Here is a 111619-nt window from a genome sequence, read left to right as displayed (position 1 = left end):
TCAAAGGGCACAGTGGCCACCCTGGCAACGAAAAAGCCGATGCCTTGGCCAACGAAGCCATCGATGATCACCAAAGGAGCACGCCATGCGCCAAATAATTCTCGATACCGAGACGACGGGCATCGAAACCCGGGATGGGCACCGCATGGTTGAAATCGGTGCCGTCGAGATGATCAACCGGCGCTTTACCGGGCGGACCTACCATCAGTACATCAACCCGGAACGGCATATCGATGCCGAGGTCGTCGCCGTTCACGGTATCGACGACGCGAAAGTCGCCAACGAGCCGGTCTTTGCCGACATCGCCGACGCGTTCTGGGACTTTATTGTGGGCGCGGAGCTGGTCATCCATAACGCGCCTTTCGATGTGGGCTTTATCGACCACGAGCTGAACCTGGCCAATAAGCGCCGTCAAAAACCGCTGGGCCCGGTGAGCGAGCACTGCCGTGTGCTGGATACGCTAACCATGGCGCGCCAGATGCACCCGGGCCAGCGCAACAGCCTGGATGCGCTTTGCAAGCGCTACGATATCGACAACGGTCACCGGGTGCTTCACGGCGCCTTGCTGGACGCCGAGATTCTGGCCGATGTCTACCTGGCGATGACCGGCGGCCAGACCGCGCTGACCCTCGATGCGGAGAGTTCCAGCGAGCGTGAGGAGAAAAGCGAGGCAAGCGAAGGTCTTTCGGTCCAGCGGTTGACCCTGACGCCGGGCCAGCTTCGGGTGATCCAGCCAAGCGACGATGAAGAAGCGGCGCACACCGCCAAGTGTCAGGCGCATGATCTGCGCTGGTTGGAGGGCGCCGCTCACGATGCTTAAAAGGGAAATTCCCAAAAACGAGGCGGCGGGGCGGGTCGTGCGTATCGCCCGCGGACGGCTCGCGCCGGGCGTGAACACTCCCGAGGGTGCGCCAACGCCGCTGCAGCCTTTTCAGCCCTGGACACCGGCCATGCAGCCGCTTTGCTATTGGCAGGACGAGCCGGTGGCGCTCTCGATCGAAGCTGCGCCCGAGGCGCACTGGGTGGAGGGGCGTCACTGGCTCGAGCATTTGCCCGAAAGCTGGTTCAGCCTGCTTTCGACGGCGCTACAGGTTAGTGCCTGGCTTGAGAATCACCGCTTCTGCGGGCGCTGCGGCGCCGAGGCTACCCAACTGGGTGCCGAGTTCGCTATGCATTGCGATGCTTGTGGGCACCGCAACTATCCGCGTATCTCGCCCTGCATCATTACCCTGGTCACTCGGGGCGAAGCGATGCTGCTGGCGCGTAGCCCGCGCTTTCCTCCCGGGCGCTACTCGACGCTGGCCGGGTTTATCGAGCCGGGTGAGTCCGCCGAGGAGGCGGTGCACCGTGAGGTGTTCGAGGAGGTGGGCGTGCATATCGACAATCTTCGCTACCACAAGAGCCAAGCGTGGCCGTTTCCGCATTCGCTGATGCTTGGCTACTTTGCCGAGGCGACCACCCGGCGGATTCACATCGATGGCGTCGAAATCAGCGATGCGGCCTGGTTTTCACCCCGCAAGCCGCCGGCGCTGCCGCCGGCCTACTCTATCTCTCGGGAGCTGATCGAGACGCACTTGGCCAAATTCCGCTAGAGGCCAAAGCGCGCTTGCTTAATGCGCTTATTTACCGGGGAACAGGCTGGTCAATTTGGTGGCCAGCATGACGTTACCGGTCGCCTTGAGTTTGCCGGTCATGAAAGCGGTCATACCGTTGACTTCGCCGTTCATGATGCCGCGCAGCGTATCGGTGCTGGTGGAAATCGTGACGGAGGGGTCGTCGTGCTCACCCTCGTGAACGCCCAGGGTGCCGTCTTGCACGTGCAGATAATGGCTCTGCTCGTCGGAGAAATGGAACTGAAAGACTTCATCCATTCCCCGGGCCGCTTCCGGGTCGAAGCGGGACTCAAGCTTTTCAAAAGTGGTAGAGGACATCGAGTGTTTCCTATGACGAGTTTATTTAAAGGCAAACGCTACGTGAGCGCGATAAGATGCGAGTCAACCATAAGCTCGCGAAGAGCCTATTTAAAGCATTGGATTTTATCAAGCAAGCGATTCCCTGATCTTCACTCGGCGGTGGTCGGGTTCGGGGATTCAACATCGAAGGAGAGCGCAGTTGAGTGAGTGGATGACTGAAATAGGCACTTTCCTTGTGCAGAGCGTTATTTTAACCCTGCTGCTAATGGTGGCCGGCTTTATACTTTTGCGTAGTAAACGCGGCGGCGAGCACCGTATGACGCTGCACGTAGAGTCATTGAACGAGCAGCGCCGCGCGCGCAACCGGCGTCTCAAGGTTAGCGCGACCGCCCAGGGCGCGCGTAAAAAGCTCGTTAAACACCTTCGCCGTGAGGAGAAAGAGCGCCAGAAGTCCGCTAAAAAGGCCGAGGGGCAGGCCGCGCGGGTATGGGTGCTCGATTTCAATGGCGATATCAAGGCGTCGCGTACGGAACAGTTTGCGCAAGAGGTTTCCGCGGTCATCGAGGTGGCAAGGGCCAACGATGAGGTGGTCGTTCGCCTGGAGTCCGGCGGCGGGCTGGTACACGCCTACGGGCTGGCCTCGGCACAGCTCGACCGGCTGCGCGAGGCCGGCCTTTTGACCACAGTGTGTATCGACAAGGTCGCCGCCAGCGGTGGCTACATGATGGCGTGTACCGCGAATCATATCAAAGCCGCGCCTTTCGCGGTCATCGGCTCGATCGGGGTCGTCGCCCAGGTGCCCAATATCCACCGCCTCTTAAAGCGTCACGATATCGATGTCGAGATGCTCACCGCCGGGCGTTACAAGCGTACATTGACCGTGCTGGGTGAAAACACCGAAGAGGGCCGGGCCAAGTTCATCGACGACCTGGAAAACACGCATAAGCTCTTCAAGGAGTACGTGGGTCGCCATCGCCCCGGTATGGATATCGAGCGTCTCGCCACCGGTGAAATCTGGTACGGCAGCCAAGCGCTCGAGCAGCACATGGTGGACAGCGTAGGCACCAGTGAAGCGTATCTGGTCGAACGTATGGCCCATGGGGATGTATTTAGCGTCAAACTCGAGCCGCCCAAAACCATCGGGCGGCGCGTGGGTGTGGCGGTATCGTCCGGGGTGGAGCAGGCAGTGACCAAAGCGCTGGGCGCTATCGAAGCGACTGGCTGGCACCGCCGGTAATTGACGCGAGAGGCGGCCTCAGGCCGCGTAATGAAGCGCCAGGGCGGACAGGACAGCCTTGGCGCTTTCGCTTTTAAGCGAGTAAAAAATGGTTTGCGACGACCGCCGGGTTTGCACCAGGTTATCGCGGCGCAGAATGGCCAGGTGTTGCGAAAGCGCGGACTGGCTCAAGACCAGCTGCTGATTGATCTGGGTGACCGATAGCTCTTTTTCGGTTAGCAGACAAAGTATTTGCAGGCGTTTCTCGTTAGCGAGCGCTTTGAGTAATAGCGTACCTGCTTCCAATGCATGACCTTCATGTTCGAGTAAACGAGACGCGGCGCTTGGGGAAGTAGACATGGTTTTCTCCTTGCCGAAACGATAGGTAGCTTTTTTATAGTTGTTCGATCATTCAATCGCGGCAGTCGTGGTTTTTTAATGGCTGAAACGGTCTAACGTTGAAATATTGTTGATCAATATTGGTTAATTTAGCGAAGCTTGTCCAAGCGGTCGTTTAACGATGAGTCAATGGTAAGGGCGGCGCCGGGCGCCGACCATAACGCTGGTTAAATGCGTAGCGGTTGGGTATTAGCCCATAGTGTAACGGTTCCGGCCGGTTTTTCTGGTTAAAGTGCCCCATAGCCTCGTTCGTCGACATAATAATGAGAAGCCACCATGCGCCGTTACCTCACCACCTACGCGTCCTCCGTACAATCCCCCGAGACGTTCTGGGCCGAACAGGCCAGGCGCGTGCCCTGGCACCACTTCCCGGACACCATTCTCTCTTTCGATGAGCAGCGTCACGCCCGCTGGTTCGAGGATGGCACGCTCAATATATGCCACGCCGCGCTCGATCATCACGTGGATGAAGGCCGTGGTGAGCAGCCTGCGCTTTACTGGGATTCGCCGGTGACCGCCACCAAACAGACGCTGACCTACCGCACGCTTCGCGACCGCGTTGCGCACTTTGCCGGCGGGCTGGAACGTTTGGGAGTGGCCAAAGGCGATCGGGTGGTGATCTATATGCCCATGGTCCCCGAGGCGGTCATCGCGATGTTGGCCTGCGCGCGACTGGGGGCCATTCACTCGGTCGTTTTCGGTGGGTTCGCTTCCCACGAGCTGGCGCTTCGCATCGAGGACGCCGAGCCCAAAGTGGTGATCGCCGCCTCCTGTGGTGTCGAGGTCGAGAGCGTACTGCCCTATAAGCCCATCGTTGACCGTGCCCTTGCCCAAAGCCGCTTCAAGCCCGATGCGTTGGTCGTGTTTCAGCGCGAAGCGCTACGCGCCGAGTTGAGCCAGGGCGAGTACGACTGGCAGGCGATCGAGGAGGGTGGCGCCTTTACCCAGTGCGTACCCGTCAGTGCGACGCATCCGCTCTATATTCTTTATACCTCAGGCACCACCGGTAAGCCCAAGGGCGTGGTACGCGACACCGGCGGCTACGCCGTGGCGCTTGCCTACTCCATGGACGCCATATACGACCTGGCCCCGGGGGAGGTGTGCTTTACCGCCTCGGACGTAGGCTGGGTAGTGGGCCACTCTTATATCGTGTACGCACCGCTTCTGCGCGGGTGTACCAGTGTACTTTACGAGGGCAAACCGGTGAAAACGCCGGATGCAGGCAGTTTTTGGCGCATAATCGACGAGTACCGCGTTAAAACCTTTTTCACCGCGCCCACCGCCTTTCGCGCTATCAAAAAAGAGGACCCGGAGGCGCTCGCGCTAAGCCGTTATACGCTCGATAGTCTCGAGTACGTGTTCGTGGCTGGCGAGCGCCTCGACCCACCCACCTTCCACTGGCTCAACGACATCCTCCAGGTGCCGGTCATCGACCACTGGTGGCAAACCGAAACCGGCTGGCCCATAGCCGCGAACCTGGCGGGAATCGAGCTGGCGCCTTGCAAGGCGGGATCCGCCACGTTCCCGGTGCCCGGCTTCAATGTCGAGATCATCGACCGTGAAGGCGCTTCTGCTGCGCCGATGCAGGAGGGAAGCGTGGTCATCAAACAGCCGCTTCCGCCGGGCTGTTTGACCGGCATTTGGCAAGACCCGCAACGCTTTCACAGCGCCTACATGGCAGCGTTTCCCGGCTACTACCTGACCGGCGACGGCGGCTACCAGGATGAAGACGGTTATCTTTTCATCATGGGGCGCACCGACGACGTCATCAACGTGGCCGGCCACCGGCTTTCGACCGGTGAAATGGAAGGATTGCTGGGCGGCCACCCGGCGGTCGCCGAGTGCGCGGTCATCGGTATTCACGACCAGCTAAAAGGCCAACTGCCGATCGGCCTGGTCATTCCCAAGGATGGCTTCAACGGCGATGAGGCAGCGCTGGAGGCCGAGCTCATTCAGCGAGTGCGTGACGCCATCGGCCCCGTGGCCTCTTTCAAGCAGGTACTCATCGTCAACCGGCTGCCCAAAACACGCTCGGGCAAGATCCTTCGCAAGCTCATGCGCACCATGGCCGACGGCAAACCCTTCACCGTTCCCTCGACCATCGATGATCCGACGAGTCTGGAGGATGTTCATACGGCCATGCTTGATAAAAGCGTGGGTACTGCTGAGCAGACTGGGCCGCTGGAGTAGGTTTTGGTTGATTGATCGACGTGTAAAAAAGACAAGCATTAACAGGAGCTCATGGAACTCCCGTTAATGAAAAGCCAAACTTTCGTTAGGTGCCTAATGGCAATGTCGCGTGCCTGCTTTGGTGTCGCGGTGGCACCCTTTGCTATCCGTACGTCCGCTATGCTCCATTACATCGGCAATGATAGTGGTGGTTGCTGCAGATACGCTGCTGACACTCAATAACATCCCAGCCATCATTAGTGCTGCTAAGGCTTTTTTCACTATTGATTCCTCATCTTTGTCAGCCCGTTGCCGACTTTCAGAGATTAGCACCGTTCGAGTCTGGGAATGATGACTTTAGTTGAAAACTTGCGCCTGACTTGGATGGAAAAGGAAAGCTTAAAGCAGCGTGTGGAAATTTCCCGGCCAGTACGAATGCTTCTTAAAGAAACTGGGATGCCCGCCGCTTTCTATCTTGATTGGTAGCTGTTCTTTAAGAACATGCAATAAAAAAAGGCCCCAGCTAGTTAGCTGAGGCCTTTTTCATGTAGTGGCGGAGGGACAGGGATTCGAACCCTGGATAGGCTATTAACCTATGCCGGTTTTCAAGACCGGTGCATTCAACCGCTCTGCCATCCCTCCGATGGGTGCGTATATTACCACCTTTCCCTTGGAAGTCAACGCCTTTGGTCAAATTAGTAGAGACGAAGACCGACGCGGGTGATGTTGCCGCCCTGCATTTCGCTGACGACCCAGTGAATGCCGTGCCAGTCCACATCGTCGCCGACCACCGGGTGGCCACCTACGCGCAGCGAGATGAACTCGGCCAGGCTCATCTCCTGCTCGCCGGGGCTCAGTGTGAGGCCGTAGGCCTGGGCGATGTCCTGCATGTAGGCGCCACCTTCCAAAATGAAGGTACCGAAGAACGCGCGTTCCTGCTTGAGCTTGGCGTCGCCGTTGAACAGCCGGTTCAATGAGACGAGATCTTCCGAACGGCCGATGACGCAGATCACATCGTTGAGCTTCAGGCGTGTGTTGCCCTTGGGATGAAGCATGACGTGATTACGAAACAACGCCGAGATCAGCGCACCGGAAGGAAAGCGCAGCAGGCGGATCTGTACATCTTCGAGGTCCTGGTTCTCGACCACATAAACGAACATTTCGAAGTCGTTCTCCGGCAGAATACCCAGCGGCCCGCGCCGGTTGGGTGTGGTACCGGCGGGGACCTCGATTTTGAGCCAGCGGGCGACCAGGGTGAGCGAGCCCCCCTGAATCAGCAGCGACATCAGAACCACCGCGAAGGCGACGTTAAAGTACAGCGAGGCGTTCTCGACCCCGCCGATCACCGGGAAGATCGCCAGCACGATAGGCACAGCGCCGCGAAGGCCGACCCAAGCGATAAAGAAAACCTCGCGCCAGCGAAAGCGGAAGAACGGCTTGATGGTGATCAGCACCGCCAGCGGCCGGGCGATGAAGATAAGTGCCAGCGCCACCAGGCCGGCGGGCAGTATGACCTCCACCAGTTGGCTGGGGGTGACCAAAAGACCCAGCACCAGAAACAGCCCGATTTGGCTAAGCCAGGCCAAGCCGTCGTGGACGGGGAGAATGAAATTAAGATGGCGTCCGGGCTGATTGCCGATCATCAACCCCGCCAGGTAGATCGCCAAAAAACCGCTGCCGCCCAGCACGCTGGTCAGCCCGAATACGCTAAATCCGAGCGCCAGTGCCAACATGGCGTAAAGCCCGGGGGCCAGGTCGAGCCAGCGCAGCAGCTTGGCGGCCAGCCAGCCGCCCCCCAAACCCACGATCAACCCGATACCGAACTGCGAGACGAAGAAGATGAGGGTGTCGGTGATGCCGCCTATGTCGCCGACCAAAAGCTCGACCAGCATTAGGGTCAGAAAGATCGCCATCGGGTCGTTGGTGCCGGACTCGATTTCCAGCGTGGCGCTGACCCGCTCGTTGAGGTTGACGCCGCGCCCGCTGAGCATCGAGAAAACCGCCGCCGCGTCGGTCGAACCGACGATCGCCCCGACCAATAGTCCCTGAATCAGGGTAAGGCCGAACACCCACATGGCGATGACACCGACGATGGCGCTGGTGATGAACACCCCAGCGGTGGCAAGCGAGAGCGCCGGTTTGAAGCCGACCCGGAAGGTCTTGAGCCGGGTGCGCAGCCCGCCATCGAGCAAAATCATCGCCAGCGCAAGATGGCCGATGGTAAATGCCATGGTGTAGTCGTCGAACACGACGCCAAGCACGCCTTCTTCGCCGGCCAGCATGCCAAGGCCTAGAAAGATCAACAGAAGCGGTACACCAAACATCGATGAAAGCCGGCTCGCCAAAATGCTCAGCGTCATGAGAATGCCGCCAATCAAAAAAAAGGTATAAAGTGCTTCCATGTCTCTCCGTCTCTACATCAATGCCGCTCTATTATTACACGCCGCCCGTTATTTTACTGCGCCGTTTAAGGGCCCTGTGGCGAGTAAGGGGCTGGTCATGGCGGATGGCCAACCGCTACACTCCGCCTTCACGACTAGGGAGTGTGAAGTGATGGCGCACCTGACTATCCGCCGGCGAAGGCGTTTCTTGCTGGCGAGTGCGATGTGTACAGTATTTTTAACTTCAGCGGTTTGCGCAAACGAAGAGGCGCGCGACGCCGCGCCGGAAGTAAAGACGCTGACCCTTGAGAGCGATGTGTTTCTACCGCCCGCCCTTTGGGTCGTCGACCCAGGCGAAGAAAGAGAAGAGAGCGAAGCGCCAGTACCCGAAGACGCCGCACCAAAGGACGAGACCCATGAGGCGGCCGCGCTAGAGCCGGTACCCTCGGCGGCGCTTTCAATGCCACCGCCGCTCGACCCGCCGCCGCTCAAAGAGGTGTCGGTCATTCTGGATTGGTACTTGAGCCCTCAGCACGCCGCGCTGTTGATCGCCGACGCGCGCGAGTATTTCAAAGAGCAGGGGCTGGCGGTCGAGCTACAAAGCCCGGCGGACCCGGCGATTCCGCTCAAACTGTTGGCCGCTGAAGAAGTCGACCTGGCCTTGACCCGGGAGCCAATTTTGCATCTTCAGGTGCACGCCGGTGAGCCGTTGATTCGCGTGGGTACACTGATCGAGACGCCTCTCAACGCGGTGGTCGTGACGCGCTCCTGGGCCGGAGAAGACGATATCGCTTCGCTTGCCGGGCTCGACTATGGTTTCTCGACCCAGGAAGGCGAGGCCGTGGTGGCCGAGCAGTTGATTCCCGAGTCGCTTCGTCAAACCGATGGCTTTACCGCCCCGGAAAACGTTCATTTCGACGCCGCGGCTGCCGTGGTCAATGGCGATGCCGAGGTGATCGCCGACGGCTACTACTACGCGTTGCCGGAGCAGCTGGCCCCAGAGGGCATCGAGAGCCGCGTCATTCGCTACGAGGAACTCGATATTCCCCGCCATGAAGGAGTCATCATCGTGGCCAATAGTCAGTCGCTTTCCAAGCAAGGCCCTACCTGGGCGCGCTTTATGACCGCCGTGGAGCAGGCGGCCCACTGGATGATCGAAAACCCTGAAGAGGCTTGGGGGCTTTTGGCCGAGCGGCACCCCATCCTGGACAATACGGTGAACCAGGCGAGCTGGGAGGGGATTCTTCGTCGCCTATCGCTAAGTCCTTCGGCGGTCAATACGCGCCGCTACCAGGCCTTTGAAGCTTATTTAAAGCAGCGTGGCCTTATCGAAGAGACGCTGCCGGTCTCCCGCCTGGCGGTGGACCCGCATACGCTGCAGGAGTAAGGCAAATCAACAACGGAGTGTCATGAGCGAGCCCGCCCTTACATTTATCGACGTCGAAACCACCGGCACCCGCGCTACCCGCGACCGCATCACCGAAATTGCCGCCTTGAAAGTAGCCGATGGCCAAGTGGTCGACCGCTGGGTGAGCCTTATCAATCCGGGTACCGGTATTCCCCCCTTTATTTCGCAGCTGACCGGCATTGACGACGATATGGTGGCGGATGCCCCGCATTTCGAGACGGTCGCCGAGTCGCTGCGGGAGTGGCTGGGCGATAGCTGCCTGGTGGCACACAACGCCCGCTTCGATTACAGCTTTCTACGCAACGCCTTCAAGCGCGCCGGGCTCGATTATCGCCCCGATATCATGTGTACCCTGCGCATCTCGCGCCGCCTCGAACCCGATGAGCGCCACCATAACCTGCAAGCGCTGCTGGCGCGTTTCGATATTCAAGTGAGCCGGGCGCACCGCGCCGAAGACGACGCCGAGGCGCTCTGGAAGCTGTGGCAAACCTGGCAGCAGCGCTTCGAAGTGGATCACTGGCAGGCCGCGACCGGCCTGGAAAAGCAGCATAAGAACTTGCCTGCCCACCTGGATAGCGGGGTGTTGGCCGGGCTGCCCGCAAGTCCTGGCGTGTATCTCTTTTATGGCCATAACCGGCTGCCGCTCTACGTGGGGAAAAGCATCAACCTTAAAAACCGGGTGAAAGGGCACTTTCAGCGCGACCATCAGGATGACAAGGCAATGCGCATGCTCCAGCAGATTCAGCATATCGAGTGGGAGGAGACCGCCGGCGATTTGGGCGCTCAGCTGCGTGAAGCGCAACTGATCAAGGAGCTGATGCCGATCATGAACCGCCAGCTGCGCCGCCAAGGCGCCTTGAAAACCTGGTTCTGGCCCGAGGGCGAATACGCCCCGGTACTGGCCGGTAGCGCGGTACTGATCAATGCCCAGCCAGGGCAACGCTTCGGGCTGTTTCGCAACGCCCGCGAGGCCAAAGAGGCGTTGAGAGGCGTGGTAGAGGAGCAAAAGCTCTGCCCCCAGGTGCTGGGGCTCGAAAAGGGTAAGGGGCGCTGCTTTGGGCACCAGTTAGGTAAGTGCGCGGGGGCTTGCTGCGGTAAGGAAACATTAGAAGCGCATACCCGGCGCGCCCAGCACGCGCTCGAGCGGTTCAAGGTGAGTGCCTGGCCCTGGCCAGATAAAATCGTGATTGCCGAGAAGAACGCGCAAACGAAGCGCTGCGCCTACCACGCGGTGGACCACTGGTGCTACCTGGGTAGCGCCGAGACCCCGGCCAAGGCCAAGCGGTTGGGGCATCAGGCGGTTCAATTCGACGTAGATACCTACCGTATTCTGAACCGCTTTCTGCAAAGCCCCGAGGCGCACGGCCTGGCGGTTACGCCGCTTTAAACCTCGTCCTGGGCGCTGATGAAGGCGTTCACTGCCTCCTGAAACGCCTCGGGCTGGTCTGCATGCAGCCAGTGACCGGCCTCTTTTAGCGTGACCAGGCGCGCCTTGGGTAATATTTCCTTGAGCGCGGGTAGCATCTCATCGGCCACGTAGTGCGAATCCTCACCGCGCAGCACGAGTGTGGGGCCATTAAAAGGCTCGCTGCCGGCGGGTGCTTCAATAATGGCAGCGTAGCCGCTACGGAGCTCATCGAGGCCGACGCGCAGGGCCATCTCTTTCGCGTCGTTGCGCACCAGGTTGGTCGCCAAAAATAGCCGGGTAGGGCGGGCGCTGACGTGCTCGGCCATCACCGCATCGGCGCTGCGCCGGTCCGTTGGCTTAGCCTTGCGCACCGCCTCGAGGGCGCTGAACACGTCATCGTGGCCATGCGCGTAGCGTACAGGGGCAATGTCGCCCACGGTGAGCGAGGCCGTACGCTCGGGGGCCCGGCGCGCCAGGCTAATCGCCACCTTGCCGCCCATGGAGTGCCCCAGTATATGGGCCCGCTCGATGTGCTCCTTATCGAGCAGCGCGATCACGTCGCGGCTGAGCGTTTCGTAGTCCATCCCTTCGGCGTGGGGGGAGCGGCCGTGATTGCGAAGGTCCACCGCGATCACTCGGCGCGTCTTTTGCCACATCTTCAGGTGAGAGCGCCAGTTGTCCGCGCTGCCCAGCAGGCCATGGAGCACGACCAGCGGCGTTTTGGTTTCATCGGCGCCTTCGTCGATGGCATCGATAAAATGAAGGTCAACCGTAGGGACGCGGCTCATGAGGGCTCCTTGGTAGTGGCGTAGTCAACGTTAGGTGGTGCGCGGGGCGGTGTCGGTTTGCCCGGTCCAGACCATTAGCTTGCGCGTGAGTGCTGCCAGCAGCAGGCCGTAAAGCGGCAGGAAAAACAGCAGGCTAATGGCGAGTTTGATGGCATAGTCCACTGCGGCGATTTCGACCCAGTGGGCGGCCATGAACGGATCCGGGCTATTGTAGAAAGCGGTGAAGAAAAACGCGAAGGTATCGGCCAGGTTGCCAAGCACCGTCGAGAAAACCGGCGCTACCCACCAGGCCAGCTTACGCAGCCGGTCGAACACCTGCACATCCAGCAGTTGACCGAGGAAATAAGCCATAAAGCTTGCCAGCGCGATCCGCGCAACGAACACGTTCCACTCGCCCAACGCCTCGATGCCGGCAAAGCTGCCCTGGGGGAAGATGACCGACACCACGTAGGAAATCGCCAATGCCGGGAACATGACCCGCAAAATGATCGAGCGCGCCGGGCCCTTCCCGAACAGGCGAACGGTCAGGTCGGTGGCCAGAAAGATGAACGGAAAGCTGAAGGCGCCCCAAGTAGTATGAAAACCGAACAGGGTGAAGGGGAGCTGAACCAGGTAGTTACTGGCCGCAATGACGGCGATATGGAAAAGTACCATGAGCGTCAGGCAGCGGCGGTGTTGAGCGTCGGTCAGTGCAAACATCAGAGAGAGGCCTTTTTAAGAGCACGAGGGGTTAGGGAACCCTCTGTTTCGGCGCAAGCGCCACAAGGGCGCGCATTATACGCCTTCCTGGCCGTAATTAAAGTGAAGTGCCAGCCAGGTAGGCTTTGCGGCTATTTCAAATACTTCCATCGTTAAAAAATCGCTTGAGTCGCGCAATCTCCTCGTCGTTCCATCCTTCTGGTTCGGTGAGTGCCACCCAGGCGTTGATATAGTGCTCGGCGGCAATTTCGTGGCCGTAGCCGGGTGGCGCGCCGCCGGTGGCCAAATCGGCCAGTAGCTGCAGCATGGTAACCACCGGGTACCAGCGAAGCGCCGGGGAGACGTCCGGGCCGCGCGGCGAACGCATCCAATCGGGCTCGCGCCAGAAAGCCGCGGGGTCGAAAAAGACGATCGGGTCACTGGCGTACTGCAGATAAGCGATACGAAAATCCCCCCAGTCCCGGGAATACCCCTCGAACCCGGACTGCTGATTCATAAAGCGTACGACGCTGCCGCCGCGAAAAGTGGGCTGCCAAGCGGGCGAACCCGGGTCACGGTCAGCGGTCGTGATTCGCCAGGTATCGCTTCGAAAGGGCGGGCCCGCCCATAGCGCGCCATCGAACGGGTCTTCGATAATATCGTAGAAATCGAAGGAGCGGTCCGAGTTGAGCGCGCCCAGGCTCAAACCGAACAGATACAGCGCCGGGCGCTCGTCGACCGGTAGTGCGCTCCAGTAGCGGTAGACTTCGACAAACAGCGCCCGGGCGCTTTCCACGCCGTATTCGCCCTCGGCAATCAGCGCCAGGTGGCTTGGAAGGTAAGAGTATTGCGCAGCCACGGTCGCCATATCGCCGCGCATCAAATACTCCAGGGTATTTTGAGCCCCCGGGTCTATCCATCCGCGCCCGGTGGGGGTGGCCAGCAGCAGCGTCGAGCGCTCGAAGGCCCCGGTGCGAATCAGCTCGTCCAGGGCGAGCTCGGCGCGTGTTTGTGGGGTATCCAGCGCATTCAAGCCCACATAGACGCGGATCGGATCCTGGGCGTCGTTGCCTAAAAACGTGCCGATGTCATCACCGCTGGGCCCTTGGGTAACAAAGCGGCGTCCGCGACTGCCAAGCGCCTCCCAACTGATCAGCGATGCCGCGCTCCCCGAACGGTTAGCGCCGGTGGGGGCTGCCAGGTCGTCCTGAACCAGCTCGTCGATCTGAGCGTAGAAACGATCCGCCGCGCGCAGCGCAAACGAGAGCACCACGCCCTCGATCAATAGCCAGAAGAGCGCGATCGAGGCCACGCTCCCCAGCACGACCGCCAGGCGTTTGGGTAAAAAGAAGAACACCTTGCGCGACAGAAGCCGATACGTGCGTTTGAATACCTTTGCGATAAGATAGAAAAAAGCGAACAGCAATAGCGCGATGGTGGCGATACTAAGGCCTCGGGTGCCACTGGCCGGTGGCATACCCATGAGCTCGCGTATGCCGTTTTGCCAACTCGAGGCTTGCCAAAGAAAAAGCGCGGCGGTTAGCGTACAAGCAAGTGCGGCCAGGGTCTTGACCCAGTGCTCGGTGCGTGGGCCTGGCTTGGGCAGGCGCAGGTAGTGCCAGAGCCCTCGCAGCAGTACGCCGATGGCATAGCCTGCGCTAAAGCAGAGCCCGGACACGACACCCTGGGCGAGCATGGGCCTGGGGAGCAGGCTCGGTGTGAGTGACAATGCGAATAATAGCGTTCCCAGAACGAGCCCGGTGCTGGAGAAGCGGTGCAGCGGCAATCGTATTTGCCAAAGACGTTGCACTGCAGGGTGTCGCCGTAACATCCGTTGCCTATAGGGTTGAATTAGAAAGATAGTTTAATAGACTCACTCGCCATGATAGGTGAAACTCTAACAAAACGTCGTCAGTACTTATGCTGGTGGTACATGCTTTGCGTTGATATCGCGATAGCGCCATTTCCACGTGGCGATGTAGCGTGATGTTAGACTATTGGCTAAGTGTTCGAGCCGTGTTTTAAAGGAACCTATTGGCACTTTGTGTGTTCAACAGGAACAGGTGGTCAGGAAAGGAGAGTAGAATGCAGCATCTTAAAAAATGCGCCCAGTGCGGCCAGGAATATGACCCCTCGGAAGCGAGAGGCGAGCCCGACAAGCCTGAAAATTGCGATGATTGCGGAGCGGAGCTCCAACACAAGCACAAGCACCGCCATTCGGAATTTTTGGTCGATGATGCCGAATCAGATGATGGCGGAGAACACGGCCTCGAAAAAACACTGAGAGAAGCGTCTCATAAGGCCGACACCGATTAATCAAAAAAAACGGTTCAGCGTAAGCTGAACCGTTTTTTTATGGTGGGCGTAATTAAAAGCCCTGTTGCGTGCGGGTACCGCGAAGGCAATCACCATAGTGCATGGTATCGCCCATGGCCTCGGCCTGTTTGCGGCAATCCGCAGAGCGCGATGAGCTGGCGCCGTTGGAGCTACACCCCGCGCTCATCAGCATCATCGCAACCAATCCTAAAGTGAACATATATTTCATACTCTGACTCCTAAATATTCGACCAAAACAATGCAGCTCAATGATATCAGCCTTGAAACGGCATACATACCGTAATCGCAGCCCTTCGGAGGTCATATGGATCCCATCTACGCCTGGGACGTAAAACGCGAATGCATAGTATACCGCATTCCCGGCCAAACCCTTGAGGACGGAAGGGTAGATAGCGACTTTGATCCGGTATGGCTACCGGCGGATTCCGACGAGTTGCCCGACGGTGTCACCACCGAAGATTTGCGTAAGGTCGAGAGCTAAAAAAAGCCCGGTCTGCGCGAGGATGCAGGCCGGGCTTTTGGATAAGTCCTGGATAGACGTTAGGGTTTTTCGTGCTCGGCGTTCAGTTTTTTCACTACTTCATCGGCTTCGGGCTTCGTTGCCACGCGCTCGCGCACCAGTGGGCCGTCGCGCTCGGCTTCTTCCCGCGTATCGACGATCCACCACTCCGGCTGGGCGTCGATGGCAGCGTCCTCTTTTACCACCCGGTATACGATAAAAATGCTCATGTTTAATCCTCTCCATGGATGAATCACCGTCAAGCGACGGGTTGTCTTTAAACAAACTAGTACATCTTGCGTCGGTTAGCCCTGCACTCGACGCAAGCGACCCGGCATTAGAGCATTTCGTCTAGCCACGTCATGAAGGTCGACCAGGAGCGCTCGTCGGCGCGCTCATCGTAGCGCTCGCTACCAAAGACGCTAAAGGCATGGGGGGCGCCTGAGTAAATGCCGACCTCGTAGGTAATCCCCGCCTCTTCGAGCTCGCCGGCCAGAGTAGCGACATCTTCGAGACTCACCATCTCATCCGCACCGCCGTGGGCGATATAGATGGGCGGCGTTTCGGCCTGGTAGGACTGGCCTTCCGGGGTCTCCAGGCCGCCGTGGAAGCTGGTGTAGGCGGCGATATCGTCGGCTTCACCGGCGCGGGCCATCTCGAGCGCGACCGTGCCGCCAAAGCAGTAGCCCATGATGACGGTCGTGCTGGCGGCGCCGTGTTCCCGCGCTTGGGTAAGTCCTGCAAGGGTAAGTTCGCGCATCCGCTCGCGGTCTTCGTACAGTGCGTTGGTAGCGGCCTGCTTGGCTTCGGTTTGCTGAGGGCGGTTGCCTTCACCGAAAAGATCCACCGCGAAGGCATCAAAGCCCTGCTCGGAGAGCATGTCGGCGCGCTCACGCTCGTAATCGTCCACGCCGTCCCAGTCGTGCACGATAAGCACGCTGCCTTTGGATTCGCCCTGGGCCTCGACGTAATAGCCTTCAAAGCGTTCATCGTTGACCTGATAGCTGATGTCTTCGCCGCGTGGTTCGAAGCCAAACGCATGGCTGCTCATCAGCGTAGCGGCGGCCAAAGCGGTAAACGTTAGTGGGGTACGTGCTGTTGTCATCATGGTAATGCGTCCTGTTGACTTGGTGGTGGCAAAAAGTGGCGGCAAAAAAATAGGGAGCGAAAGGATAGATTTAACTCGCATTGTGAACGGCGAGTGTTATACCTGAAAGGGTAGCACAGACCCTTCGCGTTGAATCATCGTCCAATCCGGGTATCTTTTTAAACCACAGGGGCTTGCGTCGGGAACTACGTAACGGCATGCTTGTCCGTTGTTAGTACGACCACTAGGGAGCTTAAAACCATGGCGTTCAACGATTCGCACACCGTACGACCGCATAACGAACAAGCGGTCAGCAGCGCGAAAGCCAACAAAGTATTGCGTAACACCTACGCGCTTTTGGCCATGACGCTGCTGTTTTCAGCCGTTACCGCTGGCGCCTCCGTCGCGCTTGGCGTTCAGCAGCTCAACATTCTGGTTTTCTTCGTCGGCGCTTATGGGCTGATGTTTTTGGTTCATAAAACCGCCAACTCTGCTGCGGGCCTTTTGGCTACGTTTGCGTTCACCGGTTTCATGGGCTTCACCCTTGGGCCGATCATCTCCGCTTACCTGACGCTGCCTAACGGTGGTGCGCTGATCATGAATGCCCTGGCCATGACCGGCTTGACCTTCATTGGTCTTTCTGCGGTCGCGCTTACCACCAAAAAGGATTTCAGCTTTCTGAGCAATTTCCTGATGGCGGGCGGCATCGTGCTGATCCTTGCCATGGTGGCAGGTTTCTTCTTCCAGATTCCGGCGCTTTCTCTGATGGTGTCTGCGGGCTTCGTCCTATTCTCATCCGCAGCGATTCTCTATCAAACCAGTGAAATCGTGCACCGTGCTGGCGAGACCAACTATATTCTGGCGACGGTTACGCTTTACGTCTCAATCTACAACCTGTTCGTAAGCCTTCTCTCTATTCTTGGCATCATGAGCAGCGACTGATTTAATCGTTAAGCTCTACCCAAACAGACCCTACTTCGGTAGGGTCTGTTTTTTTGTAAGCGTCTTTTATATAACTCAGGTGAGAGAGCGCCATGGAGTACGGTCTACTGGTTACCGGTGCCCCTTACACAAGCCCCGCGGCTCATTCGGCGCTGCGTTTTGCCAATGCGCTAATAAGCCAGGGGCATACCCTGGCCGGGGTGTTTTTCTACCAGGAGGGGGTGCTCAATGCGTCGACGCTGATGAGCCCACCCCAGGATGAATTGAACCTCAAGGATGCCTGGGTAGCGCTCAATGCCGAGCACGGCACGGCCCTCGAGGTGTGTGTGGCGGCCGCGCTTCGCCGCGGGGTGTTAGACGAGGCCGAAGCCAAACGCCACGGCTTGACCCAGCATAGCCTGGAGGTACCGTTCGAACTCACGGGGTTGGGGCAGTTGTTAGTACTGCAAAAGCGCTGCGATCGTTTCATTACATTTGCCTGAGGAAAAGTGATGACCGAAGACGCCGTACGTTTGATTGCGCTGACTCAAGCACCGTTTCAATCCAATGCCTTGCGCGAAGGCCTCGATGTAGCGCTGGTCGCCGCGGCCTTTGGCCAAAGCGTCAAGCTGATTTTCATAGGGCAGGGGGCGCTGGCGCTGGTGAAAAGCCAAACGGCTGGTGCACCGGGACAAAAGGCGGTGCTGCCGACCATCGACATGCTCGAGATGTACGATATCGAAGAGCTTCTGGTACCTGAAAGCAGCTTGGAACAATTAGGGCTGGCGCCGAGCCAGCTGGTGCCGGCGGCGCGGGTCATCTCCGATGAGGCGCTCGCGGCGCTTTATCAAGACTCCTCGACGACTCTTCACTTCTAATGGGGCTTTCCGATGCTACACATTCTAAATAAACGCCCCGAAAGCCTAAGCGCGGCCAATATGCTCCGGGTGGTGGGGGACCAGGATGACGTGCTGCTCATCGAGCAGGCCGTGCAAGCAAGCCTGTTACCTCAGTGGGCCGGTTTCGAGCAGTGCAAAGGGCGGCTATACCTGTTGAGCGACGACCTGGAAGCCGCAGGGCTGCTGGAGTCGGCCGAGAACCTTGACGCGGCGATCATCACAATGAAGGATTTTGTAACGCTGACCGAGCGTCACGAACAGTGTGTAAGTTGGTATTGATATGAAAAATGAAAATTTATACCGTTATCTTGATTCAAATAAAAACATTAAATTAGATCCCGAAGGCTACCTTGTTGATCAGGGTGATTGGAGTGCCGAGGTGGCCGATCTTTTGGCGCGTGACGAGGGGCTTTCGCTAACCGATGCTCATTGGGAAGTCATCGACGTGGTGCGTGACTTTTACCAGCGCTTTGAGATGGCGCCGGCCATGCGTGCGCTCGTCAAGGCAACCAAACAGGCGCTGGGTGAAAAGAAGGGAACCTCGATTTATCTGATGTCGCTGTTCCCGGAAAGTCCGGCGCGGCGCACGGCGCGTATCGCCGGGCTTCCCAAGCCGACCAACTGCTTGTAAACGCTTCGGCTCAGTCCAGATCGCCCCGGGTGCATACCGAGAGCACCTTGGCATCCAGTGGGCTGGTGGATACGAGCGCGTGGCCCATATCACTATCGAAATAGATGCTATCGCCTTCGCTCAGCGCCACCGGAGCGTAAAACTCGCTGTACAGCAGTATTTCGCCCTCGAGAATCATCAAAAACTCTTCACCGTCGTGGCGGACCCACTGCTGGAATTCGTCGAAGCTGCGCGCCCGCACGATGGTTTTAAACGGAATCATGCGCTTTTGTGCCAGGTGGTGGCCCAAAAGTTCGTGCTCGTAGGTGGGCGTGGGGTGGTGCTGGCCTTTACCGCTGCGGGTCAAATCCCGCCGCCCCATGGTGTAGTGCTCGCGCTTGGGCGGGGTAAACAGCTGGGGAAGGTCGATGTTGAGCCCGGCCATGAGCTTTTGCACCGCGGTAAACGTGGGCGATAGCTGGTCGTTCTCTATCTTGGAGAGCGTCGAGCGGGCGAGTCCGGTGCGCTGGCTGACATCCTCGAGGGTCCATTGATTGGCCAAGCGGATCTCTTTAAGCCGTGCGCCCAAGCGAAGCGGCTCTACGAAGGGTTTGCGCCCCGATGCAATACGAAGCGCTGCGTTTTCGTCATGAGTCGCCGTCATTGGATCGTCATACCCGGTAAGTGCATTTTAGGACACGCTATGCTAACACAGCCCGCCGCAGGCTACCCGGTAGCCGGTGTGCTTTCAAAAGGCAGCCCGAGAAGTGCTTTGATGTGCGCTTCGCAGCCGCTGGCGAGCGACTTGGGGTTGTAGCCGCCTTCGAGTACGGAGACCAGCCGGTTTTCGGCGTAGAGGCCGGCGATTTCCATGGCCAGATGCGTGACCCAGTAGTAGTCCTCGTCCGTCAGGCATATCTCGCCCATGGGATCGTCCTGGTGGGCATCGAAGCCGGCGGATACCAGTACTATATCGGGCTTGAAGGCGTGCAGGGCGGGTAGCCAGTTACGCTCGACGGCGTCTCTAAACGCTGCGCTTTGCATCCCCGCTTCGAGGGGGGTATTCACCACGTTGTGCCATTCGCTTCGTAGGTAGCGCCAGGGGTAGAAAGGGTACTGGTAGCTTGTGCAGATCAGCACGCCAGGGTCACCCTTGAAGATATCGATTGTGCCGTTGCACTGGTGAACGTCGAAATCGAGTATGGCGATCCGTTGGGCGCCGTGTTGGGCTCTGGCGTGCGCCGCCCCCACGGCGATACTGTTGTAAAAGCAAAAGCCCATGGCTTCGGCTGCTTCGGCGTGGTGGCCAGGCGGGCGTACGGCGCAAAAGACGTTATCCGCCTGGCGCTTGAAAACCTGGTCGACCCCTTTGATGACCGCGCCTGCGGCCACCCGCGCTGCCTTGAGGGATTCCGGGTTCATCAGCGTGTCGCTATCCAGCGCGGTAATGCCCTCGCTTGGCACGCATTTTTCGAGCGCGTCGAGGTGGCGCGGTGAATGCACGCGCTCGAGCGCCTCCCGAGTGGCCTCTTTGGCCTCGGCTTGCATGGTTTGCTGCAATAGCCCGCTAAGCGCCAGGCGTGCCCGTATTGCCTCTAGCCGAGCGGGGCTCTCCGGATGTTCGGGCCCCATATAGTGCAAGATGCAGTCGGGATGGGTAAGGTAGGCGGTGATCATGCAGGCGCTCCGTTCTATGTAACGCTACCTTAATCGGTATGCGTGCCCGCACGACAGTGATAATAAGTCGTACACCGAGGTGACAGGTCAGGGAGATACGCTTGTGAGTACCCGTTTTCTACACCATTTCTTCGAGCCAAAAACCCTGGCCGTCTTCGGCGCATCGGAAAAACCGGAGTCTCTGGGTGGCCTGGTGCTGGCCAACCTTCAACAGGGCGAGTTCAAAGGTACGCTCTGGGCGGTGAATTTAAAAGGCTACAAGCAGGTCTTCGGCGCGCCGTGTTTCGCTAGCGTCAACAGTTTGCCCGCCCCGCCGGATCTGGCGGTGATTTGCTCGCCAGTCGAGGGCGCGCCCAAACTGATCAAGAAGCTGGGTCAGAAGGGCGTGAAGGCGGCGCTGGTGCTTTCCGGAGGGGCGTACCTGGATCGCGAACGAGGAAGCGAGGGCTCGATTCGCGAGCAGATGCTACACGCCGCCCGCGCATCGGGGATTCGGGTACTAGGCCCGGAATGCATGGGGGTGATCGTACCGGGCAAAAAGCTCAACGCGTCCTACGCCAGCCAGCCGGTCAAACCCGGGCGGGTCGCGTACCTGGGACAATCCGGGATGCTTGCCAACGCCATGATCGACTGGGCGGCGGGGCGCGATGTGGGGTTTTCCCACCTGATTACCGTGGGCGACAGCGTGGACGTGCTTCTGCCGGATTTGATCGACTACGTGAACCAGTTTTCGCCGGCCCAGGCCATTTTGCTTCACCTGGAGCGCATCAAGGACGCTCAGCACTTCATGACCTCGGTGCGCGACGCCTCGCGTAATCGACTGGTGGTGGCGATCAAAAGCGGGCGCACGCCGGAATCGGACATCTCCGGTATGGCGCCCACACCGGGGATTGCCAATCGCGATGTCGTCTTCGACGCTGCCTTCGCCCGGGCCGGTGTGGTCCGGGTAAACGACTCCGACGAGCTTTTCGATGCGCTCGAGACGCTTTCACGCATGCGCCCGCTGCGCGGTGACCGTCTAGCGGTCGTCTCCAACGGACTGGGCCCGGCAATGCTGGCGATCGACAAGCTGGTAAGTGGCGGCGGCAAGCTTGCCGAGTTCAATGAGTCCACGCAGACCCAGCTGACCGAGCGCAAGGTGGATAGAAGCAAACCCGGCGAGAACCCGGTAGACCTGGGCGGCAACGCCACCCCCGCGCGCTTTGTCGAGGCGCTCGAGATCGTGACCGCCGACCCGGGGGTCGACGCGGTGCTGGTGGTGCACGCGCCAACACGTTTGGCGCCGTCGGTCGAAACGGCCCGCGCGCTGATCGATAACCGCAAGCGCTTTCGGCGCAACCTGTTGACCAGTTGGATGGGATTGAAAGAGGCCTTGAAAGCGCGCAGTGCGTGCAGCGCGGCGGGCATACCCACCTATATTTCGCCGGAAAAAGCCGTCAAGGCGTTCATGCATATGGTGGACTATCAGCGCGTACAGGCGCTTTTGCACGAAATTCCGCCCAGTTTGACCTTCAATACCCGGCCCGCTGACCGCCTTGCGTGCCGCGAATTGATCAGCCGGGCAAAAGAGCAGCGCCGCCACACCTTGACCCACTCGGAAACGGCGCAGGTGCTCCAGGCTTACGGCATTCCCACCGCGCCGAGCGTTTATTTACGCCACCCAAGCGAGGCGTATGAAGCCGATGGCCACTTCGAGGGCCCCAAGGCGCTCAAGGTGATACACGATGGCAACTGTCATCCGTATCGCTACCGGCGCCACCCGCATAAAATTTCCGCCGGTCTATTGCAGGATCTGCAAACGCCGGAGCAGGTCGAGGAGGGCGTTCGCCGCTTGGGCGACAAAGTGCACGAAAAATTTCCCGAGTACACCGTTCAGGAGTACTGCCTGCAGCCCATGCAGCGCGGCAAGCACTCCATGCAGGTTTGTGCCGGTATCACCCGTGACCCGGTGTTCGGCCCACTGATCGTTTTCGGGATCGGTGGTTACAAGGTGAACGTACTCGCCGACCGCCAGGTCGCGCTGCCACCGCTGAACATGAGCCTGGCCGCCGATATGGTCGGGCGCACTCACGTCGCTTCGCTGATCCGCGAGCACTCCTCGGAAGCCGAGCGCGATATCGAAAGGCTTTGCCAGTTTTTAGTGAAGCTTTCACAAATGGCATCGGATTTGAATGAGCTGCGCGGTTTGGAGCTCAACCCATTGTTGCTCAACCGCGATGGTATCCTGGCGGTGGATTTCGCCATGGACCTGGGTCCGCCGGCCCGCTTTGCGATCATGCCGTACCCGGAGGAGCTTCGCGAATGGGTCACGCTCAAAAACGGCTGGCAGGTCGAGGTACGCCCGATCCGCGCCGAAGACGCGCCGTTGATCACCAGTTTCCATACCCGGCTTTCCGAGGAGAGCATCCGCTTTCGCTATTTTCACAACAAGTCGAACCTGACCCAGCGCGATCTATCGATTCTCTCGCACATCAACTATGACCGGCAGATGGCGTTCATCGCCGAGCACCAGCACGACGACGGCACCAAGGAGATGCTGGGGGTAGTGCGGGTTTATAACGACGCCGACAATATTCGCACCGAGTTTTCCATCATCATCCGCGACGACCTGCAGGGTTTGGGAATCGGTCGGCTGCTGATGCAGAAGATGATCAGTTACTGCCAGAGTATCGGCACGATCGAGATGATCGGTAAGATCATGATGGACAACCAGCCCATGCGTGCGTTGATCAAGCATCTGGGCTTCAAAAGCCGCTACAACATGGAGGAGCAGGTAGTGGATGCGGTGCTTCGGCTCAACGAGCCGGATAGCGAATGGCAGCGTCACCGCCTGGAGAGTCTGCCGGATTGAGGGTCGGGCCGTCGCGCTTGGCAGGCAAGGGTAGTGCCCTGGAGAGAAATGCGACGGCTAGCTCCTCTCAAAAAAGCCGTCGCATTTCATGGCGTGTTTGCCTATGAATAGGGGCTTAGAGAAAAACGGCTCAGGGCGCGAGGCGGAAACGACTCCAGGGGCCCTCGTTTTGGCGCTCGAAACGGACCCGGTCGTGCAGGCGGCTGGGCTGGCCCTGCCAGAACTCGATCATCTCGGGTTGAATGCGGTAACCGCCCCAGTGAACCGGGCGCGAAATCGGCTGGCCGTCGTAGACATGCTCAAAGCGCACCTGACGCTCTTCGATCCACTTGCGGTTGGGGATCACTACGCTTTGAGTCGCAATCCAGGCGCCCAGCTGACTGCCCCGCGGGCGGCTTTGAAAGTAGGCATCGGACTCCTCGGCCGACACCTGCTCGACCGGCCCCTCTACGCGCACCTGACGTGAAAGGCCAGGCCACCAAAAGGTCGCCGCCGCAAACGGTACGTTGCTTAGCTCGCTGCCTTTGTGGCTGTGGTAGTTGGTGTAGAACACCAGCCCTTCATCGACCCCCTTGAGCAGCACGACGCGGGCGTGGGGACGGCCCTGGCTATCTACCGTGGCCAGCGTCATGGCATTGGCGTCCTCGCCATCGCTTTCGAGGGCTTCGTTCAGCCACTGGTTGAAAAGCTCGAACGGGTTATCCGGCGTATTGGCCTCTTCCAGATGATTACCTTCGTAGTCACGCCGGACATCGGCAATATTACGGGTCATGGTGGCTGCTCCCTTAAGCGGTTATGAGTATCGTTTGGCGTAAAGTGCTTGACCTCAAGCCAAATGCAAACCCTGAACTATTGGCGCTGCTGGCGGGCGCGGAACCGGGCGTAGCCCAGCGAGCCCACGAAAAGCGCGAGTGCGGCGGCGACTTCCAAAACCCCGCGTAGGATCTGCCCGGTGGCGGCGGCGAACATCACCCCCTGGGCTATATAAAGCAAGCTAACGAAAGCGAGCCAGGCATGGCCGCGGGGGCGCTTGCCGATAATCGAGGGTAAAAAAAGCACCAGCGGCAGCACGAAGGCCAAGACCGGACGCCAATTATATTCGTCGCCCTGAACGAGAAAGCCGCGCAGCGTGACAAGTCCTAGCAGCACGACAAAGCTAATCAGCACCAGCCGGCGCATTTTGTCGGTCAACGGCGTCAGGCCATGCTGGTTTTCAAGATCGTCGAGCCACTGCCTCATGACATCGCCTCGGTGCGCATCGTATTGAGTGCCAGCGCGAGCTTTGCCAAACGCTTGCCCTGGGCGATGCAGAGCGCGCGCTCGTGCTCGTCGACCCGACGCTCGCTACGTGCGCCGGCGACGTGGCTGGCTCCGTAAGGCGTGCCGCCGGTTTGAGTACTGATCAGCTCGGTTTCATTGTAGGGAATACCCGCATACACCATGCCATGGTGTAAAAGGGGAATCAGCATGGTCAGCAGCGTGCTCTCCTGGCCACCGTGCATGCTCGATGACGCGGTAAAGCAGGTGGCGGGTTTATTGATCAACGCGCCGTTCATCCAAAGGTTGCTCGTGGTATCTAGAAAATACTTGAGCGGTGCGGCGATGTTGCCAAACCGGGTAGGGCTGCCTAGCGCCAGGCCGCAGCAGTGGCGTAAATCTTCCAGATCCGCGTAGACCGCGCCCTCTTCGGGGACTTCGCTATCCACCGCCTCGCAGGTAGGCGACACCGGCGCCACCGTGCGCAGTCGCGCTCTTATACCCGCCACGCTCTCGATACCTGCCGCGACCTGGCGCGCCATTTCGAGTGTGGCGCCCGAGCGGGAGTAGTAAAGAACCAGAATGTAGGGGGTTTCATCGCTCATAGCGTTTCCTTGAAGGGAAGGGTCTCGGCGGTGGTGTAAAAAGCGTCGTTCGCCGCCGGCTGGTTATATCTTAGCAGAGCCGTATTGTTCTCGTCGTCGGCCTGGGGCAGGCGACGGTACACCCAGGCGAGTTCGCCGCTGGCCAGGGCCAGCTCTTCGCGGCGGTAGCGAACGCCCAAGCGCTCGTAGCGGTCGAGTCTTGAAAGCTCATCCGCGGTGACGGTAAGCACCAGCCCTGGCACTTCGCTTTGCGGGCCGGGCGCTATATCGAGGCCCTCACGGCTGAAGCCTTCCAGTGTATCGGGCACCGGGTCGCCGCCAGCGAGCATTACCACCCAGCGCACCGGAGCAAAGCGCAGCGTACCGTAGACGAACACTTGATGGCTGCGCTGCTCGATGGACCCCAGCTGCTCCGGACGCTCGTAAAACCATGGGCTTAGCATGGTCAGCCAGAGCCACAGCGCGGCGGCGAGTATCATAACCAGTACGCCGACGGCTATTCGTTTGATCCCGATCATGTTCTATCCTTATAGTGAACGCCGCCTGACGCGTTAGGGGCAAGCGACGCTAAACGCCCCGGTATCGGCCAGGATATCGACTGCACCCTATCGGAGGAGCCCGCCATGAGCCAGTCGCTTCGTGATGACTTTCTTGATGACGTCCGTGAAGACGCGCGTAATGATATGGATTTTCGCTCTTTTGTTGGCGATGTGAAACCTCTAGCGAAGGGGAAGCGGGCAGAAACGGGAGACAAGCGCTCGCGCCCCTCGGAGGCGCAGTTGGCACGGCGCGAGCGCGCCGAAGAGGCCATCGAGCACACTAACTTTCTTTCCGACGACTTCGTCGACTTGCTACCCCCCATCGACCCGATCAAGTATCGCCGCGAGGGCATTCAGCAGGGCGTCGTCGATAAGCTGCGCCACGGCGGCTACGCCATGCAAGCCCAGCTTCACTTGTTAAGGCGCCCATTAGCCGAATGCCGCCGAATGCTCTTTCCGTTCATTCAAGACGCCTACGCCAATGACCTGCGCTCGGTGATGATCATTCACGGGCGGGGACGCGAGATCGACAGCCCCGCCAACGTGCTGCGCTCCTACCTTGCCAAGTGGCTTTGCCAGTTCGAGGAAGTGCAGGCCTACGTCTCGGCCCAGCCTTCAGAGGGCGGGATGGGTGCCACTTGGGTGATGCTGCGCAAGAGCGACCGTGCTAAATCCAACAATCGCGAGCGCCAGCAGAAGCGCCGCGGCTAACTGTCGCCACGCAGGTTTTTCTGAAACTAATTTTTCCTAAAACTAAAAAGGGCAGCCATTAGGCTGCCCTTTTCATGGGAGATCGAAAGTGACCGCTACTCGGCGGCGGCCAAGCGGCGCTCGAACAGCGCCGAGCGCACCTCGACATCGCTTTGGTAGCGCACGCTGAACGCTTTTAGCGCGCGCAGGGCCACGTCCGGCTCCTGGTCTTCGCGAAGCGCCATGGCGTCGAAGCCGCAGCGCTCCATGTAGTTGAGCTGGTCGATCAGCACATCGCCCACCGCGCGAAGTTCCCCCTCAAAACCGTAGCGTTCGCGCAAAAGCCGCGCCAGGCTGTAGCCGCGGCCATCGGTAAAGGCGGGGAAGTCGATCGCTACCGCCGCGCTCTTTTTAAGCTCTTCACCCAGCGCCGGGGTTAGCTCGGTGTCGCTTGATAGCAACGGGGCGAGTTCCGCGTCTTCTGCGTGCTCGCGCCAAAGCGCCAGCGGCACGAACGCCGGCAATTGGTCGGGCAGTGCCTCGACGTCGTATGAGACGCACCAGGCGTTTTCCGATGCCAGCTCGCCCCCCACGATCAGGTGGTCGACGTGAACCAGGGCCGGGGCGGTTTCTTGTGCATCAGTGGGCATAAACGCGCTCCTTGAAGGGTTTCATACCAATGCGGCGATAGGTGTCCAGAAAGCGCTCGTCTTCGTGACGCTCGGCGACGTACACCTCGAGCACTTTTTCGACCACGTTCGGCACGTCCTCGCGGAAAAACGATGGCCCCAGAATCTTGCCAAGCGAGGCATCGTCAGTGGAGTTGCCGCCGATCGAAACCTGATAGTACTCCTCGCCCTTTTTATCGACGCCGAGAATGCCGATATGGCCCACGTGATGATGGCCGCAGGCATTCATACAACCCGAGATGTTCAAGTCCAGCGGCCCCAGGTCGTAGAGGAAGTCGAGATCCTCAAAGCGCTCTTGCAAGGCCTGAGCGATAGGGATGGAGACCGCGTTGGCCAGGCTGCAGTAATCGCCGCCAGGACAGCAGATGATATCGTTGAGCGTGCCCACGGTGGGGTTGGCCATGCCCAGCGCCTCGAGCTCTTCCCAAAGCGCCTGCATATCGTCCACCGGCACATCCGAAAGCACCAGGTTCTGTTCGTGGGTGACCCGCACTTCACCAAAGCCATAGCGGTCGGCGAGATCCGCCACCGCTTCCATCTGGTCCGCTGTCACATCGCCCGGGGCGTGCTCGCGGCGCTTGAGCGAGAGCGTGACCGCCTTGTAGCCCGGCACCTTGTGATCGCTTACGTTGTTGGTCACAAAGCGCGCAAAGGCGCGGTTCTCTTCGCGCAGCGCGTTGTACGCATCGGTGGCACCCTCGGCCACTTCGCGACGCTCGGGTTCGGGGAAGTGGCGCTTGGCCTCATCCACGGCTTTTTGGGTCAGGGTTTGCGGGCCGTCTTTCAGGTGTGCCCACTCTTCGTCCACGCGGCGGCGATACTCCTCGATACCCAAGGCCTTGACCAGAATCTTGATGCGCGCCTTGAACTTGTTGTCGCGGCGGCCGAACTGGTTGTACACCCGTACGCAGGCCTCGAGATACGTCAAAAGGTGCTGCCAGGGCAGATCCTCGCGTACCACCTCGGCAATCATCGGCGTGCGGCCAAGGCCGCCGCCGGCGAGCACCTTGACGCGCAGCTCACCGGCGTCGTTGCGCCACAGGCGCAGGCCGATGTCGTGCACCTGGATCGCTGCACGGTCCTGGCTTGCGCCGCTCACCGCGATCTTGAACTTGCGCGGAAGGTAAGCGAACTCCGGGTGCAGCGTCGACCACTGGCGAATCAGCTCGCACCAGGGGCGCGGATCTTCGACTTCGTCATTGGCGATGCCGGCGAATTGGTCGCTGGTGGTGTTACGGATACAGTTGCCGCTGGTTTGAATGGCGTGCATCTGCACCTTGGCAAGCTCGCCCAGGATATCCGGCACGTCTTCCATTGCCGGCCAATTGAGCTGCAGGTTCTGGCGCGTAGTGAAGTGGCCGTAGCCGCGGTCATAACGCCTTGTGATCTCGGCAAGCGCCCGCAATTGATTGCCAGCCAGCATGCCGTAGGGGATAGCGATGCGCAGCATCGGCGCATGACGCTGGATATAGAGACCGTTTTGCAGACGCAGCGGGCGAAACTCTTCTTCACCCAAGCGGCCGGCCTGGTAACGCTCCATCTGATCGCGGAACTGAGCGACCCGCTCGTCGACGAGCGTTTGGTCGTGAATATCATAACGGTACATGTGCACGGTCCTGCATAGCGAAATGGTCACGTCGAGACGGACGGTAGGTTGCCGTCACCTTAACGCAGATCGGTATATTCTATGAAAGAATATATAATTATCTTTTTATCGTTAAAGGCTATTTAAAAGGGCGCCGGAATGCAAAACCGGCGCATTACTTTTAGCTCGCCTTTTTCTCTTCCTGGCCTGGTTCGTAGGAGAGCACCGGCGATAGCCAACGCTCAAGCTCGCCCAGCGCCATGCCCTTGTGGTTGGCCAGCGCCTCGACCTGGTCCCGGGTGATCTTGCCGGTCGAGAAGTACTTCGACTGCGGATGAGCGAAGTACCAGCCCGATACCGCCGCCGCCGGCCACATGGCGAAGTTCTCGGTCAGCGTCAGCCCGGTATTTTCAGGCGCGTTTAAAAGCTTAAACAGCGTCGCCTTTTCGGTGTGGTCCGGGCAGGCCGGGTAGCCGGGAGCAGGGCGAATGCCGCGGTACTTCTCGGCAATCAAGGCATCGTTGTCGAGCGCCTCATCCTTGTCGTAGCCCCAGAACTCCTTGCGTACCCGCTCGTGAAGGCGCTCGGCGAACGCCTCGGCCAGCCGGTCGGTGAGCGCCTGCACCATGATCGCGTTGTAGTCGTCGCCGGCTTTCTCATACGCCTTGGAGAGTTCGTCGACGCCGTGGCCGGTGGTCACCGCAAAGCCGCCGATCCAGTCGGGCTTGCCGCTCTCTTTCGGGGCGATGAAGTCCGCCAGGCTATAGCACAGGCCGTCGCGGCCCTTGGTGGTTTGCTGGCGAATATGGTGAAGGCGATCGACCACTTCCTCGCGGCTCTCATCAGCGTAGACTTCGATCACGTCGTCGTCGACGCTGTTGGCAGGCCACAGGCCGATCACGCCGCGGGCGTGAATATGTCCCTCGGTGAGGAGCTTATCGAGCATCGCTTTGGCGTCCTCGAAGAGGCTGCGCGCCGCCTCGCCGACTACCTCGTCGTTGAGAATTTTCGGGTACTTGCCCGCTAGCTGCCAGCTCATGAAAAACGGCGTCCAGTCGATACGCTCGACCAGCTCCGAAAGGTCGTAGTTCTCGAACACGGTAATGCCGGGCTTTAACGGCTCGACCGGCGTTGCCTCGTTCCAGTCGGTCTTGAAGCGGCGTTTACGCGCCTGAGTGTAGTCAAGATCCGCGGCCTTGGGGCGACGCTTGGCGTTTCGCTCGCGCACCACCTCGTACTCATCGCGAATACTCTGAACGTACTCGCCCTTGAGGCTCGGGGTCAAAAGCCGCCCGGCCACACCCACCGCCCGAGAGGCGTCGGTGACGTAGATCACCGGATGTTCGTACTGCGGCTCGATCTTCACCGCGGTATGCGCTTTGGACGTAGTGGCCCCGCCGATCAGAAGGGGGAGATCCATACCGCGGCGCTGCATTTCTTTCGCCACATGCACCATTTCGTCGAGGGACGGCGTGATCAGCCCGGAAAGGCCAATGATGTCCGCGTTGTGCTCTTCGGCGGCCTTGAGGATCTTCTCGGCGGGGACCATCACGCCCAGATCGATCACCTCGTAGTTATTGCACTGAAGCACCACGCCGACGATGTTCTTGCCGATATCGTGAACGTCGCCTTTTACCGTGGCCATGACGATCTTGCCCTTGGCCTGGGTGTCGCCGCTTTTTTCCGCCTCGATATACGGAATGAGATACGCCACCGCCTGTTTCATGACCCGGGCGGACTTCACCACCTGGGGCAGAAACATCTTGCCCGCGCCGAAGAGATCACCCACCACGTTCATGCCATCCATCAACGGGCCTTCGATCACCTCGATCGGGCGCGCAGCCTGGGCGCGTGCCTCTTCGGTGTCGTCCTCGATATGGGCGGTGATGCCCTTGACCAGGGCGTGCTCGATGCGCTTGTTGACGGGGAGGCTGCGCCACTCGAGATCTTCTTTCTTGGCTGCGCCGCTACCGTCGCCCTTGTACTTGTCAGCGATGTCCAGAAGGCGCTCTGTGCCGTCCTCGCGGCGGTTGAGCACCACATCCTCGACCGCTTCGCGAAGCTCCAAAGGTAGATCGTCGTAGACCGCGAGCTGCCCGGCATTGACGATGCCCATGGAGAGACCGTTCTTGATCGCGTGATACAAGAACACCGAGTGAATCGCCTCGCGCACCGGGTTGTTGCCGCGAAAGGAGAACGACACGTTCGACACGCCGCCGGAGATCATGGCGTGGGGCAGGTGGTCGCGAATGAAGCGGCACGCATCGATGAAGTCCACCGCGTAGTTGTTGTGCTCCTCGATGCCGGTGGCGATGGCGAAGATGTTGGGGTCGAAAATGATGTCCTCGGCGGGGAAGCCGATCTCGTCGACCAGCAGGCGGTACGCCCGCTCGCAGATTTCGGTCTTGCGCGCGAAGGTGTCCGCCTGGCCCTCTTCATCGAAGGCCATGACGACGATCGCCGCGCCATAGCGCATGCACTTGGTGGCCTGCTCGCGAAAGATGGCTTCGCCTTCTTTTAGCGAGATCGAGTTGACCACCGCCTTGCCCTGCACGCACTTGAGCCCGGTTTCGATGATCTCCCACTTGGAGGAGTCGATCATGATCGGCACCCGGGCGATGTCCGGCTCGCCGGCGATCAGGTTCAAAAATCGCTCCATGGCCTCCTGGGATTCGAGCATCCCTTCGTCCATGTTGATGTCGATCACCTGAGCACCGTTCTCGACCTGCTCCAGCGCCACTTCCAGCGCGGTGGTGAAGTCCTCCTCGACGATCAAGCGCTTGAAGCGTGCGGAGCCTGTCACGTTGGTACGCTCGCCGACGTTGACGAACAGCGAATCCGCCTGGATGTTGAACGGCTCGAGCCCGGAAAGCCGGCACGCCCTGTCGCGTTCGGGCACCTGGCGCGGCGCCATGGGGCGCACGGCCTCGGCGATGGCTCGAATATGCTCGGGCGTGGAGCCACAGCAACCGCCGATGATGTTGACCAGCCCGCTCTTGGCGAATTCGCCGACAATGGCGGCCATCTCTTCCGGGGTTTGATCGTACTCGCCGAACTCGTTGGGAAGCCCCGCATTGGGGTGGGCGGAGACGAAGGTATCCGCCTTGTTGGAGAGCTCCTCCACGTAGGGGCGAAGCTCTTCCGCGCCGAGGGCGCAGTTGAGACCCACGGAAAACGGGTTGGCGTGGCGCACCGAGTTCCAAAAGGCTTCCGTGGTTTGGCCGGAAAGTGTGCGGCCCGAGGCGTCGGTAATCGTGCCCGAGATCATCACCGGCAGGCGCCGACCCAGATCCTCGAACAGCACCTCTAACGCGTAGATCGCTGCCTTGGCGTTGAGCGTATCGAAGATCGTCTCGATCATGATCAGATCGGCGCCGCCTTCGATCAGCGCGGCCGCGGCCTCGTAATAGTTTTCATACAGCGCGTCGAAGGTGACGTTACGCTTGGCCGGGTCATTGACGTCCGGCGAGAGCGAGGCGGTGCGCGAGGTCGGGCCAAGCACGCCGGCCACAAAACGGGGCACGCCGGTCTCATCGAAGACGTCGTCACAGACCTTACGCGCAAGCCGCGCGGATTCGCGGTTGAGCTCGACGACCAGTTCCTCCATGCCGTAGTCGGCCTGGGAGAGGCGGGTGCTGTTGAAGGTGTTGGTTTCGAGAATGTCTGCGCCGGCTTCGAGATAGTCGCGGTGAATGCGCGCGACCAGCTCGGCTTGTGTCAGCGCCAGCAGGTCGTTATTGCCTTTCAGGTCCGAAGGCCAGTCGCGAAAGCGCTCGCCGCGAAACTCCGCCTCGCTGAGCTCCGCGTTTTGCAACATGGTGCCCATCCCCCCGTCCAGCAGCAGGATGTGTTGGGAGAGGCGTTGGGTCAGCGACGCAGTCATTTCACGTAAAGCCATGGCGAGGGGGAGTCTCCAGCAGGGCAATCAAGGGGATTGGCGCAAGCACCAGCGCAAAGGAACTTCATCATATCAAACGGTCAAGAGCGGGGCAGCACCGTGAACGTCAAGAGCGTGATCTTCCTCGTCGCTTGGCCGCATTTTTGAAGTGCTCATCGGCTTATAAGTCAAAACGAAATGCGTTCGACGGAATAGTTTACTAAAATAGTCGGGATTGTGTCGGCAGGCGGTTTTGCTTACCATGGACACAAATGACATGTGAAGCGGCCTAGCCGCTACCACAGGAGGAACAGATCGCTCATGACCACGACTATCGAAGCGCCCGGCATTGATATTACCGATAGCGCCCAGGGCTATCTCGCGGAACTGCTGGAAAAGCAGAACGTGGATGGCATTGCGGTGCGTATCTTCATTACCCAGCCCGGTACACCCTACGCGGAAACGTGCCTGGCCTATTGCCGTCCCGGCGAAGAAGAGCCCAGCGATGTTAAGCTGGAACTCGAGAAAATCAACGTGTTTCTCGACAAGAACAGCCTCGCGTTTCTGGAAGAAGCGGTGGTCGATTTCAACGCCGACCGCATGGGTGGCCAGCTCACCATCAAGGCGCCCAACGCCAAGATGCCCAAGGTGAATGCGGACAGCCCCTTGGAAGACCGTATCAACTACGTGCTCTACAGCGAGATCAACCCGGGGCTTGCCGCTCACGGTGGCGAGATCAAGCTGATCGAGCTCACCGAGCAAAAGGTAGCAGTACTTGCCTTCGGTGGCGGCTGCCAGGGCTGCGCGGCAGTGGATCTCACCCTGAAAGACGGGGTGGAAAAGACCCTGGTCGAGCGCATCCCTGAGCTTGCCGGCATCCGCGACGTGACCGATCACTCGGATACGACCAACGCCTACTACTAACGAGCGCCCCAAGGCGTTTTAGTAAGCGTTAAACCCAAAAGCGCCCCGCACTAGCGGGGCGCTTTTTTTGTGGGTGCTTTTAAGCAAACGGCTGGTCTCAACAGCGCCTTTTAACTCTTGATCAACGCTTTTACAGCGTAAAAAATTTGTAAAACATCGGCTGATGGCATATTTGAATAGGGGGGTACGACTTACGTCCAATCATCAATAACGATACTAAAATGTCCGGGGGGCAGAATCATTAATAAGCCATCGATGTTATCCAATATTCACAAGCCGATCTTTTTCGGCTCTTTGGGGCTTTTGCTGTTGGTGACGCTTCCGCTCATTATCTTCCCGGAGATGGGCAGGGTCTGGGTAATGGCCGCCCAGGAGTTCGTCTCACGAACCTTCGGCATGCTCTATTTGACCATGGGGATCGCCTCGCTCGGGTTCATGCTCTATATCGTGTTCAGCGATATCGGCCAGATCAAGCTCGGCGATATTGACACCGAGCCCGAGTTTTCCTTGCTTTCCTGGGGTGCGATGCTGTTCGCCGCGGGTATCGGCGGGGCGGTGGTGTTCTGGGGCATGGTCGAATGGATGTACTACCTGCAGGATCCGCCCTTCGGGCTCGAGCCATTTTCTGATGAAGCCACCGCCTGGGCGGCGACCTACGGCATGTTCCACTGGGGGCCGGTGGCCTGGTCGATCTATCTGGTGCCGGCGCTGCCCATGGCGTACTTCCTCCATGTGCGCAAGCACAAGGTACTGCGCATTAGCGAGGCGATTCGCCCGGTGCTGGGGGAAAAGCTCGCGCGTAGCTGGCTTGGCAATATCATCAATATTCTGTTTATCTTCGGCATGCTGGGCGGCGGGGCGACCTCATTGGGTATTCTGGTGCCGTTGATCAACGAAGGGCTGGGTAATCTTTTCAACTTCACGCCTAATGCAGCCAGTCAGGTGCTGGTACTGATCGGTACCACGGCGCTTTTTGCCATCAGTGCCTGGCGCGGGCTCAAGGGCGGAATCGAGCTCTTGTCCGACATCAACATGTGGCTGGGCCTGGGCGTCTTGACGTTCATCCTGATCGTGGGCCCCACGGTATTCATTCTGGATACCGGGCTCAACTCCATTGGTTTGATGCTGAGTAACCTGGTGCGCATGGCGACCTGGACCGAGCCCTTTGGCTCACTGGGTGGCTTCGAGGAAACCGGCTTTACCCGGACCTGGACGGTGTTCTATTGGGCCTGGTGGCTCGTTTTTGCGCCGACGGTAGGCCTATTCATTGCGCGAATCTCCAAGGGCCGGCGCATCAAGACCATGGTGGCAGGCTCCATGTTCTTCGGCTCACTTGGCTGCGCGCTGTTTTTCATCATCCTGGGCAATTACGGCCTCTACCTACAGCTAAGCGGTACCCTGGACGTCATTCAGATCATGAACGACAGCTCCGCCAACGCGGCGTTCTACGCGGTGCTGGGTGAGCTTCCGCTGACCTGGCTGGTGACGCTGGCGGTGGTGATACTGCTTTCGATCTTCACGGCCACCACCTTCGACTCCATCGCCTACATTCTCTCCTCGGCGGCGGAGAAGAATCTCGAGGAAGAGCCTGGGCGTTTTCATCGCCTGTTCTGGGCGTTCACGCTGTCGTTTTTGCCCATGTCGCTGCTGTTTCTGGGCGGTCTCGAGACGCTGCAGACGGCGAGTATCGTCAGCGGGGTGCCGCTTTTATTGATCGCGGTGCTGTTGATGGTCTCGATGGTGCGCGCTGCCAAATACGATTTGCGCTATCAGCCGGATTACAACGACCCGGAGATCAATATCGAAGAGTTTCCGGAAAACGACCCCTGGACCGAAGAAGGCTCTTGGGAGCAGCCCGAGGAGTCGGAGGACGAGACCCCCAAGCCCCAGACCTAAGCCAATGAGGCGCCGGGAGAAGTCGGCCTTCGCCGCTCTGACCTGATAAGAAAGCAGAGCCACCTCCTAGCGAGGTGGCTTTTTTGTATCACTCTCCTTTTGCGCCGCGTTGAGCGTTTGCGGCAGGGTGCTTAGCTGCTGATGAAGCGCCTGGATCTGTTCGTTGAGCGAGCGCTGCCATGCGTTGGCATCGCTTGCCTGGGCGCGGCTCTGCTCCAGCTGTTGCTGGCTCTGCTGCAGGCGTTGCTCGAGCTCGGCATTGTCCTCGCTCAAGGCGCGTTTATCCTTCTCAAGCTGCGCCAGGTGTTCTTTGGCACTGCGCGCCTCCAGGCTCTGCTGCTGAAGGGCTTCCTGCTTGCGTGCAAGCTCCTCTTCGAGCGTAGTGCGCTTTTGCTCCTGCTGGCCGAGCCGCTTCTGGTGCGCTTTCTCTTCTTGGGCGCGCTCTTGTCTGAGCGTATCCAGTAGGGCCATCAGCTTGCCCTCGGAGGCTTCGTTGCGCTCCTCCTCCTGGGCCAGGCGCTGCTCCCAGCTTTTTTGCATTGCCTGGCGCTCTTGTTGGGCGCTTTCCTGGTGCGCCTGATAACGCTGTTCGAGTTCTGCATTGGCGTGTTGGGCGCGCTCGGTCTGCTGCTCGGCGCGCGTTGCCTGCTCGATCAGCTGCGCCTGGCTCGACTCGAGCGTGGCGAGTTCGCGGCTCAGTGCTTCAAGGCGCGCCTCGGTATGACGCAGGTGCTCGGCCAGCGCTTTCTCGCGCTGCTGGGCATCCAGGGCGTTCTGCTCGGCGCGCTCCGCGACTTCCTTGGCTTCGTCTACCTGACGGCTGGCGTCTTCGCGGTAGTGAACCAGCGCCTGATTAGCGACGTCCTGGGCCTCGCGCCACAGCTCACTCGCCGTATTCACGACGACTTCCGGTACGCCCTTGGGCGGCGGTACGTCACGGTTTTGTTCGCGCTCACTACGCCACTGGCGAAAGTGCTCGCTGATGGTCGTAAAGCTGCCCGTACCCAGCACCTCGCGGATGCGCTGAACACTGGGGTTATCGCCCTGGCTCAGCAGCGTATCGATTGCCTGCTGAACGTCGCTGTACTGAATGCCGCTACGCGCCATGGTGTCGATCCTGATGGTCGGTGAAGCGGCCATTTTGGCTTAGTGTGCTTATTAATACAATAATTACGTAAAACGTAATATTTAATTTTATTTACGATTATTTCATTAAATTCAAGATTACACGTATTATCTTGAGTTTTTATAAGTTAATCGTCAGAATTCGGGATGAGGGGCAAACAAACAGGAGGGCGGCGTGAGCGATGACGGGCTGCTGGTTAGTCAAAATATTGAATTAGAAGAAGTTTTAGGGGGCGTCGAGCGTGCTGCCAGCGGTGCGCGCATCGAGGCCGCAAGTGACGCCGAGGCGGTGGGGCTCTGGCTTGCGGAATATCGCGAAAGCCCCCAAACCTTCAAGGCGTACCGGCGCGAGGCGCAGCGGCTGCTGCTCTGGCTCGATAGCATCGGTAGGCGCTTGAATGATGTGGATCGCGAGGCGCTTCGCGCCTTCGAGGCGTTTCTGGAAAACCCGGAGCCCGCATCCTTTTGGATCGGGCCCGGCGCGCCGCGCTCTAGTCCGGACTGGCGACCGTTTCGCGCCGGGCTTTCACCGGCCAGCCGCCGCCAAAGTCTGGTCATTCTTCAAGGGCTATATAGCTGGCTGGTCGAGGCGGGATGGGTCGCGCATAACCCGTTTAGGTTGATGCGCGATAAATCGCGGCGGCTCAATAATCAGACGACGTCGGTCGAGCGCTACCTGGAGCAGTCGCTTTGGCAGTGGCTTTGGGACTGGCTTGGCCAGACAGAGGAGGGTGCAAGCCCCAGGCAGCGCTTCGAGCAGGCGAGGCGGCGGTTCATTTTCAGCTTTGCTTACTTATTGGCGCCGCGCATCAGCGAGATGAGTGAGGCCAAAATGGAAGACTTTCGGCTGATAGAAGGGCGCTGGTGGTGGGTGGTGACCGGCAAGGGGCAGAAACGGGCGCGTATACCGCTGCCCGAGGACATGCTCGAAGCGCTAAAAGAGTGGCGCTTCGCGCTCGGCCTTTCGCCGCTGCCTGGCTTCGATGAACCGACGCCACTTCTGCGTGCACTGGATAAAACGCGCAGTATCAGCGACAACCAGCTCTATCGGTTGATCAAGTCGGCGTTTTTACAGGCCGCGCAAGCGCTCGAGCAAGAGCAGGGCGAACCGGCCCATGTCGATACGTTGCGACGGGCCACGCCGCACTGGCTGAGACACACCTCGATTACCCACCAGGCGCAGTCGGGCATCAGCCTTCGCTACCTGGCCGAGAGCGCCCGCCACGCCCGTCTTGAAACCACCAGCCGCTACCTGCATACCGAGGCTGACGAGTGGCATGACGAGCAGCAGCGCCACCGCATTCATTCGAGGGCCCCAAAAAGGGGCAGTGACACGTTATAATGATTGCCAGATTTATCTTTCAAGACGTCCAAGGAGGCATCATGAGCACGCCCGGCCCCGAGCTCGCCCAGCAAGAGCTGGTTGAAGAGTTTGAGATGTTCGATAACTGGATGGACCGGTATCAGTACATCATCGATATGGGAAAGCAGCTCCCTGAATTTCCTGGTGAATGGCAAACCGAGCAGTACAAGATCCAAGGGTGTCAGTCGAACGTGTGGATGAACCATGAGGTCGATGGCGAAAAGCTGGTGTTCAAGGCGACCTCGGACGCTGCCATCGTCTCGGGGTTGATCGGCATGCTGCTGCGCATTTATAGCGAGCGCACGCCGGCAGAGATCACCGCGACCCAGCCGCACTTTCTTCAGGACCTGGGGCTGGATAAGCACCTGTCTCCCACGCGCAGCAACGGCCTGCACGCCATGCTCGAACGTATCTATCAGGTCGCGCAAAGCGCCTAGGCTTTGTTCTTACCGTTCGGCTTATCGTCGTGACCGGCGCAGGCGTCTTTACCTTCGTTGCGCTGGTCGGCCTTGTGCAAGGCTTCGCTTCGCCCGCCGGGAACCGGGTCCATGCCACCTGGGTGGCCGGGGTGGCACTTGCTGATGCGTTTGATCGCCATCCAGCCGCCCTTGAACGGGCCATGAACCTTTATGGCTTCAACGGTATAGGAGGAGCAGCTTGGCCAAAAGCGGCAGCGCGGGCCGAGCAGGGGGCTCAGCGTTACCTGATACACTTTGACCAAACCGATCAAGACCGCCCCCAGCGCCCTGGTCAGCGCGATTTTAAGAGCGCGTAAAGCGGGCACGTTATTTGACGTAGAGGGTGGCCGGGTCAATCAGCGCTTCGCTGATGATCGCGGCGTTTTGGGGGTCGATTGCGATATAAAAGCAGCTTTTACGCCCGGTGTGGCACGCAGGACCGGTTTGATCGACCTGAAGAAGTAGCGTGTCGCCGTCGCAATCAAAGGCGGCGGACACCAGCGCTTGCTGCTGGCCGGAGCTTTCGCCCTTACGCCAGAGCTTTTTGCGCGAGCGCGAGTAGTAGCACACGCGTTTCGTTTTTAACGTCTCTTCCAACGCTTCGCGGTTCATCCAGGCCATCATCAGCACTTCTTTGGTGTCGTGCTGTTGGGCAATGGCCGGTATCAGTCCTTCGTCGTTGAATTTGGCCGCGTCCAAAAGCGTTGCCGTCTCGGGCAGCGTATCTTCTCCCGTGGCGGCTTCGATCGCTTTAAAGAGCTCATTGGGCGGGATCTGGTCAAAACGGGACATAAATACTCGTATTAAGTGAAGGCATTCAGGCGCGAGCCGTTGGACTCGGGGAGGGCTAATCGATGCGCTGCTCTTTTCGGCACGCCGCACAAAGGCCCTGAAGCTCGATGGTTTGGCGCTCTACGTTGAAGCCCTTTTGGCTTGCAAGTTCTGCCAGTTCGTCGCTGATCGCATCCAGGTGTAACTCCTCGACGTGGCCGCATTGTCGGCAAATCAACAGTTGGAAGCCGTGGGTATGTTCCGGGCAGGCGCAGGCAATATAGGCGTTTTGTGACTCGATACGGTGAACGAAGCCTTCGGTAATCAAAAACTCCAGCGCCCGGTAAACGGTGGGCGGGCGGGCCGCGGCGTGTTCGCTCGAGAGTTGGTCGAGCAAATCGTAGGCTTTCAAGCCGCCGCCGTTGTCCGCGATCATTTCGAGCACGCGCTTGCGAATAGGCGTAAAACGCACTCCCCGCGTAATGCACTGTGATTCCGCCTGCTGCAGTAGCGTACTGGTTTTCATCATCAACGACCCGGTTAACGTAACACGCCTAGTTTACGCGCTCGCCGCCTTCGTGTCAGGGGAGGCGGTAAGCTCGCTTTGCCGGGCAAAGTGGTGCTGGGCAAAGGCCACGCGCTCCTGGGCACCCACGCCATCGGGTTGGCGTTCGATCAAATCGAGCCGTCGGCGCAGCCCCTCGCCGTTGGTCATTTGAATGGCGAGGCCCGGGCGGGCATTGAGCTCCAAAAGCATCGGGCCGTGTACTCGGTCGAGCACCATGTCGGTGCCCAGATAGCCAAGCCCGGTCATTTCATAGCAGCCGGCGGCCAGGTTCAAGAGGGTGTCCCACTGAGGCACCACCAGGCTTGCCAAATCATGGCCGGTATCCGGGTGGCGGTAGCAGGGGCGGTCGAACTGCACGCCGCGAAGCGCCTCGCCACTGGCAATGTTGAGCCCCACGCCGACCGCCCCCTGATGAAGGTTGGCTTTACCGTCCGAGGCCGCGGTAGACAGGCGCATCATGGCCATGACCGGGTAGCCCTTGAAGACGATGACGCGGATATCCGGTACGCCTTCGTAGGTGTAGGCCATCAGGCTCTCGTCGAAGTTGATCAGCGTTTCGATCACCGCGACGTCCGGCGAGCCACCCAGCGAATAGAGCCCGGAGAGGATATTGGACACGTGACGCTCGACATCGGTCAGTGTCAGGTGGGCGCCGCTGGGTTTGATGAAGGCATTCTCTTCGACGTTCTCGATCACCAGAATGCCCTTGCCACCGCTGCCCTTGGCGGGCTTGATGACGAAGCCTTTGTGGCCGGTCAGCATCGCGCCGATATGCTTGACCCCGAACTGGGTGCCTACCGTGCCGATCAGCGCTGGCGTGGTGATGTTATAGCGCTGGGCCAACAACTTGGTTTGGAGCTTGTCGTCCACCAGCGGATAGAGCTTGCGCGAGTTGTACCGGCCAATATAGCGGATATTGCGCCGGTTCATCCCGATGATGCCCTTGTTCTGCAGGTTTTTGGGCCAGGTCCAGTCCTTGAGCCAGCTCATGACGGCTTCTCGTCATCGATAATGGGCTTGAAGCGGCGAAGCTCCAGCAGGCGGTAACCGGTGTAGTTACCCAGCAGCAAAATGAACGCCATCAGAATCAGCTGCACACCGAGGAAATTGAAAGTGATGTGGCGAATCCAGGGGTTATTCATGGCCAGGTACGCCAGTACCGCGGTGACCAAACTACCGCCCCCCTGAATCAGTACTTCCTTGGGGCCTTCCTCTTCCCAGAGAATCGACATGCGCTCGATCGTCCAGGCCAAAATGATCATCGGGAAGAAAGTGACGGTAAGCCCGGCACTAAGCCCCATACGGTAGGCCAGTACGGTGAAGGCGGCAATGATGGCGATGACCGTGATGATCACCGCCGACACTCGCGCTACCAACAGTAAATTCAAATAAGACAGATAGTTACGAATCACCAGGCCAACGGCAACGATCAGCAAGAAGCCGATGAGACCCGTTAGCAGCGTGGTCTGGATGAACGCCAGGGCGATCAGTACCGGCATGAAGGTACCGGAGGTTTTAACGCCGATGAATACGCGCAGCAGCACGACCACCAACGCACCGATGGGAATCAGCAAAATGGTCTGGAACAGTGCCTGCTCTTCCAGCGGCAGGCTGTGAATCGAGAAATTCAACAGCGTATTGTCCGAGCGGTGATTGCGCACGGCCGCCGAGGCGGGCTGATTATGGGTCAACATCGAGAAGCTGACTTGGGAGTTGGTGCCACCCAGCACTTCGAGCACCGCGCGGCCGCCGGTTTCCCACAGCAGCAGGTTGTCCGGCCGGCCACGCTCGCCGGTGACCGGGTTGAAAATCGCCCACTGATCACCGGGCTCGTCGAAGACCTGAATCCAGCTAGACAGCGACTGACGCCGGCGGGCGTCTTCGAGCAATAAGCCGCTGACTTCCCGCGCCTGGACACCGGCCTGGTTTAAAAGACGCACGATAAGCGCCGAAGGCTCTTCCTGGGTCAGCAGCAGGCGCGCATTTTCCGCTTGGCGCTCGCCGTTGATATCCAGGATGAGCTCGCGGGCGAAGGTCGCGTTATCGGCACTGCGCGCCCAAGCGCGTTCGATGATCTGTTCAGCGGCCGACTCGTAGGGTGACTCCCAGGGGGCAGGCGTCGAAAGCCCGGGCGGGGTCTGGATCGGCGCGCGGGCATCCGGTGATACCAGCATCTGTACCGAGTAGTAAAGCTGCTGGCTACCGGCGGCGTTGCGAATCGTCCACTGCGCCTGGCGGCCCAGCTCGTCGGCGCTATAGGCAAGTCCATAGCCGGAGGACGCGGTGTTTTCGGTCAGTACGCGGTATCCCGCCTGGTGGGAAGGCAGCGCAAGGTCGACCTGAACCGGGCCGTTTTGGGCGTTGAAGGTGATGACCGCTTCGATTTCCCATACCTGACGCTGTTCGCCGGGCACCCAGGGAATTTCGAACTGGACGTGGCGGTGAACGCTGGCAGCGATCCCCGCAATCAATAAAAAACCCACGATCAAATAGAAGGGCAAGCGTGACATGAAGATTCCTTTCAGCGAAAAGCGACAGGGTAGAGCGGTTACTCTTCGGTATCGTCCTGATCATCAGCTACTTCATCGTCAGCCGCCTGGTCTGCAGGCTCGCCGCCGGGGAATTCGGGCCGATCGTGAATGTAAGACTGCGCCACGTCGATAGTGGCAATATCCATCATGAAGCGTCGTCCCAAAAGCACCGGAAAATCCAGATGTGACCGATCGTTTAGCGTGAATTCGACGTTTTCGCGAATCGGCCCCAGGGTCAACAGCAACGAGATGACCGGCCGCGACTCTTCGCCAGAGGCTTGAACGATGCGAACCCGGCGCTGGATAGGTGCTTCGATCCACTCGTCGCGTACCTGCTCGACGGCTACATCGTCTTCGTTGAGGGCCAGTTTGAAACGCACCCAATTTTCGCCATCGCGCTCGAAACGCGTGATATCCGAGGCGGAAAGCGATGAGGTGCTGGCTCCCGAGTCGATACGGGCCTGCAGGTAGGTGCCGATCATGGGAAAGCCGACCCATTCGCTGCGTCCCAAAAGCGTTTTATCGCTCTGAGTCTGCTCGATCTCGCACTCTTCGCGAACGATCAAGGGCTCTTCACCGCGAGCTTCGAGATCCGCCACGTCACGCTGCAGTACGCGCAGCAGATTGCCCACTTCGTGCATGTTGGAGACCAGGATTTGGTGCTGGCTGGTCTGCTCGGTTTGCAGCGAACGGGTGTCGCACTGCTGAACGAGCGCCGATTCGAGCTCCTGAATGCGCGAGTCAAACGACGCCTGGCTTAGCGGCGGAGGCTCGTTTGGCTCTGGCTGGTTCACTGCACAGCCCGCCAATAGCAGCGGCGTAGCCATCAACCAGATAAGTGTTGGGCGCATAAAATGGAAATTCCTTGCCGATCGAGAGGGGGAATAATATGAATAAGTAAGCCGCCTTGTCCAATAAGGTGGCGGTTTTTATTAACTCAGGATATTTGATTTAACATAATATATATTATGCGAACTTATTGAGAAAGCCTTTCCCGACAGCCCACCCTGGTCTTGAGCTTTGCTTTTGTCTGCATCTTCTCTATGCCCGCGGGATGAAGGCTTGTCCAATAAAAAGGACAGCCCTTATCGGGCTGTCCTTTGAACGACTACGTTGGCAGTACCAATGCGGTAGCTACCAGGTCACTCTTCTGCCGGCGCGTAAGATCCATCTTCGCGATGGACTTCCTTGCCGGTAAGCGCAGGTGTAAACACACAGGCCACGGTCATGCCTTTTTCCTTGCCGCGCAGCAGATGCTCGTCGTGCTGATCCAGCATGTAGACATCACCTGCCTTGATCGGCCAGATTTTGCCATCGGCGATGGTTTCTACTTCACCTTCGCCTTCGTAGCAGAAAACGGCTTCGTAGTGGTTCTTGTAATGAATATGGGTTTCGGTGCCCGGGAAAATACGGGTGATGTGAAACGAGAAGCCGGCCTTGTCGCTGGCCAGTATCAGGCGCGTGCTGTCCCAGTTGCCGTTCTCCGCTGTTACCAGGCGGTCTGTCTTACGCGCTTCTTCCAGGTTGCGAACGATCATCGATGTGCTCCTTATGAGGTGGCCGTGCTTGGCCACCGTAATAGTCTTGGGCGTGGCTTAACGGGGTCTACCGCGTTACTTTTTTTCGTTGATCACTGCTTCGACACATTTTTCGAGAATATCCAGACCCGCAATGAGGTCTTCATCGCTGATGGTCAGCGGGCAGAGACATTTGACGACTTCACCGCCCTGGCCGCTAGTTTCGATGATCAGGCCGTGCTCGAACGCCTTACCGGTAATTTCATCGGCAATATCGCCAGATACTACGTCAATACCGCGCATCAAGCCGCGACCGCGTTCGGTGGCTGGCATACCGCTATCGCTAAGACGTTTGGCAAGCTTTTGGAAGCGCTCTTCCACAATACGCCCTTTACGCTGTACGTCACGCTCGAAGGTATCGTTGGACCAGTACTTTTTAAGCGCCGCCGTCGCCGTAACCATGGCGAGATTGAAACCACGGAAGGTGCCGTTGTACTGACCTGGTTTCCACTGGTCGAGTTCCGGGCGCATCAATACGTGAGCAAACGGTAGACCAAAACCGGAAAGTGACTTGGAGTTCGTCACCATATCGGGTTTGATACCTGCATGTTCGAAGCTGAAGAACTTGCCGGTCCGCCCGCAGCCTGCCTGAATGTCGTCGATGATCAAAAGAATATCGTTGGCATGGCAGATGCTTTCCAAGCGCTTGAGCCAATCAAGGCCCGCCACGTTGATACCGCCCTCGCCTTGCACGGTTTCGACGATGACCGCCGCCGGAATATCCAGCCCACCGGACTTATCGCCCAGAAGCTTCTCGAAGTAATCCAGCGTATCGGCGTGCTCACCCATGTAACCATCATAGGGCAAGAAACTTGCGCCCTGGGTTGGGATGCCGCCGGTCGCTTCGCGGAATTTGCGGTTACCGGTCGTGGCAAGCGCGCCCATGGTGACGCCGTGAAAGCCGTTGGTGAAGGTCACGATGTTGTGGCGACCCTTGGCAACCCGGGCCAAGCGGATCGCTGCCTCGACGGCGTTGGTGCCCGTGGGGCCCGGCAGGTGCACTTTGTAGTCGAGCCCGCGCGGCTTGAAAATCAGCTCGTTCAGCGTATCGAAGTAGTCACGCTTGGCGGCCGTCCACATATCCAGACCATGCACCACGCCATCCGACGACAGATAGTCGATCATCGCTTCCTTGAGGTGGGCATTGTTGTGACCATAGTTGAGCGTACCGGCACCGGCGAGGAAATCGATGTATTCGCGCCCCTCTTCATCGGTCAAGCGCGCATTTTGCGCCTTGGTGAATACCACCGGGAACGAGCGCGAATAGGTGCGCACATTGGATTCCATACGTTCGAACGTTTGGGTCTGCATGTTGACCTCCCTTTCAGAGAATGACCTGTCTCAGAACCTTGAGACGGCTAAATGAATTTTCAAGGGCTTACTCGAGCAATCAAGTAACGGTAAACGACCCTCGATTAAACGATATTGTCGGTTTGAAACGGCCCTATACGTACGAGGTTTTCCGGGTCGTGCTCGCCACCGAGCTGCTCGGTCGAAAAGTATTCGCGGCTATTGAGCGGTGCCTGCCAGCGCGCGGCCAGGCGACGGAAAAGCCCCCAGGAAGCCAGATTATCCGGGGTGATCGTGGTTTCCATGTGGTGTACAGCGCCGAGTTCCTCGCGGGACATGATCGCTTCGATCAGCCGCCGAGCAAGACCGGTACCGCGGGCTTTTTCACCCACCGCCACCTGCCATAGAAAGAACGTGTCCGGGGCGTTGTCCTTGACGTAACCCGAGACGAAGCCAACGATTTCGCCCTCTTCATTGGTGGCGACCGCGCAGGTGTCACGAAACTGGGTCGCTAGCAGAAGGTATGCGTAAGCGGAATTCACATCGAGTGGCGGGCAGGCTTTGACCAGCTCGTAAATGCCCCAGCCGTCGTCGGCGTTGGGCTTGCGGATGTAGAGCGGCATCTGCTCGCTCCCCACTACCGCATCGGCAACGGTGGGTCTAGCTAAATCGAAAGAAGGCGTAAAAGATGTTGAAGGCATGCTCATGGTGTTACTTCGCCGTTGCGAATTCGAACGCTACTATAACAGCGAATTATTAATAACTCAAAATGCATGTTATGTTTTTCTCCCTGTTTGATAATTTTTAATTATACTCAGCTCGGCTATGCAGACAGCGCCCATAACGACCTGGATGCTAAAAGCTTAGTCCAACTTCAAAAAAGTGGTAAAAAAAAGCGAGCTTTCGCTCGCTTGGGTTCATTGTCGTTGGGTCGAAGTGTTGGGTGTCACGTGCGCGACGGCGTGCGCATGGTGACAAGTTCTTCCGAGCCCGTGGGGTGAACCCCTAGGGTGCGGTCGAAATCCGTCTTGGTGAGCCCGGCACGCACCGCAATGCCCACGTTCTGAATCAGCTCGCCTGCATCTTCGCCCACGATATGAGCGCCGACCACAACGTCGCTTGCGTCATCCACGACCAGCTTCATCAGCATGCGCTCGTCGCTTCCCGACAGCGTATGTTTCATGGGTTTGAAATCGGTGCGATACACGCGAATATGGGCAAAGCGCTCCCGCGCGGCCTCTTCGCTCAATCCTACGGTACCGATATTGGGATGGCAGAACACCGCGGTGGGCACGTGCTCGTAGTCCAAAGGCTCCGGTGTCGAGTCGCTAAAGTGGAGCTCGGCGATCTGCATCGCCTCGGCGATGGCGACCGGGGTCAGCTCCGGGCTATCGATCAAATCCCCCAGGGCCAATACGGAAGGCACTTGGGTTTCATAGCGCTCGTTGACCGTGATTTTACCACTTTCGTTGAGCGCGATACCCAATTTGTCGAGGCCCAGGCTTTCGATATTGGCGTTGCGCCCGGTGGCAGCCAGCACGGTATCGACGATGAGTGTCTCGCCGGTGGTCAGGGTGACCTTGAGGCCATCCTCTTGTTTGTCGATACGCTCAATATTGGCAGAGAAGTGTAGATTGACGCCCTTCTTTTTCATCTCGTCGCGAGTAAATTCGCGCACTTCGTTATCAAAGCCGCGCAAAAAGAGTTCCTGGCGATAGATCAGATGCGTCTCGCTGCCCAACCCGTTGAAGATACTAGCGAATTCAACGGCGATATAGCCGCCGCCGAGTACCAGAAAGCGCTGAGGAAACGTGTCGAGGTCGAACACCTCGTTGGAGGTTACCGTATGCTCGCTTCCCGGAAAATCCGGCACCCAGGGCCAGCCGCCGGTGGCCAACAGGATCTTTTTGGCGCTGACCAGGCTATCGCCCGTGGCTGAGCCAAGCGAGACAGTATGGGCATCGACGACCGTAGCCCGGGCGTTATAGAGCGTCACGCCGGCGTTTTCGAGCAGGCGCTGGTAGATACCGTTGAGCCGCTTGATCTCGCCGGACTTGTTATCGCGAAGCGTCGGCCAATCAAAGGTGGGCGTTGCCGGCAGGTGCCAGCCGTAGCCGGCCGCATCGTCGAAGCTATCGCGAAAGTGCGAAGCGTAGGCGTAGAGCTTTTTGGGAACACAACCCACGTTGACGCAGGTGCCGCCCAGGTAGCGGTCTTCGGCAATCGCCACCCGGGCGCCCTGGGCGGCGGCGGTGCGCGCCGCGCGTACACCGCCGGAACCGGCGCCGATGACCAACAGGTCGTAATCAAACTCAGCCTGCGCTGACATAGGGACTCCTTGCTACTTGACTATATAACGAAATTTGACGGTATAACGAAAGCCGCCCGCTCAAAGGGAGTCTGAGCGAGCGGTTAAAGCGTCGTGTGAAGGGGGTGAGCCCCCCTAACGATTGAACGATGAAGCCAGCTTAGCCAATAGCACAGGTTACGCCAGTACCTTTCAGGCCGCAGTAGCCTCCCGGATTTTTATCCAGGTACTGCTGATGATAGCCCTCGGCGTAGTAGAACGTGTCCAGCGGCCTGATCTCGGTGGTGATTTCACCCTTGCCGTGTTCGTCGAGTGCGGCTTGAAACGCCTCGGCGCTTTGACGCGCTTGCTCGAGCTGGGCCTCGCTGGTCGTGAAGATCGCCGAGCGATACTGGCTGCCGATGTCATTGCCCTGGCGGTTGCCCTGGGTCGGGTCGTGCCCTTCCCAGAAGATCTGCAGCAACGTGGCAAGTGTCACTTTGGCCGGGTCATAAACCACGCGCACAACCTCGGTGTGGCCGGTGCGCCCGGTGCAGGTTTCATCGTACGTGGGGTTTGGCGTCTCGCCGCCGGCGTAGCCTGCGGCGGTGACGAATACGCCGGGGGTTTGCCAAAACAGACGCTCGACTCCCCAAAAGCAGCCCATACCCAGCACGATTTCATCGTACCCTTCGGGAAATGGCGCCTTGATCGACTGGCCGTTGACGGCGTGAACGTCGCTTGTCTCGATCGGCGTGTCCCGGCCTGGCAGTGCTGCCGAAGTTCTGGAAAAAAGTGTCATGGCCACCTCTTATTGCCGTGGGAATATGCTGGGCGAGCCCTGGCGCGAGAAGGTGTAGATCAGATCCACCGCCTGACTCGTACCGGTAACCGCCTGTACGTAAAGATTACGCCAAAGCGTATAGCGTAGCGTTAGTTCCGCAATCGGCGAGAAAATTCCCACGCCGTAGCTAATGCGGAGGTCGTCGGTGAGCTGGCCGCTCAAGGCGACCTGGCTGTCGTCGCCGGCCCCGGTGGTGTCGAGTGCCAGATCGTTGATGCCGAAGGCTTCACCAATCGAGCCGACCGCGCCGCCGGTACGCCCAAGTGACATACCGATGAGCGCAGTGGTCAAGGCGCTGTCGACGCCGCCACCGGAAGAATCCGGTGCCCGCCCACGCAGTACGTAGGAGAGCGCGCTGCTTTCCGGCATGGCGGGCTCCGAGAAGATCGCGACATTGGGTTCGTCGGCGGTGCCGGTGACTCTAAGCCCGGCGATCACGTCATCCTGGGTCACATCCGGGTTACGAATCGCTTCGAAATCGAGCACCGGCTGGCCCGGCGGGCCGCTAAAGATCAGCTGACCGCGGCGAATCAGCAGGTCCTGCCCAAAGGCCTGGAAACGCCCATCGACCAGGTTCACCTCGCCAAACAGTTGCAGGATGCCATTATCCTGGCGGATTTCGAGGCCGCCGGATAGCCCGGACTCGAGCCCGTAGGCCGCTAGCTGCATATCGCTGCCAAGCGTCAGAGTGATCAGCATATCGAGTTCGATACCGGTCTGGGCGAGTTCGTCGGTCCTGCTGGGCCCTTCGCCGTTGGCGGCTTGAAGCTGGGCAATGCGCTCGGCTTCGCGGTCCTGGCGCTCGGTAATGATGATTTCATCGCCGCTTGGGCTAATCGCGGAGGCCGGCAGTCGGCCGATTTCCAGTCGCGCCCAAGGGATGTCCACGTTACCGCGTATCTGAAGAAGCTCCGGGTTGATGCGAATACGAATATCCGGTGCGGCCTCCAGGCGGCCAAACTGAGGAAGCACCACCAGTAACGGCTCCTGTACCGCGTTTAGATCGATGCCCATGCGCCACTGCTCGTCCTCAGGCCAGTAGGCATCGCCGGTGATGTTGAGCCGGCCCCGCTCGGCGGCCACGAAACCGTCGATGGAGCCCTGGCCGCCGTCGAAGCGCAGGGCCAGCTCGCCATCCACGATATCCAGCGGGATATCCGGCCCGCGCGCCCGTACGCCACGCAGGGCTAGAGTGCCCTGAAGATCCGGCTGGGCCGTGGTGCCGCCGATTTGAACGCTGCCGTTCAGGTCTCCCTGTAACTGGTCGAGCTGCGCGACCATCGGCAGGTAAGGCTCGAGCGAGACGTTGCCGGCGCGCAACTCGCCGTTGAGTCCGCCCTGGCCGATCGGGTCGTTAATGGTAAGGTCGAGGGCGAGCCGGCCGGCTTCTGAAAGCGAAAGCACGACGTTTGCGTTGGCCAGCGACTGGTTGGCCTCTATCTGGGCGTCCAGGTCGATGACCGGCAGCTGAACCGGCTGGCCAAAGTCGTTGATCGCGGTAATGGCCAGCTCGCTCAACAGTTCGACATTAGCCTGCCAGCGCGCCCCACCCTGACGCCAGGAAAGACCCAAGTCCGCCGTCGTGTCACCTTCAAGACGCCAGTCATCGGGCAAGAACGGCTCAAGCATTTCCATGGGAACTTCGCGCATGGTCAAGGCGGCCTGGCCTTGATCCGCCGAGGCGTTGATCGTCTCCGTTGAACAGACCAGTCCGCCTTCAAGCCGGCGCAAGCAAAACGGGGTTAGCCGCGCCTGGCCGTTGGCCAGGTTGTAGCGCACATCGAGCGGGCTCTCGAGGCGGATGTTGCCGGCCTCGGAGTCGATCTCGAGCGGCGTTACCTGGGCCTGGTAGCGCTGGTCTGCCTGATCGAAGCGCCCTGCCAGTTCGAGCTGGGCGCGGCTCATGACCGCGCCGTCGCCGCCTTGTACATCGAAGGCCAGCGTATGCTGGGAAAGTCGCCCGTCCAGGGCCAGGTTCAGGCGCTCGAAGGTTTGGCCGCCGGCGATCACGCGCTCGAGCGCTAAATCGACGTCCAGACGCGGGTCGTCGATACCGGTGACATCGCCGTTGAGCGTCAGCCGCTCGACGGCGTTGTCGGCAAAGCGCAGGCCATCGCCAGTTAGTTCGGCGTTGAGGCGTGGCTCGTTGAGGCTACCCCGCGCCTGGATATCGCCGGTCAACCGGCCGGCAAGTTCCGGATGCAGGGTTTGCAGCTGGGTGAGCGCAATGTCCGCATCCAGCGAAAGCGCCTGCTGGCTTGCCTGGCCCTGGGCGGTAAGACGGTTCTCGCCTTGGGTAAAGAGCAGCTCGTCGATATCGACTTCCAGGTCCGTATTAGCGGTCAGCGCGGCTTGCAGCGTCAGTGGGTAATCCTGGAGTTCGCCGCCGATCGAAAGTTCGGGCAGGTCGATCAGCCAGCGGTTGCCCTGCTGAAGCACGCCAAGTTCGATATCTCCATCGAGGGAGCCGTTGAGGTCATCGACGAAGTGCGAGGGGTCGAAGTTATCCAGTCGAATCCGCGTATCCAGGGCAATGGCGTCGGCCCAACTGACCCGCCCCTGGCTTGCCAACCGGCTTTCATCGATTCGAAGGGCAAGGGATGACCAGCTAAAAGAGCCGGTATCGCCGCTGCCCTCTACGTTCAGCGATAAAAGCGGCACCTCCGGCCCCTGGCCGTCCACGTCCAACGCTAGTGTGTAAGCGTTGATGTCACCCTCGGCGCGCATATCCATATCCTGCAGGACCCAAGGGGCGGTCTCGGCGTTTTCCGGGGCGATCAGGGGCCACTGTAACCGTCCGCTTTGAAGCCGAGCGGTAAACGGGTAGTTCGTATCCTCGATATCGATGCGTGCCTCGAGACGGGTATCCTCGATCCCATCGGCGTCGAGCACTAACGTGAACGCCTCCAGGTCGCCGTTGGCGTGCAGATCCAGATTCTGTACGACGATAGGGTCGGTTTCGGCGTTTTCTGCAGCGATCAGCGGCCATTGGAACCGCTCGCTTCGTAGACGCAGGTCGAACGGATACGTCGGATCGTCAAGATCGACACGCGCTTCGAGCCTGGTGTCCTCGATACCGTCGGCGTCGAGCACCACCGTGAACGCTTCCAGGTTACCGCTGGCGCGAAGATCCAGGTTCTCCACCGTCAAGGGCTCGGCGTCGCTGTTTGCCGCCGGCGTGGGCGGCCACTGGAATTGCTCGGTTTGCAGGCGTACATCGAAGGGAAAGCGCGGGTCGAGTACGTCCACGCTTGCATCGAGCACGACATTGACCAGCCCTTCGGTGTCGAGCTCGCCGCTTAGTTCGGCAAGCGAGCCGGACAGTGAAAGCGATAGCGTATTACCGCTAAGCTCGGGAAAGCGTTCGGGCAGGTAAAGCGTGGTGTCCAGGTTTAGGTCGAGGGGGTAGCTTTCCGCCAAGCGGATAGTGCCCGCAAGATCGACTTCGGCGTCCGGGGTGAGCACGTAGAGAGTATCGATCGCGACATCGTGTTCTACCACCGAGCCCACGAGCGTGAGCCGCTCGACCTGGTAGTCGAAGGCGCCTTCGAGGGCGAAGTCGTTGATGGCGAGTTCTTCGACGATGACATCGATCGGGAGCGTGATATCGGGCAGCTGCGTTCGCCCTTTTTCGCTCACCAGCACTCCGCCGCCTTCGTCTTCGGTTGCCTCTTGCTCATCCCGTGGCGCGTGAACGGCGATCGCCCCGTCGATGCCGGTGGCCTCGAGCGGTGTGTCGGTATTTTGGGTGAGCCGAACGCCTTGGGACGGGGGCAAATAGACGCGAGGCTGGTCAAGCTCGGTCGGCGCCAAACGCACGCTTTGCCCTTCGGCGATGGCGGCGCTGGTCAATGACTCCAGCGTGATACGCGTACCATCCCCTAACGTCACCGCGGCGTTGTTCAGTACCAGTTCGCGAAGTTCGATGGGAAAAGGCAGCGTAATGCGCAGCGGCTCCTGGTTCTCTTCCGGCGGCGTTTCATCGTCACTCGCGCCGATACGGATATCCGCTCCTTCGGCGCGCAGCGTGTCGATACATAGCCGCCCCGACAGCAAACAGTCGTCCGCCCAGCGAAGTTCCAGGTCATCGATGGCGGCCCGGGTCGTGCCGATGTTCAAACGAAAGCCTTGAAGTGTGAATTCGTCGAGCAACTCTCCAGACTGCGAATCGAAGCTGATATAGCCGCGCTTTTCCGCCTGGGAGAAAATCTGCGCCGTCCCCCAGGGGGAAAGCGCCGTCCCCAAAATCAGCGCGACCAGGCCAAACAGCCACAGCGGCACGAGGATCAGAAGCCGGATCAGGCTCCAAATGGCCAAGCGGGTACGGGTTCTAGAAGAGAGCCGCTTTTTCCTGCGCGGCTTTTTCTTTGCGACGTTTGCCAAAATGCGCTCCTAGAACTCGGGGCCGATAGAGAAGTGTAAGCGGTAATCGTTGTCGTCATCGTCGAAGGGATGCGCCACGTCGAAACGAATGGGGCCGACCGGCGATACCCAGCGAACGCCCAGGCCCGCCCCGGTTTTCAGATCTTCGGCTTCCCAGTCGTTGAAGGCATTGCCGTTATCGACGAAGGCAGCGCCCCACCAGTCGCCGGTTGCTCGGCGCTGGTACTCGAGCGTCGAACTCAGCATTTGTTGGCCGCCGCGCAGCAGCCCGTCTTCGCCACGCGGCGCCAGGCTCTCATAGGAGTAGCCGCGCACGCTGCGATCCCCACCGGCGAAAAAGCGCAGCGAGGGCGGAATCTTGTCGAAGTCATCGGTTTCGGTAGCGCCCACGCTGAGGCGCGCTAAGAAGCGGTTGTCCGCATTGAGGGTACGGATCCACTCGGTATCACCGGTCACGCGGGCAAAGCGGGCGTCCGACCCCCAGGCGGTATCCGAATACTCCACCGAGAGCTGCTGACGGTCACCCCAAAGCGGAAAGCGCTCGGGCCTGGTGCGCGTACGCGACCACTGAATGCCGGGATAGTAAAGCCAAACCTCGTCGGAGAGCCCGCCCTGGGTAAAGTCTTCGTAGGTGGTACGTAAGTAAAGCGTCTGAACCCAACGGTTTTCGAACTCCCAGCGCCGGGCGAACTCGATGGTGCCCTCGACTGATTGGGTGTCGTTATCGTCGCGGTTACGGATACCGTACTGGAGCCGGTAATTGTCGCGAATCGGGTCTTCCAGCGGAATGTTATACACCCCGGTAAAGCGCTGATCCGGCCCGGAAATGTAAAGGTCGTGGTTCAGGCTATGACCCAAGCTATTGATCCAGGGCTGCTGCCAGCCAAAACGCAGCCTGGGGCCGACATCGGTGGCAAACCCGATACCAGTTTCGAATTGGTGGCGGTCGGCAGGCTCGACGGTTACATCGATCGGCAGGCGGTTGTTGCCCGACTGGCCAAGGCTTAGCGCACTTGCGAACGCCGCGCTCGAAAGCCGCGGGCGCTGTGGCTGGGACGCGGTGGCCGAGTCGAACCAGGGCGAGCCACCGCCACTCGGCGCAATCACCAACTCCTGGGCGGTTTGCAGCCGCGGGCGCACGGTGACCGAGCTGAACCAGCGGGTTTCGCCCAGCCGTTGACTATAGCGAGCCACGGATTCGGCAAGATAAGGGTCGCCGGTCTCGAAGCCGCGCATCTGACGCAGCCGGTCGGGCTGGATATGACTGCCGACAATGACGGTATTGCCGAACTGGTAGCGCGGGCCGCTATCGAAATCCATATAGAGTCGCGCGCTTTCAAGATAAGGGCGAACTTCCATACGGCGGTCGGTAAAGCCCCAGTCGAAGTAGCCGCGCTCGATCGCAAGGCCCGAGAAATCGGAGCTTAGCTCGTCCCAGGGGGCGTGATTGAGCACGTCGCCTTCGCTGAGCGGAAAGGCGTCCAGCGCCGCTTGAAACGTTGGGTCGTCCTGGGCATCGCCCTGAATATCGATCGACAGGGTTTCGATACGTACCGCCGGGCCCGGCTCGATTCGTACCCTCACCGGGGTTTGATCGACGTCGACGTTGATCTCGGATTCGTAGTAGCCAAAAACCCGCAGCGCTTCCTGGGCGCGCTGACGGATCTCGCCTTCCAGGCGCACGTCGGTATAGCGCTCTTCGTCGATGTTTTGCAGGTAAGCGTCAACGTTCTCTTGCACCGGCCCGGTGACGCCGCTGATGGCGGCTTCTACCGCTCGCGCCAAGGGGCTAAGCGTCAAAAACGGCGTTGCTGCTAACAGCGCGACGGGGATGGCCAATCGCTGACGGTATCGTTGCATGTGTGTCTTTTCCTAACCCAGGCCGGCGAAATAGCGTAAGGCGATATAGTGCGCGTAAGGCGATATAGTACGTGTAAGCCGATATAGTACGTCGCGCGCCGAATTATCGCAGCATTTCCATTTGAGCACTAAACGCGAGCTGCGCCTGGCGTACCTGGCGTACATCGCTCTCCAACGCACTAATGCGCTCGCTTAGCTCTGCCGTTGCGCTATCGAGTGCTTGTTGATCGATACCCGCTTCATCGTTTTGGGGCCTTTGTGATAGCTCGGCCACCTGTTCGTCGAATTCGCTCCGCCACTGGCTGAACTGGTTCTCGATCGAGGTGCTCTCCCGGGCGATCTGCTCTTCAAGTGCCGCTATGCGCTCGGCGGTATTCTGGTCGAGGTAAGCCACCTCTTCCACCAGATTTTGTCGGCCGGCGGTTCCCGCCTGTTCAAGGGCGCCGAGCGAGGTGCGAATGGCGTCCAACTGGCGGTCGTTAAGGTCGGCGGCCTCGCGAAGCTGATCAAGCTCACCGCGTAGATCGTCCAGCGACTCGGTCGAGGCCAACTCCTGGCCGTCGGTCAGTACCCCGTAAAGCTCTTCACGGGTGTTGCTCAGCCGCAGGGCAAGCTGTTCCTGCTCCTGGAACAGCGTGGTCATCTGCGCCTGCATGTAGGTGACCGTATCGACGACGTCGACATCGCCGGATTCGAGCCGCGCGTGCAGGTTGGAGACCTCCCCACTTACTCGGCTAAGCTCGCTCGATAGACGTTCGCGCTCGAACCAAAGCCCTGCAACTAGCGCGCCCAGTAGCGCGATCACCAGCAGTAGCATAAGCCACAAGGGCCAGATGGTTGGCCCGCGGCGATGGCGCAGGTGCTGCGCGCTCAGGCTTTGGTCCACATCGGGCACGATGCGTTGGGACGAGGTGGCGTCAGACATGAAATATCCTCAAAGAGTCGCTGGGTCGGCACGACGACCAATCCCTCTATAGCGTAGGCCACAGCTGGCTACGAAGGCAGGGTCGAAAATGTTGCGCCCATCCAATACCAATTTAGCGTTGAGCAACGAGGCTAAGCGATGCCAGTCCGGGTTCCAATAGATTTTCCACTCGGTGACCAGCATCAGCGCATCCGCGCCCTCGCAGGCCAGGTAAGGGTCGCCGGTGTAAAGCGTCAGGTCCTCGCGCTCGCCCAAAAGCGCTGCAAGCGCCGGGGTGGCTGCCGGATCGTGGAGTTTCACCTTGACCCCTTGGGCCAACAGCGCTTCCAGCAGTGTAAGGACCGGCGCGTGATCGATGCGCGCGGTGCCGGGCTTGAACGCCGCGCCCCAGATTGCGACGGTTTTGCCGGTCAGCTCGCCTTCGAAAAACGTCCAGAGCTTTCTGAACAGCGTCTCTTTTTTCTGCTCGTTGATATCGACGACCTGCTCTAAAAGCGCCGAATAACGCCCGCTTTGCGACTGGACATCGGCCAGGCGCATCAAATCCCGGGAAAAGTTCGGGCCGCCAAAACCGCAACCCGGGTACAGGTATTCAAAGCCGATACGCGTGTCGGCGCCCATGCCTTGGCGCACGTGCTCGACATCCACTCCCAACGTATCGGCAAGCCCGGCGATTTCATTCATGTAGCTGATGCGCGTGGCCAGCATGCCGTTGATGGCGAGCTTGGTCAGCTCCGCGGCACGCCGAGGCATGAGCTGGAAAACGTCGCGGCGGCGGTTGAACGCGCGCAGAAGTTCGCGGATGACCTGCTCGCCCTGGGCGTCGTCGCAGCCCAATAGCCAGCGTGTGGGGCGCGTGAAGGACTCCCAGGCGCGCCCTTCTTCCAGCGTATCCGGGAGAGCCACGCTTGAATGCTGCTCCCCCATCAAGGCGTGCAGCCGCTCGGTGTCGCCCACCGGAAAGGTGGAATTATTCACCAACACCACCCGCGGCACCTGAAACGTTAGCGCGTCGATCAAGGTGTCCGCCGCCTGGCGCTGGTTGGGCGAAAGAGCCAGCCAGATCACCTCCGTGGCGCCGGCATCGTCCAACTGGTCGATGATACGCAAGGTGCCCTGATCGAGCGCCTGGCTGATATGCGCCATGAGCTCGGGCTCCCGGCGCAGCCAGTCGCGCTCGGAAACGGCCTCCCAGGGAGAGTCTTCGTGGAGCAGCCAATCGACCCGGTGGCCTACGAAGGCCAGTGCCGCGGCCGCCGTCGCAGCGCTGAGCTCACTACCGTGGAGTAATACGCGCATTAGGTACGCTCCCAACGCAATCGCCGGATAAACAGGGCTTTTTGAGTCATGACGCGCTCCTTTTCATGCGCTTCGCTCCTGGAGTGGTTAGAATGTAATAATACAAAACCCGGGGGTGGATGCCACCTTGTTGCCTAATGTAACCGGCTGGAACGATTTGGCCGTTAGGCGGCCCGGTAAAATCTCGCGCTGACACGATAAGGAAGTGACTCCATGCAAGCGACCTCTCAGGATAGCACTGCTGATCGCTATAAAGGTAACGTCGATCAAGCGGAAGTAGCGAAATTTGAAGCACTTGCCAGCCAGTGGTGGGACGACCAAGGCGAGTTCAAGCCGCTGCACGAGATCAACCCGCTGCGCCTGGATTTCATCGACGCCCGGGCCGGGCTTGCCGGGAAGAAGGTGCTGGATGTGGGCTGCGGCGGCGGCATCTTGAGCGAGTCCATGGCGCGCCGCGGCGCTCAGGTGACCGGCATCGACCTGGGCGAGGCGCCGCTGGGCGTTGCCCGAGTGCATGCCGAGCACCATAACGTCGAGCTCGACTATCGCAATATAAGCGTTGAAAGCCTGGCCGAGGAATCGCCGGGCGCCTTCGATGTCGTCACCTGCATGGAAATGCTCGAGCACGTCCCGGACCCGGCATCGGTCATTCGTGCATGCTGCAAGCTGGTGCGCCCAGGCGGTTACGTTTTCTTTTCGACGATCAACCGCACGCCCAAAGCCTACGCGTTTGCGATCGTGGGCGCGGAGTACGTACTGAACCTCTTGCCCCGGGGCACCCACGACTACGCTAAATTCATCCGCCCTTCTGAAATGGCCGGCTGGGCGCGTCAGGCGGGGCTCGAGGTGCGTGAACAAACCGGACTGACCTACAACCCGCTTACCCGCCGCTACAAGCTGGCAGCCCAGGACGTTTCGGTCAACTACATGATGTACTGCCGCAAAGTGAGCCAATAAATGGCGTATTCGACTCTTGAGGCGCCCACCGCCAGCGCCACGCTTGAGCTTCCCGCACCCAAGGCGGTGCTGTTCGATCTCGACGGCACGCTGGTCGATACCGCCCCGGATCTGGCGAACGCGACCAACGCGTTAAGGCAGCACCACGGCCTGGCGCCCCTGCCCTTCGATCAGATTCGCCGGGAAGTCTCCAACGGCGGCAGCGCCCTGGTGACACTGGCCATTGGTCTTGAAGCCGATGCCGACGGCCACGCCAGCGCCCGCCAGTACCTGTTGGATGCCTACGAACAGGCGGTAGCAGTGCATAGCCAGGTCTTTAGCCCGCTGGATCGGTGGCTGATCGACTGGCACGCCAATGAAAGACTCTGGGGCATCGTGACCAATAAGCCCCGCCGCTACACCCTGCCGCTACTCGAGGCGCTGGCGCTGGAGCCGGGTGCGCTTTTGTGCGCCGACGACTTGAGTGTCAAAAAGCCCGAGCCCGAACCGCTTTGGGAGGCCGCGCGGCGTCTGAATATCGCCCCAGCAGAGTGCTGGTACGTGGGCGATCATCGCCGCGATATCGAGGCGGCAAAAGCGGCGGGCATGACGGCCATTGCGGTGGGGTATGGGTATATCAGCGAGCAGGACGACTACCGCACCTGGCCCGCCGATGTCTGGTTCGAAACCTGCGAGGCGCTGGTCGAGCGCCTTCTCACGTTCTAGCAGGGAGAGAGTGAACCCCTTCGGGTTTTAAGCCCGGGGCGGCTGCGCGTCGATTTTTTGCCCCGTTACGCCGCGGCTGTCCGGGCCCATCAGCCAAAGGTAGGTGGGCATGATCTGTTCCGGTGTACGCAGCGTAGCGGGGTCTTCCTTCGGGTAGGCACCTTCACGCATTGCGGTGCGCGTGGCGCCCGGGTTTAGCGTATTGACGCGCAGGTGCGCGCGCTCCTGGAACTCATCGGCCAAAAGCTCCATGAACCCTTCTGTGGCAAACTTGGAAACGCTGTAAGCGCCCCACTGCGCCCGGCCTTTACGGCCGACGCTGGAGGACGTGAAAATCAGCGAGGCATCCTCGGCGCTATCCAGTAGCGGCAACAGTGCCTGGGTCATCCAGATGGGGCCATTGATGTTGACCTGCATCACCTGTTCCCAAAGCTCGGGGTCGTACTCTTCGAAAGGCGTAATCGTCCCCAATAGCCCGGCGTTGTGTAAAACGCCGTCCAGCCGGCCAAACTCTTTATCCAACCGCCTGGCCATATCGTCGAAATCTTCGAGGGTTGCGCCCTCGATATTGAGCGGAAAAATCGCCGGCTGGGGGCTGCCCTGCGCCTCGATTTCATCGTACACGCGTTCGAGCTTCTCGAGCGTGCGGCCCAGCAGAATAACGGTAGCGCCGTGTTGGGCGTAACTCAGCGCTGCGACCCGGCCGATCCCATCGCCGGCACCGGTGACCAAAATGACCCGGTCCTTCAATAGTTCAGGCTGGGGCTGATAGTCGATCTTGCAGGTCATGCATAACCTCGAGGTGAGTATTATCCGGCGGACTGGCGGAGAAAGTCGTTGGCAAGCCCGGCGGCGCTGCTTTGCGGAAAGTCGTCGCGCACCTGCTCTAGTAGTTCGCGACTGCGCTCGGGCTCGCCCTGGCGTGCCTTGACCAGACCCAGCTTATAAAGCGCGTCCGGCACTTTGTTGCTGTTGTCGAAGTCTTCGATGACGCGGCTAAAGGCTTCATCCGAGGCGCCGAGTTCGTTTTCGGCAGCATAGAGTTCGCCAAGCCAGTAGTAGCCGTTGGCCGTCAGGCTGGTATCCGGGTGGGCATCGACGAAGGCGCTGAACGCGTCGATCGCTTCGTCGAAGCGGCGCGCCTGAACGTGGGCGAAGGCCGCCTGATAGTCGGCCTGGGCGTCTTCGCTTACGTTGCTGGAGGGGGCATTGACCACCTCCTCCGCCGCCTCAGGTTCTACTTGCGGCGCGGCCTGCTCGGCGGGCGCCGGGGCTGGCGCGGAGGCCTGCGCCGGTGCGCTCGTTTGCAGGTTCATCAAGCGGTCTTCGATATCGATGTACTGCTGCTGCGACTGTCGGCGCAGCTGCTCCAGCTGATGCCTAAGCTCTTCGACCTGGCCGCGCAGCTGCTGGATTTCCTGCTGGTGCTCCTCGACCTGGTTAAACAACACCAGGTTACCGCCGGAAGCTTCCTGGCGCTGGGTTTGCTGATAGAAGCCGTTGGAGCCCGAAGAAATATCCTGAACCAGGGGCTGTTGGGCAAGCGCCGTAAGGGGCAATACGGACAGCGGGAGCGCAATGGCTCCCGCACCGCACAGCCTCTCAAAAAAGCGTTTGAGACTGTGATTCATGTTGACTCCGAAAACGCAGGCGCGCCGTGGCGCGCCGGTACGTCTAGTAGCTAAATACAACGCGACGGTTTTGTGAGTAGGCGCTGTCGCCCTGGCCGCTGGCCGCCGGACGCTCTTCACCGTAGCTCACAACGCTCATCTGAGACGGCGAAACGCCCTGAATGTTCAGAAAACGCTGTACCGCGCGAGCACGGCGCTCACCCAGTGCCATGTTGTATTCCCGCGTGCCGCGCTCATCGGTATGGCCCTGAAGCGTGACGCGCGCGTTCGGGTTGGACTGCAGGTAGCGTGCATGGCCCATTACCACGGATTCGTACTCGCTTTTGATCGTATCGCGGTCGTAATCGAAGTAGATGGTGCGCACTTCGGGGATACGTGAATCGGCCTGCTGGCCGGTACCCGAGCCGCTGGTCGAACCGTACTGACCGGTACCGCTGGTGCCCGTGCCAGAACCGGTGCCCGTACCCGTGGTGCTGCCACTTTGGCTTCCGTAAGCGTCACCGTCCTGGGTGCCGCCGGTGCTTGAACAGCCAGCAACCGCCAGAATGGAGAAAGCGACTGCTAGAGAGCGAGCCAATGGCTTAAGTTGCATAATCAGACTCCTTGCCTGAAAACAGAATTTTGTGTTGTTCAACTATTTCTGTTGTTCAACTTTAATTTAAAAAGGGAGACCACGCGGGATCGCGTACTTCACCCTGTGCTGCCGGCAGTCTGAATGACGAGCGGCCATCCGCCGAAACGGCACTCAAAAAGCCACTTCCACCCTGTTGGGTAGCGAAGATTACCATGGTCCCGTTCGGCGCAACACTAGGAGATTCATCCCGCGTTGATTCGCTCAATACGACTAAACGGCCACCATCCAATTCCTGACGCGCTACCTGATATCCGCGGTCCGAGCGGTGAATCAAAAAGATCTGGTCACCGTCGGGTGAGTAGCGCGCACGGGCATTGTAGTTGCCGGTGTAGGTCACGCGGTCGGCGCTGCCGCCACTGGCCGGCATCTGATAAATCTGCGGGCCGCCGCTGCGATCCGAGGTGAAAATCAGGTTACGGCCATCCGGCGACCAAGCCGGTTCAGTATCGATGCTATTGCTCTGGGTCACGCGGTCGAGCGAACGGCTGCCGATATCGAGTACGTAGATATCCGGCTGGCCATCCTTGGAAAGCGACATCGCCAAACGGCGGCCATCTGGTGACCAGGCCGGGGCACCGTTGATACCCTCGAACGAAGTTGCCTGAACCCGCTGTCCGGAGGACACACTTTGAATATAAATCGCCGGGCGTTCTGTTTCAAAGGAAACATAGGCCAGTTTAGTGCCATCCGGCGACCAGGCCGGTGACATGATCGGCTGGTCAGAGGTTAGCACCTGCTGGCTGCGGCGACCGTCCGAGTCAGCCACGTAAAGTCCAAACTGCATGTTGTCGCCCAAGCCCTGGGCAGTGACGTAGGCAATTTTGGTCGAAAACGCGCCGCGAATATCGGTGATCGCTTCAAAAATCTGGTCGCTGATGTAGTGCGCGCCACCGCGCAGGTCGTTGCTATCGACGTTGACGGTTTCGCCGATCATGCGCGACTGGCCGCTAATATCCATCAGCTCGAACTGGATCTGGTAGCCGCTGCCGGACTGCTGAGCGCGCCCGACGACCAGGTAGCGGGTATCCAGAGAGCGCCAGGTGCCGAACTGCACATCGCTTGCCTGACTTGGCCGTTCGAACATTGCGCTGCGTTCGAGCGGGGCGAACATGCCGCTACGCTCCAGGTCATCCTGAACGATTTGTGCAACGTCTTCGGGGAAGCCTTCGCCGCCTTCAAATGGCACTACGGCAATGGGCAAGGCCTGGTCGCTGCCCCGGGTTATTTCGATGGTAAGGTTGGCGCTTGCGACGCTGCTGATCAGCAGCAGAACACAAAATAGCCATACTTTGCTCAAGGTCTGCATCAACGTACCCCTCCTGGCGAGAAGTTAAAGTTCATCGGTTGTGATCGAATCATGCGCTGCTGTTCCGGGGTTAGTTGCAGCAGCTCGCGAAACGGCGCTGCTTGCTCGACCGCTTGAATGGCCGACTGATCAAAAGCGCTGTTGCCGCTCGACGTTACTATGTTAGCCAATAACACCTCCCCTGACGGCCCCAAACGCACGCTTATGGTGGTACGCAAGTTGTCGCCGGCGCCGCCGGGGATGATCCAGGCCTGCTCGACGGCCCGCTGCACAAGGTTGCTAAAGTTATTGGCTGCCTGCTGGGCTTGTTGCGCATTGGCCGCGGCCGCCGCTTCGCCTTCCAACTGGCGCTGCATGGCGGCTTCGGCCTCTGCCTGAGCTTCGGCTTCGGCTTCGCGCTGACGCTGGGCCTCTGCTTCTCGTTCACGCTCGGCTTGGGCGTCGCGTTCGCGCTGCGCCGCTTCTTCACGCTCACGTTCTGCCTGGGCTTCGCGCTCAGCTTGTGCTTCGGCCTCGGCTTCGCGACGCGCCTCTTCCTCCCGCTGGCGTTCAGCTTCAGCTTCGGCCTCCGCTTGGGCCTCTGCCTCTGCTTGGGCTTCGGCCTCTGCTTCGGCCTCCGCCTCGCGACGTGCGGCTTCTTCGCGTTGGCGTTCGGCTTCCGCTTCTGCCTCGCGTTCCTGGCGAGCTTGCTCTTCGCGCAGGCGTTGCTGCTCGGCCTCGGCTTCTTCTCGGGCCTGCTCCTCGGCGGCGCGCTCTTCGGCCAGGCGTTGGGCTTCTTCTTCGCGTGCCTGGGCTTGAGCCGCCTGCTCCTGAGCTTGTTCTTCGGCTTGCTGTTCCCGGCGCGCCGCTTCGGCTTCGGCTTCTTCGAGCGCACGAGCGCGGTCTGCAGCCGCCTGGGCTTCAGCCTCGGCAGCGGCTTGCGCTTGCGCTTCCGCCTCGGCGTTGCTTTCTTGCGGCGCGGGTTCGGGTTCGGGTTCAGGCTCAGGCGGTGGTTCGGTCGGCTCCGGGGCGCTGGCACTCTCTAATGCCGCCTGCTGTTCGATCGCCTGCTGCGCCTGGTCGGTAAAGGTCTCGGTGCTGACAAAGGTTGCCTGCACGATCGAGGTAGTGTCCGGCTCCTCGGTGCTGCTCGGCAGGCTAATCAAGCTAAACGCCAGGATCGCGAGGTGAACCGCAATCGCCAGTATCGCGGGCAAGGTATAGCCGACATCCTGTCGGTCACGAAAAGCGTCATGGGCCATAAGCGTTACCCTTGCGCCTCCTGGGGCGGCTCGGAAAGTAGCCCTACGTTGGCAACGCCGGCGCGCTGAAGCGTACTCATCAGCACCACGATTTGACCGTACTGTACGTTACGGTCGCCACGCACCATGACCGGCGTATTGGGTACACGCTGGAGTATCGCGACGACGCGCTCGGACATCTGATCAAGCGATACCGCCGTGGTGTCCTCACCCAGGGTAATGAAATAACTGCCTTCACTATTGACCGAGATAATGATGGGGTCCGACTCGTCCTGATTCTCCAGCGGCTCGGAGCTTACCTGGGGCAGGTCGACCTCGACCCCTTGAGTCAGCATGGGGGCGGTGATCATGAAGATCACCAGCAGTACGAGCATGACATCGATGAAGGGGACGACGTTGATCTCCCCCATCGGTTTTTTATTACCGCCGCGATTAAATGGTCCGTTCATGTTGGACTCCCTTAGCCGGCGCTCTTGCTGCTATCGCGACCTTGCAGATTGCGATGCAAAATGGCGTGGAACTCTTCGGCAAAGTCTTCGTACTTACCCAGTAGCCGGCCAACGTCATTGGAGAGACGGTTGTAGAAAATAACCGCGGGGATGGCAGCGAACAGGCCCATGGCCGTGGCGATCAGCGCTTCGGCGATCCAGGGCGCGACGGTGGCAAGCGTTGCCTGCTGCGACATGGAGAGCGACTGAAACGAGCCCATGATGCCCCAGACGGTACCAAAAAGGCCGATATAGGGGCTTGCCGAGGCCACGGTGGCCAAAAACGTGAGATGTTGGGTCAGGCGGTCTTCTTCGCGGGACCAGGCCACGCGCATGCTGCGCTGTACGCCTTCAAGAATGGTATCGGCGTTGCGGGTCTTGGGAAGCAAACGGTTGAATTCGCGAAAGCCGGAATGAAAGATATGCTCGGCGCCATGCCCCGGCTCGTCGGCGGGGATTTCGCGGTAGAGTTCGTTGAGATCGACCCCGGACCAGAACGACTCTTCGAACTCGCTGTAATCCCGCTTGGCTCGGCGTATAGCGATACTGCGCTGAAAAATCACCACCCATGAGAGGATCGACCCCACGACAAGCAGCAGCATGACCAGCTGCACGACGGTGCTGGCACTCATTATCAGGTGGGGTATGGACATGGTGTTATCGTTCACAGTCGCCCTCATCAGTCTGTTAGCGCAAACGCGCCGTTATGGTCTGTAGAATGGATCCAGAAACCCGTTATGTAGTGCTGCCTGGCCCGCTTATGCGTCGAGTTGGGCCCGAAGCTCGCTGGGCCACGCTTTGGGCCGCAGCGTTTCGCCGTTCAAGCAGGCTATCTCGACTGTGGCGCGGCACAAGAGTTCCTCGTTTCGCCATACGCGTTGCTCGAAGACCATCCGGCAGCGGCCCATACTGTCGACCGTTGCGTCTACGCTTAGCGCGTCGTCGAGTCTGGCCGGTTTGCTATAGTGACAAGCCAAGCGGTATACCACTAGCTGAGTGCCTTCGTCCAGCAGCGTTTGTTGGCCAAGCCCCAATTCTCTTAGCCATTCACTGCGGGCACGCTCCATGAACTTCAAGTAGTTAACGTAGTAGACGATGCCGCCGGCGTCGGTGTCTTCGATATAGACACGCACCGGCATACGAAACGTTGGGCTCACGGGCGGCGCTCCCCTTCCACGTCGATACTCTGCTCGTGGGGTACGCGGTCGAAGTGTCGCCAGGCTTGGCGGGTCACCACACGCCCCCGCGGCGTGCGCATCATAAGCCCCTGCTGAATCAGGTAGGGCTCGATGACATCCTCGATGGTATCGCGCTCTTCGCCGATCGCCGCGGAAAGCGAATCCACCCCGACCGGGCCGCCGTCGAACTTGTCGATCATCGCCAGCAATAGCCGCCGGTCCATATGGTCCAGGCCATGATGGTCTACGTTTAGCATATTGAGCGCGGCGTCGGCCAACGCGGCATTAACGACCCCGTTACCCTTGATGTCGGCGTAGTCGCGCACGCGGCGTAAAAGCCGATTGGCGATACGCGGTGTGCCCCGGGAGCGCCGAGCGATCTCTATCGCGCCTTCGCGGTCGGTTTCGACGTCCAAAAGCTTGGCCGAGCGGGTCACGATCTCGGTCAGCTCCTCCAGGTTATAAAACTCGAGGCGCTGCACGATACCAAAACGATCACGCAGCGGCGAGGTCAAAAGCCCGGCGCGCGTGGTCGCTCCGACCAGCGTGAAGCGCGGCAAATCCAGCTTGATCGAACGCGCCGCTGGCCCTTCGCCAATCATGATATCGAGCTGGAAATCTTCCATGGCGGGATAAAGAACTTCCTCGACGACCGGCGAAAGCCGGTGGATCTCGTCGATGAACAACACATCACCGGGCTCGAGATTGGTGAGCATGGCGGCCAAGTCGCCGGCGCGCTCGAGCACCGGGCCCGAGGTTGACTTGAGCCCGACGCCCATTTCGGTGGCTATGATATTGGCCAGCGTGGTTTTACCAAGACCTGGCGGGCCAAAGACCAGGGTGTGGTCCAGGCTCTCCTCGCGAAGCCGCGCGGCGCCGATAAAAATCTCCAGCTGTTCGCGTACCCGGGGCTGGCCAATATAGTCCTGGAGTTTTTTGGGGCGAATGGCGTGGTCGATGCGCACCTCGCCCTGCTCGGGGGCGGCGGCAATGAGCCGGTCGTGTTCTAGCATAAATACTCGTTAGCGCCTGCGTTCAAAAGCCGATAATTTGTCATTTAGCCTCCCATGCGCCGGGTAAGTGCTGCTTTTATGAGCGCTTCCGTTGGCTGATGGGGGTCGATATCGGCCAGCATTTTAGCGGCTTCGGTCAGCTTGTAGCCAAGGCTTGTAAGCGCCGCCTCGGCATCGGCCAGGTTGTTGCGCGGCGCGGCCTCGCCGTTGGCGCCTTCCAGGGCAAGCGGTGCGTGCTGGCCCTGCTCCCATTCCGGGAAGCGGTCGCGCATTTCGATGATCAGCCGCTCGGCGGTTTTCTTGCCCACGCCCGGCAGTTTGGTGAGCGCCTTGCTGTCGTCGTCGCGCACGCAGCGCATGAAGGCGTCTTCATCCATGCCCGAGAGAATCGCCAGGGCGAGCTTGGGGCCTACGCCGTTGACCTTGATCAGCGCCCGGAACAGCGCGCGCTCCTGCGCCCGGGCGAAGCCGTAAAGAAGATGCGCGTCGTCGCGAATGGTCAGGTGGGTATAGAGCGTTACGGTCTCGCCTGGGGCGGGAAGCGCCACAAGGGTTGTCATCGAGGCTTCCAGCTCGTAGCCAACGCCGTGCACGTCGATGACCACCCAGGGTGGATGTTTTTCCAGCAGTGCGCCGTTTAAACGACCAATCATGGGCTACCTCGTTACCGATCAAACAGGGGTTACATAAAAAAGCGAGTGACTAAACAGACGGTTACTCTACACAGGGTTACTATATGACGACTCTGTACAGATGACCAGTGGTGGCGCGACGACCTTAAGTTCTGTGCGCTGTTAAAGGCGCCAACGTCCGCTCGAGCGCCGACTTGCACCCCGGGCGGGCAAAGCCGTTAGCCCCTGGCCTGCGTAGGCGTGGCTGAGCGCAATGGCCAGCGCATCCGCGGCGTCGGCCTGGGGCGTGGCCGAAAGATTCAAAATGGCGGTGACCATATGCTGGACCTGGGCTTTATCCGCCCCGCCTTGGCCGGTCACCGCCTGTTTGATTTGACGGGCGGCGTACTCGGCGATTTCCAGCCCGTGATTGGCCATACACACTAACGCCGCGCCGCGGGCCTGGCCAAGTTTCAGGGCGGAATCCGGGTTTTTCGCCATGAAGACACGCTCCACAGAAACTTCGGTTGGCCGGTGAAGACCCACTACCTCGGCAAGCCCGGCGTATATTTGCGCCAGGCGCTGCTCGAGTGCGCCGTCAGCGGTTCGGATACAGCCGCTGGCCACGTAGTGCGGCTTGGCGTTGACCAGTTCGATCACGCCGTAACCGGTAATCCGCGAGCCCGGGTCGATCCCCAGGATGCGCCGAGGCGGGCCTTTGGGCCGTTCGTCCATGTACTTTCTCCTGACGGACTTTTTCTAACGTACTATTTCCAGACGTACTTTTCCTGACCTACTTCCCTTGAAGCACGGTGCCTGGAAACAAAAACACCGACGCGAGCGCCGGTGCTTGAGCCTACCTTAACGTAGCATTGAGACGTCGGCTGGATTACTCGCCGGTAGTGGTCTCGGGCTTCGCTTTCTGGCGCAGGCGGATGTTGAGGTCCTTGAGCTGATCCGGGCTCACCTCGCCCGGGGCGTCGGTCATCAGACACGCCGCGCTCTGGGTTTTCGGGAAGGCGATCACTTCGCGGATAGTTTTCGCGTCGGCCATCAGCATCACCAGACGATCGAGGCCGAAGGCCAGGCCGCCGTGGGGCGGCGCGCCGTACTGGAGCGCGTCGAGCAAGAAGCCGAACTTCTCTTGGGCTTCCTCTTCACCGATACCCAGAATCTCGAACACGCTGCGCTGCATGGTCTGGTCGTGGATACGGATCGAGCCGCCGCCGAGCTCGGTGCCGTTGAGCACCATGTCGTAGGCGCGGGAAAGCGCGCTGGCCGGGTCGGCCTTGAGCTCTTCCGGCGAGCAGGACGGCGCCGTGAACGGGTGGTGAAGCGGGCTCAGACGACCGTTATCGTCGGCTTCGAACATCGGGAAGTCGACGACCCAAAGCGGCGCCCAGGATTGGGTGTAAAGGTCCATATCGGCACCGAGCTTCACGCGCAGCGCGCCGATCGCCTCGTTGACGATGTTGGTCTTGTCCGCGCCGAAGAAGATGATATCGCCATCCTCGGCCCCTACCCGGTCCAGAAGCTCTTCGACCACGTTCTCCATGAACTTGACGATAGGCGATTGAAGACCTTCCAGCCCCTTGGCGCGCTCGTTGACCTTGATCCAGGCCAAGCCTTTTGCGCCGTAAATACCGACGAATTTGGTGTACTCATCGATTTCTTTACGCGAAAGCTTGGCACCGCCGGGTACTTTCAGCGCGGCCACGCGGCCGTCGTCGGCGCTGGCCGGTCCGGAGAAAACCTTGAAGTCGACTTGGCTCATTAGGTCGTCGACATCGGTAAGCTCGAGCGGGATACGCAGATCGGGTTTGTCCGAGCCGAACCGGTCCATCGCTTCCTGCCAGCTCATGCGCGGGAATTCGGGCAGCTCGACGGAGAGCACTTCCTTGAAGAGCTTTTGAATCATCGACTCGGTAATGCCCATGATATCGTTCTCCTCGACGAAGGAGGCCTCGATATCGATCTGGGTGAACTCGGGCTGACGGTCGGCGCGCAGGTCTTCGTCGCGGAAGCACTTGGCGATCTGGTAATAGCGGTCGAAGCCCGCCACCATCAAAAGCTGCTTGAAAAGCTGGGGCGACTGCGGCAGCGCAAAGAAGCTGCCAGCGTGGGTGCGGCTAGGCACCAGGTAGTCGCGGGCGCCTTCCGGCGTTGCCCGGGTCAGGATCGGCGTCTCGATATCCAGGAAACCTTCGTTTTCCAGATAGGCGCGAACGGTATGCGAGATACGCGAGCGCAGACGCAGTTTCTCGATCATGTCCGGGCGGCGCAGGTCGATGTAGCGGTGCTTGAGGCGCACTTCTTCGCCGACCTTGCCGTGCTCGTCGAGCTGGAAAGGCGGCGTGGCGGCGGTGTTGAGCACCTCGACGTCTTTCGCCAGAATCTCGATCATGCCGGTGGGCATGTTCGGGTTTTGCGTGCCTTCCGGACGTAGCCGAACGCGGCCGGTAATACGCAGCACGTACTCATTACGGGCACGGTCGGCATTGGCGAACGCTTCAGCGGTATCCGGGTCGACCACGAACTGGGCGATACCGTCGCGATCGCGCATATCGAGGAAAATGACCCCGCCGTGGTCACGGCGACGATGCACCCACCCACAGACGGTGACCGTTTGATCTACCAGAGTTTCGTTAAGCTGGCCGCAATAATGGCTGCGCATGTTTCATCCTGTTCTGTTACGTGACAATAAAGGTATCGCGGGTCTGACCTTCACCGGCGCGGCTACGCCGCGTCACCCTTGCTTTTGGAAGAGCCACCGGTGGGTGTAGACGAAGCGTTTTCGGCTTTACCCGTTGCGGCGGGCTGGTTGTCCGCCGCCAGGTTTTTCTTGCCACCGGTTTTGAAATCGGTTTCATACCATCCGCCGCCGGCCAAGCGGAAGCCGGCCGCCGACACCAGACGATTGAGATCGTCGCGCTGACAGGCCGGGCAGTGCTTCAACGGGTCGGCACTGATCTTCTGTAGTTTTTCCATGCGATGACCGCAGGCCTTGCACTCGTATTCATAGATGGGCATGTTGATAGCTCCTGAAAAGCTCAGCGTAGACAGGACATTGATAACCCTAACGACTTTGGGCCCTGGCAATATGTGGCCTGTCGTAATAAATTCCAAGACAGCGGTTGGTAAAGCCGCCCATTATACCCTTTTGTGCCCCCTGCCGGGCAAGGCCTGGCATCCCTCGGTTTACATGGAGAGAATAAAATGGCCAACGCGGTAATGCTCGATGCACAAAGCATGGGCCCCCATATCGATTTCACCGCGATTCGTGACTGCGTCTCGACGCTGGATATCTACGACCAAACCACCCCGGAGCAGGCCCAGGAGCGCCTGAAAGACGCCGAGATCGTGCTGGTCAACAAGGTCAAACTCGACCGCCAGCTTTTGGAGTCGCTGCCCTCGCTCAAGCTTATTTGCGTCATGGCGACCGGCCTTAACAACATCGACATGGACGCGGCCCAGGCCAACGGTATTGCCGTGAAAAACGTGTCCGCCTACGGCACGGCCAGCGTGTCTCAGCATACGTTGATGTTGATATTGACGCTGGCGGCTCGCCTGCCCCGCTATCAACAGGATGTCGCCCAGGGCGCCTGGCAGCAGAGCGCATTTTTCTGCCTGCAGGACTACCCGACGCTACAGCTTGCCGGCAAGGAGCTCGTCATGGTCGGCCAGGGGGAGCTTGGCTCGGAAGTGGCGCGGCTGGCGAAAGCGTTTGGTATGAACGTGACGTTCGCCGCACGACCAGGTGGCGAGGCCGACGACGAGCGCCCAAGCCTCGACGAGCTTATGCCCCGCGCCGATGTCATCAGCCTGCACTGCCCGCTCAACGAGCAAACGAAACACCTGATCAATAAAGAGCGGCTGGAAAACGCTAAGTCGTCGCTTTTGCTGGTGAACTGCGCCCGGGGCGGCATTATCGACGAGCACGCTGCGCTAAAGGCCCTGCGCGAAGGCCAAATTGGCGGGCTTGGGGTCGATGTATTGCCCGAAGAGCCGCCGCGCAGTGGCCATGCCTTGCTGGACGCCCTGGCAAGCGACGAGGCGCTCAACCTGATCGTGACCCCGCATAACGCCTGGGTCACCCCGGAGGCCCGCCAGAACATCGTCAAGCTGACCGCCGAGAATATCGAACGCTTTAACGCAAGCGCCTAAGCGGTCGTAAAGCCTTCGGGCACGCGCGCACCGCTGACCTCTTCGAAGGTGACCTCGGTGACGTGGGCGTTCGAAGGCCCCTGCCAGAGCCACTCGCCAAGGGCGGTGACTGCCTCGGCGTCGCCGCACATGAGTACTTCGACCCGGCCATCGGGCAGGTTTTTAGCGTAGCCCGTTACCCCTTTGGTACGGGCCTGTTGCTGAGTACTCGACCGGTAGTGAACGCCTTGTACCTTTCCGCTTACCCAAGCGCGAACGTTTTTCGTTACCACGATGTCCTCCTCTTTTTAAACGTCGTCCTGCTCTTTGATGAACTCATGTTTGACGCGAACTGCGCTATTGCGCGGGATGATCGGCCGCCCGCGGCGGGACAATAGCGAGCGGGTAAACGCGGCACCAAACAGTAGAATAAGCGAGCTGTAATAGACCCATAAAAGTACCATGACAACCGAACCCGCCGCGCCGTAGGTCGACGCCGTCGCCGTGTAGGCCAAATAAACGGCAATCAGGTTGCGCCCGATAGTAAAGAGTACCGCCGTCACCAGCCCGCCAATCAGTACATCCCGCCAGCGTAGCACGACATCCGGCAACACCTTAAAGATGGTCGCGAACAACAGCGTGACCATGGCAAGCGAAAGCAAGGATTCAAGCGTGGTGGTGAAAAAGCTCATGAACGGCATGAGATAATTGGCCGCTTGCAGCATCCCGCGAATCACGACCCCCAGCACCAGAGACACCAATAAAATGAAGCCGATCGACAGCACCACGGTCAGCGATAAAAGGCGGGTCTTGATAAAGATGAAAGCACTGTTGGAGGTAGGTTTGGCGGTAACGTCCCAGATGGTGTTCAGTGAGAACTGCATCTGCGCAAACACCGTGGTTGCGCCGACCAACAGCGCGCCAAAGCCCAAAAGCGTGGGTAGAAGCCCCGACTCTTCGATACGCGACTGGGCGACGGCTTGTTCGATGGCGGATGCGGCATCGACCCCAAGCGTGCCCTGCAACTGGGCGACGATTTGGCCCTGGGCGGCATCTTCGCCCAGTACGATACCAATGACCGTGACGGCGATAATGATCGTTGGTGCCAATGAGAAAAGCGTATAGAACGCAAGCGAGCCTGCGTAGCTAAAAGCGTTGCGCTCGAGCCAGAGTGCAATGGCGTCCTGCACTACTTTCCACCAGAACAGTAGCGTACGTTTTAGCATATTGATTCCCTTGCGAAATACCTTATGTCATGTGCTTTATAGCGCGCACTTGTGTGATGCTTTTTAATAATAACAGCATACCTAACTATTGCCTGGCGCGCTTTCGTCGTAATACGTGCCTTTTCACAAGCACTTTATAGTGAAGCTTTTTTCAAATGATCACGCTTGAAGGAAATCCCTTGGGAGTTTCATCATCTGCCGCCAAAGCCGCTCGACACCGGGTTTATGAACCAGCGAGCAGCGGTAAAGGCGAATTTCCAGCGGGATATCGAGGCTTTCGTCGCCGGCGCGCACCAGCCGTTTGCTCTTGAGTTCCTCGCGAATGCAGAAGTCCGGAATCCAGGCAACGCCAACCCCTTGGAGCACCATCCCCTTTAGCCCTTCGGCCATGGCGGTTTCGTAAACCGTGCGCAGGTTCATGCGCAGGGGGTCGTTTTTGAGCACCATATGCACGCTGCGACCCAAAAACGCACCCTGGCTATAAGCCAAATATGGAACCGGCTCTTGCTGGTCAAGGGTAAAGAGCGGCTGACCGTCGCTATCGGCTAGCGACACTGGCAGCATTTTGACATTGCCGATGGAAAACGACGGAAACACCTTGGTATCGAGCTGCATGGTGGAGAAGGGGTCGTAATAACCGAGCATCAGGTCGCAGTTGCCCTCGCGCAGTACGTGGATCGCCTCGCCCACGTTCATCGCCATTAACCGGGTAGGCAGCTCGCCTACCCCTTTTTGCAGCCGCGAAATCCAGGGCGGATAAAAGCTGAGCGCAAGCGAATGCGCCGCTACGATGTCCAAAGCCTCGTTGGCGATGGAAAGCCCGTGTAAGTGGCTAATGGACTCATTGAGTTGTTCTACCAGGTTACGCGCGGTCACCAGAAAAAGCTGCCCTTCGGCGGTCAATCCAATGGGCGTGGTCGAGCGGTCCACCAGCGTCGTATCCAGCGCCTGCTCGAGGGCGCGGATGCGACGGCTAAAAGCGGGCTGGGTGACGTGGCGCTGTCGCGCCGAGGCCGAAAAGCTTCGCGTATTGGCCAAGGCGACGAAATCCTCGAGCCATTTGGTTTCCAGATTCATCCGAAACTCCTTGTGTCGGCGTCTACGCTAAAGCTACTGAATGGGCGCGGTTAAATAGGCAGCGCGGGAAACGACTTTCTTCCAAAGCGGTCGGTTATTGATTTCGTCGATGGTAACCCGCCGGCATTTGGAAAAATCCTCCTCGAGCATATCGGTGACGCTTGCGGCGAAGCTTGACGACGGTACGTAGGCGGTAATCTCGAAATTAAGCCGAAAAGAACGGTTATCCAGATTGATCGTGCCAACCGTTGCCGCTTCGCTATCGATTAGCATGACTTTTTGATGTAAGAATCCGGGAAGATAACGGTATATTTTAACACCCGCTCGCAACATGTCCGGTAAAAAGGAGAAAGCCGAGAGAAATACCAGCAGATGGTCTGGCCGCTCGGGGATCATGACGCGTACATCGACGCCCCGCATGGCCGCTAAACGCAGCGCATCCTGTACACCCTGGTCCGGTACGAAGTAAGGACTTGTCACCCAAAGCCGGTCATTGGCGCTATGAATGAGCTGTTGGATCAAAAGACTGGCCGTATCGTGCTTGTCCGCCGGGCCCGAGGGCACAATGACCACCTGATGGTCCATTTGTGCGTGGTTTTCGGCGTGCCAGTTCAGTGTGATGACTTCGCCGGTCGCCCAGTGCCAGTCCTCCCAAAACGCCTCCTGCAGCCCCAGTACGCCGGGGCCTTGAAGCATCAGGTGGGTGTCACGCCAGGGGCCGTGACGCGGGTGCTCCCCCAGATACTCCACGCCGACGTTGAAGCCCCCTACCCAGCCTTTTTTGCCATCGACGACCATGATCTTGCGGTGATTGCGGAAATTGAGCTGAAAACGATGCTTGAACCCGCGCGACGACCCAAAGGGGCTTACTTCTACGCCTTCGCTGGCCAGCTCCTTGAAGTAGCCGTCGCGCAGCTTGCGGCTGCCAAGCTCGTCGTAGAGGAAGTAGATACGCACGCCCCGGCCCACGGCGTCTAACAGATGCTCTTTGAGTTTTTGGCCGAGCCGATCATCGCGAACGATAAAAAATTGCAGCAGTAAGTAGTCGTTAGCGTCGTCGATTCCCTGGAACAGGCTCTCGAAGGTGGCGTCACCATCGATCAATAGCTCGGCGTGATTGCCCTTGGTCAGCGGCATCATGGCCAGCTGCTCCACCGCTTGAATATCCGGCGTGGCGGGAAGCGAGATATGCGGCTTCATGTTGTTACGGTAGCGGCGCAGCACACGCCTTAGGACGTTGTCCTTGGCGCCACGAGCCGTCACGTAGCCATAAAACCGCGGGCGGCCAAAAAACCAGTAGGCCGGCAGCGCCACGTAGGGAAACGTTAGAAGCGACATTATCCAGGCGACGGCACCTTGCGAGGTTCGACTCGACATGAGCGCCATGACGGCGGAGACCATGCCCAACAGGTGGATGAGCATAATGCCCGTACCGATAAGCCATGAAGTCATCAAACGCTCCCTGCCATACACTCAGTTCCTTGAACGATTCCCTATATGCAAAAGCCCCGCGAGACGGGGCTTTCGTTTTTAACTGAAGGGTAATTTGCTTGCGCCAGTTTACGCGGTTTCGGCAATAATTGCTTTCCATTTAGCCGGGCCGGTCTGATGAACCGAAGTGCCTTGCGTGTCGACCGCCACCGTGACCGGCATATCCTCTACCTCGAACTCGTAGATGGCTTCCATCCCCAGATCTTCGAAGCCCACCACGCGGGATTTCTTGATCGCCTGGGCGACCAGATAAGCCGAGCCACCCACCGCCATTAGATAAACCGCCTGGTTGTCACGAATCGCCTCGATCGCCGCTTGGCCACGCTCGGCCTTGCCCACCATGCCTAGAAGTCCGGTCTCTTCGAGCATCGTGCGAGTGAACTTGTCCATGCGTGTCGCGGTGGTCGGGCCAGCCGGGCCCACGACTTCGTCGCCGATCGGATCCACCGGGCCGACGTAATAGATAAAGCGCCCTTTCATGTCCACCGGCAGCGGCTCGCCTTTGGCGATCATATCGGTCATGCGCTTATGCGCCGCGTCCCGGCCGGTTAGAAGCTTGCCGTTGAGTAGTAGCGTGTCGCCGGGCTGCCAGGTTTTGACCTCCTGAGCGGTGACGGTGTCGAGATTGACCCGCTTGACGTTGTCACCCACTTCGCGGGTGATCTCGGGCCAGTCCTCGAGCTTTGGTGCCTTCAAGGCCACCGGGCCCGAGCCGTCGAGGGTGAAATGGGCGTGGCGTGTGGCCGCGCAGTTGGGGATGATCGCTACCGGTTTGTTGGCTGCGTGGGTCGGGTAATCCTTGACCTTGATATCGAGCACCGTGGTCAAACCGCCCAGGCCCTGGGCGCCGATGCCGGTTTTATTGACCTTATCGAAAAGCTCCAGGCGCAGCTCCTCGGCGCGGTTGCTTGCACCGCGCGCCTGCAAGTCCTGAATATCGATGGGATCGAGCAGCGCTTCCTTGGCGATCTCCATGGCTTTTTCCGCCGTACCGCCAATCCCGATGCCTAGCATCCCCGGCGGGCACCAGCCGGCGCCCATTTTTGGCAACTGCTCGAGCACCCAATCGACGACGCTGTCCGAAGGATTCAGCATGGCGAACTTGGATTTCGCTTCGCTACCGCCGCCCTTCGCCGCTACGTGGATATCGACCTTATCGCCGGGAACGATCTTGTGGTGAATGATCGCGGGCGTATTGTCCTTGGTGTTCTGGCGCTTGCCGTCCGGGTCGGCCAGCACCGAGGCGCGCAGCACGTTATCGGGCAGAAGATAGGCCCGGCGAACGCCTTCATTGACCATATCATCCAGGCTCATGTCCGCCTGCCAGGACACGTTCATGCCGACGTGAACGAACACGGTTACGATGCCGGTATCCTGACAAATCGGCCGATGTCCGGTCGCACACATGCGTGAATTGATCAGAATCTGAGCGATGGCATCCTTCGCGGCCGGGTTCTCTTCACGTTCATGGGCGGCCGCCATGGCGTCGATAAAGTCTTTCGGATGATAATAGGAGATGTACTGGAGGGCATCGGCAACGCTTTGAATAACGTCGTCCTGTTTGATCACGGTCATGAACAACGGGCTCCTGATAGGTCGATTCAAGCGGCTATTTCTAAAGGATTTTGGCATCCCGTTAGCCGTCTAGGCGAAGCGCAGTATACCCGATCGAATAATTCGCGGCAGCTCTGCTTGGTGACAACATCACTCCAGAGGCAATTCTTTTAGCTTAGCCAACAAGATAACGGTATAAATTTGGATTCATGAAACCGGCTGGCAGTGTGGGCACCAGTAAAGCCTGCGCGAGCCAACCATCTGCCGCTCGATGACCTCACTACAGCGGTGGCAAGAGAGCCCGGCGCGCTCGAATACACTAAAACGCCACTGCCGCCGTGTTTCGCCGGCCGCTTTGGCCTGTTCGATCCAGGCATCTCGATTGGTGACCCCGGCCTGGCGGTAGGCTTGCCAGGTGGTATCGATGATGATCTGCGCCAGCGTCTTGCGCGCGTCAGCGCTTAAATCCGCCGGTCGGGTTTTGGGGTTGAGCCCGGCAAAGAACAGGATCTCCGAGCGCAGGTAGTTACCAAGCCCCGCCACCAGGGACTGGTCGAGCAGCAGCGCCCCCAGGCTTCTGCGATAAAACCGGGTAGCGTCCAGGCGCTCGACCACCCCGGTGGCGGATACGTTCTGACTTAGCAGATCCGGGCCCAGGCGTGCCAAAAAGGGATGTTCGTCGAGGCGGTCTTGCTCGAGCAGCGCGATACTCGACGCGCTATAAAGGCTCGCCGCCCTTCCCTCGGCGATCAGGCGTACGCGCAGCGAGCGCTTGGTTTGAGGTGGTTGGTGGGCGGCGTGAAGCTTCCAGACGCCGTATAGCTGATTATGCGAATAAAGCACCCGCCCATTGGCAAAGCGAATCAGCATGGCCTTGCCCCGGGTCTCGACGGCGTCGACGCGCACATCTACCAGCGAGTCGGCCTGGGCCTGGAGCTCGTCAAAGGCGAACCAGGCCTCTTCCACTACCCGGCCGCCTATCTGCTTTTCGATACGGTCCGCCGCGCGGCGGATTTCCGGACCTTCCGGCACGACTACCCTAGCACCAGCTGTTTCTCTTTCATTTGATTGAGCTGGTCGCGCAGACGCGCCGCCTCTTCAAACTCCAGATTTTGGGCCGCTTCGAACATCGCGTCCTCGAGCTTGCTGACCGCATCGGTAAGCTCCTGCTGGCCCATGCTCGCAATGTCGTACTCGACGGGCTGGCTTTTCTTGCGGTCCGAACCGCGACGGCCATTGGTCTTTTTAGCCCCCGGCGCCTGGCCGGCTTCCATGATGTCCGCCACCGAGCGGGTCACGGTGGTCGGCGTAATGCCGTGCTCCTCGTTGTGCTCCATCTGCTTGGCACGCCGGCGCTCGGTTTCATCCATGGCACGACGCATGGAGTCGGTAATACGATCGCCGTAAAGAATCGCCTTGCCGTGGGCATTACGCGCGGCGCGGCCGATGGTTTGAATGAGCGAGCGCTCGGCGCGCAAAAAGCCCTCTTTATCCGCATCGAGAATGGCCACCAGCGAGACTTCGGGAATATCCAGGCCCTCGCGCAGCAGGTTGATGCCCACCAGTACGTCGAACTTGCCCAGGCGCAGGTCGCGAATGATCTCGACCCGCTCGACGGTGTCGATATCCGAGTGCAAATAACGTACGCGGATGCTGTGATCGTCCAGATACTCGGTCAGGTCCTCTGCCATACGCTTGGTAAGCGTGGTGACCAGCACGCGCTCGCCCACCGCAGTACGCTTGTTGATCTCGGAGAGCAGGTCGTCCACCTGGGTGCTGGCCGGACGCACCTCGATTTCCGGATCGAGAAGCCCCGTCGGCCGCACCACCTGCTCGACCACTTGGCCGGCATGCTCGGCTTCATACTTACCCGGTGTGGCCGAGACGAAAATCGTCTGCGGGGAGATCGATTCCCACTCCTCGAACTTCATGGGGCGGTTATCCAGCGCCGAGGGCAGCCGGAAGCCGTACTCCACCAGGGTCTCCTTGCGCGAGCGGTCACCCTTGTACATGCCGCCCACCTGGGGGACGCTCACGTGGGACTCGTCGATGAACAGCAGTGCGTCGTCCGGCAGGTAGTCGAAGAACGTGGGCGGCGCATTGCCCGGGTCGCGCCCGGAAAGATAGCGGGAGTAGTTCTCGATGCCGTTGCAGTACCCAAGCTCCAGCATCATCTCGATATCGTAGAGCGTGCGCTGCTCCAGGCGCTGGGCTTCCACCAGCCGTTCGTGCTTTCTAAGCCACTCCAGGCGCTCCTTGAGCTCAGCCTTGATCGACTCGATCGCTTCCAGAATCGTCTCTCGCGGCGTCACGTAGTGGGACTTGGGGTAGATCGTCATACGTGGTACTTGGCCGCGCACATCGCCGGTGAGCGGGTCGAACAGGCGGATGGAGTCGATCTCGTCGTCGAAGAGCTCGACGCGCACCGCCTCCTCGTCGGAATCCGCCGGGAAGATATCGATGACGTCGCCGCGTACCCGGTAGGTGCCGCGGCGAAAGTCCATGTCGTTGCGGGTATATTGAAGCTCGGCCAAGCGGCGCAGAAACGCCCGCTGGTCGATCAACTCGCCCCGGGTAAAGTGCAGGCGCATCTTCAAGTACTGATCCGGGTCGCCCAGACCGTAGATGGCCGACACGGATACCACGATCAGCGCGTCGCGGCGCTCAAGCAGCGCCTTGGTGGCGGAAAGACGCATTTGCTCGATGTGGTCATTGATCGAGGCGTCTTTCTCGATGAACGTATCCGAGGAAGGAACGTAGGCTTCGGGCTGGTAATAATCGTAGTAGGAGACGAAGTATTCGACGGCGTTATCCGGGAAGAACGCCTTGAACTCCCCGTAAAGCTGGGCGGCCAGCGTCTTGTTGGGGGCCATAACAATGGTCGGGCGCTGCAACTGCTGCACGATATTGGCCATGGTGAACGTCTTGCCCGACCCGGTCACACCCAGTAGCGTCTGATGGGCAAGCCCCGACTCGAGCCCGCTGATTAAGCCTTTGATGGCGGTCGGCTGATCACCCGCGGGTTCGAACTTCGACGTTAGCCGGAACTCTCTGCTCATCGTTACTCCAATCTGGAAAAATCGTTATTCGCCCGCGTGCTGGCCGGGGGAAGTCAACTGCGTATTGATGGTCACGGTGGCCTGGGTCATGAGCCGCTGCACCGGGCAGCGCTCGCTGATATCCAAAAGTTTTGCGCGCATTGCCTCGTCGAGAGGACCGTGAAGCTCGAGATGAACGTCGAGAGAGTACTGCCCCTGGCGCTCCTGGCTTTCGTCCCGCGCTACCGTCACCGTGATCCCTTCCAGCGGCCACTCCTTGCGCTTGGCGTACATCTGCACGGTGATGGCCTTACAGCTACCCAGCGCCATATCGAAGTAGTCGTGCGGGTCCGGGTCCTGCCCATCGCCTCCCATCGGCGCGGGCGCGTCGGCGTAGAGCGCTTCGATGTCCTCGACCTCGATTCGCTGCCTGAAGGTTTTATTGCGCTCGCTGATAAGGGTGATGGGCTGATGCATTAGGAGACCTCGATGTTGAGCTTTAGATCCTTGACCGCCTTGATAAGCGTTTGATGGCTTGCACGCCCTTCGACCTCCGCGCCATGACGCCCGACCTCGGCGCTCTCCACGCCGTCGAGCATCATCAGTGCGGTCGTAATCTTGTTCACTTCATCGGCGTTTCGTACACCTTTGAAGTTCAGGGATTGGTAAGCCATGACACATCCTTCTTTTGAAACCGGCGCCGGGCGCCCGCTAACCTATGCAAAACTGATACAGACCGAGAAGTCTAGCACGCCGCCGCTGCCTTGCAATTGCGACTTCGAGCCCTCACCTGCAGACCAACAGTGTTACGCTAGAGCGAACGCACAACCCTGCTAGTGGAGCTTTTATGGCAACCGAACAGTCCCCCTCCTTCAACGGCGACGTACGTCTGGATCACCTAGGCGCGCTGGATATCAAAGGTGAGAACGCCGAGAAGTTTCTACAGGGGCAAACCAGCGCCCAGGTGAGCCTGGCGAACGGCCATTTCGCACCACTCACCTGCTTTTGTACGCCCAAGGGGCGCATCATCGCCAATGGTCAGCTCTTAAGAGTCGCCGAGCATCACTTTAGACTGCTGGTCAGCGAAAGCCTCGTCGAAAAACTTGCCGAGCATCTCAAAAAGTTTGCGGTGTTCTACCAAACCGAACTTAGCGTCAACACCAGGCTTACACTGGTAGGCGCTGGGCCGGACAAAACCCGGGAGTGGGCAAAAAAAGCAGGCCTTGCCTTGCCCGAGAGCGCCTACCTGCACACCGGCGATGAAAAAGCCTCGATACTGCGTCTGCCGGGCGAGGAGCGCTACGTGCTGGGCCTGCAAGAAGATGAAAGCGAAGCGCCAGCGGATGAAACCCTTCAAAACGACTGGCAGTTGGCGGATATTCGAAGCGGTCTTGCCTGGCTGACCGAAGCCCAGGAAGATCACTTCCTGCCCCAGATGATCAACTGGGAAGCACTTGGCGGTATCAGCTTCAAAAAAGGCTGCTATACCGGCCAGGAAGTGGTGGCCCGCGCGCACTTTCGCGGTCAGGTGAAAAAGCGCCTTGTACGCGCACGCCTTGAAAGCGACGTACTGCCCGGCGTGACCGATTCACTTATCGATGAAAATGGCAAAAGCCTGGGCGAAGTGGTGAACAGCGCCTTTAGCGGCCAGCATCAAGTGGAGTTACTCGCGGTGGTGGCCACCAAGGCGATCGAAACGCCGCTTGCGCTAAGCTGGAGTGATAAGCCGGTCACACTCGAAGAGCCGCCCTACCCGGTCGAACGCCTGGACCCGGAGCAGCTATCGGCAAGCCTTATGGGTTGAATCGATCAAAGCGCCGCCGGCTTTTAAGCCAGCGGCACTTGGGAGATACGCGCTTAGTGCTCGCGGGTGGGCTGGAAGCGAATGTCCGGCCAACGCTCCTGGGTCATCTGCAGATTGACCCGAGTCGGGGCGATGTAGGTCAAATAACCGCCGCCGTCGATGGCCAAATTGGTGCTGGCCTTACGCTTGAACTCCTCGAGCATCTTGGCATCTTCGCAATACACCCAGCGCGCGGTTTGCACGTTCACGCCTTCATAAATACAGTCGACCTTGTACTCCTCCTTGAGCCGGTGGGCGACCACGTCGAACTGCAGGGTACCCACCGCACCCAGGATCAGGTCATTGTTGTCCATGGGCATGAAGACCTGGGTCGCGCCCTCTTCGGAGAGCTGCTGCAACCCTTTTTGCAGCGCCTTCATTCTAAGCGGATCTTTCAGACGTACGCGCTTGAAAAGCTCCGGGGCAAAGTGCGGAATACCGGTGAAGCGCATGTCTTCACCCACCGTGAAGGTATCACCGATTTGCACCGTACCGTGGTTGTGTAGGCCGATGATATCGCCAGGCCAGGCTTCTTCCACCTGGGAGCGGTCCGAGGCCATGAAGGTCAAGGCGTCGGCGATTTTGACGTCCTTGCCAATACGCACGTGGCGCATCTTCATGTTCTTTTCGTATTTGCCCGAGCACACCCGCAAAAACGCGATGCGGTCGCGGTGGTTCGGGTCCATGTTCGCCTGGATCTTGAACACGAAGCCGGAAAAGCGCTCGTCCGAGGCGACGACTTCCCGGGCATCGGTGTCCCGCGGCTGGGGCGGCGGGGCGTACTCGACGAAGCCGTCGAGCATTTCGCGCACGCCGAAGTTCCCCATGGCGGTACCGAAATAGACCGGCGAGAGCTCACCGCGCCGGTAGGCGTCGAGATCGAATTCGTGAGAGGCGCCACGGACCAGCTCGATCTCCATACGCAGCTCTTCGGCCTGCTCTTCGCCCAACAGCACCTCCACGTCCGGGTTATCCAGACCTTCGATGCGCTTGTCTTCAGAAATGCGGTTACCCTGGCCCTGGGTATAGAGGTGAATCACGTCGTTATAGAGGTGATACACCCCCTTGAAGTGACGCCCCATGCCAATCGGCCAGGTCATCGGCGCGCACTGAATGTTGAGTACGGTCTCGACTTCATCCATCACTTCGATCGGGTCGCGAATGTCCCGGTCCATCTTATTGATGAAGGTCAAAATCGGCGTGGTACGCAGCCGACATACTTCCATCAGCTTGATGGTGCGGTCCTCGACACCCTTGGCGCCGTCGATCACCATCAAGGCGGAATCGACCGCCGTCAGCGTACGGTAGGTATCTTCGGAGAAATCCTCGTGGCCTGGGGTGTCGAGCAGGTTGACGATGCGCCCGTTGTAAGGGAACTGCATCACCGAGGTCGTGACCGAGATACCGCGCTCCTGCTCCATCTTCATCCAGTCGGAGGTCGCATGGCGGTCGTTACGCTTGCTTTTGACCGAGCCCGCCATCTGAATGGCGTTACCGAACAGCAGCATTTTCTCGGTGATCGTGGTCTTGCCCGCATCAGGGTGCGAAATGATCGCGAAGGTGCGCCGTAGTTCCGCTTCCTGGGCTAACTGAGTCTCTTTCATCTTGCCTCTATAAAATTGATACTCAGCGATGTGCAAAGCGCCGAACGGCTCTGGCTGAGTGAGTCACAATGGCCGGGATTGTAACGTTCTGGCGGGGCCGGTGCCACGCCCTTTAAAAAAGCAGCGCCGCCAGGCCGGGTTAAGCACAAAAATGTTGAGCACAAAAAAAGAGCCGCCAGCGGCGACTCTTTGCAGTGAATGGCTCGAATGCATCAGGCGAAGGTGTTGACCTGCGTACCGAGTGTGCCTTCTCGGGCCAAATCCGGCTGGGCCTGAAGGTCGGCACCGGCCAATACCTCCGTGACCTGCTGGGACTGTATATCCAGCGCCTGACGGAAAAGCTCCATCTGGGCCTGCTCGGCGGTTTGCGCCTGATTCATATAAAGCGCTTGGCTAACGGCATGGCTCGCTGCGACATCCATAATCTCACCTCACGTTGAGTTCCTGATTCCTTGAGCGTACTGCTGGGTTGAAATCACGATTTGTAAAACCTGTGTCAAAGCGTAGCAAAAGCTCACTGATCTCACCAGTAAAGGATGAGTTTTATAATCCATCTAAAAGCGGTCGGCCCTGAACGGGGCCATATCGATCGCCGTGGGCTTGCCTTCCATCAGGTCGGCCAGTAGCGAGCCCGTCGCCGGGCCCAGGGTAAAGCCCTGGTGGCCATGGCCGAAAGCGAACCAAAGTCCTTCATGACGCGGCGCCGGGCCGATAATCGGCTTCATGTCCGGCAGGCACGGCCGGGCGCCCTTCCAGGCCGCCTCTTCGCTGCGCTCGCCTAGCGGAAAAACCTTTAGGGCCACTTTTTCTGCGGCGCCAAGCTGGTGCTCGTCGGCCGGTGACTCCAGCCGGTCGAGCTCGGCGCCGGTGGTCAGGCGCACGCCCGCATTCATTGGCGCCAGCAAATACCCCACCTCGGCGTCCATCAGCCAGTAGTTGAGCTTCGCACCGGGCTTCGTGGCGTAGTGCATGTGATAGCCGCGCTTGACGAAGGTGGGGATATTATAGCCAAGCGTTGATGCCCACTTGCCCGCCCAAGGCCCCAGCGCCATGACCACATCCTCCGGTGTCAGCGTTTGCTGACCAGCCACCACCTTGAAGCCTTCCCCGTCTTTATCGACACTCTCGATATCCGCCTGCAGGATACGCCCGCCCAGCTCGACGAAGGAATCCGCATAGGCCGCTACCAGCGCCCCCGGGTCGGCAACGGTCCAGGGGTCCAGCCAGTGGATGGCACCGATGATATCTCGACCGATGTCCGGCTCTTTTTGCTCGAGAGCGGCGCGGTCCAGGACGTCGAACCGTACATCGAACCGCTCGCGCGCCTCTTTTGCTTCCTCGATACGCTTGGCTAGCTTCGCTTTGGTGCGGTAAATCTCGAGCCAGCCTTCGCGGCGCACCAGGTGACTTGCGTTGGCCGCTTCGATCATCGGCCCGTGAGCGTCGAGGCAGAGCTTAATGATCGAGGCATACTCGGGAACGATCTTTTTATAAAGCCTGGCCGATGAATGATGCCAGTAGCTTAAAAGCGGCGAGAACGCATTGAGCATGCCACCGGGGCGGTAGCGGATATCGACCCGCTTGTTGGGCAGCACGCTCAAAATGGTTTTCATATCCCGGGGGAAGGCATAAGGCCTAACGGCTTCGCGCTGAATGATACCCGCATTACCGTAGGAGGTTTCGCGCCCGGGCTCCCGCCGGTCGATGAGCGTTACCTGGTAGCCCCGCTTTTGAAGGTGCCAGGCGATACTCACACCGACCATGCCTGCTCCGAGCACCGCAATACGCCGCTGGCCCATTTAAACGCTCCTCTTTATAGGTATAAAGTACTGAAAGTATCAGGAGAAAATACCACTGCTCAGGAAGCTTTAATATAGTAATAACCACTGTATTGGAGACAATAAACAGCATGAATTACGGTAGAAACCAAATAAGCAGATTTTTTTATCGTTAAAATATGAGCGACAGCAAAATCGCCTGCCACGTTTGGATACGTCGATTCGAAGGGGAGATTTCAAGCGCAGCAGAACGCAGAACGCAGAACGCAGAACGCAGAACGCAGAACGCAGAAAAGACTACAAGCCGTTTAGTATGCTTGAAGCAAGAATTCGATAGGGTAAGGAAACGAACTAAAAGAAGAAAGGATAGAGAAACAAGAAGGGAAAGGTTAATGGGGTGGATGATGGGGATCGAACCCACGACCACCGGAGCCACAATCCGGGGCTCTACCACTGAGCTACATCCACCACAACCTGAAAGCTTATTACTACTGCTTTACTGCTACTACTGTGTTGCTACTACTTTATTAGTACTACTTTATTAGTACTACTTTATTACTAATTTGCTACTACCACGCGTTGCGTATCAATGGGGTGGATGATGGGGATCGAACCCACGACCACCGGAGCCACAATCCGGGGCTCTACCACTGAGCTACATCCACCATTGATTACCGAACAAACGCGACGCCTGCGCTTAGCAGCTGCGGCCATACTTCGATGGCGCGCCCAGCAGGACTTGAACCCGCAACCTACGGCTTAGAAGGCCGTTGCTCTATCCGGTTGAGCTATGGGCGCACATAAAGCATTCCTGATACCGAACACCGATGAGCACTTGACCACAACCAACGCCTGGAAAAGCAAGTTGCCATCTTCCGCGCGAGGTACGTGGTCGGGATGGAGGGATTCGAACCCCCGACATCCTGCTCCCAAAGCAGGCGCGCTACCAGACTGCGCTACATCCCGATGACTACCTTTGACGCTACTGCTTAGCCCGTCTCAAGCGAGGCATATACTACTATTTTTAATTTTAAAGTCAACACTTAAAGGCTTTAAGGCCTTGGCCGCTTTGCCTGCCAGGCCCAACATGCGAAAATTGGCGATTCGCTGGTATGCCAACCTCATATCGGCCTTTTGACCCGCTCATCACCTCCATAGGGACCTCATTACATGACCGCCCAACTCATCGATGGCAAAACCATCGCCGCTAATGTCCGCCATCGTGTTGCCGAGAAAACCGCCGCCCGTTTACAGGCCGGTGCTCGCGCCCCCGGATTAGCCGTGGTTGTGGTTGGCGATGACCCGGCCTCTCATGTGTACGTTAACAACAAACACCGCGCCTGCGACCAGGCGGGCATTTTGTCTTTTCAGCACGCACTACCCACCGACACGCCTCAAGACGAGCTCGAGGCGCTGGTCGACCAGCTAAACGACGACCCGAGGGTAGACGGCATTCTGGTGCAATTGCCGCTTCCTGAACACATGGACGCTCGCCCCATTCTCGAACGTATCCGCCCGGACAAGGATGTCGACGGTTTTCACCCTTACAACCTGGGCCGGCTAGCGCAACGTAGCCCTGCTCTTCGCCCTTGTACGCCGAAGGGCGTCATGACGCTATTGAGCGAAAGTGGTATCGACGTACGCGGGCTCGACGCCACGATCGTTGGCGCCTCCAATATTGTGGGCCGCCCCATGTCGATGGAGCTGATGCTGGCCGGCTGTACGACGACCGTGTGCCACCGCTTCACCCAAAATCTCGAGGCCCACGTAAGCCGCGCTGATTTGCTCATCGTGGCCGTAGGCAAGCCCGGGCTCGTCAAGGGCGAATGGATCAAGCCTGGGGCGGTGGTGATCGATGTGGGCATCAACCGCCAGGAAGACGGTAAGCTCATTGGCGACGTGGACTTTGAAACCGCTGCCGAGCGCGCCAGCTTTATTACCCCGGTACCCGGCGGCGTGGGACCGATGACCGTGGCCACTCTGCTCGAGAACACGCTCGAAGCCGCCGAGGCTCACGACGCTTAACATAACCAAAACCGTCTACATTCAATCGAAAGGGGGTACGCCGGGTGCAACGCATTGGAATTATCGGCGCAATGGCGCAAGAAGTTAAAACGCTGGCAGGTCAGCTCGAAAACGCCGAGCGTGTCGATCACGCGGGCTTCGTATTCTATAGCGGCACGCGTTATGGGCTCGAAGTGATCGTGCTTCAGTCCGGCATTGGCAAAGTCAACGCTGCGGTGGGCACGGCGGTGCTACTCGAGCGCTATCAGCCGGATGCGATCATCAATACGGGTTCGGCGGGCGGTTTTGCCGAGGATCTGGATATCGGCGATATCATCATCTCGAGCGAGGTACGCCACCACGATGTCGACGCGGTGGTCTTTGGCTATGAAATCGGCCAGGTACCGGGGATGCCGGCGGCATATATCGCCGATACCCACCTGGGCGATATCGCCAAACAAGCCATCAAGACACTGGGCGAGGTGAATGTGCGCGAAGGGTTGATCGCCACCGGCGACGCCTTCATGGCCGACCCTGCGCGAGTGGCAGCCACCCGCGCGCTGTTTCCCACCATGCTGGCCGTTGAAATGGAAGCGGCGGCGATCGCCCAGACCTGCCACCTCTACGGCTGCCCTTTCGTGGTGATTCGCGCGCTGTCCGATATTCCCGGGGCCGGCGACAACCACCTCTCCTTCGAACAGTTTCTGGAAGTCGCGGCCGCCCACTCTTCGCGTATGGTCGACCAGATGCTGCAAACGCTGGGGCAGCGAAAGCCGTAACTCCATGGTTTTATCAAATGGTTTTATCGAATGGTTTTATCGAATGGCTTTATCAAGCGGCGCGGCCGGGCGGCCTCGCCGTTTTATCTTAACAAAAAAGCGCCTGCCGGTTGGCAGGCGCTTTTTTCATAGCCGCTCTTGCAGCGCATGCAGGAAAGCATCCGCGACTTCGCGTTCGTAGCAGTAGTAGGTCCACTGCCCCACCCGCTGCGAAGAGACCAGCCCCGCGCGGGCGAGTGTGGAAAGATAGAGCGAAATGGTCGGCTGCGAAAGACCGGCCTTTTCGCGAATATGACTGACACACACACCGCCCTGGGGCGCGGTCTCTTTCTGAGCCGGAAAATGACGCTCCGGCTCTTTCAGCCAGGTCAGTATGTCGAGGCGCACCGGGTTCGCCAGCGCGCTTAAAACGGTATTAATATCCATGATCACGGCCAGTGGCGAAAGCCTGATCAGTATACGCGTTTAACGCCATACTGCCGAGGCGCTCTTTGGTCTCGACTTAACGGACCAGGGAGTCGAGGGCGGCGCTATCGAAGTCCGAAAGCTCGTCCAGGCGACCCTGCTCTACCTTGTTGGCCCACTGCGGGTCGGAGAGCAGCGCGCGGCCAATGGCGATCAGATCGAAGTGCCCCTTGGCACGCCACTCGGCAAGCTCGGCCACGTTCACCCGGCTCTTGGAAGTCGGGTCTTCGGTACGCGTAAAGTGACCGGTCCGGAAGGTCCGATCGAGCCCTACGCTACCCACAGCGATCACCGGCTTACCGGTTAGCTCACGGGTCCAGGTGGCCAGGGTCTTCTCGCTACCCGTAAAGCCCGGCTCCCACACCCGGCGGGTGCTGACATGGAATATATCCACGCCGTCATCGGCCAGCGGCTTCAAGAGCTCGCCAAGCGCCTCGGGGGTTTCGGCGATGATGGCCGTGTAATCGGAAAGCTTCCACTGCGAGAAACGGAAGATGATCGGGAAGTCCGGCCCTACCGCTTCACGCACCGCACGTACGATCATGCGCGGAAAACGTAGCCGGTTTTCAAGGCTGCCGCCGTAGGCGTCGGTGCGCTGGTTGCTCTCCGGCCACAGAAACTGGTCGATCAGGTAGCCGTGGGCGCCGTGAAGCTCAACACCATCAAAGCCGATGCGCTGGGCATCCATCGCCGCCCGGGCAAAAGAGGCGGCGACATCTTGCATGTCGTCCTCGGTCATCGCTTCGACGACTTCCAGGTCGTTTTCGACGATCGACATGGGGCCGAAACCCGGCACGCTGGTTTGGGGCTCGACCCCCGGACGGCGCTCGCGACCTACGTGCCAAAGCTGGGGTACGATTTTACCGCCAGCGGCGTGAACGTCTTCGACCACGCGCTGCCAACCGGCCAGCGCTTGGTCGCCATGAAACGCCGGCACCGCCGGGTAGCCGTTGGCGCCGGGATGGTCTATATAGGTGCCCTCGGTGATGATCAGGCCAACACCCCCGGCGGCGCGGCTTTTATAGTAGGCCGCGACCTCTTCCGTGGGTACGCCACCCGGCGATTGGTTACGCGTCATCGGCGCCATGACGATACGATTCGCCAGGCTGAGCGAGCCAAGATCGAAGGGTTCGAAAAGCGGCGCGGCGAGAGTTTCTGGATTAACGGACATGCTTATTCACCTATATATAGAAATATCTCAATATATAAACATTAATATGCGCGCAAGACAACCGCTTGGACGAACCAGAATCTGGCGCCTTCTAACAACGAGCGCTTCAAGCAGGTCTATGAGGCGCCTTACAACGAAAAACGGAGCCAAAAGGCTCCGTTCCAATCAAGCGAGGGTACTCGTCACCCCTTGAGGGACCACTCAAGCGTCTCCTCGGCCATTAGCGGTACGATCGAGCGGTTGTCACCGTATGCGTAGCTTGCCGGTAGCACCTGCGGGCGGCGCTCGAGGGTGACGGTATCGGTATTGGGCGCCAGCCCGTAAAAGCGCGGGCCGTTCAGGCTGGCAAAGGCCTCGAGCTTGCCAAGCGCCCCCGCCTCTTCGAAGGCGATGGCGTATAGCTCGAGGGCGGCCGGCGCCGTGTAGGCCCCCGCACAGCCACAGCTCGACTCCTTGTCACCCTTCTCGTGGGGGGCGCTATCCGTGCCCAGAAAGAACTTTGGGCTGCCGCTGGTGGCGGCTTGCAACAGCGCCTGGCGGTGCCGCTCGCGCTTGAGAATCGGCAGGCAGTAGTAGTGTGGGCGAATGCCGCCGGCGAGCATCTTGTTGCGATTGAACAGCAGATGATGCGCGGTGATCGTGGCCGCCAGGTTACCCGGGCCATTAGCGACGAATTCGGCGGCCTGCTGGGTAGTGATGTGCTCGCACACCACCTTGAGCGAAGGGTGGCGTTTTAGTAGCGGCTTCAACACGCGCTCGATGAACGCGGCTTCCCGGTCGAAGATATCGATGTCGCTGTCGGTCACTTCACCGTGAATCAGAAGCGGCAACCCGAGCCTTGCCATCGCGCCAATAGCCGCATCGCAGTGGGTAATATCGGTAACGCCGGAGGCCGAGTTGGTGGTCGCCCCGGCCGGGTACAGTTTCACCGCCTTGACCACACCGCTTTGGTGCGCCTTTTCGATCTCCCCGGCAGTGGTGGTGTCGGTGAGATAAAGCGTCATCAACGGCTCGAACTGACTACCTGGCGCCAGCGCCGCCAGGATGCGTTCACGGTAGGCGAGCGCCTGATCAGTGGTGGTGACCGGGGGCTTCAAATTGGGCATGATGATGGCACGCCCCATTTGCGCGGCGGTGTGATTGACGACCGCGCTCAGCACTTCGTCATCGCGCAAGTGAAGATGCCAGTCGTCGGGGCGGGTCAGCGTAATAGAGTCCACGGTCAATCCTGTATCAGCGGTGGGTTTGAAGGCGCTTTCGGTCAGTATACCTGAACGCCGGACGGGTTAAATCCAGCCGGTAAATCGCGCGCAACGTCCACAGCGCTTTACAAGTGTCGTATCATGGCGGCTTTATAACCCGCTCAAGGATTTTGGCCGACTATGCAAAACGTCAGACGCTACGCCGACATTCTCACCAGCATTGAAGGGCTGATGTGGCTAGCGCTTGCCTGGTCCATCTCGGCATCCGTGCACCGGGGCAGCACCGAGCCCACGCTTGCCATGCTGTTCGTGGTGGGGGCGCTTTTGCTGTTTAGCTGGGCGCACAAGCCCATGCGCGTTTTACTGCGCCGCTACCACGTGCGCAAACGCCGCACGGACATGTGGATTCACACCCTGGCGCTGCCGCTGCTGCTGGCCATGCTGCTGCATATTTTGCTGGAAGCACTGGTCGGCCGTGCCTGGCTTCCACCCAAGATACTGGTATTCAACTTGCTGGCTACCGCCGGGTGGCTGACCTACGTGATGACGCTGTTCATCAAGTTCATCATTCACGGTTTCAAAACGTCCCGTGCCCAGTCGCGCTAACGCCCTAACCAAGTAGCTCTCTATGCAAACCGCCCTGCCACTTCCGCTCTCCACCCCCAACCGCAACCTGGTCCGATTGACGATCGTGCGCGGCATTACTTGGACGGGCTTTTTGCTGGCGATCATCGTTGGCGTGGAATTTCTCGCCTTCGAGCTCGAAGTCGCGGCGGTCATCAGCGTGGTCATCGCCATGGGGTTGTTGAATATCATTACCTGGTGGCGACTGGGCAGACCCCGCGCGGTGAGCCATCACGAGTACCTTTTGCACCTTCTGGCCGACATTGCCGGCTTGACGCTACTTTTCTATTTTACCGGCGGCTCGACCAACCCGTTCATCACCTACTACCTGGTGCCAGTGACCATCGCCGCCGCTACGCTGCCCTGGCGCCACGCCTGGATCATCGCAGGCTGCGCGATGGCGGGTTACAGCTTCTTGATGGTCGTCTACCACCCTATCGCCCAGTTGAGCCATATCGACAGCGACAGCCTTTTAAACCTGCACGTACTGGGCATGTGGCTCAACTTCGGCCTTTCGGCGGGGCTGGTGACGTTTTTCATCTACAAAATGGCCCACGCGCTCAGAAGCCGTGACAAGGCGCTTTCACGCACCCGTGAAGCGGCGCTTCGCAACGAACAGGTGCTGGCCGTTGCGACCCAGGCGGCAGGTACCGCCCACGAACTGGGTACGCCCCTTTCCACCATGGCGGTGCTGCTCAAGGAGATGGAGGCGGAAACCACTGCCGACTCGCCGCTTCAAGCCGATATAAAACTTTTGCGCCAGCAGGTCGACGTATGTAAATCCCGCCTTCAGAATTTGGTCACCAACGCCGACCGGCGGCGCATGGCAGAGCCGGAGGTGTTCGACGCCGAAGAGTGGCTCTCGAGCGTCCTCCAGCGTTGGCTGGTCATCCGCCCGGATGTCACCCATCAGTTAGAGGTGCAAAGCCGGCGAAGCCGCCCCTGGCTTTTGGTCGATGCCACCCTGGACCAGGCGCTGACCAACCTTTTGAACAATGCCGCCGACGCCCACCCGGAGCAGGTGAACGTACGTCTGGACTGGAACGAAGAGAACGTGGTGATCGATATTCGCGACCACGGCCCGGGGATCGCCATGTCGATTGCCGACCAGCTCGGCGACACCTTCGTTTCGACCAAGAGCAAAGGCATGGGCATTGGGCTATTTTTAACCCATGCCACCATCAACCGATTCGGCGGCGGCGTCAGCCTCTATAATCACCCTGAAGGCGGAACGCTCACCGAGGTCACGTTGCCCAGAAGCGATGCCCCCGAGAAATAGCGCCGCCCACCGATAAACAGCGAGAAGACCATGCCGACTCAAGACCAGCGCCTTTTGATCGTGGACGACGACGACGTGTTTTGCCATGTGTTGAGCCGCGCGCTGACCCGCCGGGGCTATGAAGTGCAGGTAGCCCACGACGCCGAACAGGCGCTTCAGATCGCAGCCGTGTTCGCCCCGACCATGGCCACCCTCGATTTGAAACTCGAACAAAGCTCCGGACTCAAGCTCTTGCCGGAGTTGCTCGCCATCGTGCCCGCCTGCCGGGTCGTGGTGCTGACCGGCTACTCGAGCATCGCCACCGCCGTCGAGGCGATCAAGCTCGGCGCGCTACACTACCTATGTAAACCCGTGGACGCCGACGACGTGATCGCCGCCTTCGAGCACGAAGGCGGCGACCCGGACATCGAACTGGCCGACAACCCGCCGTCGATCAACCGGATCACCTGGGAGCACATTCAAAAAGTGTTGCAAGAGCACGACGGCAATATTTCCGCCACGGCCCGGGCACTGGGTATGCACCGGCGCACGCTTCAGCGCAAGCTGCAAAAACGCCCGGTCAAGCGCTAGGATCGAGACACCCAAGAGCCGCCGTTCGCATCAGTGCGCCGTCCAGCCAAGGTCGATATTGAAACTCGAGCCGGTGATGGCGCCCGCGGCGTCGGAAGCAAGGTAGTTCACCAGTTGGGCGACCTCGCTGGGTTCGACCAGGCGCTTCACGGCGGCATCCTTGAGCATGATCTTTTCGATCACCTCTTGCTCGTCCATCTTGTTGAGCTTCGCCTGATCGGCGATCTGGTTATCCACCAGCGGGGTTTTGACGTAGGCCGGACACACCGCGTTGGCGGTAATACCCTGCTCGCCGCCTTCCAGCGCGGCGGTTTTGGTCATGCCGATCAGCCCGTGCTTGGCGGTCACGTAGGCGACCTTACCAGGCGAGGCCACGTGGGCGTGAATCGAGGCGATATTGATGATCCGCCCCCAGCCGTTTTCACGCATGGAGGGCCACACGGCCTGGGTGAGCAAAAACGGCGCGGTGACCATCAAATCCATGATGGCGCGCCACTTCTGCTCGGGAAACGATTCGATGTCGCTGACGTGCTGTATGCCGGCGTTGTTGACCAGAATATCGACCCGGCCAAAGCGTTTGATCGCCTCTTTCACCGCGTCCTTGCACGCCTGGGCGCCGGTCAAGTCGGCCTGGAAAAACGCCGCGCCCTGTTGGCTGGCCGTTTTCTCGCCCTGGGCGTTGAAGTCTACCGCCAGCACCTGATAGCCCAGTTGGCAAAAGTGTTCGACCACGCTTGCACCAATGCCGCTGCTGGTGCCCGTGACCAGTGCAACCCGGGGCGTTTTACCCATACCTGCCGACATACCCACCTCCTAAAAGAAGAAAAGTCCAAGCATTCATTAGACGAACATCAGTATAGAACGCTTGAGCGAACATAAGGGAAAGCGCGCCAGGATTGTTCAACGCAGCCCACCTGAGCGACAATGGCAAACCAACGTCACTACCCCCAAGGAGTCACCATGTTCGTGGTCATTTTCGGGCGCATGAGCTGCCCATTTTGTGTAAGGGCCAAGCAGCTTGCCGAGCAACTGGAAAACGCCCATAAGATCGAAGGCTATCGCTACGTCGATATGCCCTCGGAAGGCGTCACCAAAGAGGACATCGCCAAGACCGCAGGCAAGCCGATCCACACCGTACCCCAAGTGTTTATCGACCAGGATCATATCGGCGGGTATAGCGAGTTTGACGCTTACGTGCGTGAAAATGGCCTTTTGGCCTGATCCCTGGCCCCTTTTATCCCCCCTTTTAATTGAACCCGCATGCCACCTTGCTGCCTATAGTGACCAGGGCCTACCTTTCCCAACAAGACCGCCCAAGGCGGCAAGGACATGTGCCATGCAACGTGAAGAATTCGAACAGCAGCTTTGGCTTGATTATATCCATACGCACCCGGACCTTGGCGGCTTGGGTATTTGGCCGGCCAACGTCAAAGCCGAATACCTGACGCTTTTGACCCTGAACCACGGGCCGTTTAGCGCGGCACGACTTGCCGACAAGCTTCACCGCATGGGGTACGTCTGTGCTACCCAGTATGCTTTGGCAGACAAAGGTCTCATCATTCATCTACTTGGCGCGCCACAAAGTAGCTGGCTAATTTTAGCCGAGCTCCAGCTGGGCGCGCTGTGTACGTCGCCAAGGCAAGCACTTTTAAAGCTTATAGAGCAAAGCCACCCCCAGGACTGTAAGGGGCACAATTTGCTTTGCCGTGGAAGACCCTGGCCGATGCCCTCCTGGGCGCTTTATCAGGCACTCGAACAGGAACACCCGGTGGCGGCGTGGCTTGCGGTGATGGGCCCGAGGCTTCACCACGCCGGGTTCAATTGCCAGGTTTTGGGCGAGCCGCTGGCCACACTGGACCAGGCCCTCGAAAATGCCGGGTGGGCGTGCTCCAGTGATCGGCAAAACGGCATTTTTCCCGTTTCGAACTCACTGGATCACCGCTTCTACCCGGCCATGCCGCAAAAGGTAGCGTTTAGCCAAGGGGATGAACACAGGCTCTGCTTTGGTGGACTGGCGCTTGCGCAAAAAGGGGTGAACAGCGCATCAACCACCTTGGGCGAAGAGCTGCTTCCGCCGCACACTCGGTGCCAAATGGCGTGAACGAACACGCCATTTTAGAAGTCACCCCTTGAATCAAGCGAATTCCATTTCCGGCACGTGATCGGGAACGATCAGCTTACCGGCGGTTTTCTCCTGAATTTCTTCCACGCTTACCCCGGGGGCGCGTTCTTTCAAGATGAACGCGCCGTCCTTGATCTCCAGATACGCCAGGTCGGTCAGTACCCGGTTGATACACCCCGCGCCGGTCAACGGCAGCTCGCACTTCTCGAGCAGCTTGGACTCGCCGTGTTTAGAGGCGTGGGTCATGGTGCAGATGATGTTTTCGGCGCCCGCGACCAGGTCCATCGCCCCTCCCATGCCCTTGATGAGCTTGCCGGGAATCATCCAGGAAGCGATGTTACCGTGCTGGTCCACCTCGAAGGCGCCCAGTACGGTCAAGTCCACGTGGCCGCCACGGATCATCGCAAAGGATTCGGCAGAGGAGAAAATCGCCGCGCCGTCCCGAGCGGTAACGGTCTCCTTCCCGGCGTTGATCATGTCCGGGTCGAGCTCTTCTTCGCTTGGGTAGCGTCCCATACCCAATAGCCCGTTTTCGGACTGAAGCATCACGTCGATCCCCTCGGGGATGTAGTTGGCAACCAGCGTGGGGATACCGATCCCCAGGTTCACGTAGAAGCCGTCCTGAAGCTCACGGGCCACGCGCTGGGCCATCTGCTCTCGTGTTAACGCCATGGTAATTACCTCGAAGTCAGTGGAAATTGGCCGGGTGCTTAGCTACGAACCGTGCGCTTTTCGATACGTTTTTCAAACGAGCCCTGGATGATCCGGTCGACATAGATACCCGGCGTGTGGATTTGGCTGGGGTCCATCTCGCCGGGCTCGACGATCTCCTCCACCTCTACAACGGTAATTTTGCCGGCGGTAGCGGCCATCGGGTTGAAATTCTGCGCGGTATGACGGTACATGACGTTGCCGTAGCGATCCGCCTTCCAGCCTTTGACGATGGCGAAATCCCCCACGATCGCCTCTTCCATAATATAGTGGCGGCCATCGAACTCGCGCACTTCCTTGCCCTCACCAATCGGCGTGCCATAGCCGGTCGCGGTATAAAACGCCGGAATTCCCGCACCGCCGGCGCGCATTTTTTCGGCAAGCGTGCCCTGAGGGGTCAGTACGACCTCGATCTCTTCGTCGAGCATCTGCCGCTCGAAAAGCGCGTTTTCGCCCACGTAAGACGCAAAAATCTTGCTGATCTGGTGCTTTTCCAACAAAAGCCCGAGACCGAAACCGTCTACGCCGCAGTTATTGGATACCACCGTCAAATTCTTGACCTCGCGGCGCTTGATCTCGGCGATCAGGTTTTCGGGGATGCCGCAAAGGCCGAACCCACCGGCCAGAACGGTCATGCCACTTTCGATGCCTTCCATTGCTTCCTCGTAGGAAGCGACCCGCTTATCGAATCCTGCCATGTGTAGCCTCGCTTGTTGTCGTTGGTGCCCGGCGCGCCTTGGCGCGTGCACGCTAAAGGGTGAGTGGCTCGAGGGTCTTGCGCCCCAAAGTTGCTACAGGGTTGCTTACCAAATACTACTACAGGGTGGTCGTTAAAAAGCCTGGCGCCAAAGGGGTGACGTGTTTTTTGTTATCAAACCAAAGAGACAACTTATAAAGAGCCACCAGGAGCGTCAAGCGTCTAACGGTGCTTATAGAGGGATTTACTGGGAAGTAAGGCCTTGATCCTTTAGCATTTACCTCAACGGCCGTGTACAACAAAGCACGCAAGGCTTGGGCTATGAAACCGCGAAGGAGTCAAGGGTATGCCAGTCATCAAGGGAGCAGGGAGCATTTTAATGCTCACGCTCAGCACGCTATTGTGGGGGGTGCCGCTGATCGCGCTCACTTTTTTAAAGGTCGTCGTGCCGGGCCAACGTGCGAAACAGTGGCTTTTGGGCAAACTCTGCGCGGTCGCGCTCAATTGGATCGGGCTCAATCTTTGGTGGATGAAGCACTGGCTCAAACCCGATGTGTCGATCGATATCCCCGCCTCGCTTAGCCCAAACCAGTGGCTTTTGGTCATCTCCAATCATCGCAGTTGGACCGATATCTTCATTTTGTTCATGGCGCTTCACCGGCGTATTCCCATGCCGCGCTTTTTTCTCAAGCATCAGCTCATCTGGATTCCCATCGTCGGACTGGCTTTCTGGGCGCTCGAATTTCCCTTTATGCGCCGTTTTAGCCGGGAACAGATTGCCAAAAACCCCAAGCTCGCTACTATTGACAGGGACTCGACCGAGCGCGTGTGCCGTCAGGCGCGCCACGCGCCCATTTCGATCTACAACTTTGTCGAGGGCACCCGGTTTAGCGTAGCTAAACGCGACGCCCAGCAGAGCCCTTTTCGCCATCTTCTACGCCCCAAGGCCGGTGGTGTGGCCCAGGTTTTAGGGCTTCTCGGCGATCAATTGGATGGTATCGTAGACGTCACCATCAGCTACACCAATCCCTCGCCGAACTTCTGGGGCTTTTTATGCGGCCAGGAGGCATCGGTTAGCCTGGTGGCACGACAGATCGCGATCCCCGAGTGGATGCACACCGCACATTATCATCAACAACCGCAGCACAAGGAACGCTTCCACGCATGGATCAACTCACTCTGGCAGGAAAAAGACGCGCTGCTGGAAACGCTGAGCGACCACGACTAGTACTTTGGGTAGGCGTTTGCTTGCTGGCGGCCTTATTGGCCGGGTGCGCCAGCTCAGCGCCTTCATCGAGCCAGCGAAGCCCCACCAGCAGCGCCTCGAGTGCCATCAACGGCGAATGGGTCGAGGTTAGCCGCGGGGATACGCTGGGTCAGCTCGCGGCGCGTGCGGGCGTACCCATCGAGCGTCTCGAGCGCTTCAACCCAGGGGTAAACGCCCAGCGCTTGGCGGTCGGTCAGCGTCTTTTGATCCCCACGCAGCAAGAGCGCGCGCCCTCCGGTGGGCCTTACCGCTACCAGATCCGCTCAGGGGATACGTTTTCCGGCGTGGCCCGCCACTTCGGCACGACCAGCGGGCGTATCCAGAGCGCCAACGCCGGCACCTCCCCCACTGCACTGCGCGTTGGTCAGATCATTAGCGTGCCGCTTAGCGCGGGTTCCGCTTCGCGCGCCACGGCCTCTTCAAGCAGCTCGAGCGGTTCGAGCTCTTCGTCGTCGGCGGCGCCCACGCCAAGTGCAAGCGTGCCCTCATCGGCGCGCAATTGGCCCTGGCCGCTGGAGGACTACCGGATCGTGCGCCGCTTCGGCCCGGACAGCCGTGGCACGCTCCAGCCCATGCTACTGGCGACTCAATCCGGTGCCCGGGCGCAGTCGGTCGCCCCGGGCGAGGTACGCTTTGCCGACGGCATGCGCCAGCTCGGTGAGGTAGTGATCGTTCATCATGCCGACAACCTGCAAAGTGTCTACGCGCTTTGCGAGCGCATACTGGTGAGCACGGGGCAGAACGTAAGCGCCGGTGAGCCGCTTTGCGAGGTCGGCCAAAGCAGCGCCACCGAGCGCTATGATCTGTTGTTCGACCTGCGCCAGGCCGGTAAACCCATCGACCCGCGTCAGGTTCTTCGTTAACGCGTTCGTCGCTGAAAGCCCTTTCACTCGCCCATAAAAAGCCCCGGCATCACCGGGGCTTTTCACGTCGGGGCTTTTTATGTCGGGGCCAGGCCGCGCGATTAACCGCGGTGGTAGCCCGGCGTAATGAAAGGCGTTTTAACGACCGTCATGGGCAGTTTTTTACCGCGTACCTCGGCGTAAACCACGCTCTCCGGTGCCTCCCATTCGCGGGTGACGTAGCCCATGGCGATGGGCTTGCCAACGCTTGGCCCAAACCCGCCAGAGCTCACCACGCCGACCTCTTCGCCCTGCTCGTCGAGCAGGCGCGCGCCTTCGCGCACCGGCGCGCGACCCTCGGCAACCAACCCTACCCGCTTACGGGTGTGATCCTTGGCATCGATCTGATGGAGCACGACATCCGCGCCTGGGAAACCGCCGGCCCGCTCGCCGCCGTGGCGGCGCGGCTTACCCACCGCCCAGATCAAGCCAGCTTCGACGGGTGTGGTCGCCATATCCATATCATGGCCGTAGAGGCAGAGCCCAGCTTCCAGACGCAGCGAGTCGCGAGCGCCCAGACCAATCATTTCGACTTCCGGCGCCTCCAAAAGCCCTTTGGCGAACGCTTCGCTGGCCTCGGCGGCCACCGAGATTTCGAAGCCGTCCTCACCGGTGTAGCCGCTGCGGCTCACCCAAACGTCTTGATCCAGAATCGTGAAACGCCCGTGCTGCATGAACGTAAGCTCACAGGCCTCGGGGCAAAGCCTGCGCATTACCTCCACCGCTTTGGGCCCCTGCAGGGCCAGCAGGCCACGATCGAGCACCTGGATGTCGTGGCTGGACCCGAGGTTGGCGCGCAGATGCGCAATGTCCTGGTCCTTGCAGGCGGCGTTGACCACCAGATAAAAGTGATCCCCGGCGTTGACGACCATCAAATCGTCGATGATCCCGCCATCGGTGCTGATGAAAAGCCCGTAGCGCTGGCGCCCTTCAGCCAACCCCTCCAGGTCTGCCGGAATCAGCGACTCCAGCGCCGCGGCGGTGTCCGGCCCAGAAACCAAAATCTGGCCCATGTGCGACACGTCGAAAAGCCCGCATTGGCGACGGGAGTGTTCGTGCTCTTTTTTCACGCCAAGCGGGTACTGCACCGGCATGTCATAACCGGCGAAAGGCACCATTTTGGCATCAAGTGTTTGGTGCAACGCGTGAAGCGGTGTTTTGTGGAGTTCTGTCATGTCGTGTCCTCGCCATCGAAAGAGCCGGCAAGCAAACGTCGCTTCCCGGCTCGTATTGGGGGTTAGATCGATCAGCCCTTACTTATCGTGATCCAGGGCTTCGCCGGGCAGCACGTCCTTACCGGCGAAATAGTCCTTGGCCAGTTTGAACACCACCGGCGACAGCAGCGCCAGCGCAATCAGGTTGGGAATGGCCATGAGCGCATTGAACGTGTCCGCCATCAGCCAGATAAAGCCCAACTGGGCCATCGCGCCAAGCGGCAGCGCCAGCACGAACAGCACCCGGTAAAGCATGATCGAGCGCGTACCGAAGAGAAACTGGAAGCACTTCTCTCCATAAAACGACCAGCCCAGAATCGTGGTGAACGCAAATACCGCCAGCGCAATCGCTACGATTTGGTTACCAAAACCGGGTAGCGCCGCATCGAAAGAAAGCGCCGTCAGCGAAGCCCCTTCTTCACCTTCGAGCCATACTGAAGAGGTCAGGATCACAAGTGCGGTGATGGTGCACACCACGATCGTATCGATAAACGTCCCCAGCATGGCGATCAAACCCTGGCGAACCGGGTTTTTGGTTTGCGCCGCCGCGTGGGCGATCGGCGCACTACCGAGCCCCGCTTCGTTGGAGAAAATACCGCGCGCCACACCAAAACGGATCGCCGCCATGACCGCCGCACCGGCAAAACCACCGGCCGCCGCCATGGGGTTGAAGGCGTAGTAGAAAATCAGCCTAAAGGCTTCACCGACCTGGTCGGCGTTGACGATCAGTACCGCCACCCCCGCCAGCACGTAAGCGATCCCCATGATGGGCACGAGCTTACCCGCCACTTTGGCGATACGCTTGATGCCGCCCAGAATGACCGCGCCGGTCATCACCATGATCACCACGCCGGTGAGCCAGTGCGGCACGCCGAAGGTTGCGTCCATGGCGTCGGCAACGGAGTTGGACTGCACGGTGTTGCCGATGCCAAAGGCCGCCACCGCGCCAAAGAAGGCAAACAAAATGCCCAGCCACAGCCACTTTCTGCCCAGGCCATTTTTGATGTAGAACATCGGCCCGCCCAGGTGGTAGCCGTTGCTATCGGTTTCACGGTAGCGAACGGCGAGCACCGCTTCGGCGAATTTGGTCGCCATGCCGACAAGTGCGGTGATCCACATCCAAAACACCGCCCCCGGCCCACCGAGGGCGATCGCGGTGGCCACACCGGCGATATTGCCCGTGCCTACGGTGGCCGAAAGCGCCGTCATCAACGCGTTGAAAGGCGAAATTTCGCCGTCGTCGGTCGTTTGCTCGCTTCCTTTGCCGCGCTTGGCATCACGCCCTTGCCACATTAGTTTGAAGCCGGTACCGAGCTTACGGATCGGCATGAGCTTCAAGCCCGCCTGGAGATAAATCCCCACGCCGAGCAGCAGGATGAGCATTAACGGCCCCCACACGACCCCGTTAACGGCCTCGACCACAGTTGTTAGCGTTTCCACGTCGTTCTCCTTACCCTTGAGCATTTCAGGAATGCATGTTTATTCGATGTCATTATGGTGTCGTGATGGTGTCGATATCAGTTACGCCCACAAAGCCAGCCCGCCCTCGAGTGCACTTGGCAAACCCCGGATCGAGACGGTGATGCTTTACCTCTTTAGAAGAGCTGATTGTGGAGCGTGTCTAGCACTTAAGCGTTCGTTACTCGGCTAAACGGCCGATAACCCTGTTTTACACTATTTTCCCGCTGGCTTGCCATGGACTTAACGCTTTTGCTGGGCAAAATCAGGGTGAAGTGGTTGATTCTATTAAATAGCCTGCCGTTTCCAGGTAAATAAAAACACAGTGGGCCTCTGCTCATACCACGCTATAGAAATTTGTTTCCTATGAGAAACACGGTACCATAGCGCTATCGGCCAGCGCGTTTGAAGGGGTCGCTAAGGCTCCCAACAAGCGCTAGTATGTTTTGGCTTGGACAACCGTTTAATAGGGATACGACATGAGCAACCTTCCTGCGAATCTTCGCTACGCCAAAAGCCACGAATGGGTGCTTGACCACGAAGATGGCACCGTCACTATCGGTATCACCGACCACGCTCAACAAGCGCTTGGCGACGTAGTATTCGTCGAGCTTCCCGAGATCGGCCAAACGCTCACCAAGGGTGAAGAGTTTGGTGTGATCGAGTCGGTCAAGGCCGCCTCGGATCTTTACGCGCCGGTGGATGGCGATGTGATCGAGGTGAACGATGCGCTCGAAGACGCGCCGGAGACCGTCAACGAAGCGCCCTACGAAGGCGGCTGGATCATGAAAGTCCGGGTCAGCGACCAGGACTTCGATGATCTTCTCGATGCCGACGCCTATCAGGCAACGCTCGCCGACGAGTGATTTTCAAGCGCCTGCCTACGCAGGCGCTTAGGTTTTGCCCCGCACGGTCTTCCCATTACGTCTGGAATCTTCTCATGTCCTTTGAAACTCGCCGCTTGGCCGAACTGGCCGATCACGATGCTTTTATCAAACGCCATAACGGCCCTAACGAGCGCGATGCCACGGCCATGCTGAGTGCGCTCGGCATGAAGCGCATCGAGGACCTGATCGAGCAAACCGTGCCGGGGGATATCCGACTAGACCGCGAGCTCGCCCTGGACGAGCCGCAAAGCGAAGCCGAAGCGCTTGGTTACCTAAGCCAGCTGGCGCGCCAGAACAAGGTCGCCAAAAGCTACATCGGCCAAGGGTATTACAACACCCACCTGCCCGCGGTCATTCAGCGTAACGTGTTGGAAAACCCGGGCTGGTACACCGCCTATACGCCTTACCAGCCGGAAATTTCCCAGGGCCGACTCGAAGGGCTTCTGAACTTCCAACAGGTGGTGATGGACCTAACCGGTATGGAGCTTGCCAACGCGTCGCTGCTCGATGAAGCCACCGCCGCCGCGGAAGCCATGGCGCTTTGCAAACGCGCTAACAAGAAGAGCAAGTCCAACGCCTTCTTCGTTGCCGATGATGTTTTTCCGCAAACTGTCGACGTCGTCAAAACCCGCGCCGAGTGTTTTGGCTTCGACTTGATCACCGGCCCGGCCGACACCCTCGCCGAGCACGACGTGTTCGGTGCGCTGCTTCAGTACCCGGGCGCAAGCGGGGCCATCACCGCGCTCGAGCCACTCGTAAGCGCAGCCAAAGAGCGCGGCATCATGACCTGCGTGGCCACGGACCTTTTGAGCCTGGTGCTCTTGAAAGAGCCGGGGGCGATGGGCGTCGACATCGTGGTCGGCAACTCCCAGCGCTTTGGCGTGCCCATGGGCTTTGGTGGCCCCCACGCGGCGTTTTTTGCCACCTCGGACAAGCTCAAGCGCTCGATTCCCGGGCGTATCATCGGCGTCTCCCAGGACAGCCGTGGCAACACGGCGCTGCGCATGGCGATGCAGACCCGCGAACAACACATACGCCGCGAGAAAGCGACCTCCAACATCTGTACCGCCCAGGCGCTGTTGGCCAACATCGCCGGCTTCTACGCGACCTATCACGGCGCCGAGGGCCTGCGTAAAATCGCCGCCCGGGTTCACCGTCTCACCTCGCTGCTGGCTCAGGGCTTGAAACAGGCCGGCGTGGCGCTAGATAGCGAAAGCTGGTTCGATACACTTCGCCTGACCGGCGTGGATGCGGGCAAGATCCACGGCCGGGCGATGACCGTCGATATCAACCTGCACTACTTCGACAATGGCGACATCGGCGTAAGCCTGGACGAGACCACCACCGCTCACGACCTGGCGGCGCTGTTCGACGTGATCCTGGGCGACGAGCACGGCCTATCGATTCCGTCGCTCGAAGACCAGCTGTTCGAAAGCGCTCTTTCAGGCATTTCTGATGCGTACCGCCGCGAAAGCGATTTCCTGACGCATCCCACGTTCCACCGCTACCGTAGCGAAACCGAAATGCTTCGCTACTTGAAGCGCCTAGAAAACAAGGATTTGTCGCTTGCCCACGCGATGATTCCGCTGGGCTCTTGTACCATGAAGCTCAACGCCACCAGCGAAATGCTGCCGATTTCCTGGCCGGCCTTTGCCCAACTGCACCCCTTCGCCCCTCGGGATCAGGTCGCGGGTTATCATCAGATGATCGACGAGCTGGCCGCGTTTCTGGTCGAGATCACCGGCTACGATCACGTTTCGATGCAGCCCAACTCCGGCGCCCAGGGTGAATACGCGGGGCTTCTGGCCATCCGCCGCTACCAGGCGGCCAACGGTGAAGGCCACCGCAACGTCTGCTTGATCCCAAGCTCCGCCCACGGCACTAACCCGGCCTCCGCCGCCATGGTCAGCATGGACGTGGTCGTGGTCGAGTGCGACAAGCAAGGCAACATCGACCTCGACGACCTGATCCAAAAGGCCGAGCAGCACAAGGATCGCCTCTCGGCGGTGATGATCACCTACCCCTCGACCCACGGGGTGTTCGAATCCCACGTGCGCAAGGTGTGCGAGGTGGTCCACGAAAACGGCGGCCAGGTCTACGTCGACGGCGCCAACATGAACGCCCAGGTCGGGCTTACCCGCCCAGGCGATTTCGGCGGCGACGTATCGCACCTGAACCTGCACAAGACGTTTTGCATTCCCCACGGTGGCGGCGGCCCGGGCATGGGCCCCATCGGCGTGAAAGCGCACCTGGCGCCTTACGTTGCCAACCACGTGGTCACCCCGATCAACGGCGTGAAAACCGAAGGCGGCGCAGTGGCCGCGGCGGCCTTCGGCAGCGCCTCGATCCTGCCGATCTCCTGGGCCTACATCAAGATGATGGGCGCCCGGGGGCTTCGTGAAGCCACCGAATTTGCCATTCTCAACGCCAATTACATCGCCAAGCGCCTGGCAGAGAGTTACCCGATTCTCTACCGCGGGCAAAACGGCACCGTGGCCCATGAGTGCATCATCGATATTCGCCCGCTCAAACAGAATTCCGGTATTTCCGAAGAGGATATCGCCAAGCGCCTCATGGACTACGGCTTCCACGCCCCGACCATGTCGTTCCCGGTGCCCGGCACGCTGATGATCGAGCCCACCGAGTCGGAGTCGCTTTTCGAGATCGACCGCTTCTGCGATGCGATGATCGCAATTCGCGAGGAGATCGAACGCGTCGAGAGCGGCGAGTGGCCGCTTGAGAACAATCCGCTGGTCAATGCACCCCACACTCAGCGCGACCTGGCCGACAGCGAATGGGCGCGGCCTTATGACCGCACCCTGGGCGCCTTCCCCTCCGAGGCGGTGATGGCGGCGAAGTACTGGCCGACGGTCAACCGGGTCGATAACGTGCTGGGCGATCGTCAGTTGATTTGCTCCTGCCCCAGCATCGATGAGTACCGTAACTAAAGCGCCCCCAGGCCAAAAAAGCGTTTAGCGCACTCTCAAAAAAGCCCCGTGATACGAGCATCCCGGGGCTTTTTGATAGGTTTCAGTGCCTGGCGCTACTGGGCGATTTCCTGCAGACGCTGCTGTTTAAAGCCGTTGAGCAGCTTTTCGTAGCGCTTGGGCGGCGTCGAATCCCGCCGGGTCAGCACGTAAAGCACCTCATCCACGGCAACGGGGAGCGACAAGGCCCTCACCTGGCGCTGCCAAGGCGAGGTTTCGAGCACCAGCCGTGACACCACGGTAAAGCCAAGCCCCCGGGCCACGGCGTCGAGCACCATGCTCACCTCGTTGGTAAAGCCCTGGTGGCGAAAGTGGCTCATGGAGCGAAACTCGTCGGGGAAGTTGGCGCGCAGCAGGTAGTTGGCGTGATTGATACCGTCGTAATAGTTGATAAAACCAAGCCCCATCAGCTCGGCCAGCGTAGTCCCGGCAAAGTCTGCCGGCACCACCAGACAAAGCGGCTCTTTATGCCACACCTCGCAGGAGACTTCGGCGCTTTTGACCTGCTCGGTGACGATACCGATATCGTAGCGACCGTCCAGCAGGTCCCCGACGATTTCGTGGTTAAAGGCGAAGCTATAGCTCACCATGAGGTTCGGGTGCATTTGCTGCTGGCCCAAAATGAATGGATAGAGCATGAGCCCGACGCTTCCAGGCGAGGCGATCCGGCACTCACCGCTGTCGATCAGGTCATCGTCCAGGGCGTGGCGAAATTGCTCGTGCTCGGCAAACAGCTTCAAGGCATAGTCGTAGGCGCGCCGGCCGGACTCGGTCAGGGTAAAGCTTTTTCCCTTGCGCTCGATCAGCGTTTTATCAAGATACCCTTCGAGCTTTCGAACGTGCTGGCTGACGCCTGGCTGAGTCATTTCCAGGCGGCGCGCGGTGCGCGTAAAGCTACCGGTTTCCACCAGCGTAATAAAGGTTCGAAAGTAGTGGGCATTGAACATGATGAGCGCCATAGCAAAAGTAACGTATGGTGTTTCAAACGCGAACACCAAAACGGTCAAGATTAGCATATCTGGCACGCCGAGGCGCCTTGCACGTAGCCATTCGCTTGGGTGATAGTAGGGCAAGTCATTGTTATTCACCCAGAGAACGTTACACGAATGAACCAAGCCCTGGCCCCACGGCCCACGATTTCCAGCACGATTTCCCCTGAAGGCAGCCTCGAGGTGCTCTCTCAACAAGAGGTCTATCGCCTGCAAAGCACCTCTCAAACCGGGCTTCACGACTTGCTTCGCCGCTGCGCGCTGGCGGTACTCAACTGCGGGCGCCCCTCGGACGATAGCCTGGCGATCATGGAGGCTTACAAGGATTTCGACATCGAAGTGCTGCAGCAGGACCGCGGCATTCGGCTGAAGCTGACCAACGCCCCGGCGGAAGCCTTCGTCGATGGCCACATGATTCGCGGTATTCGCGAACATCTTTCGTCGATCCTTCGCGACATCGTTTACGTGTATAGCGAAATTCAGCGCCAGGACCGCTTCGACCTGACCACCGGCGAAGGCACGACCAACGCGGTTTTCCATATTCTGCGCAAGGCTGGCACGTTAAAGCCCGAGCTCGACCCGAGCCTGGTGGTGTGCTGGGGCGGGCACTCGATTTCCCGCGAAGAGTACGACTACTCCAAGGACGTAGGCTATCACCTGGGCCTGCGCGAAATGGATATCTGCACCGGGTGCGGGCCCGGGGCAATGAAAGGCCCCATGAAAGGCGCCAATGTGGCCCACGCCAAGCAGCGGCGTAAAGGGGGGCGTTATTTGGGGATCTCCGAGCCCGGCATCATCGCCGCGGAAGCGCCGAACCCGATCGTCAACGAACTGGTGGTCATGCCGGATATCGAAAAGCGCCTCGAGGCCTTCGTGCGCCTGGGTCACGGGATCATCATTTTCCCAGGCGGCGTGGGCACCGCGGAAGAGATCCTGTATCTACTGGGTATTCTGCTACACCCGAAAAACAGCGACACGCCCTTCCCGCTCATTTTCACAGGCCCGGCCGCATCTGCCGCCTACTTCGAGAAAATCGACGAGTTTTTGGTGTACACCCTGGGCGAAGAAATTCGCCGCTACTACACCATCATTACCGGCGACCCGGTGTCCGTCGCCCGGCGCATGCGTGAAGGCATCGACGAAATCGCTCAATTTCGCCGCGAGCATCAGGATGCTTTCTATTTCAACTGGCGTCTCAACATCGCCCGCGAGTTCCAGGCCCCCTTCGAGCCGACCCACGAGGCGATGAAGAACCTTGCCCTGCATCGCGACCAGCCCACTCACGAACTGGCCGCCAACCTGCGCCGGGCGTTTTCCGGCATCGTGGCGGGTAACGTGAAAGAGCCGGGCATTCGCGCCATCAAGGCCCATGGTCCTTTCGTGCTCTCCGCCGAGCCGGAGCTCATGCGCCGCCTGGACGAGCTTTTGAGCTCCTTCGTCGCCCAGGGGCGCATGAAACTCGACGGCGAGCCCTATACGCCCTGCTACGTGCTCGAAAACTGATTTTGAACGCATGACATACAGGATGAACCCGTGATCATCGCGCTATTCACGCTATTAATAGCCGGAGTGGTGAAAGGCGCAATCGGCTCCGGCGTGCCGGTCATCGTCGTGCCGGTGTTTACCATGCTCTACAACGTGCAGACGGCCATCGCGCTACTGGTGGCCTCCAACCTGTTCAGTAATGCCCTCCAGGCCTGGCAGCACCGCCGCCACCTGCTGCCCATCCGGTTTTTGATGGTGTTCTCGCTAGCAGGCTGCGCGGGGATCGTCCTGGGTACCTGGGGGCTGGTAGCGCTCTCTCACGATACGCTGTCATTAGGCGTGGCCGGGGCGATCGTGCTTTATCTCGTGATCAAGCTACTGAGGGGAAAGATGGCGCTTTCGATGGCGATGGCCGACCGGCTCGTACTGCCGGTGGGGCTAGTCGGCGGCATACTTCAGGGGGCGGCGGGCATGTCGGCGCCGGCCTCGATTACCTTTTTAAACGCCATGCGACTCGAGCGACGCGCGTTCATTGGCTCGATCTCGGTATTTTTCTGCGCCATTACGCTGGCCCAAATACCGGCACTGCTGGCCACGGGTATTCTAACCCTCGAGCTTGGCGCCTATAGCCTGGCAGCATTCGCCGTGATTGCGCTGGGCATGCCGCTGGGCGCCGCCCTTGGCAAGCGCCTGCCATTTGAGTGGTTCGATAAGCTGATCATGCTGCTACTGGCCGGTATCGCGGTTAAAATTCTCACCGAGGTATTTGTCTAGTCCGCGTGGAACATTTAGCGCAAAGTGCTGGCTAATTACTATACTGATTCATACCCGCTATTAAGCAGCCAAAAGGAAAGGATACGACCCAATGGAAATGATCAACCAGCTTCAGGAAGGCCCGACCAAAGCATTCGCCAAACACTGCTTCGAGGCCCATTCGCCGGAAGAGCTCGAAGCCGCCGCCGAAGGCGCGCCGGACGAATCGGAGATGGAGCACTGGGGTATCGACGCCGGCCAATGGGAAGAAGCGGTCACCACCGCCTTGGCCGACCACCGCGCCCAGCAAGAATAAGCCCGCCGAACCCGAAGGGCCGCCGCTTGCTTTAAGCGGCGGCTTTTTTGATTCAGCACGTTCGCCCGGAATCAGCGTCTCTGGAGGTCATCATGCGTAAGTGGATACTGTTGGCGCTCTTCAACTGGCTACGAAAGCCCGCCAACCGGCAAAAGGCGAAAAACGCCTGGAACAAGTATCGGGGTAACGCCGCAAGCCGCCCAGGCCAACAACCAGGCACTCGCCCTGGCGGCGCCCAACGCCGCCCCAACGATATCAAAGACATTAACGAGCGTTTTTGATCAGGCATAAAAAAACCGCCGCTCGGGGTAACCCGTAGCGGCGGTTTTCGTATATTGGTCGGAGTGACAGGATTCGAACCTGCGACCTTTGCAACCCCATTGCAACGCGCTACCAAGCTGCGCCACACTCCGATGTCTTTTGGGGTCGGCACTTTTAAAGCGCTGACTTATCGCCTCAAGACGGTGCGTATACTAGCGTTTAATGGCGTAAATGAAAAGTCCTTTTTAGGCTTTCTTTTCAAATGCTTGGCTAAACGCTTACGACACGCCCTTGAGAAGCGACTCCATCTGTTTGAAAACGCCGGGGGTCGTGATCAGAAGCTCTTCAGGATACAGGTCCGCCGAGAGCCCCTCGGGTACTTCGACCAAACGGCCAAGCGAGGCGCCCGCCTCGCGTGCGATGACCCAGCCGGCCGCAAAATCCCAGGGCGAGACGGTCTCGAAGTAGGCGTCCAACCGCCCGCAGGCGATATCACAGATATCCAGCGCCGCGGCGCCGTTGCGGCGGATATCCTGGCAATTCGTTAACACGGCTTCCAGGCGCGGCATTAGCGCTTTGCGCTCGGCCTTGTCGTAGGGAAAGCCAGTCCCCACCAAGGTCGCTGCCAGTTCACTCGCCTTACTTGGCTCGATGGGCTGACCGTTCAACTGCGCCCCGCCTCCCTCTACCGCGGTGAAGGTTTCATCCAAAAACGGCGCGTGCACCACACCGACCTTGCCCACGCCCTGCTCGAGCCAGGCAATGGAGACCGCCACATGGCGAAGCCCCTGGGCGAAGTTCACCGTGCCGTCGATAGGATCCACGACCCACAGCGGCTCCTTCGCTTCCAGGCCCTTCTCGGGGCTCAGCTCTTCACTAAGCTGCGCTTCCCGCGGAAAGTGTTTGGAAAGCTCTTCACTGATAAAGGTATCCACCGCCACATCCACATCGGTGACCAGCTCGATGCCCTGCTTTAAGCGCTGATCGAAACGCTGCTCGGCCCGCGCTGTTTTGATCATTTGGCCTGCTGCTTGGGCAATGCGTACCGTTTCCTGGAGCCGTACCTGTAACGTTGCCAGCATATCAATCTCCTTATAAATCTTTAAAAATCAATAAATTGTATTTTTCGAAACTACAGTTCGTATATTTTTTAATGACACATAAATATCGTCTTGATAACACACAAGGCTAATTTAATTGGGCACCCGTGCATACAACAACATACTTTATAAGAAGCATATTTCCCCAACCCAAACTTACGGTAAAAGCAAAAAATATTGGATCACGATAATAAAAAAACCGCCAACTGGCGGTTTTTTTATTAGGTAACGATTAAAAATTATTGATTACTGAGGTTCAACCTCGGCAGTAGCGGGCTCAGTAGTTATTTGACCATTAACCACTTCGATATCGGCTACACCCTCTCGAACAACTCCGACTGAAAAAGTATTCTCGTCGCTGTCAATGAAGTCCTGTGCCAGTCCAACTCTATCACCATCTTCAACATCACAAGATTGAAAATTGAAATCAGTGATCACTGAATTATCTGCCCCAATAGAACCGGATGTGGCGCTTTCCGCAACAGCAAGACTTCTGAAAGAGCTCAATTCTGAGGCACAAGCGCTTCTAGCAGAACGATCCAAGTAATTACCATACTGAGGCACACCCACCGCCGCCAGAATACCGATGATCGCCACTACGATCAGCAGCTCGATCAACGTAAAACCGCCCTGGTGGTAGCGTTTTAGCTGTGTTGCGTTTGGCATTTGCATTCGGTGTGTCCCTTTGAATATGTCGTTTTTTTGGGGCTAAAAATGTTTAGCCCATGTGGGGGTCACATTAGCCTGGCGGGGAAGAGCTGACAACTAGCTTTATAAGCCTTTTTTGAGCGCTATTCCCTCTTTATGATGACGGCAAAGCGTGCATTATAGTAGTTTTTAATGGCAGTTAAGTATTCTTGCTGCCCACACGCACGCGTTGCGAGATTCTATGACCTCTTCTGCCTTTGACGAGCCCGCCACGGGGCTTAAATTAAGCGGTATTGCCAGGCGCCTGGTTGCCCACGAAGTGCTGACCCGGGCTCAAGCCGAGGTGGCGGACGAGTCCTCCGCCGAGCTCGATCTTTCGTTTCTACAGCACGTGGTAGAAAGTGGACTGGTGGATTCGACCGATGCGGTGCTGGCGGCGGCCTGGGAGTACGGGCTACCGGTGGTGGATCTCGAGGCGGTCAAGCTAAGCGCCCTGCCCCCGGCCAACGAATACCCTATCAAGATACTCAACAAGCTGAACGCGTTGCCGCTGGCGCGCCACGGCCACCGGCTCACCGTGGCGGTGCCTTACCCGGCCACGCTCACCCAGCTTGATGAACTGCAGTTTGCCACCAACTTGAGCGTCGAGGGCGTACTGGCACCGGCGGAGCAGATACGCAGCCACCTGATTCAGTACGTGGCCCAGAACGAGCGCAGCCTGCTCGAAGAGCTCGACGGCGTGGACGACTCCGTCGGCGCGCTCAATATCGTTCACGACGAGGAAGGCGAAGAGGTCACCTTGGAGAGTACCGGCGTCAACAAGGAGGACGCGCCGGTCGTCAAGTTCGTCAACAAGGTGCTGCTGGATGCCATCAGCCGCGGTGCGTCGGATATTCACTTCGAGCCTTACGAATCCCAGTACCGGGTGCGCTTTCGTATCGACGGCATGCTCATCGAGATCGCCAAGCCGCCGTTTGCCATGCGCGACCGGATTGCGGCGCGTTTGAAAATCATGTCCCGGCTGGATATTTCCGAGCGCCGCCTCCCCCAGGACGGGGCGATCAAGCTGCAGCTGTCCCGCTCGCGCTCGATCGATTTCCGGGTCAACTCGCTCCCCACCGTGTACGGCGAAAAGCTGGTGCTACGGATACTCGACCCCTCCTCGATACGCTTGGGTATCGAGCAGTTGGGCTTCAGTGCGCGTCAGCAAAAGGATTACGAAGCCGCCCTCAAACGCCCCCAGGGCATGATCCTGGTGACCGGCCCCACCGGTAGCGGTAAAACCGTAACGCTCTACACCGGTATCGATATGCTCAATCAGATCGAGCGCAATATCTGTACCGCCGAGGATCCGGTCGAGATCAAGGTGTCGGGCATCAACCAGGTCAACGTGCTGCCCAAGATCGGGCTCAATTTTGCCAGCGCTCTGCGCGCATTTTTGCGCCAAGACCCGGACGTGGTCATGGTGGGTGAGATTCGCGATCTCGAAACCGCAGAGATCGCCGTCAAGGCGGCGCAGACCGGACACATGGTGCTCTCGACCGTGCACACCAACTCGGCAGCGGAAACCCTGACGCGCCTGGCCAATATGGGCGTTGCCTCGTACAACATTGCAAGCTCGGTCAC

At 59.3% G+C, this 111619-nt stretch carries 111 protein-coding genes and 6 tRNA genes (2 of these 117 only partly in view); 40 read left to right on the top strand and 77 right to left on the bottom strand.

What is annotated here, in order from left to right; translation table 11 throughout:
• The 3 genes in view from rnhA to nudC are tightly spaced (each overlapping or abutting the next) and all read left to right on the top strand, a layout consistent with a single transcriptional unit that may run on beyond the window.
• Window positions 1–98: the 3' portion of a ribonuclease HI gene (rnhA, locus tag ACWHRL_RS09545; protein WP_447896161.1), read on the top strand. The gene continues 382 nt to the left of window position 1, outside the view; only the last 98 of its 480 coding nucleotides appear in the window; its start codon lies off the left edge, out of view; its stop codon occupies window positions 96–98.
• On the top strand, window positions 86–820 hold the full coding sequence (dnaQ, locus tag ACWHRL_RS09540) for a DNA polymerase III subunit epsilon (RefSeq protein ID WP_447528907.1): 735 nt from the start codon (window positions 86–88) through the stop codon (window positions 818–820). The genes rnhA and dnaQ overlap by 13 nt, the downstream gene beginning before the upstream one ends.
• On the top strand, window positions 813–1592 hold the full coding sequence (gene nudC, locus ACWHRL_RS09535) for an NAD(+) diphosphatase (RefSeq protein ID WP_447893469.1): 780 nt from the start codon (window positions 813–815) through the stop codon (window positions 1590–1592). The genes dnaQ and nudC overlap by 8 nt, the downstream gene beginning before the upstream one ends.
• A gap of 27 nt (window positions 1593–1619) precedes the next feature.
• Here the strand turns inward: nudC and ACWHRL_RS09530 are convergent, their stop codons facing one another.
• Window positions 1620–1931: an SCP2 sterol-binding domain-containing protein gene (locus ACWHRL_RS09530; protein WP_447528905.1), complete on the bottom strand. Its 312-nt coding sequence runs from the start codon at window positions 1929–1931 to the stop codon at window positions 1620–1622.
• A 181-nt stretch (window positions 1932–2112) separates the two neighbouring features.
• Between ACWHRL_RS09530 and sohB the strand changes: the two genes are divergently transcribed.
• Entirely contained in the window at window positions 2113–3150 is a 1038-nt protein-coding gene (sohB, locus tag ACWHRL_RS09525) for a protease SohB (RefSeq protein WP_447893468.1), read from the top strand.
• A gap of 18 nt (window positions 3151–3168) precedes the next feature.
• On the opposite strand, the gene ACWHRL_RS09520 is transcribed toward sohB, so the two are convergent.
• Entirely contained in the window at window positions 3169–3489 is a 321-nt protein-coding gene (locus tag ACWHRL_RS09520; protein ID WP_447528903.1) for an ArsR/SmtB family transcription factor, read from the bottom strand.
• A 315-nt stretch (window positions 3490–3804) separates the two neighbouring features.
• Between ACWHRL_RS09520 and ACWHRL_RS09515 the strand changes: the two genes are divergently transcribed.
• Entirely contained in the window at window positions 3805–5718 is a 1914-nt protein-coding gene (locus ACWHRL_RS09515) for an AMP-binding protein (RefSeq protein WP_447893467.1), read from the top strand.
• A gap of 93 nt (window positions 5719–5811) precedes the next feature.
• Here ACWHRL_RS09515 and ACWHRL_RS09510 read toward each other — a convergent pair whose 3' ends face one another.
• The 3 genes from ACWHRL_RS09510 to ACWHRL_RS09500 all read right to left on the bottom strand — a co-directional run bounded on the left by ACWHRL_RS09510 (window position 5812) and on the right by ACWHRL_RS09500 (window position 8099).
• Complete coding sequence (locus tag ACWHRL_RS09510; protein WP_447530518.1) at window positions 5812–5886, bottom strand: YHYH domain-containing protein; 75 nt, start codon at window positions 5884–5886, stop codon at window positions 5812–5814.
• Window positions 5887–6248: 362 nt separating this feature from the next.
• Window positions 6249–6339 (bottom strand) — tRNA-Ser (locus ACWHRL_RS09505).
• A 53-nt stretch (window positions 6340–6392) separates the two neighbouring features.
• Entirely contained in the window at window positions 6393–8099 is a 1707-nt protein-coding gene (locus ACWHRL_RS09500; protein WP_447528901.1) for a potassium/proton antiporter, read from the bottom strand.
• 151 nt (window positions 8100–8250) lie between these two features.
• Between ACWHRL_RS09500 and ACWHRL_RS09495 the strand changes: the two genes are divergently transcribed.
• On the top strand, window positions 8251–9465 hold the full coding sequence (locus ACWHRL_RS09495; protein ID WP_447893466.1) for an ABC transporter substrate-binding protein: 1215 nt from the start codon (window positions 8251–8253) through the stop codon (window positions 9463–9465).
• A 22-nt stretch (window positions 9466–9487) separates the two neighbouring features.
• Window positions 9488–10873, top strand: coding sequence for an exonuclease domain-containing protein (locus ACWHRL_RS09490; RefSeq protein WP_447893465.1), 1386 nt, complete (start codon window positions 9488–9490; stop codon window positions 10871–10873).
• Here ACWHRL_RS09490 and ACWHRL_RS09485 read toward each other — a convergent pair.
• The 3 genes from ACWHRL_RS09485 to ACWHRL_RS09475 form a co-directional block, all read right to left on the bottom strand.
• Window positions 10870–11682 (bottom strand): alpha/beta fold hydrolase, encoded by an 813-nt coding sequence (locus ACWHRL_RS09485; RefSeq protein ID WP_447893464.1) that lies wholly within the window; start codon window positions 11680–11682, stop codon window positions 10870–10872. The genes ACWHRL_RS09490 and ACWHRL_RS09485 overlap by 4 nt on opposite strands.
• 30 nt (window positions 11683–11712) lie before the next feature.
• The gene (locus ACWHRL_RS09480) at window positions 11713–12381 is read right to left on the bottom strand and encodes a 7-cyano-7-deazaguanine/7-aminomethyl-7-deazaguanine transporter (protein ID WP_447893463.1); all 669 of its coding nucleotides are present in this window, start codon (window positions 12379–12381) and stop codon (window positions 11713–11715) included.
• A gap of 136 nt (window positions 12382–12517) precedes the next feature.
• Window positions 12518–14089 (bottom strand): alpha/beta hydrolase, encoded by a 1572-nt coding sequence (locus ACWHRL_RS09475; RefSeq protein ID WP_447893462.1) that lies wholly within the window; start codon window positions 14087–14089, stop codon window positions 12518–12520.
• A 356-nt stretch (window positions 14090–14445) separates the two neighbouring features.
• Between ACWHRL_RS09475 and ACWHRL_RS09470 the strand changes: the two genes are divergently transcribed.
• The gene (locus ACWHRL_RS09470; protein ID WP_447528895.1) at window positions 14446–14676 is read left to right on the top strand and encodes a hypothetical protein; all 231 of its coding nucleotides are present in this window, start codon (window positions 14446–14448) and stop codon (window positions 14674–14676) included.
• Between the two features lie 52 nt (window positions 14677–14728).
• On the opposite strand, the gene ACWHRL_RS09465 is transcribed toward ACWHRL_RS09470, so the two are convergent.
• Window positions 14729–14905 (bottom strand): hypothetical protein, encoded by a 177-nt coding sequence (locus ACWHRL_RS09465; protein ID WP_447893461.1) that lies wholly within the window; start codon window positions 14903–14905, stop codon window positions 14729–14731.
• 96 nt (window positions 14906–15001) lie between these two features.
• Here ACWHRL_RS09465 and ACWHRL_RS09460 point away from each other — a divergent pair, with 96 nt between their 5' ends.
• Window positions 15002–15178, top strand: a complete 177-nt coding sequence (locus ACWHRL_RS09460; protein WP_447528893.1) for a hypothetical protein — start codon at window positions 15002–15004, stop codon at window positions 15176–15178.
• A gap of 59 nt (window positions 15179–15237) precedes the next feature.
• On the opposite strand, the gene ACWHRL_RS09455 is transcribed toward ACWHRL_RS09460, so the two are convergent.
• Entirely contained in the window at window positions 15238–15426 is a 189-nt protein-coding gene (locus ACWHRL_RS09455) for a hypothetical protein (protein ID WP_447528892.1), read from the bottom strand.
• 107 nt (window positions 15427–15533) lie between these two features.
• Complete coding sequence (locus ACWHRL_RS09450) at window positions 15534–16304, bottom strand: dienelactone hydrolase family protein (protein WP_447893460.1); 771 nt, start codon at window positions 16302–16304, stop codon at window positions 15534–15536.
• 240 nt (window positions 16305–16544) lie between these two features.
• Between ACWHRL_RS09450 and ACWHRL_RS09445 the strand changes: the two genes are divergently transcribed.
• The 5 genes from ACWHRL_RS09445 to ACWHRL_RS09425 all read left to right on the top strand — a co-directional run bounded on the left by ACWHRL_RS09445 (window position 16545) and on the right by ACWHRL_RS09425 (window position 18734).
• Window positions 16545–17225: a Bax inhibitor-1/YccA family protein gene (locus ACWHRL_RS09445; protein WP_447893459.1), complete on the top strand. Its 681-nt coding sequence runs from the start codon at window positions 16545–16547 to the stop codon at window positions 17223–17225.
• Window positions 17226–17317: 92 nt separating this feature from the next.
• Window positions 17318–17707, top strand: a complete 390-nt coding sequence (gene tusD, locus ACWHRL_RS09440) for a sulfurtransferase complex subunit TusD (protein WP_447528889.1) — start codon at window positions 17318–17320, stop codon at window positions 17705–17707.
• A gap of 9 nt (window positions 17708–17716) precedes the next feature.
• Window positions 17717–18082 (top strand): DsrE family protein, encoded by a 366-nt coding sequence (locus ACWHRL_RS09435; RefSeq protein WP_447893458.1) that lies wholly within the window; start codon window positions 17717–17719, stop codon window positions 18080–18082.
• 12 nt (window positions 18083–18094) lie between these two features.
• Window positions 18095–18382, top strand: a complete 288-nt coding sequence (tusB, locus tag ACWHRL_RS09430; RefSeq protein ID WP_447893457.1) for a sulfurtransferase complex subunit TusB — start codon at window positions 18095–18097, stop codon at window positions 18380–18382.
• A 1-nt stretch (window position 18383) separates the two neighbouring features.
• Window positions 18384–18734: a TusE/DsrC/DsvC family sulfur relay protein gene (locus tag ACWHRL_RS09425; RefSeq protein ID WP_447893456.1), complete on the top strand. Its 351-nt coding sequence runs from the start codon at window positions 18384–18386 to the stop codon at window positions 18732–18734.
• A 10-nt stretch (window positions 18735–18744) separates the two neighbouring features.
• On the opposite strand, the gene ACWHRL_RS09420 is transcribed toward ACWHRL_RS09425, so the two are convergent.
• Both ACWHRL_RS09420 and ACWHRL_RS09415 read right to left on the bottom strand, forming a co-directional pair.
• Complete coding sequence (locus tag ACWHRL_RS09420) at window positions 18745–19377, bottom strand: helix-turn-helix domain-containing protein (RefSeq protein WP_447893455.1); 633 nt, start codon at window positions 19375–19377, stop codon at window positions 18745–18747.
• Between the two features lie 62 nt (window positions 19378–19439).
• Complete coding sequence (locus ACWHRL_RS09415) at window positions 19440–20390, bottom strand: histone deacetylase family protein (RefSeq protein WP_447893454.1); 951 nt, start codon at window positions 20388–20390, stop codon at window positions 19440–19442.
• 103 nt (window positions 20391–20493) lie between these two features.
• Between ACWHRL_RS09415 and ACWHRL_RS09410 the strand changes: the two genes are divergently transcribed.
• Window positions 20494–23241, top strand: coding sequence for a bifunctional acetate--CoA ligase family protein/GNAT family N-acetyltransferase (locus ACWHRL_RS09410; RefSeq protein ID WP_447893453.1), 2748 nt, complete (start codon window positions 20494–20496; stop codon window positions 23239–23241).
• 130 nt (window positions 23242–23371) lie between these two features.
• Here the strand turns inward: ACWHRL_RS09410 and pdxH are convergent, their stop codons facing one another.
• The 4 genes from pdxH to ACWHRL_RS09390 form a co-directional block, all read right to left on the bottom strand.
• A complete protein-coding gene (gene pdxH / locus ACWHRL_RS09405) occupies window positions 23372–24013 on the bottom strand; it encodes a pyridoxamine 5'-phosphate oxidase (RefSeq protein ID WP_447528882.1) in 642 nt (213 codons plus the stop codon).
• A gap of 77 nt (window positions 24014–24090) precedes the next feature.
• A complete protein-coding gene (locus tag ACWHRL_RS09400) occupies window positions 24091–24480 on the bottom strand; it encodes a DUF2069 domain-containing protein (protein ID WP_447893452.1) in 390 nt (129 codons plus the stop codon).
• Complete coding sequence (gene wrbA / locus ACWHRL_RS09395; protein WP_447893451.1) at window positions 24477–25103, bottom strand: NAD(P)H:quinone oxidoreductase; 627 nt, start codon at window positions 25101–25103, stop codon at window positions 24477–24479. Before wrbA ends, ACWHRL_RS09400 begins: the two co-directional genes overlap by 4 nt.
• A complete protein-coding gene (locus ACWHRL_RS09390) occupies window positions 25100–25621 on the bottom strand; it encodes a gamma-glutamylcyclotransferase family protein (protein ID WP_447893450.1) in 522 nt (173 codons plus the stop codon). Before ACWHRL_RS09390 ends, wrbA begins: the two co-directional genes overlap by 4 nt.
• A gap of 105 nt (window positions 25622–25726) precedes the next feature.
• Between ACWHRL_RS09390 and smrA the strand changes: the two genes are divergently transcribed.
• A complete protein-coding gene (gene smrA / locus ACWHRL_RS09385) occupies window positions 25727–26353 on the top strand; it encodes a DNA endonuclease SmrA (protein WP_447893449.1) in 627 nt (208 codons plus the stop codon).
• Between the two features lie 95 nt (window positions 26354–26448).
• On the opposite strand, the gene ACWHRL_RS09380 is transcribed toward smrA, so the two are convergent.
• The 3 genes from ACWHRL_RS09380 to metH form a co-directional block, all read right to left on the bottom strand.
• Window positions 26449–26982, bottom strand: a complete 534-nt coding sequence (locus ACWHRL_RS09380) for a DUF934 domain-containing protein (RefSeq protein ID WP_447893448.1) — start codon at window positions 26980–26982, stop codon at window positions 26449–26451.
• Window positions 26972–28627, bottom strand: coding sequence for a nitrite/sulfite reductase (locus ACWHRL_RS09375; protein WP_447528876.1), 1656 nt, complete (start codon window positions 28625–28627; stop codon window positions 26972–26974). The genes ACWHRL_RS09380 and ACWHRL_RS09375 overlap by 11 nt, the downstream gene beginning before the upstream one ends.
• A 160-nt stretch (window positions 28628–28787) precedes the next feature.
• On the bottom strand, window positions 28788–32504 hold the full coding sequence (gene metH / locus ACWHRL_RS09370; RefSeq protein ID WP_447893447.1) for a methionine synthase: 3717 nt from the start codon (window positions 32502–32504) through the stop codon (window positions 28788–28790).
• A gap of 300 nt (window positions 32505–32804) precedes the next feature.
• On the opposite strand from metH, the gene nfuA reads away from it, so the two are divergent.
• Window positions 32805–33407 (top strand): Fe-S biogenesis protein NfuA, encoded by a 603-nt coding sequence (gene nfuA / locus ACWHRL_RS09365; RefSeq protein ID WP_447528874.1) that lies wholly within the window; start codon window positions 32805–32807, stop codon window positions 33405–33407.
• A gap of 255 nt (window positions 33408–33662) precedes the next feature.
• The gene (locus ACWHRL_RS09360) at window positions 33663–35303 is read left to right on the top strand and encodes a BCCT family transporter (protein WP_447893446.1); all 1641 of its coding nucleotides are present in this window, start codon (window positions 33663–33665) and stop codon (window positions 35301–35303) included.
• Window positions 35304–35369: 66 nt separating this feature from the next.
• Here the strand turns inward: ACWHRL_RS09360 and ACWHRL_RS09355 are convergent, their stop codons facing one another.
• Window positions 35370–36410: a DNA-binding protein gene (locus ACWHRL_RS09355; protein WP_447893445.1), complete on the bottom strand. Its 1041-nt coding sequence runs from the start codon at window positions 36408–36410 to the stop codon at window positions 35370–35372.
• 226 nt (window positions 36411–36636) lie between these two features.
• Between ACWHRL_RS09355 and ACWHRL_RS09350 the strand changes: the two genes are divergently transcribed.
• A complete protein-coding gene (locus tag ACWHRL_RS09350; protein WP_447896160.1) occupies window positions 36637–37770 on the top strand; it encodes a tyrosine-type recombinase/integrase in 1134 nt (377 codons plus the stop codon).
• 41 nt (window positions 37771–37811) lie between these two features.
• On the top strand, window positions 37812–38228 hold the full coding sequence (locus tag ACWHRL_RS09345) for a SufE family protein (RefSeq protein ID WP_447893444.1): 417 nt from the start codon (window positions 37812–37814) through the stop codon (window positions 38226–38228).
• Here the strand turns inward: ACWHRL_RS09345 and yidD are convergent.
• The 15 genes from yidD to ACWHRL_RS09270 all read right to left on the bottom strand — a co-directional run bounded on the left by yidD (window position 38225) and on the right by ACWHRL_RS09270 (window position 56584).
• Window positions 38225–38575, bottom strand: coding sequence for a membrane protein insertion efficiency factor YidD (gene yidD / locus ACWHRL_RS09340; RefSeq protein ID WP_447528870.1), 351 nt, complete (start codon window positions 38573–38575; stop codon window positions 38225–38227). The genes ACWHRL_RS09345 and yidD overlap by 4 nt on opposite strands.
• A 1-nt stretch (window position 38576) precedes the next feature.
• On the bottom strand, window positions 38577–39041 hold the full coding sequence (gene hisI / locus ACWHRL_RS09335) for a phosphoribosyl-AMP cyclohydrolase (protein ID WP_447528869.1): 465 nt from the start codon (window positions 39039–39041) through the stop codon (window positions 38577–38579).
• A 55-nt stretch (window positions 39042–39096) separates the two neighbouring features.
• Window positions 39097–39549 (bottom strand): transcriptional repressor, encoded by a 453-nt coding sequence (locus tag ACWHRL_RS09330; RefSeq protein WP_447528868.1) that lies wholly within the window; start codon window positions 39547–39549, stop codon window positions 39097–39099.
• A 30-nt stretch (window positions 39550–39579) separates the two neighbouring features.
• Window positions 39580–40578 (bottom strand): alpha-L-glutamate ligase-like protein, encoded by a 999-nt coding sequence (locus ACWHRL_RS09325; protein ID WP_447893443.1) that lies wholly within the window; start codon window positions 40576–40578, stop codon window positions 39580–39582.
• Complete coding sequence (locus ACWHRL_RS09320) at window positions 40575–42098, bottom strand: inactive transglutaminase family protein (RefSeq protein ID WP_447893442.1); 1524 nt, start codon at window positions 42096–42098, stop codon at window positions 40575–40577. Before ACWHRL_RS09320 ends, ACWHRL_RS09325 begins: the two co-directional genes overlap by 4 nt.
• Before the next feature lie 38 nt (window positions 42099–42136).
• Window positions 42137–42970, bottom strand: coding sequence for an ATP-dependent zinc protease family protein (locus ACWHRL_RS09315; RefSeq protein WP_447893441.1), 834 nt, complete (start codon window positions 42968–42970; stop codon window positions 42137–42139).
• A 291-nt stretch (window positions 42971–43261) separates the two neighbouring features.
• Window positions 43262–43657 carry an ectoine synthase gene (locus ACWHRL_RS09310; protein ID WP_447528864.1) on the bottom strand — a complete coding sequence of 132 codons (396 nt, stop codon included), beginning with the start codon at window positions 43655–43657 and terminating at the stop codon, window positions 43262–43264.
• 75 nt (window positions 43658–43732) lie between these two features.
• Window positions 43733–45007: a diaminobutyrate--2-oxoglutarate transaminase gene (gene ectB, locus ACWHRL_RS09305; protein WP_447528863.1), complete on the bottom strand. Its 1275-nt coding sequence runs from the start codon at window positions 45005–45007 to the stop codon at window positions 43733–43735.
• Window positions 45008–45111: 104 nt separating this feature from the next.
• Window positions 45112–45693, bottom strand: a complete 582-nt coding sequence (gene ectA, locus ACWHRL_RS09300; protein WP_447893439.1) for a diaminobutyrate acetyltransferase — start codon at window positions 45691–45693, stop codon at window positions 45112–45114.
• Window positions 45694–45932: 239 nt separating this feature from the next.
• Window positions 45933–47315: a glutathione-disulfide reductase gene (gorA, locus tag ACWHRL_RS09295; RefSeq protein ID WP_447893438.1), complete on the bottom strand. Its 1383-nt coding sequence runs from the start codon at window positions 47313–47315 to the stop codon at window positions 45933–45935.
• Window positions 47316–47454: 139 nt separating this feature from the next.
• Complete coding sequence (gene msrA / locus ACWHRL_RS09290; RefSeq protein ID WP_447528860.1) at window positions 47455–48075, bottom strand: peptide-methionine (S)-S-oxide reductase MsrA; 621 nt, start codon at window positions 48073–48075, stop codon at window positions 47455–47457.
• A gap of 9 nt (window positions 48076–48084) precedes the next feature.
• Entirely contained in the window at window positions 48085–52500 is a 4416-nt protein-coding gene (gene tamB, locus ACWHRL_RS09285) for an autotransporter assembly complex protein TamB (protein ID WP_447896136.1), read from the bottom strand.
• Window positions 52501–52509: 9 nt separating this feature from the next.
• A complete protein-coding gene (gene tamA / locus ACWHRL_RS09280; protein WP_447896135.1) occupies window positions 52510–54360 on the bottom strand; it encodes an autotransporter assembly complex protein TamA in 1851 nt (616 codons plus the stop codon).
• A gap of 103 nt (window positions 54361–54463) precedes the next feature.
• A complete protein-coding gene (locus ACWHRL_RS09275) occupies window positions 54464–55285 on the bottom strand; it encodes a hypothetical protein (protein ID WP_447896134.1) in 822 nt (273 codons plus the stop codon).
• A 9-nt stretch (window positions 55286–55294) separates the two neighbouring features.
• On the bottom strand, window positions 55295–56584 hold the full coding sequence (locus ACWHRL_RS09270; RefSeq protein WP_447896133.1) for a nucleotide sugar dehydrogenase: 1290 nt from the start codon (window positions 56582–56584) through the stop codon (window positions 55295–55297).
• A 213-nt stretch (window positions 56585–56797) separates the two neighbouring features.
• Here ACWHRL_RS09270 and ubiG point away from each other — a divergent pair, with 213 nt between their 5' ends.
• Together ubiG and ACWHRL_RS09260 are read left to right on the top strand one after the other, a co-directional pair.
• Window positions 56798–57541, top strand: a complete 744-nt coding sequence (gene ubiG, locus ACWHRL_RS09265) for a bifunctional 2-polyprenyl-6-hydroxyphenol methylase/3-demethylubiquinol 3-O-methyltransferase UbiG (protein ID WP_447896132.1) — start codon at window positions 56798–56800, stop codon at window positions 57539–57541.
• Window positions 57542–58246, top strand: coding sequence for an HAD-IA family hydrolase (locus tag ACWHRL_RS09260; protein WP_447896131.1), 705 nt, complete (start codon window positions 57542–57544; stop codon window positions 58244–58246).
• A gap of 27 nt (window positions 58247–58273) precedes the next feature.
• Here the strand turns inward: ACWHRL_RS09260 and ACWHRL_RS09255 are convergent, their stop codons facing one another.
• From ACWHRL_RS09255 to ACWHRL_RS09195, 13 genes are all read right to left on the bottom strand, one after another.
• Window positions 58274–59035, bottom strand: coding sequence for a YciK family oxidoreductase (locus tag ACWHRL_RS09255; protein WP_447896130.1), 762 nt, complete (start codon window positions 59033–59035; stop codon window positions 58274–58276).
• Window positions 59036–59055: 20 nt separating this feature from the next.
• On the bottom strand, window positions 59056–59877 hold the full coding sequence (ybgF, locus tag ACWHRL_RS09250; protein ID WP_447896129.1) for a tol-pal system protein YbgF: 822 nt from the start codon (window positions 59875–59877) through the stop codon (window positions 59056–59058).
• A 43-nt stretch (window positions 59878–59920) separates the two neighbouring features.
• Entirely contained in the window at window positions 59921–60469 is a 549-nt protein-coding gene (pal, locus tag ACWHRL_RS09245) for a peptidoglycan-associated lipoprotein Pal (protein WP_447896128.1), read from the bottom strand.
• Window positions 60470–60530: 61 nt separating this feature from the next.
• Window positions 60531–61817: a Tol-Pal system beta propeller repeat protein TolB gene (gene tolB, locus ACWHRL_RS09240; protein WP_447528850.1), complete on the bottom strand. Its 1287-nt coding sequence runs from the start codon at window positions 61815–61817 to the stop codon at window positions 60531–60533.
• A complete protein-coding gene (gene tolA / locus ACWHRL_RS09235; RefSeq protein WP_447896127.1) occupies window positions 61817–63058 on the bottom strand; it encodes a cell envelope integrity protein TolA in 1242 nt (413 codons plus the stop codon). Before tolA ends, tolB begins: the two co-directional genes overlap by 1 nt.
• A 5-nt stretch (window positions 63059–63063) precedes the next feature.
• Window positions 63064–63507, bottom strand: coding sequence for a protein TolR (gene tolR / locus ACWHRL_RS09230; protein ID WP_447528848.1), 444 nt, complete (start codon window positions 63505–63507; stop codon window positions 63064–63066).
• 11 nt (window positions 63508–63518) lie between these two features.
• Entirely contained in the window at window positions 63519–64199 is a 681-nt protein-coding gene (gene tolQ / locus ACWHRL_RS09225) for a protein TolQ (protein ID WP_447528847.1), read from the bottom strand.
• Between the two features lie 105 nt (window positions 64200–64304).
• Window positions 64305–64685, bottom strand: a complete 381-nt coding sequence (ybgC, locus tag ACWHRL_RS09220) for a tol-pal system-associated acyl-CoA thioesterase (protein WP_447896159.1) — start codon at window positions 64683–64685, stop codon at window positions 64305–64307.
• A 14-nt stretch (window positions 64686–64699) separates the two neighbouring features.
• Entirely contained in the window at window positions 64700–65737 is a 1038-nt protein-coding gene (gene ruvB / locus ACWHRL_RS09215; protein WP_447528846.1) for a Holliday junction branch migration DNA helicase RuvB, read from the bottom strand.
• A 44-nt stretch (window positions 65738–65781) separates the two neighbouring features.
• Entirely contained in the window at window positions 65782–66390 is a 609-nt protein-coding gene (gene ruvA / locus ACWHRL_RS09210) for a Holliday junction branch migration protein RuvA (RefSeq protein ID WP_447896126.1), read from the bottom strand.
• A gap of 141 nt (window positions 66391–66531) precedes the next feature.
• Window positions 66532–67083 carry a crossover junction endodeoxyribonuclease RuvC gene (ruvC, locus tag ACWHRL_RS09205; protein WP_447528844.1) on the bottom strand — a complete coding sequence of 184 codons (552 nt, stop codon included), beginning with the start codon at window positions 67081–67083 and terminating at the stop codon, window positions 66532–66534.
• Window positions 67084–67237: 154 nt separating this feature from the next.
• Entirely contained in the window at window positions 67238–69022 is a 1785-nt protein-coding gene (gene aspS / locus ACWHRL_RS09200) for an aspartate--tRNA ligase (protein ID WP_447896125.1), read from the bottom strand.
• A 62-nt stretch (window positions 69023–69084) separates the two neighbouring features.
• The gene (locus ACWHRL_RS09195) at window positions 69085–69378 is read right to left on the bottom strand and encodes an FmdB family zinc ribbon protein (RefSeq protein ID WP_447528842.1); all 294 of its coding nucleotides are present in this window, start codon (window positions 69376–69378) and stop codon (window positions 69085–69087) included.
• A 186-nt stretch (window positions 69379–69564) separates the two neighbouring features.
• Here ACWHRL_RS09195 and ACWHRL_RS09190 point away from each other — a divergent pair, with 186 nt between their 5' ends.
• Window positions 69565–70512, top strand: a complete 948-nt coding sequence (locus ACWHRL_RS09190; protein ID WP_447896124.1) for a D-2-hydroxyacid dehydrogenase — start codon at window positions 69565–69567, stop codon at window positions 70510–70512.
• Here the strand turns inward: ACWHRL_RS09190 and ACWHRL_RS09185 are convergent.
• From ACWHRL_RS09185 to ACWHRL_RS09145, 9 genes are all read right to left on the bottom strand, one after another.
• Window positions 70509–70784 (bottom strand): acylphosphatase, encoded by a 276-nt coding sequence (locus tag ACWHRL_RS09185; protein WP_447896123.1) that lies wholly within the window; start codon window positions 70782–70784, stop codon window positions 70509–70511. The two genes, ACWHRL_RS09190 and ACWHRL_RS09185, sit on opposite strands and share 4 nt — an antisense overlap.
• A 15-nt stretch (window positions 70785–70799) precedes the next feature.
• Entirely contained in the window at window positions 70800–71717 is a 918-nt protein-coding gene (locus ACWHRL_RS09180) for a YihY/virulence factor BrkB family protein (protein ID WP_447896122.1), read from the bottom strand.
• 159 nt (window positions 71718–71876) lie between these two features.
• Window positions 71877–72794, bottom strand: a complete 918-nt coding sequence (locus ACWHRL_RS09175; protein ID WP_447896121.1) for a LysR substrate-binding domain-containing protein — start codon at window positions 72792–72794, stop codon at window positions 71877–71879.
• A gap of 33 nt (window positions 72795–72827) precedes the next feature.
• Window positions 72828–74246: a cardiolipin synthase gene (gene cls / locus ACWHRL_RS09170; RefSeq protein WP_447528837.1), complete on the bottom strand. Its 1419-nt coding sequence runs from the start codon at window positions 74244–74246 to the stop codon at window positions 72828–72830.
• A gap of 108 nt (window positions 74247–74354) precedes the next feature.
• On the bottom strand, window positions 74355–75860 hold the full coding sequence (locus ACWHRL_RS09165) for a fumarate hydratase (protein ID WP_447896120.1): 1506 nt from the start codon (window positions 75858–75860) through the stop codon (window positions 74355–74357).
• A gap of 186 nt (window positions 75861–76046) precedes the next feature.
• Entirely contained in the window at window positions 76047–76871 is an 825-nt protein-coding gene (nei, locus tag ACWHRL_RS09160; RefSeq protein WP_447896119.1) for an endonuclease VIII, read from the bottom strand.
• A gap of 2 nt (window positions 76872–76873) precedes the next feature.
• Window positions 76874–78898, bottom strand: a complete 2025-nt coding sequence (gene uvrB / locus ACWHRL_RS09155; protein ID WP_447896118.1) for an excinuclease ABC subunit UvrB — start codon at window positions 78896–78898, stop codon at window positions 76874–76876.
• Window positions 78899–78922: 24 nt separating this feature from the next.
• The gene (locus tag ACWHRL_RS09150; RefSeq protein ID WP_447528833.1) at window positions 78923–79354 is read right to left on the bottom strand and encodes an OsmC family protein; all 432 of its coding nucleotides are present in this window, start codon (window positions 79352–79354) and stop codon (window positions 78923–78925) included.
• Window positions 79354–79551, bottom strand: coding sequence for a hypothetical protein (locus tag ACWHRL_RS09145; protein ID WP_447528832.1), 198 nt, complete (start codon window positions 79549–79551; stop codon window positions 79354–79356). The genes ACWHRL_RS09150 and ACWHRL_RS09145 overlap by 1 nt, the downstream gene beginning before the upstream one ends.
• 173 nt (window positions 79552–79724) lie before the next feature.
• On the opposite strand from ACWHRL_RS09145, the gene ygfZ reads away from it, so the two are divergent.
• The gene (gene ygfZ / locus ACWHRL_RS09140; RefSeq protein ID WP_447896117.1) at window positions 79725–80681 is read left to right on the top strand and encodes a CAF17-like 4Fe-4S cluster assembly/insertion protein YgfZ; all 957 of its coding nucleotides are present in this window, start codon (window positions 79725–79727) and stop codon (window positions 80679–80681) included.
• 53 nt (window positions 80682–80734) lie between these two features.
• Here ygfZ and ACWHRL_RS09135 read toward each other — a convergent pair whose 3' ends face one another.
• From ACWHRL_RS09135 to ACWHRL_RS09105, 7 genes are all read right to left on the bottom strand, one after another.
• A complete protein-coding gene (locus tag ACWHRL_RS09135) occupies window positions 80735–82324 on the bottom strand; it encodes a peptide chain release factor 3 (RefSeq protein ID WP_447896116.1) in 1590 nt (529 codons plus the stop codon).
• Window positions 82325–82536: 212 nt separating this feature from the next.
• Window positions 82537–82746 carry a putative motility protein gene (locus ACWHRL_RS09130; RefSeq protein WP_447528829.1) on the bottom strand — a complete coding sequence of 70 codons (210 nt, stop codon included), beginning with the start codon at window positions 82744–82746 and terminating at the stop codon, window positions 82537–82539.
• Window positions 82747–82878: 132 nt separating this feature from the next.
• On the bottom strand, window positions 82879–84123 hold the full coding sequence (locus ACWHRL_RS09125; RefSeq protein ID WP_447896115.1) for an NAD(P)/FAD-dependent oxidoreductase: 1245 nt from the start codon (window positions 84121–84123) through the stop codon (window positions 82879–82881).
• A gap of 372 nt (window positions 84124–84495) precedes the next feature.
• Window positions 84496–84570: transfer RNA gene (locus tag ACWHRL_RS09120), tRNA-His, on the bottom strand.
• Between the two features lie 122 nt (window positions 84571–84692).
• Window positions 84693–84767 (bottom strand) — tRNA-His (locus ACWHRL_RS09115).
• Window positions 84768–84823: 56 nt separating this feature from the next.
• Window positions 84824–84900 (bottom strand) — tRNA-Arg (locus ACWHRL_RS09110).
• Window positions 84901–84991: 91 nt separating this feature from the next.
• Window positions 84992–85068 (bottom strand) — tRNA-Pro (locus ACWHRL_RS09105).
• Between the two features lie 204 nt (window positions 85069–85272).
• Between ACWHRL_RS09105 and folD the strand changes: the two genes are divergently transcribed.
• Together folD and mtnN are read left to right on the top strand one after the other, a co-directional pair.
• Window positions 85273–86127: a bifunctional methylenetetrahydrofolate dehydrogenase/methenyltetrahydrofolate cyclohydrolase FolD gene (gene folD, locus ACWHRL_RS09100; protein ID WP_447528827.1), complete on the top strand. Its 855-nt coding sequence runs from the start codon at window positions 85273–85275 to the stop codon at window positions 86125–86127.
• 44 nt (window positions 86128–86171) lie between these two features.
• Window positions 86172–86885, top strand: coding sequence for a 5'-methylthioadenosine/S-adenosylhomocysteine nucleosidase (gene mtnN / locus ACWHRL_RS09095; protein WP_447896114.1), 714 nt, complete (start codon window positions 86172–86174; stop codon window positions 86883–86885).
• 126 nt (window positions 86886–87011) lie between these two features.
• Here the strand turns inward: mtnN and ACWHRL_RS09090 are convergent, their stop codons facing one another.
• The 3 genes from ACWHRL_RS09090 to pyrC all read right to left on the bottom strand — a co-directional run bounded on the left by ACWHRL_RS09090 (window position 87012) and on the right by pyrC (window position 89741).
• A complete protein-coding gene (locus ACWHRL_RS09090) occupies window positions 87012–87311 on the bottom strand; it encodes an ArsR/SmtB family transcription factor (RefSeq protein ID WP_447528825.1) in 300 nt (99 codons plus the stop codon).
• Between the two features lie 76 nt (window positions 87312–87387).
• Entirely contained in the window at window positions 87388–88521 is a 1134-nt protein-coding gene (locus ACWHRL_RS09085; RefSeq protein WP_447896113.1) for an NADH:flavin oxidoreductase, read from the bottom strand.
• Window positions 88522–88703: 182 nt separating this feature from the next.
• A complete protein-coding gene (gene pyrC / locus ACWHRL_RS09080; RefSeq protein WP_447896112.1) occupies window positions 88704–89741 on the bottom strand; it encodes a dihydroorotase in 1038 nt (345 codons plus the stop codon).
• Window positions 89742–89903: 162 nt separating this feature from the next.
• On the opposite strand from pyrC, the gene ACWHRL_RS09075 reads away from it, so the two are divergent.
• From ACWHRL_RS09075 to ACWHRL_RS09065, 3 genes are read left to right on the top strand one after another with little or no spacing between them, the layout of a single operon-like run.
• Window positions 89904–90329, top strand: a complete 426-nt coding sequence (locus ACWHRL_RS09075) for a hypothetical protein (protein ID WP_447528822.1) — start codon at window positions 89904–89906, stop codon at window positions 90327–90329.
• Window positions 90330–90351: 22 nt separating this feature from the next.
• Window positions 90352–91626, top strand: coding sequence for an ATP-binding protein (locus tag ACWHRL_RS09070; RefSeq protein WP_447896111.1), 1275 nt, complete (start codon window positions 90352–90354; stop codon window positions 91624–91626).
• A gap of 30 nt (window positions 91627–91656) precedes the next feature.
• A complete protein-coding gene (locus ACWHRL_RS09065; protein WP_447896110.1) occupies window positions 91657–92196 on the top strand; it encodes a response regulator transcription factor in 540 nt (179 codons plus the stop codon).
• Between the two features lie 30 nt (window positions 92197–92226).
• Here the strand turns inward: ACWHRL_RS09065 and ACWHRL_RS09060 are convergent, their stop codons facing one another.
• Window positions 92227–93000: a 3-hydroxybutyrate dehydrogenase gene (locus tag ACWHRL_RS09060; RefSeq protein WP_447896109.1), complete on the bottom strand. Its 774-nt coding sequence runs from the start codon at window positions 92998–93000 to the stop codon at window positions 92227–92229.
• 156 nt (window positions 93001–93156) lie between these two features.
• Here ACWHRL_RS09060 and ACWHRL_RS09055 point away from each other — a divergent pair, with 156 nt between their 5' ends.
• Complete coding sequence (locus ACWHRL_RS09055; protein ID WP_447530515.1) at window positions 93157–93417, top strand: GrxA family glutaredoxin; 261 nt, start codon at window positions 93157–93159, stop codon at window positions 93415–93417.
• A gap of 115 nt (window positions 93418–93532) precedes the next feature.
• Window positions 93533–94297 carry a DUF1338 domain-containing protein gene (locus ACWHRL_RS09050; RefSeq protein ID WP_447896108.1) on the top strand — a complete coding sequence of 255 codons (765 nt, stop codon included), beginning with the start codon at window positions 93533–93535 and terminating at the stop codon, window positions 94295–94297.
• 33 nt (window positions 94298–94330) lie between these two features.
• On the opposite strand, the gene ACWHRL_RS09045 is transcribed toward ACWHRL_RS09050, so the two are convergent.
• Window positions 94331–94990 carry a CoA transferase subunit B gene (locus tag ACWHRL_RS09045; protein ID WP_447528817.1) on the bottom strand — a complete coding sequence of 220 codons (660 nt, stop codon included), beginning with the start codon at window positions 94988–94990 and terminating at the stop codon, window positions 94331–94333.
• A gap of 38 nt (window positions 94991–95028) precedes the next feature.
• Window positions 95029–95727, bottom strand: a complete 699-nt coding sequence (locus ACWHRL_RS09040) for a CoA transferase subunit A (RefSeq protein WP_447528816.1) — start codon at window positions 95725–95727, stop codon at window positions 95029–95031.
• Window positions 95728–96072: 345 nt separating this feature from the next.
• Between ACWHRL_RS09040 and ACWHRL_RS09035 the strand changes: the two genes are divergently transcribed.
• Window positions 96073–96954 (top strand): acyltransferase, encoded by an 882-nt coding sequence (locus ACWHRL_RS09035; protein WP_447896107.1) that lies wholly within the window; start codon window positions 96073–96075, stop codon window positions 96952–96954.
• A gap of 20 nt (window positions 96955–96974) precedes the next feature.
• Window positions 96975–97856, top strand: a complete 882-nt coding sequence (locus ACWHRL_RS09030; protein ID WP_447528814.1) for a LysM peptidoglycan-binding domain-containing protein — start codon at window positions 96975–96977, stop codon at window positions 97854–97856.
• Window positions 97857–97957: 101 nt separating this feature from the next.
• Here the strand turns inward: ACWHRL_RS09030 and gcvT are convergent, their stop codons facing one another.
• Both gcvT and ACWHRL_RS09020 read right to left on the bottom strand, forming a co-directional pair.
• On the bottom strand, window positions 97958–99070 hold the full coding sequence (gcvT, locus tag ACWHRL_RS09025) for a glycine cleavage system aminomethyltransferase GcvT (protein ID WP_447896106.1): 1113 nt from the start codon (window positions 99068–99070) through the stop codon (window positions 97958–97960).
• A gap of 78 nt (window positions 99071–99148) precedes the next feature.
• A complete protein-coding gene (locus ACWHRL_RS09020) occupies window positions 99149–100549 on the bottom strand; it encodes an alanine/glycine:cation symporter family protein (RefSeq protein ID WP_447896105.1) in 1401 nt (466 codons plus the stop codon).
• A 497-nt stretch (window positions 100550–101046) separates the two neighbouring features.
• Between ACWHRL_RS09020 and gcvH the strand changes: the two genes are divergently transcribed.
• Window positions 101047–101433, top strand: a complete 387-nt coding sequence (gene gcvH / locus ACWHRL_RS09015) for a glycine cleavage system protein GcvH (protein WP_447896104.1) — start codon at window positions 101047–101049, stop codon at window positions 101431–101433.
• A 74-nt stretch (window positions 101434–101507) separates the two neighbouring features.
• Window positions 101508–104402 (top strand): aminomethyl-transferring glycine dehydrogenase, encoded by a 2895-nt coding sequence (gcvP, locus tag ACWHRL_RS09010; RefSeq protein ID WP_447896103.1) that lies wholly within the window; start codon window positions 101508–101510, stop codon window positions 104400–104402.
• Window positions 104403–104497: 95 nt separating this feature from the next.
• Here the strand turns inward: gcvP and ACWHRL_RS09005 are convergent, their stop codons facing one another.
• Window positions 104498–105388, bottom strand: a complete 891-nt coding sequence (locus tag ACWHRL_RS09005) for a LysR family transcriptional regulator (RefSeq protein ID WP_447528809.1) — start codon at window positions 105386–105388, stop codon at window positions 104498–104500.
• Between the two features lie 159 nt (window positions 105389–105547).
• Between ACWHRL_RS09005 and ppnN the strand changes: the two genes are divergently transcribed.
• The 4 genes from ppnN (at window position 105548) to ACWHRL_RS08985 (ending at window position 108265) form a co-directional block, all read left to right on the top strand.
• Window positions 105548–106933: a nucleotide 5'-monophosphate nucleosidase PpnN gene (gene ppnN, locus ACWHRL_RS09000; RefSeq protein ID WP_447528808.1), complete on the top strand. Its 1386-nt coding sequence runs from the start codon at window positions 105548–105550 to the stop codon at window positions 106931–106933.
• A 30-nt stretch (window positions 106934–106963) separates the two neighbouring features.
• The gene (locus ACWHRL_RS08995; protein WP_447896102.1) at window positions 106964–107689 is read left to right on the top strand and encodes a sulfite exporter TauE/SafE family protein; all 726 of its coding nucleotides are present in this window, start codon (window positions 106964–106966) and stop codon (window positions 107687–107689) included.
• A 91-nt stretch (window positions 107690–107780) separates the two neighbouring features.
• Window positions 107781–107984 (top strand): hypothetical protein, encoded by a 204-nt coding sequence (locus ACWHRL_RS08990; protein WP_447896101.1) that lies wholly within the window; start codon window positions 107781–107783, stop codon window positions 107982–107984.
• Window positions 107985–108076: 92 nt separating this feature from the next.
• The gene (locus ACWHRL_RS08985) at window positions 108077–108265 is read left to right on the top strand and encodes a hypothetical protein (RefSeq protein ID WP_447896100.1); all 189 of its coding nucleotides are present in this window, start codon (window positions 108077–108079) and stop codon (window positions 108263–108265) included.
• A 55-nt stretch (window positions 108266–108320) separates the two neighbouring features.
• On the opposite strand, the gene ACWHRL_RS08980 is transcribed toward ACWHRL_RS08985, so the two are convergent.
• From ACWHRL_RS08980 to ACWHRL_RS08970, 3 genes are all read right to left on the bottom strand, one after another.
• Window positions 108321–108397: transfer RNA gene (locus ACWHRL_RS08980), tRNA-Pro, on the bottom strand.
• Between the two features lie 126 nt (window positions 108398–108523).
• Window positions 108524–109327, bottom strand: a complete 804-nt coding sequence (locus ACWHRL_RS08975) for an inositol monophosphatase family protein (RefSeq protein WP_447896099.1) — start codon at window positions 109325–109327, stop codon at window positions 108524–108526.
• A 264-nt stretch (window positions 109328–109591) separates the two neighbouring features.
• Complete coding sequence (locus tag ACWHRL_RS08970; RefSeq protein ID WP_447896098.1) at window positions 109592–110017, bottom strand: pilin; 426 nt, start codon at window positions 110015–110017, stop codon at window positions 109592–109594.
• A gap of 217 nt (window positions 110018–110234) precedes the next feature.
• Here ACWHRL_RS08970 and pilB point away from each other — a divergent pair, with 217 nt between their 5' ends.
• Window positions 110235–111619: the 5' portion of a type IV-A pilus assembly ATPase PilB gene (gene pilB, locus ACWHRL_RS08965; protein ID WP_447896097.1), read on the top strand. 361 nt of this gene lie beyond the right edge of the window; the window shows 1385 of its 1746 coding nt (coding positions 1–1385); its start codon is at window positions 110235–110237; the stop codon falls past the right edge of the window.

The sequence above is a fragment of the Vreelandella sp. GE22 genome (genome assembly GCF_968212445.1).
The sequence above is the reverse complement of the archived record's forward strand: the minus strand, read 5'-3'. Positions and strand labels throughout refer to the sequence as shown.

What these genes read in the sequence shown, in the direction of transcription:
- ACWHRL_RS09400 (WP_447893452.1), bottom strand. Translation starts at nt 24,480, where the DNA reads ATGAGGCAGTGGCTCGACGATCTTGAAAACCAGCATGGCCTGACGCCG.
- gorA (WP_447893438.1), bottom strand. Translation starts at nt 47,315, where the DNA reads ATGTCAGCGCAGGCTGAGTTTGATTACGACCTGTTGGTCATCGGCGCC.
- ACWHRL_RS09520 (WP_447528903.1), bottom strand. Translation starts at nt 3,489, where the DNA reads ATGTCTACTTCCCCAAGCGCCGCGTCTCGTTTACTCGAACATGAAGGT.
- ACWHRL_RS09035 (WP_447896107.1), top strand. Translation starts at nt 96,073, where the DNA reads ATGCCAGTCATCAAGGGAGCAGGGAGCATTTTAATGCTCACGCTCAGC.
- tusD (WP_447528889.1), top strand. Translation starts at nt 17,318, where the DNA reads ATGGAGTACGGTCTACTGGTTACCGGTGCCCCTTACACAAGCCCCGCG.
- ACWHRL_RS09390 (WP_447893450.1), bottom strand. Translation starts at nt 25,621, where the DNA reads ATGATCGGGATCAAACGAATAGCCGTCGGCGTACTGGTTATGATACTC.
- ACWHRL_RS09135 (WP_447896116.1), bottom strand. Translation starts at nt 82,324, where the DNA reads ATGAAAGAGACTCAGTTAGCCCAGGAAGCGGAACTACGGCGCACCTTC.
- gcvH (WP_447896104.1), top strand. Translation starts at nt 101,047, where the DNA reads ATGAGCAACCTTCCTGCGAATCTTCGCTACGCCAAAAGCCACGAATGG.
- ACWHRL_RS09465 (WP_447893461.1), bottom strand. Translation starts at nt 14,905, where the DNA reads ATGAAATATATGTTCACTTTAGGATTGGTTGCGATGATGCTGATGAGC.
- ACWHRL_RS09085 (WP_447896113.1), bottom strand. Translation starts at nt 88,521, where the DNA reads ATGTCCGTTAATCCAGAAACTCTCGCCGCGCCGCTTTTCGAACCCTTC.
- ACWHRL_RS09065 (WP_447896110.1), top strand. Translation starts at nt 91,657, where the DNA reads ATGCCGACTCAAGACCAGCGCCTTTTGATCGTGGACGACGACGACGTG.
- tolB (WP_447528850.1), bottom strand. Translation starts at nt 61,817, where the DNA reads ATGCAGACCTTGAGCAAAGTATGGCTATTTTGTGTTCTGCTGCTGATC.
- smrA (WP_447893449.1), top strand. Translation starts at nt 25,727, where the DNA reads ATGAGCCAGTCGCTTCGTGATGACTTTCTTGATGACGTCCGTGAAGAC.
- nfuA (WP_447528874.1), top strand. Translation starts at nt 32,805, where the DNA reads ATGACCACGACTATCGAAGCGCCCGGCATTGATATTACCGATAGCGCC.
- ACWHRL_RS09445 (WP_447893459.1), top strand. Translation starts at nt 16,545, where the DNA reads ATGGCGTTCAACGATTCGCACACCGTACGACCGCATAACGAACAAGCG.
- pal (WP_447896128.1), bottom strand. Translation starts at nt 60,469, where the DNA reads ATGCAACTTAAGCCATTGGCTCGCTCTCTAGCAGTCGCTTTCTCCATT.
- ACWHRL_RS09455 (WP_447528892.1), bottom strand. Translation starts at nt 15,426, where the DNA reads ATGAGCATTTTTATCGTATACCGGGTGGTAAAAGAGGACGCTGCCATC.
- ACWHRL_RS09480 (WP_447893463.1), bottom strand. Translation starts at nt 12,381, where the DNA reads ATGTTTGCACTGACCGACGCTCAACACCGCCGCTGCCTGACGCTCATG.
- ACWHRL_RS09190 (WP_447896124.1), top strand. Translation starts at nt 69,565, where the DNA reads ATGGCCAACGCGGTAATGCTCGATGCACAAAGCATGGGCCCCCATATC.
- ACWHRL_RS09460 (WP_447528893.1), top strand. Translation starts at nt 15,002, where the DNA reads ATGGATCCCATCTACGCCTGGGACGTAAAACGCGAATGCATAGTATAC.
- ACWHRL_RS09320 (WP_447893442.1), bottom strand. Translation starts at nt 42,098, where the DNA reads ATGTCACGCTTGCCCTTCTATTTGATCGTGGGTTTTTTATTGATTGCG.
- tamA (WP_447896135.1), bottom strand. Translation starts at nt 54,360, where the DNA reads ATGCAACGATACCGTCAGCGATTGGCCATCCCCGTCGCGCTGTTAGCA.
- ACWHRL_RS09040 (WP_447528816.1), bottom strand. Translation starts at nt 95,727, where the DNA reads ATGGCAGGATTCGATAAGCGGGTCGCTTCCTACGAGGAAGCAATGGAA.
- ACWHRL_RS09145 (WP_447528832.1), bottom strand. Translation starts at nt 79,551, where the DNA reads ATGGCTTACCAATCCCTGAACTTCAAAGGTGTACGAAACGCCGATGAA.
- ubiG (WP_447896132.1), top strand. Translation starts at nt 56,798, where the DNA reads ATGCAAGCGACCTCTCAGGATAGCACTGCTGATCGCTATAAAGGTAAC.
- ACWHRL_RS09175 (WP_447896121.1), bottom strand. Translation starts at nt 72,794, where the DNA reads ATGAATCTGGAAACCAAATGGCTCGAGGATTTCGTCGCCTTGGCCAAT.
- ACWHRL_RS09515 (WP_447893467.1), top strand. Translation starts at nt 3,805, where the DNA reads ATGCGCCGTTACCTCACCACCTACGCGTCCTCCGTACAATCCCCCGAG.
- ACWHRL_RS09005 (WP_447528809.1), bottom strand. Translation starts at nt 105,388, where the DNA reads ATGTTCAATGCCCACTACTTTCGAACCTTTATTACGCTGGTGGAAACC.
- ACWHRL_RS09045 (WP_447528817.1), bottom strand. Translation starts at nt 94,990, where the DNA reads ATGGCGTTAACACGAGAGCAGATGGCCCAGCGCGTGGCCCGTGAGCTT.
- ACWHRL_RS09125 (WP_447896115.1), bottom strand. Translation starts at nt 84,123, where the DNA reads ATGGGCCAGCGGCGTATTGCGGTGCTCGGAGCAGGCATGGTCGGTGTG.
- pdxH (WP_447528882.1), bottom strand. Translation starts at nt 24,013, where the DNA reads ATGACCCGTAATATTGCCGATGTCCGGCGTGACTACGAAGGTAATCAT.
- tusB (WP_447893457.1), top strand. Translation starts at nt 18,095, where the DNA reads ATGCTACACATTCTAAATAAACGCCCCGAAAGCCTAAGCGCGGCCAAT.
- ACWHRL_RS08970 (WP_447896098.1), bottom strand. Translation starts at nt 110,017, where the DNA reads ATGCAAATGCCAAACGCAACACAGCTAAAACGCTACCACCAGGGCGGT.
- ACWHRL_RS09495 (WP_447893466.1), top strand. Translation starts at nt 8,251, where the DNA reads ATGGCGCACCTGACTATCCGCCGGCGAAGGCGTTTCTTGCTGGCGAGT.
- gcvT (WP_447896106.1), bottom strand. Translation starts at nt 99,070, where the DNA reads ATGACAGAACTCCACAAAACACCGCTTCACGCGTTGCACCAAACACTT.
- ACWHRL_RS08985 (WP_447896100.1), top strand. Translation starts at nt 108,077, where the DNA reads ATGCGTAAGTGGATACTGTTGGCGCTCTTCAACTGGCTACGAAAGCCC.
- ACWHRL_RS09355 (WP_447893445.1), bottom strand. Translation starts at nt 36,410, where the DNA reads ATGGCGCGTAGCGGCATTCAGTACAGCGACGTTCAGCAGGCAATCGAT.
- ACWHRL_RS09150 (WP_447528833.1), bottom strand. Translation starts at nt 79,354, where the DNA reads ATGCATCAGCCCATCACCCTTATCAGCGAGCGCAATAAAACCTTCAGG.
- ACWHRL_RS09325 (WP_447893443.1), bottom strand. Translation starts at nt 40,578, where the DNA reads ATGAGCTGGCTCAAGGACTGGACCTGGCCCAAAAACCTGCAGAACAAG.
- aspS (WP_447896125.1), bottom strand. Translation starts at nt 69,022, where the DNA reads ATGCGCAGCCATTATTGCGGCCAGCTTAACGAAACTCTGGTAGATCAA.
- ygfZ (WP_447896117.1), top strand. Translation starts at nt 79,725, where the DNA reads ATGGCAACCGAACAGTCCCCCTCCTTCAACGGCGACGTACGTCTGGAT.
- ACWHRL_RS08975 (WP_447896099.1), bottom strand. Translation starts at nt 109,327, where the DNA reads ATGCTGGCAACGTTACAGGTACGGCTCCAGGAAACGGTACGCATTGCC.
- ACWHRL_RS09075 (WP_447528822.1), top strand. Translation starts at nt 89,904, where the DNA reads ATGCAAAACGTCAGACGCTACGCCGACATTCTCACCAGCATTGAAGGG.
- ACWHRL_RS08990 (WP_447896101.1), top strand. Translation starts at nt 107,781, where the DNA reads ATGGAAATGATCAACCAGCTTCAGGAAGGCCCGACCAAAGCATTCGCC.
- tolA (WP_447896127.1), bottom strand. Translation starts at nt 63,058, where the DNA reads ATGGCCCATGACGCTTTTCGTGACCGACAGGATGTCGGCTATACCTTG.
- ACWHRL_RS09275 (WP_447896134.1), bottom strand. Translation starts at nt 55,285, where the DNA reads ATGTCTGACGCCACCTCGTCCCAACGCATCGTGCCCGATGTGGACCAA.
- ACWHRL_RS09380 (WP_447893448.1), bottom strand. Translation starts at nt 26,982, where the DNA reads ATGCCCACTGATGCACAAGAAACCGCCCCGGCCCTGGTTCACGTCGAC.
- msrA (WP_447528860.1), bottom strand. Translation starts at nt 48,075, where the DNA reads ATGACACTTTTTTCCAGAACTTCGGCAGCACTGCCAGGCCGGGACACG.
- ACWHRL_RS09415 (WP_447893454.1), bottom strand. Translation starts at nt 20,390, where the DNA reads ATGATCACCGCCTACCTTACCCATCCCGACTGCATCTTGCACTATATG.
- ACWHRL_RS09165 (WP_447896120.1), bottom strand. Translation starts at nt 75,860, where the DNA reads ATGACCGTGATCAAACAGGACGACGTTATTCAAAGCGTTGCCGATGCC.
- ectA (WP_447893439.1), bottom strand. Translation starts at nt 45,693, where the DNA reads ATGAGCATGCCTTCAACATCTTTTACGCCTTCTTTCGATTTAGCTAGA.
- ACWHRL_RS09255 (WP_447896130.1), bottom strand. Translation starts at nt 59,035, where the DNA reads ATGACCTGCAAGATCGACTATCAGCCCCAGCCTGAACTATTGAAGGAC.
- ACWHRL_RS09425 (WP_447893456.1), top strand. Translation starts at nt 18,384, where the DNA reads ATGAAAAATGAAAATTTATACCGTTATCTTGATTCAAATAAAAACATT.
- ruvA (WP_447896126.1), bottom strand. Translation starts at nt 66,390, where the DNA reads ATGATTGGTCGTTTAAACGGCGCACTGCTGGAAAAACATCCACCCTGG.
- ACWHRL_RS09060 (WP_447896109.1), bottom strand. Translation starts at nt 93,000, where the DNA reads ATGTCGGCAGGTATGGGTAAAACGCCCCGGGTTGCACTGGTCACGGGC.
- ACWHRL_RS09195 (WP_447528842.1), bottom strand. Translation starts at nt 69,378, where the DNA reads ATGCCCATCTATGAATACGAGTGCAAGGCCTGCGGTCATCGCATGGAA.
- ACWHRL_RS09315 (WP_447893441.1), bottom strand. Translation starts at nt 42,970, where the DNA reads ATGCGCCCAACACTTATCTGGTTGATGGCTACGCCGCTGCTATTGGCG.
- ACWHRL_RS09420 (WP_447893455.1), bottom strand. Translation starts at nt 19,377, where the DNA reads ATGACGGCGACTCATGACGAAAACGCAGCGCTTCGTATTGCATCGGGG.
- ACWHRL_RS09180 (WP_447896122.1), bottom strand. Translation starts at nt 71,717, where the DNA reads ATGCTAAAACGTACGCTACTGTTCTGGTGGAAAGTAGTGCAGGACGCC.
- ACWHRL_RS09055 (WP_447530515.1), top strand. Translation starts at nt 93,157, where the DNA reads ATGTTCGTGGTCATTTTCGGGCGCATGAGCTGCCCATTTTGTGTAAGG.
- dnaQ (WP_447528907.1), top strand. Translation starts at nt 86, where the DNA reads ATGCGCCAAATAATTCTCGATACCGAGACGACGGGCATCGAAACCCGG.
- ACWHRL_RS09450 (WP_447893460.1), bottom strand. Translation starts at nt 16,304, where the DNA reads ATGATGACAACAGCACGTACCCCACTAACGTTTACCGCTTTGGCCGCC.
- ACWHRL_RS09375 (WP_447528876.1), bottom strand. Translation starts at nt 28,627, where the DNA reads ATGTACCGTTATGATATTCACGACCAAACGCTCGTCGACGAGCGGGTC.
- ACWHRL_RS09050 (WP_447896108.1), top strand. Translation starts at nt 93,533, where the DNA reads ATGCAACGTGAAGAATTCGAACAGCAGCTTTGGCTTGATTATATCCAT.
- tolQ (WP_447528847.1), bottom strand. Translation starts at nt 64,199, where the DNA reads ATGTCCATACCCCACCTGATAATGAGTGCCAGCACCGTCGTGCAGCTG.
- ACWHRL_RS09490 (WP_447893465.1), top strand. Translation starts at nt 9,488, where the DNA reads ATGAGCGAGCCCGCCCTTACATTTATCGACGTCGAAACCACCGGCACC.
- ACWHRL_RS09090 (WP_447528825.1), bottom strand. Translation starts at nt 87,311, where the DNA reads ATGGATATTAATACCGTTTTAAGCGCGCTGGCGAACCCGGTGCGCCTC.
- ruvC (WP_447528844.1), bottom strand. Translation starts at nt 67,083, where the DNA reads ATGGACGAACGGCCCAAAGGCCCGCCTCGGCGCATCCTGGGGATCGAC.
- ACWHRL_RS09500 (WP_447528901.1), bottom strand. Translation starts at nt 8,099, where the DNA reads ATGGAAGCACTTTATACCTTTTTTTTGATTGGCGGCATTCTCATGACG.
- metH (WP_447893447.1), bottom strand. Translation starts at nt 32,504, where the DNA reads ATGGCTTTACGTGAAATGACTGCGTCGCTGACCCAACGCCTCTCCCAA.
- ectB (WP_447528863.1), bottom strand. Translation starts at nt 45,007, where the DNA reads ATGCAGACCCAAACGTTCGAACGTATGGAATCCAATGTGCGCACCTAT.
- ACWHRL_RS09260 (WP_447896131.1), top strand. Translation starts at nt 57,542, where the DNA reads ATGGCGTATTCGACTCTTGAGGCGCCCACCGCCAGCGCCACGCTTGAG.
- ACWHRL_RS09270 (WP_447896133.1), bottom strand. Translation starts at nt 56,584, where the DNA reads ATGCGCGTATTACTCCACGGTAGTGAGCTCAGCGCTGCGACGGCGGCC.
- hisI (WP_447528869.1), bottom strand. Translation starts at nt 39,041, where the DNA reads ATGTCCCGTTTTGACCAGATCCCGCCCAATGAGCTCTTTAAAGCGATC.
- ACWHRL_RS09330 (WP_447528868.1), bottom strand. Translation starts at nt 39,549, where the DNA reads ATGATGAAAACCAGTACGCTACTGCAGCAGGCGGAATCACAGTGCATT.
- gcvP (WP_447896103.1), top strand. Translation starts at nt 101,508, where the DNA reads ATGTCCTTTGAAACTCGCCGCTTGGCCGAACTGGCCGATCACGATGCT.
- cls (WP_447528837.1), bottom strand. Translation starts at nt 74,246, where the DNA reads ATGACTTCATGGCTTATCGGTACGGGCATTATGCTCATCCACCTGTTG.
- ybgC (WP_447896159.1), bottom strand. Translation starts at nt 64,685, where the DNA reads ATGCCGGTGCGTGTCTATATCGAAGACACCGACGCCGGCGGCATCGTC.
- nudC (WP_447893469.1), top strand. Translation starts at nt 813, where the DNA reads ATGCTTAAAAGGGAAATTCCCAAAAACGAGGCGGCGGGGCGGGTCGTG.
- ACWHRL_RS09470 (WP_447528895.1), top strand. Translation starts at nt 14,446, where the DNA reads ATGCAGCATCTTAAAAAATGCGCCCAGTGCGGCCAGGAATATGACCCC.
- ACWHRL_RS09360 (WP_447893446.1), top strand. Translation starts at nt 33,663, where the DNA reads ATGTTATCCAATATTCACAAGCCGATCTTTTTCGGCTCTTTGGGGCTT.
- folD (WP_447528827.1), top strand. Translation starts at nt 85,273, where the DNA reads ATGACCGCCCAACTCATCGATGGCAAAACCATCGCCGCTAATGTCCGC.
- ACWHRL_RS09435 (WP_447893458.1), top strand. Translation starts at nt 17,717, where the DNA reads ATGACCGAAGACGCCGTACGTTTGATTGCGCTGACTCAAGCACCGTTT.
- ACWHRL_RS09130 (WP_447528829.1), bottom strand. Translation starts at nt 82,746, where the DNA reads ATGGATGTCGCAGCGAGCCATGCCGTTAGCCAAGCGCTTTATATGAAT.
- ACWHRL_RS09345 (WP_447893444.1), top strand. Translation starts at nt 37,812, where the DNA reads ATGAGCACGCCCGGCCCCGAGCTCGCCCAGCAAGAGCTGGTTGAAGAG.
- ruvB (WP_447528846.1), bottom strand. Translation starts at nt 65,737, where the DNA reads ATGCTAGAACACGACCGGCTCATTGCCGCCGCCCCCGAGCAGGGCGAG.
- ACWHRL_RS09070 (WP_447896111.1), top strand. Translation starts at nt 90,352, where the DNA reads ATGCAAACCGCCCTGCCACTTCCGCTCTCCACCCCCAACCGCAACCTG.
- uvrB (WP_447896118.1), bottom strand. Translation starts at nt 78,898, where the DNA reads ATGAGCAGAGAGTTCCGGCTAACGTCGAAGTTCGAACCCGCGGGTGAT.
- tolR (WP_447528848.1), bottom strand. Translation starts at nt 63,507, where the DNA reads ATGAACGGACCATTTAATCGCGGCGGTAATAAAAAACCGATGGGGGAG.
- ACWHRL_RS09310 (WP_447528864.1), bottom strand. Translation starts at nt 43,657, where the DNA reads ATGATCGTTCGCAACCTGGAAGAAGCGCGTAAGACAGACCGCCTGGTA.
- wrbA (WP_447893451.1), bottom strand. Translation starts at nt 25,103, where the DNA reads ATGAGCGATGAAACCCCCTACATTCTGGTTCTTTACTACTCCCGCTCG.
- ACWHRL_RS09530 (WP_447528905.1), bottom strand. Translation starts at nt 1,931, where the DNA reads ATGTCCTCTACCACTTTTGAAAAGCTTGAGTCCCGCTTCGACCCGGAA.
- ppnN (WP_447528808.1), top strand. Translation starts at nt 105,548, where the DNA reads ATGAACCAAGCCCTGGCCCCACGGCCCACGATTTCCAGCACGATTTCC.
- ybgF (WP_447896129.1), bottom strand. Translation starts at nt 59,877, where the DNA reads ATGAATCACAGTCTCAAACGCTTTTTTGAGAGGCTGTGCGGTGCGGGA.
- ACWHRL_RS09485 (WP_447893464.1), bottom strand. Translation starts at nt 11,682, where the DNA reads ATGAGCCGCGTCCCTACGGTTGACCTTCATTTTATCGATGCCATCGAC.